The sequence below is a fragment of the Enterobacter sichuanensis genome (assembly GCF_009036245.1).
Taxonomy (GTDB): domain Bacteria; phylum Pseudomonadota; class Gammaproteobacteria; order Enterobacterales; family Enterobacteriaceae; genus Enterobacter; species Enterobacter sichuanensis.
Window position 1 is genome coordinate 1,147,723 of sequence record NZ_CP027986.1, and the last position, 112,921, is coordinate 1,260,643.

111 protein-coding genes, 1 tRNA gene and 5 pseudogenes (2 of these 117 running past the window's edge) are annotated in these 112,921 nt (G+C 56.2%); 67 read left to right on the plus strand and 50 right to left on the minus strand.

Translation table 11 applies throughout. From position 1 onward, the window contains the following. Positions 1-815 carry the 5' portion of a bifunctional methylenetetrahydrofolate dehydrogenase/methenyltetrahydrofolate cyclohydrolase FolD gene (gene folD, locus C1N69_RS05315; protein WP_047957921.1) on the minus strand. Its footprint begins 52 nt before the window's first position, so 815 of the gene's 867 nt are visible here — the first part of the coding sequence; it begins with the start codon at positions 813-815; its stop codon lies off the left edge, out of view. Between the two features lie 310 nt (positions 816-1,125). Between folD and fimA the strand changes: the two genes are divergently transcribed. From fimA to sfmF, 6 genes are all read left to right on the plus strand, one after another. Continuing rightward, complete coding sequence (gene fimA / locus C1N69_RS05320; protein WP_025756117.1) at positions 1,126-1,689, plus strand: type 1 fimbrial major subunit FimA; 564 nt, start codon at positions 1,126-1,128, stop codon at positions 1,687-1,689. Positions 1,690-1,757: 68 nt separating this feature from the next. Then, positions 1,758-2,303 (plus strand): type 1 fimbrial protein subunit FimI, encoded by a 546-nt coding sequence (fimI, locus tag C1N69_RS05325; protein ID WP_025756116.1) that lies wholly within the window; start codon positions 1,758-1,760, stop codon positions 2,301-2,303. 34 nt (positions 2,304-2,337) lie between these two features. Beyond that, positions 2,338-3,030, plus strand: coding sequence for a type 1 fimbria chaperone FimC (gene fimC, locus C1N69_RS05330; protein ID WP_045286673.1), 693 nt, complete (start codon positions 2,338-2,340; stop codon positions 3,028-3,030). Positions 3,031-3,044: 14 nt separating this feature from the next. Then, positions 3,045-5,609: a fimbrial biogenesis usher protein gene (locus tag C1N69_RS05335; RefSeq protein WP_155030790.1), complete on the plus strand. Its 2,565-nt coding sequence runs from the start codon at positions 3,045-3,047 to the stop codon at positions 5,607-5,609. A 13-nt stretch (positions 5,610-5,622) separates the two neighbouring features. Further along, positions 5,623-6,627: a type 1 fimbria D-mannose specific adhesin FimH gene (fimH, locus tag C1N69_RS05340; protein WP_025756113.1), complete on the plus strand. Its 1,005-nt coding sequence runs from the start codon at positions 5,623-5,625 to the stop codon at positions 6,625-6,627. 9 nt (positions 6,628-6,636) lie between these two features. Continuing rightward, a complete protein-coding gene (sfmF, locus tag C1N69_RS05345; protein ID WP_025756112.1) occupies positions 6,637-7,161 on the plus strand; it encodes a fimbria assembly protein in 525 nt (174 codons plus the stop codon). 51 nt (positions 7,162-7,212) lie between these two features. On the opposite strand, the gene fimZ is transcribed toward sfmF, so the two are convergent. The 3 genes from fimZ to C1N69_RS05360 form a co-directional block, all read right to left on the minus strand. After that, a complete protein-coding gene (fimZ, locus tag C1N69_RS05350) occupies positions 7,213-7,845 on the minus strand; it encodes a fimbria biosynthesis transcriptional regulator FimZ (RefSeq protein WP_025756111.1) in 633 nt (210 codons plus the stop codon). A gap of 810 nt (positions 7,846-8,655) precedes the next feature. Next, positions 8,656-9,372, minus strand: a complete 717-nt coding sequence (locus tag C1N69_RS05355; protein WP_025756110.1) for a helix-turn-helix transcriptional regulator — start codon at positions 9,370-9,372, stop codon at positions 8,656-8,658. A gap of 24 nt (positions 9,373-9,396) precedes the next feature. Beyond that, positions 9,397-10,095 (minus strand): EAL domain-containing protein, encoded by a 699-nt coding sequence (locus C1N69_RS05360; protein ID WP_155030791.1) that lies wholly within the window; start codon positions 10,093-10,095, stop codon positions 9,397-9,399. A 279-nt stretch (positions 10,096-10,374) separates the two neighbouring features. Here C1N69_RS05360 and C1N69_RS05365 point away from each other — a divergent pair. Further along, positions 10,375-10,451 (plus strand) — tRNA-Arg (locus C1N69_RS05365). A 15-nt stretch (positions 10,452-10,466) separates the two neighbouring features. Here C1N69_RS05365 and C1N69_RS05370 read toward each other — a convergent pair. The 3 genes and pseudogenes from C1N69_RS05370 to C1N69_RS05380 form a co-directional block, all read right to left on the minus strand. Continuing rightward, positions 10,467-10,685 (minus strand): annotated as a pseudogene (locus tag C1N69_RS05370) (tyrosine-type recombinase/integrase); the annotation flags it as partial. Positions 10,686-10,841: 156 nt separating this feature from the next. Continuing rightward, a complete protein-coding gene (locus C1N69_RS05375) occupies positions 10,842-11,111 on the minus strand; it encodes a contact-dependent growth inhibition system immunity protein (RefSeq protein WP_155030792.1) in 270 nt (89 codons plus the stop codon). A gap of 30 nt (positions 11,112-11,141) precedes the next feature. Further along, entirely contained in the window at positions 11,142-11,966 is an 825-nt protein-coding gene (locus tag C1N69_RS05380; protein WP_167514957.1) for an RNase A-like domain-containing protein, read from the minus strand. Positions 11,967-12,442: 476 nt separating this feature from the next. Here C1N69_RS05380 and C1N69_RS05385 point away from each other — a divergent pair, with 476 nt between their 5' ends. The 11 genes from C1N69_RS05385 to C1N69_RS05435 all read left to right on the plus strand — a co-directional run bounded on the left by C1N69_RS05385 (position 12,443) and on the right by C1N69_RS05435 (position 27,166). Next, positions 12,443-13,459, plus strand: a complete 1,017-nt coding sequence (locus C1N69_RS05385; protein ID WP_155030793.1) for an iron ABC transporter substrate-binding protein — start codon at positions 12,443-12,445, stop codon at positions 13,457-13,459. Between the two features lie 19 nt (positions 13,460-13,478). After that, positions 13,479-15,053 carry an ABC transporter permease gene (locus tag C1N69_RS05390; protein WP_162299933.1) on the plus strand — a complete coding sequence of 525 codons (1,575 nt, stop codon included), beginning with the start codon at positions 13,479-13,481 and terminating at the stop codon, positions 15,051-15,053. Between the two features lies 1 nt (position 15,054). Next, entirely contained in the window at positions 15,055-16,086 is a 1,032-nt protein-coding gene (locus C1N69_RS05395; RefSeq protein WP_155030794.1) for an ABC transporter ATP-binding protein, read from the plus strand. A gap of 150 nt (positions 16,087-16,236) precedes the next feature. Next, the gene (gene yahO / locus C1N69_RS05400; RefSeq protein WP_025759522.1) at positions 16,237-16,512 is read left to right on the plus strand and encodes a DUF1471 family periplasmic protein YahO; all 276 of its coding nucleotides are present in this window, start codon (positions 16,237-16,239) and stop codon (positions 16,510-16,512) included. Positions 16,513-16,696: 184 nt separating this feature from the next. Further along, a complete protein-coding gene (locus C1N69_RS05405) occupies positions 16,697-18,883 on the plus strand; it encodes a TonB-dependent receptor (RefSeq protein ID WP_155031903.1) in 2,187 nt (728 codons plus the stop codon). Positions 18,884-19,010: 127 nt separating this feature from the next. After that, on the plus strand, positions 19,011-20,984 hold the full coding sequence (locus tag C1N69_RS05410; protein ID WP_155030795.1) for a PhoX family protein: 1,974 nt from the start codon (positions 19,011-19,013) through the stop codon (positions 20,982-20,984). A 102-nt stretch (positions 20,985-21,086) separates the two neighbouring features. After that, positions 21,087-22,475, plus strand: coding sequence for a phenylalanine transporter (gene pheP, locus C1N69_RS05415; RefSeq protein ID WP_155030796.1), 1,389 nt, complete (start codon positions 21,087-21,089; stop codon positions 22,473-22,475). A 229-nt stretch (positions 22,476-22,704) separates the two neighbouring features. Next, positions 22,705-23,943, plus strand: coding sequence for an MFS transporter (locus tag C1N69_RS05420; RefSeq protein ID WP_155030797.1), 1,239 nt, complete (start codon positions 22,705-22,707; stop codon positions 23,941-23,943). 15 nt (positions 23,944-23,958) lie between these two features. Then, the gene (locus tag C1N69_RS05425; RefSeq protein WP_094918515.1) at positions 23,959-24,984 is read left to right on the plus strand and encodes a sugar phosphate isomerase/epimerase family protein; all 1,026 of its coding nucleotides are present in this window, start codon (positions 23,959-23,961) and stop codon (positions 24,982-24,984) included. Further along, positions 24,977-26,119, plus strand: a complete 1,143-nt coding sequence (locus C1N69_RS05430) for a Gfo/Idh/MocA family protein (RefSeq protein ID WP_095441116.1) — start codon at positions 24,977-24,979, stop codon at positions 26,117-26,119. The genes C1N69_RS05425 and C1N69_RS05430 overlap by 8 nt, the downstream gene beginning before the upstream one ends. 75 nt (positions 26,120-26,194) lie before the next feature. Continuing rightward, entirely contained in the window at positions 26,195-27,166 is a 972-nt protein-coding gene (locus C1N69_RS05435; RefSeq protein ID WP_155030798.1) for a LacI family DNA-binding transcriptional regulator, read from the plus strand. Here C1N69_RS05435 and C1N69_RS05440 read toward each other — a convergent pair whose 3' ends face one another. Both C1N69_RS05440 and C1N69_RS05445 read right to left on the minus strand, forming a co-directional pair. Next, positions 27,167-28,411, minus strand: coding sequence for a mechanosensitive ion channel family protein (locus C1N69_RS05440; RefSeq protein WP_059386510.1), 1,245 nt, complete (start codon positions 28,409-28,411; stop codon positions 27,167-27,169). A 64-nt stretch (positions 28,412-28,475) separates the two neighbouring features. Continuing rightward, a complete protein-coding gene (locus C1N69_RS05445) occupies positions 28,476-29,912 on the minus strand; it encodes an MFS transporter (RefSeq protein ID WP_155030799.1) in 1,437 nt (478 codons plus the stop codon). A gap of 107 nt (positions 29,913-30,019) precedes the next feature. Between C1N69_RS05445 and C1N69_RS05450 the strand changes: the two genes are divergently transcribed. Both C1N69_RS05450 and C1N69_RS05455 read left to right on the plus strand, forming a co-directional pair. Next, positions 30,020-30,889, plus strand: coding sequence for a helix-turn-helix transcriptional regulator (locus C1N69_RS05450; RefSeq protein WP_025759533.1), 870 nt, complete (start codon positions 30,020-30,022; stop codon positions 30,887-30,889). Between the two features lie 152 nt (positions 30,890-31,041). Continuing rightward, the gene (locus C1N69_RS05455; protein WP_045286098.1) at positions 31,042-31,644 is read left to right on the plus strand and encodes a hypothetical protein; all 603 of its coding nucleotides are present in this window, start codon (positions 31,042-31,044) and stop codon (positions 31,642-31,644) included. Between the two features lie 27 nt (positions 31,645-31,671). Here C1N69_RS05455 and nfsB read toward each other — a convergent pair whose 3' ends face one another. The 3 genes from nfsB to C1N69_RS05470 all read right to left on the minus strand — a co-directional run bounded on the left by nfsB (position 31,672) and on the right by C1N69_RS05470 (position 33,394). Further along, entirely contained in the window at positions 31,672-32,325 is a 654-nt protein-coding gene (nfsB, locus tag C1N69_RS05460; RefSeq protein ID WP_155030800.1) for an oxygen-insensitive NAD(P)H nitroreductase, read from the minus strand. 120 nt (positions 32,326-32,445) lie between these two features. Beyond that, the gene (locus tag C1N69_RS05465) at positions 32,446-32,814 is read right to left on the minus strand and encodes an MmcQ/YjbR family DNA-binding protein (protein WP_025759537.1); all 369 of its coding nucleotides are present in this window, start codon (positions 32,812-32,814) and stop codon (positions 32,446-32,448) included. Next, positions 32,804-33,394, minus strand: coding sequence for a TetR/AcrR family transcriptional regulator (locus C1N69_RS05470; protein ID WP_059386507.1), 591 nt, complete (start codon positions 33,392-33,394; stop codon positions 32,804-32,806). Before C1N69_RS05470 ends, C1N69_RS05465 begins: the two co-directional genes overlap by 11 nt. Positions 33,395-33,584: 190 nt before the next feature. On the opposite strand from C1N69_RS05470, the gene C1N69_RS05475 reads away from it, so the two are divergent. Then, the gene (locus C1N69_RS05475) at positions 33,585-34,688 is read left to right on the plus strand and encodes an MBL fold metallo-hydrolase (RefSeq protein ID WP_155030801.1); all 1,104 of its coding nucleotides are present in this window, start codon (positions 33,585-33,587) and stop codon (positions 34,686-34,688) included. A gap of 32 nt (positions 34,689-34,720) precedes the next feature. Continuing rightward, positions 34,721-35,062: a RamA family antibiotic efflux transcriptional regulator gene (locus tag C1N69_RS05480; RefSeq protein WP_010428317.1), complete on the plus strand. Its 342-nt coding sequence runs from the start codon at positions 34,721-34,723 to the stop codon at positions 35,060-35,062. A gap of 50 nt (positions 35,063-35,112) precedes the next feature. Here the strand turns inward: C1N69_RS05480 and C1N69_RS05485 are convergent, their stop codons facing one another. Then, positions 35,113-35,361: a DUF1158 domain-containing protein gene (locus tag C1N69_RS05485; protein WP_155030802.1), complete on the minus strand. Its 249-nt coding sequence runs from the start codon at positions 35,359-35,361 to the stop codon at positions 35,113-35,115. Positions 35,362-35,481: 120 nt separating this feature from the next. Continuing rightward, positions 35,482-36,603: a YbdK family carboxylate-amine ligase gene (locus tag C1N69_RS05490; RefSeq protein WP_155030803.1), complete on the minus strand. Its 1,122-nt coding sequence runs from the start codon at positions 36,601-36,603 to the stop codon at positions 35,482-35,484. 105 nt (positions 36,604-36,708) lie between these two features. On the opposite strand from C1N69_RS05490, the gene C1N69_RS05495 reads away from it, so the two are divergent. From C1N69_RS05495 to C1N69_RS05595, 24 genes and pseudogenes are all read left to right on the plus strand, one after another. Continuing rightward, a complete protein-coding gene (locus C1N69_RS05495) occupies positions 36,709-37,599 on the plus strand; it encodes an oxidoreductase (RefSeq protein ID WP_155030804.1) in 891 nt (296 codons plus the stop codon). Between the two features lie 117 nt (positions 37,600-37,716). After that, entirely contained in the window at positions 37,717-38,154 is a 438-nt protein-coding gene (locus C1N69_RS05500; RefSeq protein ID WP_095441109.1) for a DcrB-related protein, read from the plus strand. Between the two features lie 17 nt (positions 38,155-38,171). Beyond that, positions 38,172-42,395 carry an RHS repeat-associated core domain-containing protein gene (locus C1N69_RS05505; protein WP_155030805.1) on the plus strand — a complete coding sequence of 1,408 codons (4,224 nt, stop codon included), beginning with the start codon at positions 38,172-38,174 and terminating at the stop codon, positions 42,393-42,395. A 6-nt stretch (positions 42,396-42,401) separates the two neighbouring features. Then, positions 42,402-42,839 carry a hypothetical protein gene (locus C1N69_RS05510; RefSeq protein WP_155030806.1) on the plus strand — a complete coding sequence of 146 codons (438 nt, stop codon included), beginning with the start codon at positions 42,402-42,404 and terminating at the stop codon, positions 42,837-42,839. Positions 42,840-42,948: 109 nt separating this feature from the next. Continuing rightward, the gene (locus C1N69_RS05515) at positions 42,949-43,470 is read left to right on the plus strand and encodes an SMI1/KNR4 family protein (RefSeq protein ID WP_155030807.1); all 522 of its coding nucleotides are present in this window, start codon (positions 42,949-42,951) and stop codon (positions 43,468-43,470) included. 180 nt (positions 43,471-43,650) lie between these two features. Continuing rightward, positions 43,651-43,890, plus strand: a pseudogene (locus C1N69_RS23130) (TreTu family toxin); the annotation flags it as partial. After that, positions 43,884-44,147 carry an immunity protein TriTu family protein gene (locus C1N69_RS05520; protein WP_059386186.1) on the plus strand — a complete coding sequence of 88 codons (264 nt, stop codon included), beginning with the start codon at positions 43,884-43,886 and terminating at the stop codon, positions 44,145-44,147. The pseudogene C1N69_RS23130 and the gene C1N69_RS05520, both read left to right, overlap by 7 nt. 43 nt (positions 44,148-44,190) lie before the next feature. After that, positions 44,191-44,348: pseudogene (locus C1N69_RS23135) on the plus strand (RHS repeat-associated core domain-containing protein); the annotation flags it as partial. Positions 44,349-44,486: 138 nt separating this feature from the next. Then, entirely contained in the window at positions 44,487-44,723 is a 237-nt protein-coding gene (locus C1N69_RS05525; protein ID WP_155030808.1) for a hypothetical protein, read from the plus strand. Continuing rightward, positions 44,720-45,202: an immunity 26/phosphotriesterase HocA family protein gene (locus C1N69_RS05530; RefSeq protein WP_155030809.1), complete on the plus strand. Its 483-nt coding sequence runs from the start codon at positions 44,720-44,722 to the stop codon at positions 45,200-45,202. Before C1N69_RS05525 ends, C1N69_RS05530 begins: the two co-directional genes overlap by 4 nt. A 213-nt stretch (positions 45,203-45,415) precedes the next feature. Further along, a complete protein-coding gene (locus tag C1N69_RS05535) occupies positions 45,416-45,793 on the plus strand; it encodes a hypothetical protein (protein WP_155030810.1) in 378 nt (125 codons plus the stop codon). 432 nt (positions 45,794-46,225) lie between these two features. Next, positions 46,226-46,528, plus strand: coding sequence for a hypothetical protein (locus tag C1N69_RS05540; protein ID WP_155030811.1), 303 nt, complete (start codon positions 46,226-46,228; stop codon positions 46,526-46,528). 417 nt (positions 46,529-46,945) lie between these two features. After that, entirely contained in the window at positions 46,946-47,059 is a 114-nt protein-coding gene (locus C1N69_RS22900) for a hypothetical protein (RefSeq protein WP_244956316.1), read from the plus strand. Between the two features lie 11 nt (positions 47,060-47,070). Next, entirely contained in the window at positions 47,071-47,604 is a 534-nt protein-coding gene (locus tag C1N69_RS05550; protein ID WP_155030812.1) for an SMI1/KNR4 family protein, read from the plus strand. Positions 47,605-47,814: 210 nt separating this feature from the next. Continuing rightward, complete coding sequence (locus C1N69_RS05555) at positions 47,815-48,219, plus strand: SMI1/KNR4 family protein (RefSeq protein ID WP_155030813.1); 405 nt, start codon at positions 47,815-47,817, stop codon at positions 48,217-48,219. Between the two features lie 831 nt (positions 48,220-49,050). Next, complete coding sequence (locus C1N69_RS05560) at positions 49,051-49,287, plus strand: hypothetical protein (RefSeq protein ID WP_179958052.1); 237 nt, start codon at positions 49,051-49,053, stop codon at positions 49,285-49,287. Positions 49,288-49,290: 3 nt separating this feature from the next. Next, entirely contained in the window at positions 49,291-49,638 is a 348-nt protein-coding gene (locus C1N69_RS05565; RefSeq protein ID WP_244956317.1) for a hypothetical protein, read from the plus strand. Positions 49,639-49,917: 279 nt separating this feature from the next. Continuing rightward, entirely contained in the window at positions 49,918-50,250 is a 333-nt protein-coding gene (locus C1N69_RS05570) for a hypothetical protein (RefSeq protein WP_155030814.1), read from the plus strand. A 223-nt stretch (positions 50,251-50,473) separates the two neighbouring features. Then, positions 50,474-50,860, plus strand: a complete 387-nt coding sequence (locus C1N69_RS05575) for a hypothetical protein (protein WP_155030815.1) — start codon at positions 50,474-50,476, stop codon at positions 50,858-50,860. A gap of 34 nt (positions 50,861-50,894) precedes the next feature. Then, a pseudogene (locus C1N69_RS22905) lies at positions 50,895-51,356 on the plus strand (RHS repeat-associated core domain-containing protein); the annotation flags it as partial. Between the two features lie 87 nt (positions 51,357-51,443). Further along, positions 51,444-51,719, plus strand: coding sequence for a ribonuclease domain-containing protein (locus tag C1N69_RS23190; protein WP_244956326.1), 276 nt, complete (start codon positions 51,444-51,446; stop codon positions 51,717-51,719). Beyond that, positions 51,719-52,057 carry a barstar family protein gene (locus C1N69_RS05585; protein WP_155030816.1) on the plus strand — a complete coding sequence of 113 codons (339 nt, stop codon included), beginning with the start codon at positions 51,719-51,721 and terminating at the stop codon, positions 52,055-52,057. Before C1N69_RS23190 ends, C1N69_RS05585 begins: the two co-directional genes overlap by 1 nt. Before the next feature lie 131 nt (positions 52,058-52,188). After that, positions 52,189-52,752 (plus strand): hypothetical protein, encoded by a 564-nt coding sequence (locus C1N69_RS05590; protein ID WP_155030817.1) that lies wholly within the window; start codon positions 52,189-52,191, stop codon positions 52,750-52,752. A 159-nt stretch (positions 52,753-52,911) separates the two neighbouring features. After that, entirely contained in the window at positions 52,912-53,298 is a 387-nt protein-coding gene (locus tag C1N69_RS05595; RefSeq protein ID WP_025759700.1) for a hypothetical protein, read from the plus strand. 250 nt (positions 53,299-53,548) lie between these two features. Here C1N69_RS05595 and C1N69_RS05605 read toward each other — a convergent pair whose 3' ends face one another. From C1N69_RS05605 to C1N69_RS05655, 11 genes and pseudogenes are all read right to left on the minus strand, one after another. Further along, the gene (locus C1N69_RS05605) at positions 53,549-53,815 is read right to left on the minus strand and encodes a hypothetical protein (RefSeq protein WP_244956318.1); all 267 of its coding nucleotides are present in this window, start codon (positions 53,813-53,815) and stop codon (positions 53,549-53,551) included. Positions 53,816-53,885: 70 nt separating this feature from the next. Next, entirely contained in the window at positions 53,886-54,476 is a 591-nt protein-coding gene (locus C1N69_RS05610) for a hypothetical protein (RefSeq protein ID WP_155030818.1), read from the minus strand. A 135-nt stretch (positions 54,477-54,611) separates the two neighbouring features. Further along, positions 54,612-55,067: a hypothetical protein gene (locus C1N69_RS05615; RefSeq protein ID WP_155030819.1), complete on the minus strand. Its 456-nt coding sequence runs from the start codon at positions 55,065-55,067 to the stop codon at positions 54,612-54,614. A 223-nt stretch (positions 55,068-55,290) separates the two neighbouring features. Next, positions 55,291-56,325 (minus strand): C45 family autoproteolytic acyltransferase/hydrolase, encoded by a 1,035-nt coding sequence (locus tag C1N69_RS05620; RefSeq protein ID WP_155030820.1) that lies wholly within the window; start codon positions 56,323-56,325, stop codon positions 55,291-55,293. A gap of 21 nt (positions 56,326-56,346) precedes the next feature. Then, a pseudogene (gene glnQ, locus C1N69_RS05625) lies at positions 56,347-57,070 on the minus strand (glutamine ABC transporter ATP-binding protein GlnQ). 2 nt (positions 57,071-57,072) lie between these two features. Then, positions 57,073-57,729, minus strand: a complete 657-nt coding sequence (glnP, locus tag C1N69_RS05630; protein WP_025759694.1) for a glutamine ABC transporter permease GlnP — start codon at positions 57,727-57,729, stop codon at positions 57,073-57,075. A gap of 51 nt (positions 57,730-57,780) precedes the next feature. Next, positions 57,781-58,533, minus strand: a complete 753-nt coding sequence (glnH, locus tag C1N69_RS05635) for a glutamine ABC transporter substrate-binding protein GlnH (RefSeq protein ID WP_095441084.1) — start codon at positions 58,531-58,533, stop codon at positions 57,781-57,783. Positions 58,534-58,659: 126 nt separating this feature from the next. After that, complete coding sequence (locus tag C1N69_RS05640; RefSeq protein WP_176472018.1) at positions 58,660-59,214, minus strand: carboxymuconolactone decarboxylase family protein; 555 nt, start codon at positions 59,212-59,214, stop codon at positions 58,660-58,662. Next, positions 59,211-60,539 carry an aspartate aminotransferase family protein gene (locus tag C1N69_RS05645; RefSeq protein ID WP_059386198.1) on the minus strand — a complete coding sequence of 443 codons (1,329 nt, stop codon included), beginning with the start codon at positions 60,537-60,539 and terminating at the stop codon, positions 59,211-59,213. The genes C1N69_RS05640 and C1N69_RS05645 overlap by 4 nt, the downstream gene beginning before the upstream one ends. A 127-nt stretch (positions 60,540-60,666) precedes the next feature. Then, positions 60,667-61,524 carry a MurR/RpiR family transcriptional regulator gene (locus tag C1N69_RS05650; protein WP_025759689.1) on the minus strand — a complete coding sequence of 286 codons (858 nt, stop codon included), beginning with the start codon at positions 61,522-61,524 and terminating at the stop codon, positions 60,667-60,669. Positions 61,525-61,738: 214 nt separating this feature from the next. Continuing rightward, complete coding sequence (locus C1N69_RS05655) at positions 61,739-62,620, minus strand: LysR family transcriptional regulator (protein ID WP_095441082.1); 882 nt, start codon at positions 62,618-62,620, stop codon at positions 61,739-61,741. A 105-nt stretch (positions 62,621-62,725) separates the two neighbouring features. On the opposite strand from C1N69_RS05655, the gene budA reads away from it, so the two are divergent. The 4 genes from budA to C1N69_RS05675 all read left to right on the plus strand — a co-directional run bounded on the left by budA (position 62,726) and on the right by C1N69_RS05675 (position 66,601). Then, positions 62,726-63,505, plus strand: a complete 780-nt coding sequence (budA, locus tag C1N69_RS05660) for an acetolactate decarboxylase (protein ID WP_025759687.1) — start codon at positions 62,726-62,728, stop codon at positions 63,503-63,505. Beyond that, entirely contained in the window at positions 63,477-65,198 is a 1,722-nt protein-coding gene (alsS, locus tag C1N69_RS05665; protein WP_261776050.1) for an acetolactate synthase AlsS, read from the plus strand. Before budA ends, alsS begins: the two co-directional genes overlap by 29 nt. Before the next feature lie 20 nt (positions 65,199-65,218). Beyond that, entirely contained in the window at positions 65,219-65,989 is a 771-nt protein-coding gene (locus C1N69_RS05670; protein WP_023618768.1) for a (S)-acetoin forming diacetyl reductase, read from the plus strand. A 138-nt stretch (positions 65,990-66,127) separates the two neighbouring features. Beyond that, complete coding sequence (locus C1N69_RS05675; protein WP_008499407.1) at positions 66,128-66,601, plus strand: cold-shock protein; 474 nt, start codon at positions 66,128-66,130, stop codon at positions 66,599-66,601. A gap of 69 nt (positions 66,602-66,670) precedes the next feature. Here C1N69_RS05675 and C1N69_RS05680 read toward each other — a convergent pair whose 3' ends face one another. The 5 genes from C1N69_RS05680 to C1N69_RS05700 form a co-directional block, all read right to left on the minus strand. Next, the gene (locus tag C1N69_RS05680; RefSeq protein ID WP_104557801.1) at positions 66,671-67,375 is read right to left on the minus strand and encodes an ABC transporter ATP-binding protein; all 705 of its coding nucleotides are present in this window, start codon (positions 67,373-67,375) and stop codon (positions 66,671-66,673) included. Continuing rightward, the gene (locus C1N69_RS05685) at positions 67,362-68,198 is read right to left on the minus strand and encodes an ABC transporter ATP-binding protein (RefSeq protein WP_104557803.1); all 837 of its coding nucleotides are present in this window, start codon (positions 68,196-68,198) and stop codon (positions 67,362-67,364) included. The genes C1N69_RS05680 and C1N69_RS05685 overlap by 14 nt, the downstream gene beginning before the upstream one ends. Further along, positions 68,191-69,024, minus strand: a complete 834-nt coding sequence (locus tag C1N69_RS05690; protein ID WP_155030821.1) for an ABC transporter permease — start codon at positions 69,022-69,024, stop codon at positions 68,191-68,193. The genes C1N69_RS05685 and C1N69_RS05690 overlap by 8 nt, the downstream gene beginning before the upstream one ends. Continuing rightward, positions 69,024-70,037 (minus strand): ABC transporter permease, encoded by a 1,014-nt coding sequence (locus C1N69_RS05695; protein WP_047957974.1) that lies wholly within the window; start codon positions 70,035-70,037, stop codon positions 69,024-69,026. Before C1N69_RS05695 ends, C1N69_RS05690 begins: the two co-directional genes overlap by 1 nt. A gap of 98 nt (positions 70,038-70,135) precedes the next feature. Further along, a complete protein-coding gene (locus tag C1N69_RS05700; RefSeq protein ID WP_155030822.1) occupies positions 70,136-71,704 on the minus strand; it encodes an ABC transporter substrate-binding protein in 1,569 nt (522 codons plus the stop codon). A 199-nt stretch (positions 71,705-71,903) separates the two neighbouring features. Here C1N69_RS05700 and C1N69_RS05705 point away from each other — a divergent pair, with 199 nt between their 5' ends. Continuing rightward, the gene (locus tag C1N69_RS05705) at positions 71,904-72,602 is read left to right on the plus strand and encodes a GNAT family N-acetyltransferase (RefSeq protein WP_155030823.1); all 699 of its coding nucleotides are present in this window, start codon (positions 71,904-71,906) and stop codon (positions 72,600-72,602) included. Between the two features lie 54 nt (positions 72,603-72,656). Here C1N69_RS05705 and betA read toward each other — a convergent pair whose 3' ends face one another. Genes betA through betI form a run of 3 tightly spaced genes read right to left on the minus strand, consistent with a single transcriptional unit; the run spans position 72,657 to position 76,408 of the window. Then, a complete protein-coding gene (gene betA, locus C1N69_RS05710) occupies positions 72,657-74,321 on the minus strand; it encodes a choline dehydrogenase (protein ID WP_025759676.1) in 1,665 nt (554 codons plus the stop codon). A 13-nt stretch (positions 74,322-74,334) separates the two neighbouring features. Beyond that, complete coding sequence (gene betB, locus C1N69_RS05715; RefSeq protein WP_025759675.1) at positions 74,335-75,807, minus strand: betaine-aldehyde dehydrogenase; 1,473 nt, start codon at positions 75,805-75,807, stop codon at positions 74,335-74,337. Positions 75,808-75,820: 13 nt separating this feature from the next. Continuing rightward, positions 75,821-76,408 carry a transcriptional regulator BetI gene (betI, locus tag C1N69_RS05720; RefSeq protein WP_025759674.1) on the minus strand — a complete coding sequence of 196 codons (588 nt, stop codon included), beginning with the start codon at positions 76,406-76,408 and terminating at the stop codon, positions 75,821-75,823. A gap of 128 nt (positions 76,409-76,536) precedes the next feature. Between betI and betT the strand changes: the two genes are divergently transcribed. Beyond that, positions 76,537-78,570, plus strand: coding sequence for a choline BCCT transporter BetT (gene betT, locus C1N69_RS05725; protein WP_025759672.1), 2,034 nt, complete (start codon positions 76,537-76,539; stop codon positions 78,568-78,570). 153 nt (positions 78,571-78,723) lie between these two features. On the opposite strand, the gene C1N69_RS05730 is transcribed toward betT, so the two are convergent. From C1N69_RS05730 to C1N69_RS05750, 5 genes are all read right to left on the minus strand, one after another. Continuing rightward, positions 78,724-79,233: an Hcp family type VI secretion system effector gene (locus C1N69_RS05730; protein ID WP_155030824.1), complete on the minus strand. Its 510-nt coding sequence runs from the start codon at positions 79,231-79,233 to the stop codon at positions 78,724-78,726. Between the two features lie 2 nt (positions 79,234-79,235). Beyond that, the gene (locus C1N69_RS05735) at positions 79,236-79,589 is read right to left on the minus strand and encodes a putative T6SS immunity periplasmic lipoprotein (protein WP_155030825.1); all 354 of its coding nucleotides are present in this window, start codon (positions 79,587-79,589) and stop codon (positions 79,236-79,238) included. Then, entirely contained in the window at positions 79,586-80,146 is a 561-nt protein-coding gene (locus tag C1N69_RS05740) for a hypothetical protein (protein ID WP_059385643.1), read from the minus strand. Before C1N69_RS05740 ends, C1N69_RS05735 begins: the two co-directional genes overlap by 4 nt. A 158-nt stretch (positions 80,147-80,304) precedes the next feature. Next, positions 80,305-80,946: an enterobactin synthase subunit EntD gene (entD, locus tag C1N69_RS05745; protein WP_155030826.1), complete on the minus strand. Its 642-nt coding sequence runs from the start codon at positions 80,944-80,946 to the stop codon at positions 80,305-80,307. A 61-nt stretch (positions 80,947-81,007) separates the two neighbouring features. Further along, the gene (locus C1N69_RS05750; RefSeq protein WP_155030827.1) at positions 81,008-83,248 is read right to left on the minus strand and encodes a TonB-dependent siderophore receptor; all 2,241 of its coding nucleotides are present in this window, start codon (positions 83,246-83,248) and stop codon (positions 81,008-81,010) included. Between the two features lie 144 nt (positions 83,249-83,392). On the opposite strand from C1N69_RS05750, the gene fes reads away from it, so the two are divergent. Genes fes through entF form a run of 3 tightly spaced genes read left to right on the plus strand, consistent with a single transcriptional unit; the run spans position 83,393 to position 88,669 of the window. Further along, complete coding sequence (fes, locus tag C1N69_RS05755) at positions 83,393-84,592, plus strand: enterochelin esterase (protein WP_095452351.1); 1,200 nt, start codon at positions 83,393-83,395, stop codon at positions 84,590-84,592. A gap of 10 nt (positions 84,593-84,602) precedes the next feature. Beyond that, positions 84,603-84,815 (plus strand): MbtH family protein, encoded by a 213-nt coding sequence (locus tag C1N69_RS05760; protein WP_047957984.1) that lies wholly within the window; start codon positions 84,603-84,605, stop codon positions 84,813-84,815. Beyond that, positions 84,812-88,669 (plus strand): enterobactin non-ribosomal peptide synthetase EntF, encoded by a 3,858-nt coding sequence (gene entF / locus C1N69_RS05765; RefSeq protein ID WP_155030828.1) that lies wholly within the window; start codon positions 84,812-84,814, stop codon positions 88,667-88,669. The genes C1N69_RS05760 and entF overlap by 4 nt, the downstream gene beginning before the upstream one ends. Positions 88,670-88,751: 82 nt before the next feature. Here entF and fepC read toward each other — a convergent pair whose 3' ends face one another. The 3 genes from fepC to fepD are packed head-to-tail and all read right to left on the minus strand — an operon-like array spanning position 88,752 to position 91,536. Next, on the minus strand, positions 88,752-89,546 hold the full coding sequence (fepC, locus tag C1N69_RS05770; RefSeq protein ID WP_155030829.1) for an iron-enterobactin ABC transporter ATP-binding protein: 795 nt from the start codon (positions 89,544-89,546) through the stop codon (positions 88,752-88,754). Beyond that, positions 89,543-90,535 carry an iron-enterobactin ABC transporter permease gene (fepG, locus tag C1N69_RS05775; RefSeq protein ID WP_155030830.1) on the minus strand — a complete coding sequence of 331 codons (993 nt, stop codon included), beginning with the start codon at positions 90,533-90,535 and terminating at the stop codon, positions 89,543-89,545. Before fepG ends, fepC begins: the two co-directional genes overlap by 4 nt. Beyond that, positions 90,532-91,536, minus strand: coding sequence for a Fe(3+)-siderophore ABC transporter permease (fepD, locus tag C1N69_RS05780; RefSeq protein WP_155030831.1), 1,005 nt, complete (start codon positions 91,534-91,536; stop codon positions 90,532-90,534). The genes fepG and fepD overlap by 4 nt, the downstream gene beginning before the upstream one ends. Before the next feature lie 108 nt (positions 91,537-91,644). Here fepD and entS point away from each other — a divergent pair, with 108 nt between their 5' ends. Then, positions 91,645-92,892 (plus strand): enterobactin transporter EntS, encoded by a 1,248-nt coding sequence (gene entS / locus C1N69_RS05785; protein ID WP_155030832.1) that lies wholly within the window; start codon positions 91,645-91,647, stop codon positions 92,890-92,892. 46 nt (positions 92,893-92,938) lie between these two features. Here entS and fepB read toward each other — a convergent pair whose 3' ends face one another. Beyond that, the gene (gene fepB, locus C1N69_RS05790) at positions 92,939-93,898 is read right to left on the minus strand and encodes a Fe2+-enterobactin ABC transporter substrate-binding protein (protein ID WP_155030833.1); all 960 of its coding nucleotides are present in this window, start codon (positions 93,896-93,898) and stop codon (positions 92,939-92,941) included. Between the two features lie 188 nt (positions 93,899-94,086). On the opposite strand from fepB, the gene entC reads away from it, so the two are divergent. The 5 genes from entC to entH are packed head-to-tail and all read left to right on the plus strand — an operon-like array spanning position 94,087 to position 98,912. Continuing rightward, on the plus strand, positions 94,087-95,262 hold the full coding sequence (gene entC / locus C1N69_RS05795; RefSeq protein WP_094919554.1) for an isochorismate synthase EntC: 1,176 nt from the start codon (positions 94,087-94,089) through the stop codon (positions 95,260-95,262). Positions 95,263-95,271: 9 nt separating this feature from the next. After that, on the plus strand, positions 95,272-96,882 hold the full coding sequence (gene entE, locus C1N69_RS05800; RefSeq protein ID WP_155030834.1) for a (2,3-dihydroxybenzoyl)adenylate synthase EntE: 1,611 nt from the start codon (positions 95,272-95,274) through the stop codon (positions 96,880-96,882). A gap of 10 nt (positions 96,883-96,892) precedes the next feature. Beyond that, on the plus strand, positions 96,893-97,747 hold the full coding sequence (locus C1N69_RS05805) for an isochorismatase (RefSeq protein WP_155030835.1): 855 nt from the start codon (positions 96,893-96,895) through the stop codon (positions 97,745-97,747). Further along, positions 97,747-98,499, plus strand: coding sequence for a 2,3-dihydro-2,3-dihydroxybenzoate dehydrogenase EntA (gene entA, locus C1N69_RS05810; RefSeq protein WP_155030836.1), 753 nt, complete (start codon positions 97,747-97,749; stop codon positions 98,497-98,499). The genes C1N69_RS05805 and entA overlap by 1 nt, the downstream gene beginning before the upstream one ends. Then, positions 98,499-98,912 carry a proofreading thioesterase EntH gene (gene entH, locus C1N69_RS05815; protein ID WP_047957995.1) on the plus strand — a complete coding sequence of 138 codons (414 nt, stop codon included), beginning with the start codon at positions 98,499-98,501 and terminating at the stop codon, positions 98,910-98,912. Before entA ends, entH begins: the two co-directional genes overlap by 1 nt. Positions 98,913-98,979: 67 nt before the next feature. Here the strand turns inward: entH and C1N69_RS05820 are convergent, their stop codons facing one another. Genes C1N69_RS05820 through C1N69_RS05830 form a run of 3 tightly spaced genes read right to left on the minus strand, consistent with a single transcriptional unit; the run spans position 98,980 to position 101,262 of the window. Next, a complete protein-coding gene (locus C1N69_RS05820) occupies positions 98,980-100,092 on the minus strand; it encodes a M20 family metallopeptidase (RefSeq protein ID WP_104556701.1) in 1,113 nt (370 codons plus the stop codon). A 13-nt stretch (positions 100,093-100,105) separates the two neighbouring features. After that, the gene (locus C1N69_RS05825) at positions 100,106-100,570 is read right to left on the minus strand and encodes a YjiG family protein (protein ID WP_045286221.1); all 465 of its coding nucleotides are present in this window, start codon (positions 100,568-100,570) and stop codon (positions 100,106-100,108) included. After that, complete coding sequence (locus C1N69_RS05830) at positions 100,567-101,262, minus strand: nucleoside recognition domain-containing protein (RefSeq protein ID WP_047957997.1); 696 nt, start codon at positions 101,260-101,262, stop codon at positions 100,567-100,569. Before C1N69_RS05830 ends, C1N69_RS05825 begins: the two co-directional genes overlap by 4 nt. 268 nt (positions 101,263-101,530) lie before the next feature. On the opposite strand from C1N69_RS05830, the gene cstA reads away from it, so the two are divergent. Together cstA and C1N69_RS05840 are read left to right on the plus strand one after the other, a co-directional pair. Beyond that, positions 101,531-103,636, plus strand: coding sequence for a pyruvate/proton symporter CstA (gene cstA / locus C1N69_RS05835; RefSeq protein ID WP_155030837.1), 2,106 nt, complete (start codon positions 101,531-101,533; stop codon positions 103,634-103,636). Between the two features lie 60 nt (positions 103,637-103,696). After that, complete coding sequence (locus C1N69_RS05840; protein ID WP_047355420.1) at positions 103,697-103,894, plus strand: YbdD/YjiX family protein; 198 nt, start codon at positions 103,697-103,699, stop codon at positions 103,892-103,894. Here C1N69_RS05840 and C1N69_RS05845 read toward each other — a convergent pair. From C1N69_RS05845 to C1N69_RS05860, 4 genes are all read right to left on the minus strand, one after another. Next, complete coding sequence (locus tag C1N69_RS05845) at positions 103,891-104,295, minus strand: helix-turn-helix domain-containing protein (RefSeq protein ID WP_155030838.1); 405 nt, start codon at positions 104,293-104,295, stop codon at positions 103,891-103,893. The two genes, C1N69_RS05840 and C1N69_RS05845, sit on opposite strands and share 4 nt — an antisense overlap. Continuing rightward, positions 104,267-104,572 carry a type II toxin-antitoxin system RelE family toxin gene (locus tag C1N69_RS05850; protein WP_047957999.1) on the minus strand — a complete coding sequence of 102 codons (306 nt, stop codon included), beginning with the start codon at positions 104,570-104,572 and terminating at the stop codon, positions 104,267-104,269. Before C1N69_RS05850 ends, C1N69_RS05845 begins: the two co-directional genes overlap by 29 nt. A 183-nt stretch (positions 104,573-104,755) precedes the next feature. After that, on the minus strand, positions 104,756-105,499 hold the full coding sequence (locus tag C1N69_RS05855; RefSeq protein WP_045286216.1) for an SDR family NAD(P)-dependent oxidoreductase: 744 nt from the start codon (positions 105,497-105,499) through the stop codon (positions 104,756-104,758). Positions 105,500-105,556: 57 nt separating this feature from the next. Beyond that, positions 105,557-106,645: an oxidoreductase gene (locus C1N69_RS05860; protein ID WP_155030839.1), complete on the minus strand. Its 1,089-nt coding sequence runs from the start codon at positions 106,643-106,645 to the stop codon at positions 105,557-105,559. A gap of 159 nt (positions 106,646-106,804) precedes the next feature. Here C1N69_RS05860 and C1N69_RS05865 point away from each other — a divergent pair, with 159 nt between their 5' ends. The 4 genes from C1N69_RS05865 (at position 106,805) to C1N69_RS05880 (ending at position 111,717) form a co-directional block, all read left to right on the plus strand. After that, the gene (locus tag C1N69_RS05865) at positions 106,805-108,307 is read left to right on the plus strand and encodes a sugar ABC transporter ATP-binding protein (protein ID WP_155030840.1); all 1,503 of its coding nucleotides are present in this window, start codon (positions 106,805-106,807) and stop codon (positions 108,305-108,307) included. Continuing rightward, positions 108,304-109,299, plus strand: a complete 996-nt coding sequence (locus tag C1N69_RS05870; protein WP_045286213.1) for an ABC transporter permease — start codon at positions 108,304-108,306, stop codon at positions 109,297-109,299. The genes C1N69_RS05865 and C1N69_RS05870 overlap by 4 nt, the downstream gene beginning before the upstream one ends. Before the next feature lie 19 nt (positions 109,300-109,318). Next, positions 109,319-110,383 carry a sugar ABC transporter substrate-binding protein gene (locus C1N69_RS05875; RefSeq protein ID WP_047958003.1) on the plus strand — a complete coding sequence of 355 codons (1,065 nt, stop codon included), beginning with the start codon at positions 109,319-109,321 and terminating at the stop codon, positions 110,381-110,383. A 92-nt stretch (positions 110,384-110,475) separates the two neighbouring features. Continuing rightward, positions 110,476-111,717 carry an LVIVD repeat-containing protein gene (locus tag C1N69_RS05880; RefSeq protein ID WP_155030841.1) on the plus strand — a complete coding sequence of 414 codons (1,242 nt, stop codon included), beginning with the start codon at positions 110,476-110,478 and terminating at the stop codon, positions 111,715-111,717. Positions 111,718-111,757: 40 nt separating this feature from the next. Here the strand turns inward: C1N69_RS05880 and mtnK are convergent, their stop codons facing one another. Continuing rightward, positions 111,758-112,921, minus strand: partial view of an S-methyl-5-thioribose kinase gene (gene mtnK / locus C1N69_RS05885; protein WP_095452208.1) — the 3' portion only. 36 nt of this gene lie beyond the right edge of the window; the window shows 1,164 of its 1,200 coding nt (coding positions 37-1,200); its start codon lies off the right edge, out of view — the gene reads right to left on this strand; its stop codon occupies positions 111,758-111,760.

The window sequence follows — 112,921 nt, forward strand, 5'->3', positions numbered from 1 at the left end:
ATCAGGGTTGCAACGGTCATCGGGCCTACGCCGCCCGGTACCGGCGTGATGTAAGAGGCGCGAGCCGCGGCGTCTTCATAGACCACGTCGCCGACCACCTTGCCGTTTTCCAGACGGTTAATCCCGACGTCCACGACAATCGCCCCCTCTTTAATCCATTCGCCTGGAATAAAGCCCGGCTTACCGACGGCGACGATCAGCAGATCGGCGTTCTCGACGTGGTGACGCAGGTTTTTGGTAAAGCGGTGGGTCACGGTGGTGGTGCAGCCGGCCAGCAGCAGCTCCATGCTCATCGGACGGCCCACGATGTTGGACGCGCCGATAACCACAGCGTTCAGACCGTAGGTGTCGATGTTATAACGCTCCAGCAGCGTCACGATACCACGCGGCGTGCACGGACGCAGACGCGGCGCGCGCTGGCACAGACGGCCGACGTTGTACGGGTGGAAACCGTCAACGTCTTTATCCGGCGCGATACGCTCCAGCACCTTCACGTTGTCGATGCCTGCAGGCAGCGGCAGCTGAACCAGAATACCGTCGATCTCTTTATCGGCATTCAGGGTGTCAATCAGTTCCAGCAGTTCTGCTTCGGTGGTGGTTTCTGGCAAATCGTAAGAGCGGGAGACGAAGCCCACCTCTTCACACGCTTTGCGTTTGCTGCCGACATAAATCTGCGATGCCGGGTTGCTACCAACCAGCACAACGGCCAGCCCGGGGGCGCGCTTTCCGGCCGCTTTACGCGCCTTCACTTTTTCCGCGACCTCAGAGCGCACCTGCTGCGCAATCGTTTTACCGTCAATAATCTTTGCTGCCATCAGAGAGAAGATTCCGTCTGTAACGTTTGAAAGGGGGGATGGCCTGTATTTTGTCAGAAGCGAGCGCCGCTGTCAGTCACCCTTTACGAGTTTTCATCTGTGGGGCGTAAAAACCCTTCTTAAGGGATGGTCAATTTCTTAGGCGGGATTAGGATGTGACCTGGCGAAATGGCAGCGTTTTGACATATTTAAAAAACACTTCCTGAGCTACTTTGTCTCCTCCGAAATAAGCTTTCAATTCATCAATTGAACGTATTTCTTATTCCCGATTATTCGCGGGAAGGGTTATTTACATTTTAAAGGAATAGACATGAAACTCAGCAACATTGCTTCTACTGTTATTGCCACATTTGCCCTGGTAGCGGGTGCCGCAAATGCAGCAGATCCTGTTACCCCGGTTTCCGTAAATGGCGGTACCGTACATTTTAAAGGTGAGCTGGTTAACGCTGCTTGTTCAGTAAATACGGATTCTTCCGAGCAGACCGTTAATCTGGGTCAGTATCGTACCGCGAAATTCACTAAAGTGGGCGACACCACCTCTAATATTCCATTCAGCATCGAACTGAACGACTGCGATCCGCTGGTGGCCAAAACCGCAGCCGTTGCGTTCACCGGTCAGATCGACCCAACTGACAAAACCCTGCTGGCCGTGAGCTCCGGTAGCAACGACAACACCGCGAAAGGCGTAGGTATCGAGATCCTCGACAGCAAATCCAGCGTTCTGACACCTGACGGTGCGACCTTCTCTGCCGCGCAGACCCTGATCGAAGGGACTAACACCCTGAAATTCACCGCGCGTTATAAGTCAACGGCTGCAACCACCGAGCCAGGCCAGGCGAACGCTGACGCCACCTTCGTAATGAAATACGAGTAATTCCTCCGCACAGGGATGTTCAGGCCTCACGGACGAGGCCCGTCATACGCTAAAGCCAGGAACGAAGGATGACAAGGACTGGAACACTACTGCTGTTAACCCTTGCGATGGCTGGCCCGGTATCAGCGCATACCGTGGTGATCGACGGGGGCAAAGTGCATCTCAGAGGTGAGCTGGTGAATGGCGGCTGCGCCGTGGCGCCGGACAGCCAGAATATGCGCATCGACATGGGGCAGTACCGAACCAACTCATTTTCCGGTGTGGGCAGTTTTTCTACGGTGAACGTGCCCTTTACCGTGCGGCTGCTGGACTGCAGCGTTGATGTCTCGCGTACCGTGGGGATCCAGTTTCAGGGCGTCACGCCCGCAGAAGATCCGCAGGTTTTTCTGGCAACATCGCGGCCAGGTGAGACACCTGTCAGCAGCGGCGTGGGCCTGGCGCTCTTTGACGAACAGCAGCGTCAGATTATCCCTAATGCTCCGGCCGTCAGCTGGCTGCCGGTCGATACCCGTGAGCTCACGTTCCATTTTAGCGCCCGCTATCGGGCTATTTCCGAACATCTCGAGCCAGGCAAAATTCAGTCGGATGTCTGGTTTACGTTGATTTATCCCTGACACCTGCGAACACATTATTAAAGGTACGGTTGTGATGAATACCCGAATTAAACCAGGACTTTTTTTAGCGTTTATTTTAATGATGGTTTCTGCATGCGCGAATGCGTCCGGCGGTATTGCGCTGGGGGCCACCCGCGTTATTTACCCGGCCGATGCGAAGCAAACATCGCTGGCGATCACCAACAGCAATAAACAAGAACGCTATTTAATTAACGCGTGGATCGAAAATGCAAACGGGCAAAAAGAAAAAACCTTTGCCGTCACTCCGCCATTGTTTGTGAGCGAGCCGGACAGTGAAAACACGCTGCGTATTATTTATGCCGGACCTGCGCTGCCTGCCGACCGCGAATCGCTCTTTTACATGAACGTGAAGGCGATCCCGTCAGTGAACAAAGCGAAAACGGAAAACAATAACGTGCTGCAGCTGGCGATCCTCTCGCGTATCAAGCTGTTTGTGCGCCCGAACAACCTGGCGATGCAGCCGGAAGAGGCGCTTTCCCAGCTGCGGTTTGAGCGTGCGGGTAACCATCTTAAAGTCAGCAACGCTTCACCGTATTACATCACCCTGGTCAATCTGAAGCTGGGGGGCAAGCCGCTGGATAACCTGATGGTGGCGCCAAAAAGCGCGGCGCAGCAGGTGTTGCCAGCCGGTGCCGGCGGCACGCTCTCCTGGCAGAGCGTGAATGACTACGGTGCCATCACACCGGCGCGTAGCGTTAACCTGTGAGCAGAGTCAGGGCGATGAAAAACCACCAGAGACGTTACTGCCCGGTTGCGCTGGCGCTGATGGCGGCGCTCTGGCCACAGGCTGGCTGGAGCGAAAGTTACTTCAACCCGGCCTTCCTCTCCGACGACGCCGCCAGCGTGGCGGATTTGTCGCGTTTTGAACAAGGGCACCAGCAGGCACCCGGCGTTTATCGCGTGGATATCTGGCGTAACGATGAGTTTATCGGCACCCAGGACGTGCGTTTTGAGCAGGCCGGGGACGCGCCGCCGGTAGCGGGCGGGTTGTCGGCGTGTATTACGCGCGCGATGCTCGATCGCTTTGGCGTGAATGTGGCGGCATTTCCCGAGCTGGCTAAGGTGCAGGGCGAGACCTGCGTGCCGTTGACCACGGCCATACCCGGCAGCGAAACGGTATTTAACTTTGCCTCGCAGCGTCTGAACGTCAGCCTGCCGCAGGTGGCGTTGCAGAACAGCGCCCGGGGCTACATTCCGCCTGAACAGTGGGATGAAGGCATCCCCGCCGCTCTGGTGAACTACAGCTTCACGGGCAACCGGGGAAGCGAAGACGACAGCTACTACCTGAACCTGCAGAGCGGCCTGAACTACGGCGCCTGGCGTTTACGAAATAATGGCGCCTGGCGCTACACGCAGACCAACGGGCAGCGCCACAACGAGTGGCAGAACATTGGCACCTGGGCGCAGCGCACCGTTATCCCGCTGAAAAGTGAACTGGTGTTGGGCGACAGCAATACCGGGAATGACGTTTTTGACAGCGTCGGTTTTCGCGGCGGGCGGCTTTTCTCGTCTGACAGCATGTACCCGGACAGCCTGCAGGGCTACGCACCTACCGTGCGCGGGATTGCCCGGACGCCCGCCAAAGTGGTGGTGCGTCAGAACGGCTACGTGATCTATCAAAGCTACGTGCAGTCGGGCGCATTTGCCATTAGCGATCTCAACCCGACCTCCTCAAGCGGTGACCTTGAGGTGACGGTCGAAGAGAAAGACGGCACCCAGCAGCGTTATACCGTGCCGTACTCCACCGTGCCGCTCCTGCAGCGTGAAGGGCGCTGGAAGTATGACCTGGTGGCCGGGGATTACCGCAGCGGCAACAGCGACCAGGATACGCCGTTCTTCACCCAGGGCACCCTGATTACCGGCCTTGCCAACGGCTACACGCTCTACGGCGGCACGCAGCTCGCGTCACGCTATACCGCGGTGGCCATCGGGGCCGGTAAAAACCTCGGTGACTGGGGAGCGGTCTCGCTCGATATTACCCATGCCCGCAGCCAGCTCGCGGACGACAGCAAACATGAGGGGCAGTCTCTGCGCTTCCTCTACGCGAAATCCCTTAACGGCTTCGGCACCAACTTCCAGCTGCTGGGCTACCGCTACTCCACAAAAGGGTTTTATACCCTGGACGATGTCGCCTGGCGCTCAATGGAAGGCTATCAGTATGCCGACAGCCAGAACGATAACGATGTGCCGGACGTGCAGAGTTACCACAACCTGACGTGGAATAAAAAAGGCCGCTTCCAGCTCAATGTTTCTCAGTCGCTGGGAGATTACGGCTCGGTGTATATCTCCGGCAGCGAGCAAACCTACTGGGGAACGGACGAGTCGAACCTCTGGTATCAGCTGGGGTACGCGGGGGGCGTGAAGGGGATCAACTACTCCGTTTCGTGGTCGTGGAACAAATCCGTCGGGATCGACGGTACCGACCGGATCGCCTCGTTTAACGTCTCTGTGCCGTTCAGCCTCTTTACCCGTCAGGGTTATCGCCGGGACAGCGCCATCGACAGGGCCTACGCCACGGCATCCGCCAGTCGAAACAGCGATGGCGACACGAGCTGGCAAACCGGGGTCAGCGGAACGTTGCTGGAGGATCGCAACCTGAACTACAGCGTGACCCAGGGACACACCAGCACCAATGGCTCAAGCGGAAGCGCCAGCGCCAACTGGCAGGCGACCTACGGCACGCTGGGCGTGGGCTATAACTACAGCCGCGATCAGCACGATCTCAACTGGCAGCTCTCCGGCGGGGTGGTCGGCCATGCTGACGGCGTGACCTTCAGCCAGCCGCTGGGTGACACCAACGTGCTGATCAAAGCCCCGGGGGCATCCGGCGTCAGCGTCGAGAACCAGACCGGCGTGAAAACCGACTGGCGAGGCTATGCGGTGATGCCGTATGCCACCGTCTACCGCTATAACCGCGTGGCGCTGGATACCAACACCATGAGTAACAACACCGATATCGAAAATAACGTGAGCAGCGTGGTGCCGACCAAAGGCGCGCTGGTGCGCGCCAGCTTTGATACCCGCATCGGCGTGCGCGCTCTGCTGACGGTGACGCGCGGCAACCAGCCCGTGCCGTTTGGCGCGGTGGTCCGCGAAACGCAAAGCGGGGTGACCAGCATGGTAGGGGATGACGGGCAGATTTACCTGAGTGGGCTGCCGCTGGAAGGCGAACTGCTGATCCAGTGGGGCGACGGGGCGCAGTCCCAATGTCGCGCTCACTATCGCTTATCGCCTGAAAGTCAGAACCAGGCCATTACCATGGCGGGGGCCAGCTGTGATCGTTAACGGGGATCTTAAGATGCGCATTTTACGCAACGTAATGAGCTTTGCGCTGCTGTGCAGCGCGATGCCCGCCTGGGCAACGATTTGTCAGAACGCCAATGGGGTGGCGAAGGATATCTCCTACGATCTCTCAAACGTTTTTAACAGCTCCAATAACAAGCCTGGGCAGATTGTGACCCTGGCGCAAAAGTCCGGGCTGGTCGGCGTGAATGCCATATGTCCCAGAGGGACGACAGGCAAGTCCACCATGCGTAGCTACGTCACCAGTCTGCCGATAACGACGGTGATTGATAGCTACAAGTATGTGAAGCTCAATGACTATCTTGATGGCGCGATGCAGATCCACGATGACTTCGCGGGGACGTTCTATCCGCCGGCGAACTACATCCAGATGGGGGAGCACCCTAACGTTCCAAAGAACAAGGCGTTTCCGGTTACCGACTCAAAGCTGGTCTTTCGCCTGAGAGTCACCCGACGGTTTATCAACATGGTGGTGATCCCGAAACGGACCATGTTCACCGTATATGTGACCACCACGCCATCTGACTCCCTGAATACGCCGGTGTATACCATCAGCTATAGCGGTACCATTCAGGTGCCACAAAGCTGCGCGATAAATGCCGGGCAGGTGGTGGAGTTCGATTTTGGCGATATTGGCGCATCGTTGTTCAGCCAGGCGGGTGCCGGAAACCGTCCCCAGAAAGTCTCGCCACAAAGTAAAACCATAGCCATTAAGTGTACGAACGTGGAGGCCAATGCGTATCTGACGATGCGTATCGAGGCGGAAAAAATCGCTGGCAATGCGCTGGTTTCCGATAACCCCGATCTGGGATTTGTGGTGGCGAACGATAGCGGCACGCCTCTGACGCCTAACAACCTGAACAGCAAAATTCCGTTCCGCCTGGATGATAGTGCACAGGCGCAGGTGGGGATCCGCGTCTGGCCGGTAAGCATTACCGGGAATAAACCCGCAGAAGGCCGGTTCACCTCTCGCGGCTATCTCCGCGTGGATTACGATTAAGGGGGAGAGATGCGGAACTGGAAAGGACATGTTACTGCGCTGGCGCTGGTGATGTTTCAGACCAACGCGTGGTCAGCGACAGCATTGGGCGAGATCAATATTCAGATGTCCGGCAATATTGTCGATTTTACCTGCGTTGCGGAGGGCAGCGACAGCGACAAAACCGTCACGCTGGGCACCTGGCCCACCAAACAGCTCAGCACCACCGGGAGCCGTACGCAGCCTATGCCGTTTACCCTGAAGCTGACTGGCTGTCCGCCGGGTGCAGCCTCGATTACGTTTTCGGGAAAAGCCGACGGGAGCAATAACGGTTTGCTGGCGCTGAATGACGCCAGTACGGCAAGTCATGTCGCGGTTGAGATCAGGGATGCGGATAAAACGCGTCTGGCTCTCCAGCAGGCCAGCCAGTCGGTCCCGGTTGACGCGCTGGGGAATGCGACATTGTCGTTTTATGCCAATTATATCGCCACTGCAGATAACCCTCAGCCCGGTCGGGCTGATGCGGATGCGACCTTCATGATTAATTATAATTAACACTGACCGCACTCCCTGAAGCTCAGATAAGCTGCAGGGAGTGAATTCAGGTTATAGCAGTTCGTGCGCTTTGGCGTAATCAATTAATTCCACGATGCTCTGTACACCCAGCTTGGAATAAATATTGGATTTGTGCGCACTAATGGTCTTGTTGCTTAATAGTAGCTGTTCAGCAATTTCCTTATTGGATAATCCATTCGCCAGATAACGTAATACCGTGACCTCACGATTCGATAATGGCATATCTGCTGCCATTCCTTTCCCCGAACCCAGATGATTAATAAAGTTCAGCGTTTCTGACGGGAAAAATGAATAGCCCATCAGGATCATTTCTACTGCGTTGTAGATCTCACCCAAATCTTTTCGTTTACTGACAAAACCATTTGCTCCGGCGCGAATGGCGCGACCTGCGTAAAATGACTCAGATTTAGACGAGAGGAACAGAACCTTGATGTCCTTGTTTAAGTTCCTGATTCTCTTTAGCAAAGCAAAGGCATCCGTGCCCGTGAGTTCAATGTCAAGGATCACCAGATCGATAGGGTGATTGCGGATACAGTCAAGGACTTCATGGCTATCGCCAGACTTCAGCTTGACGACGATATTCTTATTTTTCTGTAGCAGGACTTCTATCGACATTCTGACGATAGGATGTTCGTCCATAATGATAACGGATGCCGGTTTCATTTTTAATGCCTCAGATTGTTAAAAGCGTTATGCAGAGTTTGTAAAACTCTCGAAATGCCGGAAGGATAAAAGTGCAGATCCCTATACCGTAGTATTTCCCTGGAAAGAGCGAAAGCATCCTTGTTGACGTAGTGAAAAGAACTATGCCTCAGCGCGGTCATCTCATTTGGCTGGTGTTGGCAAAAAGGTATTTCTTATTCATATTTGATACGCTTCTTATTATACCGTGTAAGTTTTTTCCGAAAACCCTGTAAATTAATCGCAGGGTATTGGTTTATATTATCTTCTGGATCTGAATCGCTATTTTTTTAAAATTAGCGGAAATATCCTGTTATCCCATTTACCGCATATTTTCATCTTTATGTAATAACAAAAAATAACAGATATCTCTTTGTGTTAATTTATTGTTAACAAAAACGCGCGTCATTTCAGAGGACGAACCCGCGATGATGAGGTGAAAAATTGACCTCACGGGCCGTCAAACCTTCATCTGAAAGTGCCCGGGTTAACCCGAAGAAACGCCTCTGTTGCACAGGAGAACATGCTACCTGCTTCGCTTCTTACTCCAGGGCGCCGCCGCTAAGCTGCTTGTTTTTACATCATTATCATCCTGTTAACGCTTTCTCCATTCACTTAACGGATGGAGGAAAGTACTGTAATTCCTTCAATTTGTGGCATTTCACAAGGTTTGCGCCCATAAATTAGGAATAGTTTTAATTTCGAATTTAATGTTAAAAATTAACATTTTTGCAACGTTAATGGTAAGTAAATTCCTAAAGCGCTTTAGGAAATAAGGGGTTAGCGCGTGGGTTAAAACGTGCAGTCTGAGAGGTTATTAAGAAGGTGAAGCAATTCCTGGCGATGGCTCAGCCCCAGTTTCAGCAGAATGCAGCTGAGACGATAGATAATGCGGCTATAGGGACGGTTCTGCATAAGGGCAATCTGACGTAGCGTCTTGCCCCGGGAGAGTTCCTGCAGGATTGGCCATTCGTTGCGGGAGAACCACTCTTTGTCGGAGCCCTGAGGGGGGCTGGTATTCAGCAGGCTATGCTGGAGGGCTGTGGCGTTCAGCTGGCGTTCGAGCACATGAAAAGGGCCCGCCGCTTTGCAGAAGAGACGGGTATCGTAGTTATCGGCCCGGACTAACAGCCAGGGGGTAAGGAAAGGCGGAAACAGGCTATGCCTTCGCAGCTGATCCAGTTTATCCAGAAGGCCCGTGGAGCGGCTTTCAATATCGACGACCAGACGGGCTGATGGCCACTGTGTCTGGGCGACAAGGGCGTCGTCCAGCGTGGCGTAGTCGCAGCAGCTGCTCAGGGGAAACTGCCCGTTGAGAAAACCGGTGCGCAGGAAGTGATCCTCCGTCACCAGAATGATAAACGGGGCATCTGTTTTGCGGGGCTGGCTGATGGACTGGCTCAAAAACTCGAGCCGGTCGAAAAAGGGGGGAGTAAAAGGTGAGCGCGTAAATCCCAGTGCATCACTTCCTGTACGCCGCCGCCGGTAACGGCGCACTGTCATTCGCATGGCCTCCCTCCTGGAAATGGCGTTTTAATCCTCCGGCCATGTCCAGGACGGCCAGTAATATCCCTGGCCGAGATCGGCGCCTGCCTCCAGTGCCCAGGTACGATCGCGTTCAGTCTCAATACCTTCGATAAGCACGTGCCCGGCAAGCTGAAAGCAGCGGGAAACCAGTTGCCTCAGCGCAGGGGTGTCGCGTAAACGCCAGAATGCTTCCTTATCTATTTTTATGCCGCTTAACGGAAGCCGGCTGGATAAAAACGACTGCACCAGAATCTCATCTACGTCATCCAGCCAGACAGCGTGCCCCCGGTTTCTGAGCTGCATCAGATTCTCAATGACGCGCTGCTTCTGTGCGGCAGACAGCGCCAGAAACGTTGCGGGGTCGACAATCTCAATATGGAGCGGCGCGCCAGGCAGCCTGATAAGCCGCTGAAAAGGCGCAGACTCTGTCAGGACGGTTATCGGCAGATTAATAAAAAGGTTATGACCGCGCGGCGTATTTTTTAACGCGGCAAGCTGTGCTTCAAGCAGCGATATCGACCACTCTGCAGACCGATCGCCGAAAAAGCCCTCACTGTACCGTGATTCACTGAGGACACTGAGGACCTCCACCCCCACCTGGTGCATGGAGCGGAGGGCGACGATGGGCTCAAGCTTGATGCCGACGATCTCCTGAGAGATGTATTCTAACCGGGGGGGCGTATCGATCAGGTTGTGCGCTGTCACTCCATTGTCCTGTTGTCTGTCAGCCTCCAGGCGGCCGGGTTACCTCTCTCTAGTGTGACGAGCTGACGTTCAGGAAAACAGCAGGCGTTACTTAAATGCAACTAAGCCTTTTCGCAGCAGGAAAGTGTACGGGAGAAAGGCGGGGGAATGGAGAAAAAACAGTCATATTTACAATCAGCTAGCCCTAATCAGGGGAGAAAACGGAAAAGGCATTGACTCACCTGCCATTGACCGTATAATTCTTCGCGTTTCACCGCCGCGAAGTTCACTCTTCTCAGTGCGCCCTTAGCTCAGTTGGATAGAGCAACGGCCTTCTAAGCCGTAGGTCGTAGGTTCGAATCCTACAGGGCGTGCCATTATCAATCATGCACTTACGCCTCTTTCGCCTCCTCCTCATTTCCGCTGTGGGACACATTTGGGACATCAACCCCAAAAATTGAGTCAATTTGCTTCGCATGCTCAGTTAAATGGTTAGGTGCCAAGTGGGCATATCGACGGACCATTTCGATCGACTCCCTGCCGCCCATTTCCTGCAGAACGGACAGCGGCATGCCGGACTGAATTAACCAGCTCGCCCAGGTATGCCGGAGTGACAGTTTTATCCGTTCGTGTCGATGGTTTTGTGTGGCTGTTAGATAATTTTATGCTTAAACGTTAATTCGTTTGATAAAGGCTTCGATTGTTTAGTTATCCGGTATATTAATCCTGAAAGGGATAATCCACATAGAAAGGGCCTGACAAGGCCCTTACTTTTCTGCATTAAGGTAACGGCAAGCCTGCGCGGATATCATCGTGAGGAACTGCTTTGCAGTTATCCCCCATAATGATGGGTCAAAATCGAACCTATACAGATTGAGAAACTCAAGCTCCACATCTTCATTTCTGTTGATAAAATTATTGCAATCCTCAATCAGACCCTTTGCATGTTCTGGTCCTTCGCACTTCAGATATTCTTCCATCACCTCTTCGATGGTCTCGCCAAACAAATCATAATCCTGGTTAAAGTACGCAGCCATTAGATGATCCAGAAATTTATTAATCATGATTTATCTCAGCACCGGGAAAGCAGTCAGTACATAGTACGGTTTGTTGTTATAAAACTGAAGTTCAAGTACAACACGCAATTTATGCGATTTGATTATAGGGCCAGTAGCAGACTCAATGCCAAAGCCAATTTCCTTGCCTGCAAAAAAATCGATGTTCAATTTTGAGCCAGATCTCGCCGTTTTGGCCCAGTTCCTTATGTAAGACGCATTAAATTTTAGCGCGCGGGAAATGGCATCCTCAGCTATGTGTCTGTTATAAAAAGTACTACTTCCAGAAAGTGTGGGTCTGTTGGTTAATCTTGTTCTGATGTCTGCTTCACTTAACCCTACATGACGAGAGAGCGTATGCCCACCGGGTTTATATCCAGCAGCAGATTCATGTTCGATAAGTCTAATTCTGCCGACACGAACTGATGCGACGCGGACAGCACCGAGGGTAAGACCAAAAGCCACTGGCACAGCAATATCGACAGTCAGTCCAATATTAATTGCGGTCTTTTCATCAGCGCCTAGGTAGCGAGCTGTATCAACAGCTAACTGATACGCCGCAGTCCGGGTATCTCGGCCATAAATAGCCTGATCAATAGCGGCATTGAGACTATCGAGACCATGCGCACCAACGACAATGCAGGCCGCTTTGGTTAGCATCGTTGGGTCTGGAGCTGCACACAAAATTGTCGCACCAGCCAGTTCAACAGTACTCATTGCTACACTGAGTCCGCCCAATAAACGATTCTGCAGTGTCTCCGCTTCAGTTACTGTGTTATCTGATAACACGGCTGCCATTTGAACCGGAGACATAACTACCTGTAATCCTTCACTCATACTAATGCTCCGATTAATTTATGCCTCAATGATAAAAAGTATTAGTGCGTTGCGCAAATGCGGGAATTTCTTTACGGCATTGTTCTTTTCGAGGAGGGAGGTATTCATCGTGCACACCATCAGGTTCTGCAGACCCTGTTTACCGTGAAGGGCTTGAGCGGTTTAGCACAGCCTGCGTCACGATGCGTATTGGCGGGAGTGAAACCCGCGAAGCGTTCGTTTTCTTTTAAATAACCACTTAATAAATAGAGTGCTAATTATCTTTTATTAGGCTTTGGCTTAATGTTTTCTTAATCTTTCATTAATCCGGTTTTTAAATCTGGATTTTTATCACTTCAAACCCAGCGAAAATGAAATTTTACACTTTTACGCTTAAACTTGATTGATACTAATTATCATTAGCGTTGTTGTATGCTTTAATCCTTTCCCACAAAGCTATGAGTGGTTACTCCCGTTGGTCTATTAAGGATATGTTCATGAATTCTCGCCTGCTGTCCTGCTTCTCGCTTGCCTTGTTGTCTTCCTCACTTTTCCTTTCCACACAATCGGTTGCTGCCGATAACAGCGAAGGTATCGTTGTCTACAACGCGCAGCATGAAAACCTGGTGAAGTCGTGGGTTGACGGTTTTACCAAAGAAACCGGCATCAAAGTGACTTTGCGTAACGGCGACGACAGCGAGTTGGGTAACCAGCTGGTTCAGGAGGGCAGCGCATCCCCGGCGGACGTATTCCTGACCGAGAACTCTCCGTCAATGGTGCTGGTGGATAATGCCAACCTGTTTGCGCCGCTGGATGCAGACACCCTGAAGCAGGTGCCGGCAGAATATCGTCCGGCGCATGGTCGCTGGATCGGCATCGCGGCCCGCAGCACGGTGTTTGTCTATAACCCGGCAAAACTGAGCGAACAGCAGCTGCCTAAGTCGCTGATGGACCTGGCGAAACCCGAGTGGAAAGGCCGCTGGGCAGCATCACCATCAGGCGCGGATTTCCAGGCCATCGTGAGCGCAATGCTGGCGCTGAAAGGCGAGCAGGCCACGCTGGAATGGCTCAAGGCGATGAAAGCCAATTTCGTTGCCTATAAAGGCAACAGCACCGTTATGAAAGCGGTCAATGCCGGCCAGATCGATGGCGGCGTGATCTATCACTACTACCGCTTTGTCGATCAGTCCAAAACGGGCGAAAACAGCAAAAACACCCAACTCTACTACTTCAAACACCAGGATCCGGGCGCGTTTGTTAGCCTCTCTGGCGGTGGTGTGCTGGCGTCCAGCAAACATAAAGCGCAGGCGCAGGCCTTCATTAAATACATTACCGGTAAAGAAGGGCAGGAAAGTCTGCGTACCAATAATGCCTTTGAATACGCCGTGGGCGTGAACGCGGCCTCAAACCCGAAACTGGTTCCGCTGAAAGATCTTGATGCCCCGAAAGTAGAGCCTTCAACGCTCAACAGTAAAAAAGTTATCGAGCTGATGACGCAAGCCGGCCTGCTGTGATCCTGAAAGTGAAGGTGTTATGTCTGGTCTGAGTCTCGACATCGGAAAAAACAGAGTGCAGGAGCCTGCCCGCAGGCGTCCTGCACTGCCGATGGTTGCGTTAGCTGTGTTGTTTTCATTAATGGCGCTTCTGCCTTTGGGCTTTATCATTGCCATTGGCATTGAGACGGGCTGGGAAACCATAAAGGCGCTGGTCTTCCGCCCGCGTGTGGCTGAGCTGCTCAGCAACACGCTGTGGCTGACGGCCCTTGCGGTTCCACTTTGCATCGTGACGGGCGTGGCCATTGCCTGGCTCACCGAGCGCACGCAGCTTGCCGGGCGGGGGATTTGGTCCGCACTGGCGGTCGCCCCGCTGGCCATCCCCGCGTTTGTGCAAAGCTATGCCTGGGTGAGCGTTGTCCCGTCCATGCATGGGCTCTCTGCGGGCGTGTTCCTCTCTGTCCTTGCCTACTATCCGTTTATCTATATGCCGGTTGCGGCGGTGCTGCGTCGCCTGGACCCGACGCTCGAAGACGTGGCTGCGTCACTCGGTACTCCGCCGTGGCGGGTCTTTTTCCGCGTGGTGCTGCCGCAGCTCAAACTCGCTATCTGCGGCGGTGCGCTGCTGGTGGCGCTGCATCTGCTGGCGGAATATGGCCTGTACGTGATGATTCGCTTCGACACCTTCACGACGGCCATTTATGACCAGTTTCAGTCTACCTTCAGTGGCCCGGCCGCTAACATGCTGGCGGGCGTGCTGGCCCTGTGCTGCCTGGCTATTTTAGTGCTGGAAGGCGTGACGCGCGGAAAAGCACGTTATGCGCGCATCGGTGCCGGGGCCGCCCGTGAACAGAAGCGCTGGCCGCTGAAGCCTGCAGCCGCCGCGCTGGGTCAGCTGTTTTTCATCATGTTGATCGTGCTGGCGCTGGGTGTACCGTTAATTGTTCTGTGTCGCTGGATTTGGCTCGGCGGCGTTCAAAACTGGCTGAGCGCCGATCTCTGGCACTCGCTGCGCCAGACGCTGATGCTCGGCGTGGGCGGAGCCCTGCTGACCACGGCGTGCGTGATCCCCATCGCGTGGCTCGGTATCCGCTATCCGCGCCGCATCTTCCGGATGCTGGAAGGATGTATCTATATCACCAGCTCGCTGCCGGGGATTGTCACGGCGCTTGCGCTGGTCACCGTCACCATTCATTACGCCCGTCCCATTTACCAGACGGAAGTTACCCTGTTTCTTGCCTACCTGCTGATGTTTATGCCACGGGCGCTCATTAACCTGCGGGCGGGGATTGCTCAGGCGCCGGTTGAGCTGGAGAACGTGGCGCGCAGTCTTGGCAGCACGCCCGCGAAGGCGCTCTGGAGCGTCACGATGCGGCTGGCCGCGCCGGGTGCGGCGGCGGGTGCCGCGCTGGTGTTCCTCGGCGTCAGCAATGAATTGACCGCCACTCTGTTGCTCTCTCCACTGGGCACGCGCACGCTCTCCACCGGATTCTGGGCGCTGACCAGCGAAATTGACTATGTTGCAGCCGCGCCTTACGCGATGCTGATGATCCTGATTTCCCTCCCGCTGACCGCCATTCTCTATATGCAGTCGAAAAAAATTGCAGGGCTATGACATGCTTGAATTAACCGCCATTTCTAAATCGTTCGCTGATGCGCAGGTGCTCGACAGCCTGAACCTGAGCGTTGCGCCGGGAAGCAGGACGGCGATCGTCGGGCCATCCGGGTCGGGTAAAACCACGCTGCTGCGGATCCTTGCCGGGTTTGAAACGCCCGATACCGGGCGCATTGTCATGCAGGGAAAAACGCTGTTCGATGAAAACCGTTTTGTGCCCGCCCACCTGCGCCGGATCGGTTTTGTTCCTCAGGAAGGGGCGCTGTTCCCGCACCTTAACGTGGCAGATAACATCGCCTGGGGGCTGGAAGGCACCCGCCACGAGAAACGCCAGCGCGTTGAGGCGCTGATGGAGATGGTCTCTCTGGACAGGCAGCTTGCGACGCACTGGCCGCATGAGATTTCCGGCGGACAGCAGCAGCGCGTGGCGCTGGCGCGTGCGCTGGCCCAGCGTCCTTCACTGATGTTGCTGGACGAGCCGTTCTCAGCGCTGGATACCGGCCTGCGCGCCACGACGCGTAAAGCCACGGCCGATCTGCTGGCGGAAGCAGGCGTGGCTTCGATTCTGGTCACCCACGATCAGAACGAAGCGCTCTCCTTTGCCACACAGGTGGCCGTAATGCGCGCCGGGCGTTTCACGCAGGTGGGGACCCCTTATGAGGTCTACACCCGTCCCGTTGACGAAGAGACGGCGCTGTTTCTTGGCGATGCCGTGATCCTGCCTGCTCAGCTTGCTGCCGGTTATGCCGTGTGCGCGCTGGGTGAGGTGCCAACGGACAACACACAAGCAACAGGGCAGGGCCGCGTGATGCTGCGTCCTGAGCAGCTGCGCGTGACGGCATGTGCCGCGCATGAAAGCCCGATCTCGATCCTTGATGTGGACTTTACCGGCCAGTTGTCGACGCTCACCCTTGCGTTAGCCGGGGAGCAACAACCCGTGGTTCTGAAAACCGTAAGCCAGCCAGGATGGAACCCTGGCACCGCGGTACGCATTGATATTGCTGGCACTGCGCGGGTATTTGAATATTCTTAATATTCGTTAGTAATTTCATGCAACGGGTTGTTATAAAAGAATTTTCCATGACCTATGGCATTACCTGAGTTTATCTACCATGCTCATAAAACCTCACCATAATGAGTGGGGCTTTTCGTTGTTGCTGATTAATCTCAAGGAAAAAAGGTTATGAAAAAGACAATTGCTGTTTTGTTGGGAACTGCGTTTTTCTTTACAACTCATGCCTTCGCTGCTGAGCTTCTGACGAAGGAGGAGTTTAAGAAAGTTGAGTCTCAATATCAGAAAATCGGTACGGTAAACACCTCAGGTGAAGTCTCTATCGATGATGCTAAAAAAGAACTGATCGAGAAAGCCGATAAGCAAGGCGCTGATGTCCTGGTGCTCACCTCCGGGAACACCAACAATAAAATTCACGGTACGGCCAATATTTACAAGAAAAAGTAATGTCACTGCAGCCACCCCAACACGGGGTGGCTATTCCCCTCATCGCTTACCACGCCTCCCGTATGAACGCGGTGACACTTGCTAACGCATAGATAATGCGTATAGTTCTCATTTGCATTGCAACCAATAGATTCTAAGGCCCGCTCACGGGTCATTTTTGCGCGCACTTTCAAATGGGTTAATGATGAACAACACCAGATTACATAAAACGCTGCTGGCGCTCGCCGTCGGTGCGGCGACACATTCCGCTTACGCGGCGGATAATCAAAAAGAAGAGACTCTCGTTGTGCAGTCGGCACCAGCCAGCGACTTTACCCCCGGCGGCGACCAGCTTGTGCCGGCCTTCCTCGACGGACAAGTGGCGAACGGCGGGCGTATGGGGATGCTCGGCGAGCAGAATGCCATGGATGTACCCTTTAATATCATCAGCTACACCGCAAAGCTGGTGGACGATCAGCAGGCGAAAACCATTGCCGATGTGGTCGCTAATGACGCTGGCGTGCAATACGTTCAGGGGTATGGCAACAGCGCGGAAACTTACCGCATCCGCGGCCTGAAGTTTGACGGGGACGATATGACCTTTGGCGGGCTGTCCGGCGTCCTTCCGCGTCAGGTGGTGGATGCGCAGATGGTCGAGCGGATTGAGATCTTCAAAGGGGCAAACGCCCTGATGAACGGCGCGGCAAGCTCCGGCGTGGGCGGAATGATCAACCTTGAGCCAAAACACGCCGGCGAACTCCCGCAGGCGAAAGTCGGCGTGGACTACACCTCGGATTCCCAGGTTGGCACCACGCTGGATGCGGGCCGTCGCTACGGCGACAACGACCAGTTTGGCGCGCGGGTGAATCTGGTCCATCGCGAAGGGGAAACCGGCGTACCGAACGATCGCCGCCGCACCACGCTGCTCTCCACCGGTCTGGATTACAAAGGTGACAACTTCCGCACCTCGCTGGATCTCGGCTACCAGAAGAAAACCTTCCACGGCAGCCCGACCAGCGTCAATATTTCGGCGGTGGATTTTGTGCCGGAGCCCCCGAAAAACGATCGCAACATTTCCCAGAAGTGGGCCTACAGCAACATCGAGAACGAATTCGGGATGTGGCGCAGCGAATACGACATCACCGACAGCTGGACGGCGTATACCGGACTCGGCGCGCAGCACGCTCATGAAGAAGGGACCTACAGCGCACCGAAGCTGCTGGACAAAAGCGGAAAGGCCACGGTCAGCCGCCTTGATACCAATCGCATCAGCGATTCCGTCAGTGGGATGGCGGGGATCCGCGGTCACTTTACGACCGGCTTTGTGTCGCACAAGGTGAACGTGGGTTACTCCGCGATGACCAAAAACGAAAAAATCGCGTGGAAAATGTCCGCGGCGGCAGACAACCCGACCACCAATATCTACCACAACACCGGGGTTGATATGCCGGACAGCTCAAACTTCAACGGCCTGGGCGGCAAATACAGCGATCCGCTGACCAGCGGACGCACCCGCACGCAGGGCTGGCTGCTGAGCGATACCCTGGGCGTGCTGGACGACACGCTGCTGTTTACCGCCGGGGCACGTTATCAGAAAGTGGTCATTCGCGGGTATAACAAAGTGACCGGCGCGGAAAACGATGCCGATGGCTTCGACGGCAGCCGCTGGATGCCAACCTACGGCGTGGTCTACAAGCCGTGGGAGCAGATCTCTCTTTATGCTAACCATACCGAAGCGCTGCAGCCGGGTAAAAACGCCCCTGACACCGCCATTAACTACGGGCAGAGCACCGGTATCGTTCACTCTAAACAGAACGAAGTGGGCGTGAAGGCCGACTTCGGTCGCGTGGGCGGCTCTCTGGCGCTGTTCGAAATCAAAATGCCTTCCGCTATTCTCGACAGCCAGACGAAGCATTACGGCCTGGACGCCGAGCAGCGCAACCGCGGCGTGGAGCTAAATGTCTTCGGCGAGCCGATGCTGGGGATGCGCCTCAACGCCAGCGCCACCTGGCTGCAGGCGGAGCTGACCAAAACCAACAACGGTCTCAACCAGGGTAACGATGCCATTGGTGTCCCGAACTTTTACGCCGTGCTGGGCGCGGAATATGACATCAAGCCGATCGAGGGGCTGACCGCCACCGCCCGCGTAAACCACTCCGGCACGCAGTATGCCGACCTCGCGAACAGCAAAAAGCTCGACAGTTACACCACGCTGGATCTGGGGATGCGCTATCGCTTCGCGGTAAATCACAACGAAAACCAGATGACGGTACGTGCAGGCATCGACAACGTGACCAATGAAAACTACTGGGCCAGCGTGGACGATTCCGGTACCTATATTACGCAGGGCGAGCCGCGCACCTTTAAGGTCTCGGTTGGCTACACGTTCTAAGCGTTCCACCCTCGTTATCCGGGGCAGGGACGCCCCACACCGCCCTCATCGTGTTATAAAATTGTAATAAAAGCTTCTTAGACTGGTCGCCAACTCCTTACCTCTTGGCCAATGACAGGAAGCCGCTATGGGCAGACCTCTGAAATCCGTATTTAAAAAAGAACATCGCGACGAAATCAATAACCGCAGCGCTAACCCGGTATTCTCCGAGGTTGCGCAGATGTTTCTCTCCCGCCGCCGTTTTTTACAGATGGGCGCCGTGGCGGGCGCTGCCGTTTCATTCCCCTTTCTGATCAAACCCGAAAACGCCATTGCCGCGGTATCACAGCCTTCCGCGCTGGCAAAAGCGGTTTCCCTGGGCTTTACCAGCATCGACGTCTCTACGGAAGATACGGTCAGGGTGCCGGAAGGCTATATTGCCCGCCCGTTTTATCGCTGGGGCGACCCGACGGGTATCAAAGATAACATGCCGGCGTTTAAGCCGGACGCCAGCAATACCACGGACGAACAGGCCGTGCAGGCGGGCATGCACCACGACGGTATGGCGTGGTTTAGTCTGCCGCAAGGGGAGCAAAACCCGGCGCATGGCCTGCTGGCGCTGAACCATGAATACATCGACAACGGGATGTTGTTTACCGACGGCACGGCGAACTGGAGTCTCGATAAAGCCCGTAAGGGACAGAACGCGATGGGCGTGTCGGTGGTGGAGGTGAAGAAAACGGGCAGCGACTGGCAGGTCGTTCGTCCCTCTTCTTATGCCCGCCGTATTACCGTCAATACCCCGATGGCGCTTACCGGTCCGGCACGGCATCAGGACTTAATGAAAACCGCCGCCGATCCGCAAGGGGAGCGCGTGCTGGGCACTATGCAAAACTGCGCCAACGGACATACGCCGTGGGGCACCTATCTCACCTGCGAGGAGAACTGGTCGGATATTTTTGTCAAAAAAGCCGATCTCAACCCGCTGGAAAAACGCTACGGCATCAGCGACAGCGATGACTCCTACCGCTGGAACGAAGTGGATGAGCGGTTTAACGTCGATAAAACCCCCAATGAACCCAACCGCTTCGGCTGGGTCGTGGAGATTGATCCTTACGACCCGGCCTCCACGCCGCGTAAACACACCGCCCTGGGCCGCTTCAAGCATGAAGGGGCAGCCGTCACGCTCGCCGCCGATAACCGCGTGGTGGTCTATATGGGGGATGACCAGAAGTTTGAGTACATCTATAAATTTGTCTCGGACAAAAAATACGATCCTGCAAACCGTGAAGCCAATATGCAGTTGCTGACGTCCGGCACGCTGTACGTTGCCCGCTTCAACGAGGAGGGCAGCGGCGACTGGCTGCCGCTGATCTTCGGGCAAAATGGTCTGGATCAAGACCACGGTTTTGAAAACCAGGGCGATCTGCTGATTAAAACCCGCCTCGCGGCTGACGTGGTGGGGGCAACGAAAATGGATCGCCCCGAGTGGATAGCGGTCGACCCGCACGCCAGCGGCAGCGTCTACTGTACGCTCACCAACAACAGCGATCGCGGGAAGGAGGGTAAGGCGCCGGTTGATGCCGCCAACCCGCGCGCTAATAACGTGTTTGGTCATATTATGCACTGGCACGAAGAGGGGGCCGATCCTGCCGCCACACGCTTTAAATGGGATATTCTGGTGATGGCCGGGCGTACCGACAGTGACGATCCGAAGGCCAAAGGTTCGATGCAGGGGGCGGCCTTCGGCAGCCCCGATGGCCTGTCGTTCGATCACCAGGGGGTACTGTGGATCCAGACCGACGTCTCTTCCAGCACCATTAACAAGAAAGCCTACGAGGGGATGGGCAATAACCAGATGGTGGCCACCATTCCGGGTACCAATGAGTACCGCCGTTTCCTGACCGGACCGCGCGGGTGTGAAATCACCGGGATTGCGTTTACGCCGGACAACCGGACGCTGTTCATTAATATTCAACATCCGGGGGAGGGCGGGGATGATATTACCGACCCGGCCAATCCGCGTGCCGTCTCCAATTGGCCAGATGCAAACCCGAGCGGACGCCCGCGTTCCTCAACGGTGGTGATCACCAAAGCGGATGGCGGGATCATCGGCTCATAACCTTTCATCGCCGGGTGCATAACGTGCCCCGGCGTTAAACTTGCTACCGCCAGCATGAAGTGTTAAAACGTGCCCCTTCTAAAAAAGAGACAGGGGTAGGACGTGAAAGACGCGTCATCCGCTTCAGGCAACGGTAGCACTGAAGCTTCGTCGGAACAGAATCCGACGCTGCAACGTGGTTTGCAAAATCGACATATTCAGTTAATTGCCCTTGGCGGCGCAATCGGTACCGGGCTGTTTCTCGGCATCGGCCCTGCCATTCAGATGGCCGGTCCGGCGGTGCTGCTGGGTTATGGCATTGCCGGCATTATCGCTTTCCTGATCATGCGCCAGCTTGGCGAGATGGTCGTTGAAGAGCCGGTTTCAGGCTCCTTCGCACACTTTGCGTATAAATACTGGGGTCCGTTCGCAGGCTTCCTCTCCGGCTGGAACTATTGGGTGATGTTTGTGCTGGTGGGAATGGCCGAACTGACCGCCGCAGGCATCTATATGCAGTACTGGCTGCCCGATGTCCCGACGTGGGTCTGGGCCGCTGCCTTCTTTATTATCATCAACGCCGTCAACCTCGTGAACGTACGCCTGTATGGTGAAACCGAATTCTGGTTCGCGCTGATTAAGGTGCTGGCGATTATAGGCATGATCGGCTTTGGCCTGTGGCTGCTGTTCTCCGGTCACGGCGGCGAACGAGCGACCATCGACAACCTCTGGCAGCACGGTGGCTTCCTGGCCACGGGCTGGAAGGGGCTGATCCTCTCCCTGGCGGTCATTATGTTCTCGTTCGGCGGGCTGGAGCTGATTGGGATCACCGCCGCTGAAGCGCGCGATCCGCATAAAAGCATTCCGAAAGCGGTCAACCAGGTGGTGTACCGTATTCTGCTGTTTTACATCGGTTCGCTGGTCGTGCTGCTGGCGCTTTATCCATGGGTGGAAGTGAAATCTGACAGCAGCCCGTTTGTGATGATTTTCCACGATCTGAACAGCAATGTGGTAGCCTCGGTGCTGAACTTCGTTATCCTGGTGGCCTCGCTGTCGGTGTATAACAGTGGCGTTTACTCCAACAGCCGTATGCTGTTTGGTCTCTCCGTGCAGGGCAATGCGCCGAAGTTCCTCACCCGCGTCAGCCGCCGTGGCGTGCCGGTCAACTCTCTGCTGCTCTCAGGGGCCATTACCTCGCTGGTGGTGCTGATTAACTACCTGCTGCCGAAATCTGCCTTTGGTTTGCTGATGGCGCTGGTTGTCGCCACGCTGCTGCTGAACTGGATCATGATCTGCCTGGCGCACCTGCGCTTTCGCGCCGCCATGCGCCGCAAGGGGCGTGAGACGCAGTTTAAGGCGCTGTTCTACCCGGCGGGCAACTACCTCTGTATCGCCTTCCTCGGGCTGATTCTGGTGCTGATGTGCACCATGGATGCGATGCGCCTGTCCGCGCTGCTGCTGCCGGTGTGGGTCGTATTCCTGTTTATCGCGTTCAAGCTCTCGCGGAAAAAGTAGCACGGTTTTCTCCCTCTCCCTGTGGGAGAGGGCCGGGGTGAGGGCACCAGACCGCACCCGTCTTCAAGCCCGGTGGCGCTACGCTTACCGGGCCTACAAAGCACCACTCTACCTTTATCGTGACCCCCCTCCCAAATCTTCTACGATCCACAGGATCTTTATTTTGTAATCGATTACTTTTTACCTGAACTGTTTTGTAATCGATTACTTTTTGAGGGTGGGGCTCGTCATGGTGTCAACAACTGAAAGTAGTGGAAAGGCGATAGCGCAGCACCGGCTGCTGGTGCCGCGGCTGTCGCTGATGATGTTTCTGCAGTTTTTTATCTGGGGTAGCTGGTCGGTCACGCTGGGTCTGGTGATGACCCAGCACAACATGTCTTTGCTGATTGGTGATGCGTTCTCTGCCGGGCCAATCGCCTCTATTCTGTCGCCGTTTGTGCTTGGCATGCTGGTGGATCGCTTCTTTGCCTCGCAAAAGGTCATGGCGGTGATGCATCTCGCCGGGGCGGCGATCTTGTGGTTTGTGCCGGGCGCGCTGATTGCTGAAAACGGTGCGCTGCTGATCGGCCTGCTGTTTGGCTACACGCTCTGCTACATGCCAACCCTTGCGCTGACCAACAACATTGCGTTTCACAGCCTGGCAAACGTCGATAAAACCTTCCCGGTGGTTCGCGTATTCGGCACTATCGGCTGGATTGCGGCGGGGATATTTATTGGCGTTACCGGTGTGGCGGCAAGCGTCACCATCTTCCAGGTGGCGGTGGCCAGCTCCGTGCTGCTGGCCCTCTATAGCCTGACGTTGCCACACACGCCAGCCCCCGCTAAAGGGCTGCCGGTTAAGGTGCGCGATCTGTTCTGCGCGGATGCCTTCGCGCTGCTTAAAACCCGTCACTTCTTCGTCTTTTCCGTCTGCGCGATGCTGATTTCCGTGCCGCTCGGTACCTACTACGCCTATACCGCGTCTTATCTGGCAGACGCAGGGATTGCAGATGTCAGCACTGCGATGTCGTTCGGGCAGATGTCGGAGATCGTCTTCATGCTGGTGATCCCGCTGCTGTTCCGCCGCCTGGGCGTGAAAGTTATGCTGCTGATCGGCATGCTGGCGTGGTTCGTGCGTTACGCCATGTTTGCCCTCGGCGTGAGCGAAGAGGGACGTTTCCTGCTGTACATTGGCATTCTGCTGCACGGCGTGTGCTATGACTTCTTCTTTGTGGTGGGCTTTATCTACACCGACCGCGTGGCGGGCGAAAAAGTAAAAGGCCAGGCGCAGAGCATGATTGTGATGTTCACCTACGGTATCGGGATGCTGCTCGGCTCGCAGATTTCCGGGGCGCTCTACAACCGCCTGGTGGCAGGTCATACCGTGCCGCAGGCGTGGGTGACATTCTGGTGGATCCCGGCGGTGGCCGCCGCGGCGATCGCGCTTATTTTCCTTCTCACGTTCAGGTATGACGATGACAAGGCGTAACGTTCTGGAGGTGGTATGAGGACGATGAAAGGACCCGGTATTTTTCTGTCGCAGTTTATTGGCGAAGAGGCCCCGTTTAACTCGCTCGACGGCCTGGCTGGGTGGGCGGCAGATAAGGGCTATAAAGCGGTGCAGATCCCCTGCAATCATCCGCACATTTTTGATGTAGAGAAAGCCGCAGAGAGCCAGGCCTACTGCGATGACGTCACCGCTAAGCTGGCCGCACACGGGCTTGTCATCAGCGAGCTATCGACCCATCTTGAAGGGCAGCTTGTGGCGGTTAACCCGGCTTACAACGACGCGTTTGACCATTTCGCGCCCGCGTCCGTGCGCGGTAACGATGCGGCCCGCCGGGCGTGGGCCACGGAGAAACTGAAGCAGGCGGCGATCGCCTCCGCCAGACTGGGTCTGAAAGCGCACGCAACGTTCTCCGGCTCGCTGGCCTGGCCGTTTTTTTACCCGTGGCCGCCGCATAACGAGCAGCGTTTCCAGGAGGCGTTCGCGGTGCTGGCAGCTCGCTGGCGACCGATTCTGGATACCTTCGATGAACAGGGCGTAGACGTCTGTTTTGAGCTGCATCCGGGGGAAGATCTGCACGACGGGGTGACGTTTGAGCGTTTTCTGGCGCTGGTGGATAACCACCCGCGCTGCAACATTCTCTACGACCCGAGCCATATGCTGCTGCAGCAGATGGACTACCTGGCTTTTATCGACATCTATCACGCGCGCATCAAAGCATTCCACGTGAAGGATGCCGAATACCGCGCCAGCGCGCGGAGCGGGGTGTATGGCGGCTATCAGCCGTGGATCAACCGTGCCGGCCGCTTCCGTTCGCTGGGCGACGGGCAGATCGACTTCAGGGGCATTTTCAGCAAACTGACGCAGTACGACTACGACGGCTGGGCGGTACTGGAGTGGGAGTGCTGCCTGAAGGATGGCGATACCGGTGCCCGCGAAGGCAGCGAGTTTATCCGCCGCCACATTATCCCGGTCTCCGGGCGCGCGTTTGACGATTTCGCGGCAGGAGGCAGCCATGATTAACGTCGGCATTATCGGCAGCGGGTTTATCGGCCCGGCGCATATCGAGGCGCTCAGGCGCCTGGGTTTTGTGCAGGTCGTCGCGCTGTGCGACAGCTCGCTGGCGCAGGCGCAGGAAAAAGCGCGTCGGCTTAACGTCCCGCACGCCTACGGCAGCGTGGATGCGTTACTCGCACATCCCGATCTGCACGTGGTGCACAACTGCACGCCAAATCACCTGCACGCAGAGATTAACCGCCAGATCCTGCGCGCGGGAAAGCACGTCTTTTCCGAGAAGCCGCTGTGCATGACCCCGGACGAGGCCCGCGAGCTGGTGGTGCTGGCAGAGCAGGCGGGTGTGGTACACGGCGTCAGCTTTGTCTATCGCCAGTTTGCGATGGTGCGACAGGCCGCGAGCATGCTACGCGCGGGCAGCGTCGGACGGGTATTTGCCGCGCACGGCAGCTATCTGCAGGACTGGATGCTGCTCGAAACCGACTACAACTGGCGGGTGGATGCCGCGCTGGGCGGGGCGTCGCGCGCGGTGGCGGATATCGGCTCCCACTGGTGCGACACGGTGCAGTTTGTCACCGGCCGCCGCATCACCGAGGTGATGGCCGACCTCGCTATCGTCTGGCCGACGCGCAAGGCTAGCGTGGCCGGAAATCAGACCTTCGTGCACGAGGAGCACGCCCGCTATGAGGACAAGCCGGTCACCACCGAAGACTTCGGCTCGGTGCTGTTCCGCTTTGACGACGGCAGCAAGGGCAGCTTTAGCGTCTCGCAGGTGAGCGCCGGGCGCAAAAACCGCCTGACGTTTGAGATCAACGGCAGCGAGCGGTCGGTGGCGTGGGATCAGGAGAGCCCGCAGCAGCTGTGGATCGGCCATCGCGCACAGGCAAACCAGACGCTCAGCGACGATCCGAGCCTGATGAACCCAGACGTGGCCGACAGCGCCCATTTCCCCGGCGGGCATATTGAAGGCTGGCCGGATGCCTTCAAAAACATGATGGCGCAGTTCTACCGCGCCGTGCAGGCAGGCGCAATGCCGGAACGGCCTGCGTTTGCCACCTTCCATGATGGCGCGAACGTGATGTATATCATTGATGCAATAGTAAAAAGCCATCAGCAACAGCGCTGGGTTCGCGTGGCGCAATGACGCGTTGCCCGGTTCGCCGGGCAACAAATTTATGGTAGCCTGCACAAAACGCTAACCGCAGGAAGTGTCGTCGCTATGTCAATTCAGAAAATCGCTCAGCTGGCCGGGGTCTCCGTGGCGACGGTTTCCCGGGTGCTCAACAACAGCGATACCGTGAAAGCAAAAAACCGCGATCGCGTCCTGCAGGCGATTAAAGAGAGTAACTACCAGCCCAATCTGCTGGCGCGCCAGCTGCGCACGGCCCGCAGCTATATGATCCTGGTGATGGTCTCGAACATTGCCAACCCGTTCTGCGCCGAGGTGGTGAAAGGCATCGAAGAAGAGGCCGAGAAGAACGGCTACCGCATTCTGCTCTGCAACTCTGGCTCTGATATCGAACGCTCCCGCTCGGGCTTGAGCCTGCTTTCCGGCAAAATCGTCGACGGCATTATCACTATGGACGCCTTTTCGAAGCTGCCGGAACTGGCCGCGCTGATAGGTTCTGCCCCCTGGGTGCAGTGCGCCGAATACGCCGATGCCGGGACGGTTTCCTGCGTGGGAATTAACGACGTCGATGCGTCGCAGCACGCCGTCAGCCAGCTTGCTGAAGGTGGCCGCAAGCGCATTGCCATGATCAACCACGACCTCAGCTATAAATACGCCCGGCTGCGCGAGCGCGGCTACAAGAGCGTGATCCACCTTAAAGGCCTGGCGTATCAGGCGGTTGAGTACGCAAGCGATCTCAGCTCCCGCGCCGGAATGGCCGCCATGCAAAATCTGCTGAAGGAAAACCCGCCGGACGCGGTATTTGCCGTTTCCGACACCCTGGCGGCAGGGGCCTTGCGCGCTATTCAGCAGGCGGGGCTGCGCGTGCCGGAGGATATTGCGGTTGTCGGTTTTGACGGCACCGAGCTGGCGGACATGATTTCGCTGACGACCATTGAACAGCCGTCGCGCAATATCGGGCGCAAGGCGGTCGATCTGCTCTTAAATAAGATCGACAACCCGGATGCGCCCACGGAAAGAGTGATGATGGACTGGCGCTTTATTTCCCGCGCCAGCACCTGATTATCTGGCAACAGCGCCTGCCAGCGAGCGAATATCGTTCCCGGTCGGCGACTGGTGAATACGCAGACCAAATTCATCCACCACCGCGAAAATATGGTCGAAGATGTCGGCCTGAATCTCTTCATATTCTGCCCAGACCACCGTATTGGTGAAGGCATATATTTCAATCGGCAGGCCGTTAGCATCCGGCGCGAGCTGGCGCACCATTAATGTCATATCTTTGCGAATCCGTGGGTGGTTGCGCAGATATTCATTCAGATAAGCGCGGAAGGTGCCGATATTGGTCATCTTGCGCAGGTTTAATATCGATTCCCCTTCACCGTTCTGCTGATTCCACAGGTTAATCTCCTCATGACGCGCGGCCAGATAGGGCTTCAGCAGCTTCGCCTGAATAAGTTTCTGCTGCTCCTGCTCGTCGAGAAAATGAATGCTGGTGGTATCAATATTCAGGCTGCGTTTAATGCGTCGCCCACCGGAGGCCGACATGCCGCTCCAGTTGATAAAGGCGTCGGAGACCAGCGCCCACGTCGGAATGGTCGTAATCGTATTATCGAAATTGCGCACCTTAACGGTGGTCAGCCCGATGTCCGTCACCGTGCCGTTTGCACCGTACTTCGGCATCTCCAGCCAGTCGCCGAGCTTGAGCATGTCGTTGGCCGAGAGCTGAATACCCGCCACCAGACCCAGGATAGGATCCTTAAACACCAGCATTAATACCGCCGCCATGGCCCCCAGACCGCTGATCAGAATCGCCGGAGACTGACCGATGAGCAGGGAGATAATTAAGATCCCCACCAGAATGGCGCTCACCAGCTTGATGCCCTGGAAGATCCCCTTCAGCGGCAGCTGCGACGCGGTGGCCATTTTCTGCGATAGATTGAAAATCACGTCCAGCAGCGAGAAGAAGGCAAGGAGGGCATACACCATCACCCACAGCTTTGCGCAGGTGGTTAATATTTCCGCCGCTTCGCTGCCTTTTTGCAGCCACAGTACCGCCTGGACGTTGACAATAATCCCCTGAAGGGTAAAGGCCAGACGGTGAAATAATTTATTCTGGGTGATGATCTGCAGCCACAAATGGCTGCTGGCCTGCGCACGCTTCTCAAAGGCCCGCAAGACAACTTTGTGCAGAATAAAATGAATGATAATGGCGGTAAGAAAAATAATACCAAAGATGATGACTAATGATGTGGTGGGGGTAATTTCGATCCCTAACTCTTCTACCTGAGCAATTAATTCCTGCATAACGTCTCCTGTATTGATGCAGCCCCATAATGGCGGCTGCGGATCTATTATGCAAATTCGCGGCTTATTTGGTGGCCTGGCAGGTTTTCACCACGGGCAGAGACAGGCGATGGCGCATACGTAACGTTGCCAGCCCCAGAACGATCATCATGACAGTTTCCACGGCCAGGAAGACGTTAATCGCCTGAGTGTAATCCCCGTGATGGTGCTGCAGCGCGTGCAGCAAAATCGCCCCAAAAATGGCCGGACCCAGCCCCAGCGCGGCCTGCTGCAGCGTGCTCAAAATGGCGCTCGCCGCCCCCGCATCGTCAGGCTGAATATCGCGCATCCCGATGCGGTAGAAACTGTTTACGATCAGCGCCTGCCCGTAGCCCACCAGCCCGGTGGCGGGCGCCAGCGTTAGCGCGGTGTTATTCATGCCCCACAGGCGGAACGTCGCCATCAGCGCCAGCAGGCCGGTAATCTGGATCGCCAGACCCGTCAGCAGAATGGTGCTGGTGCTGTAGCGGGCAATCAGGCGCGGCGCGAACCACGCGGAAATAAAGTAGGTCACGCCCAGGGCGATAAAGCTGTTCCCCGATTGCCACGGCGCCATCCCCAGACCGGTTTGCATGGTGAGCGCCATACAGAACATAAACCCGGACCAGACGCTGAAAAAGAGCATCGCAATCAGGACGCCAAAGCGAACGCTGCGAAGCGAAAGCAGGCGCGGCGGGAGCAGCGGATGGGCATTCTCGCGCTCCTTTTTACGGGCATTCAATACCATCAGATAGCCCAGCGGGAGAATGGCAAACAGTGCGGCCTTCAGCGGCCAGGACCAGTGCCACTGGGGGCCAAGCGCCATTGGGAACAGCAGGCAGCAGAGAATGACCGCCAGCAGGACAGTGCCCGCCCAGTCAATGCGCGAAGGCGTCTCGCGACGGGTTTCCGGCACGAAACGGCGGCTCAGCGCCAGCACCACCAGACAAATCGGGACGTTGATAAAGAAGGCGTTACGCCAACCCAGCCCGGCGATATCCGCCGACACCAGCCAGCCGCCGCCCATCTGCCCGACGATAAACGCAATCCCGCCGATACCGCCAAACAGGCTGATAGCTTTGGCGTGGGCGGTGCCTTTCAGCGTGACGTGCAGCGTGGCAAGAATTTGCGGCATGATAAGCGCGGCCCCCGCGCCCTGAACAATGCGCGCTGCCAGCAGCTGTTCAATATTCCCCGCCATCCCGCACAGCAGCGAGGCCAGGCCAAAGCCTGCCACGCCCCACATAAACAGGCGACGGCGGCCAAAGTTATCCCCGAGCTTGCTGCCGAGGGCGAGGCAAACGGCAAAGGCCACGCCGTAGAGGGCGACAATCAGCTCCAGCTCGGTGGCGGTCGCATGCAGTGAATGGGTGATGGCGTCCAGCGCCACGTTGGTGATTGAGGTATCTATCATCGGCAGCATCTGGCCGGTTAACAGCAATATCAGGCCCGCGCGACCCGGTGAAACTACTGACGTATTCATGGTAACTCCATTGCGTCATTCAACAGATGGTCGTAGCATCAACCATCTAATAAACGGGTACCAGTTCTTGCTTATACTGGTACTGGCACTACCATGCAGGGGGATCTATGGCCTTGATGTCTGAACCCGTCGCCTCACATCAGGATGACACCCGAAAACAGCTGGGGGCATTTTTACGTGCCCGTCGTGAAAGCCTCGATCCACAGCGTCTTGGCCTGCCGCGCAGCGGTCGACGCCGTACGCCGGGTCTGCGCCGGGAAGAGGTGGCAATGCTCGCGGACGTGGGGGTGACCTGGTACACCTGGCTGGAGCAGGGGCGGGACGTCAATCCCTCCAGCGCGGTGATGGCCGCTATTGCAAAAGCGCTGCAGTGTACCCCAACCGAAGCCCGGCACCTGTTTGTGCTGGCAGGGCTGCCGCCGGGTGAAGCGCCGCAGGCGGTCTGCTGCGAGGGTATCAGTGAAGGCACGCGCCGCCTGCTGGATACGCTGATGCCGAAACCCGCCAGCATTCAGAAACCGAACTTCGACATCGTGGCGTGGAATGACAGCTTCGGACATCTCATGGGCGTCGATTTCAATGACATTCCGCCGGAAGACCGCAACTGCATTTACCTGTTTCTCACCCATCCGGCGTGGCGCGCACGTCTTGGCAGACGCGACGATGTGCTGCCCATCTTTGTCTCCTACTTCCGCGCGGCGATGGCCGAACACCGGGGCGATCCGCTGTGGGAGGCCAAACTGGCGCGCTTCTTTGCAGTGTCGGAGGAGTTTAAAACGTTGTGGCACCAGCGCAACGACGTGCGCGGCGTAGAGAACCAGCTCAAGCTATTTACCCATCCGGAGCTGGGGGACTTTACGCTGCAGCAGATGTACTGGTACTCCGCGCCGCGAAACGGGTCACGGCTGCTGGTGTATCTGCCGGTGGATGAGGCGGGGGAGCGGGCAATGGAATGGCTGGCGGCGCAGGGTAAATAAGTTTTTTGCGAGAGGCTTTCAGGGAATAAGAGCCGAATCTGCTGAGTGGAGGAGACCGGTGTAATGTGGGGGTTAACTTAAACCAATCGACTGAATCGACATCATTTCGATGAGGTGTTAAGTCGTCTATACTCACGCCATGAGAAACCACCATGTCGCCACTGATGATTGATTCCGCAGATTTCAGCCAAAAATTAGGCCTTATCTCCCGAAACGTCGAACATACTGAAGCGTTTCTTGCGCGAGGCACGGTGGATTTTCATCTGCCCGGATTTATGCTGCCTGAGGGATATCGCCTGTTAAAATCGCGCTACGGCGACGAATACCGTCTCGTGACCACCGACGATGGAAAACCTTATACCGCGTATGCGGTGAAGTTAACGTTCCATAAAGAAATTACGTTTCCTCACGGCGCAGCGACACAGGTTATGGTCTGGCGTACGCCGCGCGCTGTCCATCAGCGTGTCATCAGCGGATTACCACAATCCTTCTTTCAATGGGTGTTAAGCGAATACGACATTGTTGTGTCTGACAGTGAGCAAACCGGAGACGGTCAGCGGTTTTGGTTACGCATGATCGACTGGGCGTTCAGCATGAATTATCGGATAAGCGTGGCGGACGGTACGGTAGGAGAAGAGTGGCATTTAACACCGGTGAGTTCATACGCCGAGCTGGAAGAGCGCTGGATTGCGTTTGCCTGGGGATACGATCGCGATGTCCATCCACATCGCAGGTTAGTCATCAGTAAAGCGTAACGGGCCGCATAGCGCGGCCCGTGTTAATTAGCACTCTGTCACAATCGTGCTCAGCGGCAGGCGAGATTTTGGCAGCGTGGCGTTGAAATCTTCCACGCTGTGGTGTCCAACCGGCACCACCACCAGGCTGGTAAAGCCTTTTTCTTTCAGACCAAACTCTTCATCGAGGATCGCCGCGTCGAAACCTTCAATCGGTACCGCGTCCAGGCCCAGCGCAGCCACGCCCAGCAGGAAGTTACCGACGTTCAGGTAGACCTGTCTCGCCATCCACTGGTCGTCATCTTTCAGATCCACGCGGTGCATATCGGCAAAGTAGTGACGGCCTTTGTTATTGGCTGCTTTCGCTTCCGGCGTGGCAAAGCGACCATCGGCCTCTTCCTGATCCACAACGCGTTCCAGCCAGGCGTCATCCATCGCGGTTTTCGCGCAGAACACCACCACGTGAGAAGCATCGAGCATTTTGCGTTCGTTGAACACATAGGTACCCGCGGCAGATTTCGCTACGCGCGCTTTTCCTTCCTCGGTGCTGGCCACAATAAAATGCCACGGCTGGGAGTTGGTGCTGGACGGGCTGTACTGCAGCAGGGTTTTGATTTTTTCCGCTTCTTCAGCGGTCAGTTTTTGGGCTGGGTCGAACGCCTTGGTGGAGTGGCGTTTCAGGGCGACAGAAATGATATCCATAACAACTCCTGGTGATGAAAATCGCCCGCGTGCGGGCGCGAAAGATGAGCAGATTACAGCGGGACGTGGAAAAAGATAAGTGCAATTCGAGCGCTTAATCTGTTCGTCTCAGACGAACAATCAGGCTGGCCTGATCCACTTCTGGTCTTTTTTCGGCAGTTTATCCACCACCAGATGCCAGGAATCCGTAATCAGGTCGGTCACCAGTTCTGGCGTGACGTCGTCCGTACCGTAGAGGGAGATCCAGTGCTTTTTGTTGAGGTGATAGCCCGGTTCAACGCCGCGATAGATCTGCTGATTTAACAGCGATTTTTCCGGGTCTGACTTCAGGCTGACGTGCGGCCGCCCGTGCGCGACCGCCACAATCATGAAAATTTTTCCGCCCACTTTAAACACGTCAAATTCTGGCCCAAACGGCCAGCAGTGTTCAGTAAAGGGCAACTCCAGCGCCACGCGTTTGGCGTGCTCCTGCAAGGATTTACTCTCCATCGCTCTCTTCCTGGGCAAGCCCGCGCCACATCACCTCAAAGCCGAGCGCTTTAAATTCGACGGCGCGGGAAGGATCGCGGGTGGCAAATTCCATCGTGGATTCGGCCAGCGATAAGAACAGCGCATCGCCGAACGTTTTGAACTCATCAGACATAAACACCTGACGCACCGAGCGACGGCAAAGTTCATGCAGCTCCGGGAACATCTCTTTCACCGCCTGTTCCGTTTCGGCGCTCAGCTTTTCACTGACGCCAATCTGGCGGATAGCCGCATGGGCAACCGGGTTACGAATTCCCCAGTCCACATAGCTGTTCCAGATATTGCGGGTATGTTCCTTTGGCAGCGTGATGGTGCGATCGAGGTTCGCCAGCATGGTCTGGCAGAGATCCTGCTTCAGATGCAGATAGAGGGCATTCAGCAGATCGTCTTTTGTAGCAAAGTAGCGGAACAGGGTGCCTTCGGCGACACCCGCCTTACGGGCAATGAGCGCCGTTGAGGCGGCAATACCTGACTGTGCAAATGCCACCGTTGCGGCTTCCAGTAAGGCCTGTTTTTTATCTTCACTCTTCGGACGTGCCACTAAATTTTTCCCCCTGTCAATGATAAAAACCCTGATTGAAACACGTGCTTTGACCCGCTGCAACGCGGAATGTCAAAGATCGAAAACGTCTTGACGACTTTCTCATCACATCTATAATGAGTGCTTACTCACTCATAATCAAGTTTACCCCGCGCAAACTATCGGATGGGGCGCGTTTTCGGGTCAGGATATGAAAAAACCTCTCTTCATCTGCGTGGTGTTAATCATGATTTTAGCTTCAGCTGCGAGTTTACCGTGTGTTCTGAATGCCGGATTTGGCCAGTCGCCGCAGGGTGAGCAACTGACGGCAGTGGAGGCCTCCCCCCAGTATCGTGAGGGGAAATTCCACAACACGCTGCCGACGCCGGGGTATAACGGCGACAAAAATATGCTGGTCGCGATGTGGGATTTCCTGACCAAAAAAACCGAAAACGCACGCCCGGCCCGGCCGCTTCCGCTGGTAAAAACCGATCTTGCGAGCCTGCCGCTGGAGCAGGACACCCTGGTGTGGCTTGGCCACTCCTCGTGGTACCTGCAGCTGGCGGGCAAACGCATTTTGATTGACCCGGTACTCGGCAACTATGCCGCACCGTTCTCGTTCCTCAATAAAGCGTTTGCCGGCGAGTATCCGTGGCGGGCAGAAAGCATGCCGGAGATCGACCTGCTGATTATTTCGCATGATCACTACGATCATCTGGATTACGCCACCATCAGGGCGCTGCTGCCAAAGGTGAAGCGCGTGGTCACGCCGCTGGGCGTGGGTTCCCACCTGCGTTACTGGGGAATGAACCCCGAGATTATCGACGAGCGCGACTGGAACCAGTCGGTGCGCATCAGCGATGAGCTGACGGTGCACGTTCTGCCGGCGCGTCACTTCTCCGGGCGGGGTATCAAACGCGATCGCACCCTGTGGGGCAGCTTTATGTTCGTCACGCCGGAACAGAAGGTTTACTACAGCGGTGATTCCGGTTACGGCCCGCACTTTAAGGCCATCGGCGAGCAGTTTGGCGAGGTTGACCTGGCCATCATGGAAAACGGTCAGTACGACCAGGACTGGAAGTACATCCACATGCTGCCGGAGGAGACAGCGCAGGCGTCGGCGGATCTTGGCGCCAAAGCCGTGGTGCCCGGACATAACGGACGCTTCGTGCTGGCGAAACACGCCTGGAACGACCCGCTGATCCAGTTGGCCAACGCCAGCAAGGATCAAAATTATCGGCTGCTGACACCGGAACTGGGCGAGCCCGTCCGGGTGAGTGACACCACGCAAACATTCCGTACGTGGTGGGAATAATGTTTAAGCGAGAAGCAGAGGGGGAGAGCAGTATGACCATTTCCGCTCAAGTCATCGACACTATCGTCGAATGGATCGACGACAACCTGCACCAGCCATTACGTATAGAAGAGATTGCCCGTCACGCGGGCTACTCGAAATGGCACCTGCAGCGGTTGTTTATGCAGTACAAAGGGGAGAGTCTGGGACGCTATATCCGTGAACGCAAGCTGCTGCTGGCGGCGCGCGATCTGCGTGAATCCGACGCCCGGGTATACGATATCTGCCTGCGTTACGGGTTTGACTCGCAGCAGACGTTTACCCGCATCTTCACCCGCACCTTCAACCAGCCGCCTGGCGCGTACCGCAAAGAGAACCATAGCCAGACACATTAACCTGTCGTGTGTAGGCCGGGTAAGGCGTAGCCGCCACCCGGCTTTTTTGCTTACGACGCCAGTGAAAACCAGCGGCGCCAGACGAAACGCAACGCGAAGAATTCGATCGCCCCGAGCAGTAAAAACCACACGCAGAACAGAATGGTGTAAAGCTGGTTAAGGTCGACCATATGAAAGGTGGTCACCAGCTTCTGCGCCAGCACCAGCCCAAGCGAGGGCGCAGGGAGCAGCAGACACGAAAGCAGGGCCAGCAATAAAATGCCGCCTGCCGTGAGCAGCGATTCTAACGGGTGTTTCATCGTAATGTTAATCGTCAGTTAAAAATGTCATTGTCCGGCATCCCGGCACGTTAAGCAATTTAAACCCGTCACCCGGTTTCTCCTCGCCCCTTTGGGGTGTATGGTCCGCAGTCGGGTCGCTTACGGACTCGTCGCCCACAGCTCGCAGTGTTTCTGCACCAGTGAAATAAGCGATCCGCCGTCGGCGATAAAGTCGCGCATGCGCTGCGCCTCGCTCTTGCCCTGCTTTAACAGCAGAGCAATTTCATTGATTGCGCTTGCCGCGCCGAGCTTCTCGGCCGACGGCGCAACCTGCTCCAGCAGCCAGGCGATATCTTCCGCCACGGTTTTATGCTCGCCGGTATGTACATCCGTCAGAATACCTTCCAGCCCGTAGCGACAGGCCTGGAAACGGTTAAAGCGATAGAGCAGAAAATCCTTTTCCTGATGCTTATAAGGCCGCGTGGTCAGCAGCCAGTGGGATGTCGCCTGAATCAGCCCGGCGATATTAATCGCGTGGCCGAGGGTCAGCGGCGTATCCATCACCCGCACCTCCACGGTGCCAAAATGCGGGCTGGGGCGAATGTCCCAGTGCAGATCTTTAATGCTGTCGATCATGCTCGTGGAACTCAGGCGGCGGAACAGCCCTTCGAACTCCTGCCAGCTGTTGACCCACGGCATCTGACCGTTATCCGGAAAACCCGAAAAGATATTGAGCCGCGACGAGGCAAATTTCGTGTCCGTGCCCTGCATATACGGCGATGCCGCCGCCAGGGCGATAAAGTGTGGCACAAAGCGCGACAGGCCGTGCAGCAGATAAATCGCGTCATCCCCGGTCCGACAGCCGACATGCACGTGCTGGCCGAACACCGTGGCCTGCAAAATCAGATAGCCAAAGCGCTCCAGCGTGATGTTATAGCGCTTATCGTCACACACTTCCTGACGCTGCCACTTCTGGAACGGATGCGTCCCGCCGCCGCAAATCTGGATGTGCTGCTCCGCCGCCGCGCGCAGGATGCTCTGCTGCATCATCGAGAACTGCGCCGCCGCCTGGTCGATGTTCTGACACACGCCGGTAGCAATTTCGAGCATGCTTTCGGTGATATCGTGCTTCACTTCCCCGCCTTTAATGTCGTCTTTGACGGCGGCAATAAGCGCGGAGGAGTCCTGGCTCAGATCGTAGCCTGGCGGATTCACCACCTGCAGTTCCAGTTCGATGCCAAGGGTAAAAGGTTCAGAGGATTTGAAATCGGGTAAAGGCATGGCGCACTCCGTTGTCAGTAGAGTGATGAGTATAGACAACGACGTGGCGCTCACTGTTCAGGGTGGTATAACTGTTAGCAGGCTTAGCGAAAAGGGGAGTTCACCATGTCTGACAATCCAGTGATTGCGCTACTGGGGCCTGGCGCAATTGGTACCACCATTGCCGCGGTGCTGCATGACGCGGGCCGCACGCCGCTGCTGTGCGGACGCACCGCGCATCCTGAACTGCGCTTGCGCGACGATGAGGGGGAAACGGTTGTGCCCGGTCCGGTATTAACCGATCCGAGCGTCATCGCGCGCCCGGCCGATCTGGTTTTTGTGGCGGTAAAAACGACGCAAAATGCCGACAGCGCCGGATGGCTGCGCGCGCTGTGTGATGAAAACACGGTGGTCTGCGCCCTGCAAAACGGCGTTGAGCAAAAAGCCCAGCTTGAGCCGTGGGTCAACGGCGCCACGGTACTGCCGTCGGTGGTCTGGTTCCCGGCACAGCGCGAGCCGGATGCCTCCGTATGGCTGCGCGCCAGGCCGCGACTGACTCTGCCGGATGTGCCGCAGGCAAAACAGGTGGTGGATGCGCTGCAGGGGACACGCTGCGCGGTTGAACTCTCGGCAGACTTCTCAACGGTGGCCTGGCGCAAGCTGCTGCAAAACGCCGTTGCCGGGCTGATGGTGCTGGCTAACCGCCGCGCCGGGATGTTCAGGCGCGAGGATGTCAGCGAACTGGCGCTGGCCTATCTGCGCGAGGGGCTTGCCGTCGCGCGCGCCGAAGGGGCGACGCTGGATGATGAGGTCGCACAAGAGATCCTGGCGAACTTCCAGCGTGCGCCCGCGGATTTGGGCACCTCGATCCTCGCCGACCGCCAGGCGGATCGCCCGCTGGAGTGGGATATCCGCAACGGCGTGATCCAGCGCTACGGCCGCAAACACGGTATTGCGGTGCCCATCAGCGACGTGGTGGTCCCGCTGCTGGCGGCGGGGAGCGAGGGGCCGGGCTAACGGCCGCTGTTTTTGCGTTCGGTGAGGACTGGCGTGTGGCAATAATCTGGGGATAGTCAGCCTTAAACACATATGCGAAACTTACCGCTTCTGAAAAAATGTGGTGGGACCCGCTCAATGTCAGAACAACATTCGCAGTGCCTGTTCAGTGAAGGACAGATCACCTTTCCTGAGGGTTATCAGGATCGTACCGTCAACGTCTTCGCGCCGCCTGCGGCGGATGCGCCGGCGTTCAACATCTCCCGCGATGCCCTCAATCCCGGCGAAGCGCTTGCCGCGTATATCGATCGCCAGCTCGCGCTGATGGCAAAACACATCAAGGCCTGGAAGCAGGGTGAGCGCAGCGCCGCTACGCTTGGCGACAACCTTTCACAGGGTGAAATTGTCCATGCCAGCTACCTGCGCGACGGGAAACGCATCTGGCAGCAGCAGGCCGTCTTTAATACCAACAGCGATAAAGTCCTGGTCTTCACCATGACCTGCACCCGCGCGCCGGGCGATGCCGACAGCGCGCTGTTTGGCGAACTTCTCAGGAGCTTCCGCTTCCACCATTAACTTCAGGGACCGTTGTTATGTTTGAAGCAGCACGCGTTGGTGATGATATCGGCCACTCCGGTGCGCTGGCCGGGATGATTGCCGGAACGATTGTCGGTGGCCTGATTGCCGCCGCCGGGGGCATTCTGGCAGGGGCCATGTTTATTGCCGGTCTCGGCGCATCCTGTCTTGGCGTGGGCGTCCTGCTCGTCGGCGCCAGCCTGGCCGTGGGGTATTATACCGGGGAGCTGGCGACCGCCGCCCGGGACAGCATCGCGGACGCCGGGGCATCCAGCATGACGAAGAAAGGCGTCATCACCTCCGGCTCGCCGAACGTGTTTATCAACGGTAAACCCGCCGCGCTTGCCACCGATAGCACCGTCGACTGTTCTGACGACGGCTCGCAGCAGATGGCCGAAGGCTCTAAGCGCGTCTCCATTAACAGCCAGCCAGCCTCCCGCATCGGGGATCGCACCACCTGCGACGCGAAGGTGATGACCGGTTCGAACAACGTCATTATTGGCGGCGACCCGCAGCAAACCCTGCCCATTCAGTCTGAAGTGCCCGAGTGGCTCTATAAGGTCTCCGATCTTACCCTGCTGTTCGCCGGGCTTATCGGCGGCTGGGGCGGGGCCGCTGGCAAAGTCGGGGCGCTTTCTAAACTGCTGGGCAAAATCCCTGGCATTAATAAGCTGGCCCGTATCGCCTGTCGCGCCGGCACGCTGATGACCGGCGTGGCGGCCGCGGGGATTATCGCCCGCCCGGTGGATATCGTCAGCGGACAGAAGTTTCTCAGCGGGGATGACGAGCTGGACTTCGTCCTGCCTTCCCGTCTGCCAGTGCGCTGGCAGCGCTACTGGCGCAGCGGCAACCCCGGCGACAGCGTGCTGGGCCGCGGCTGGAGCCTGTTCTGGGAAAGCCGCCTGGAGGCGTATCAGGACGGCCTGGTGTGGCGCGCGCCGTCCGGCGATTACGTCGCCTTCCCGAAGGTCCCGAAAGGACTGCGCGCCTACTGCGAAAGTGAAAAGAACTGGCTTGAACATCACCAGGACGACAGCTGGTCGGTGTATGACGTCAGCGGCGAGCGCTGGCACTATGCGCCGCTTAAGGAAGATGCCCCGTCGCTGCTCCAGCGCATCTCTGAACCCTGCGGCAACGATATCCTCTTCGAGTGGAATGCGGATAATACCCTGCATGCCCTGACCGACAGCGCGGGCCAGCGCGTGGTCTGCCGCTACGATCGTGACAGGCTCCTCGGCGCCTGGCTGGATGACGAGATCTGTCTGGTCAGTTACGATTATGATGAACAGCGCCAGCTGGTCTGTGTGACCGGCCGGGGCGGTAGCGTGCGCCGACGCTTCCGCTGGCAGGACGGGCTGATGAGCGCCCAAGAGGATGCCAACGGCCTGCTGAGCGAATACCGCTGGCGGGAGATTGACGGCCTGCCGCGCGTGGTCGGCTTCCGCCACAGCGGCGGCGAACAGCTGACGTTCGAATATGATTTTGATAACGGCACCCGCCGTGCGACCCGCGATGACGGCGCGCAGGCGCACTGGCTGGTGGATGACGACGACAACGTTGCCCGCTTCACGGATTACGACGGTCGCCAGACGACGTTTGTCTACCGCGACGGCGAGCTCTGCGATGTTATTCTGCCCGGCGGTGCGATGCGCCGCAGCACGTGGGACAAATACGGCCGCATGACCAGTGAGACGGACCCGGCGGGCCGCCGCACGGAGTATCACTGGCATCGCCTGACCGACCGCATCACCCGCACGGTATACCCGGACGGCACCTCATCGCAGGCCATCTACGACCTTCGCGGTCGCCTGCTGGCGGAAACCGATCCGGCCGGTAGCACCACCGCGTATCGCTATCCCGACGATGAAGAAAACCTGCCGGAGAGCATCACCGACGCCATCGGCGGCGTGGTGCGCCTGGTCTGGAACCACCAGGGGCTGCTGACGCAGCGCACCGACTGCTCCGGCAGCGTCACCCGCTTCACCTACGACCGTTTCGGGCAACTTGTTGCCAGCGAGGATGCGGAAGGGAACATCACGCGCCGGGAGTGGAGCCGCGCCGGGCTGCTGAGCGCTGTGATCCATCCGGACGGCAGCCGCGAGTCGCTGGTGTGGAATGAACGCGGCCAGCTCACGGGCTGGCGCGACCCGCTGGAAAGCGAAGTGTCCTGGGCCTATAACGCGCTCGGCCTCCCGGTCAGCCTCACCGACCGTATTGGCCGCGTGCGCCAGTGGCGCTACGACCCGCGCGGTAACCTGCTGCGACTTGATAACGGCAACGGGGCGGAATACCGCTTCACCTACGACGCCGTGGGTCGCCCGCTCAGTGAAACGCGCCCGGACGAGACCGTGCGCCATATGGAATGGGACGCGCGAGGGTTCCTCTGTGCGCTCGAAGAAAACGGCCGACCTGCCGCCGACGGCGGCATCGCCCGTCGCGTCCAGCAGTTCAGCTATGACGACAGCGGGCTGCTGATCGGGCGCACTCAGCGCCACGCGGAGTACCGCTACGTCCGCGACCTGAGCGGCCAGATTACTCGCATCCGCCGTACGCCGACGGCCGAAGGCGTTGCACTGGGTATCGAAAGCGATGAGATCGCTTACCGTCACGACGCCGCCGGGCGCGTGCTGAGCGAGTCCGGCATTAACGGCGAGGTGGGCTACGAATGGGATGCCCTGAGCAACCTGACCGGCCTGATCCTGCCCGGCGAGCAAAAGCTGGCCTGGCTGCACTACGGCTCCGGCCACGTCAGCGCCATCCGCTTCGGGCAGCAGCTGGTGACCGAGTTCACCCGCGATCGCCTGCACCGCGAGGTGCGCCGCACCCAGGGCGCGCGCGAGCAGCTCCGCCAGTATGACAGCCTCGGCAGACGCACCCTGCAGCGCAGCGAATTAAGCACGGACGTGACCCTGCCGGAGCAGGCGCTACTGGAACGCCTCTATCGCTACACCGCGCGCGGCGAGCTTTCCGGCGTCAGCGACACCCTGCGCGGTGAGGTGGACTACGGCTACGACGCCGAAGGGCGTCTGCTGAAGCACTACGAGGCCCGACAGGGGCACAGCCGCGCGCAGTTCAGCTACGACGCAGCGGATAACCTCGCGGCCAATGACGATGCGGTACCGGTCACGGATAACCGCCTGCAGCACTGGCAGGCGCTGTTTATGAAATACGACCACTGGGGCAACCTGGTCAGCCGCCGCAACGGGCTGTATGAACAGCATTATGCGTATGACGCCGAGAACCGTCTGGTGTCCGCCCGGGGAACCGGCCCGGAAGGGCGGTTTGAGGCGCGCTATCACTACGACGCACTGGGCCGCCGCACGCGCAAAACCGTCACCACGACGCACGGCACCACCGACACGCGCTTCCTGTGGCAGGGCTACCGCCTGCTGCAAGAGCAGCAGGAGAGCGGGCTGTGCAGCACCTATGTATACGACCCGAATGAAGCCTGGAGCCCGCTGGCGCGGGTGGATCATCTTCGTGACCAGCGCAGCGGTGAGATTTACTGGTTCAACACCGACCTGAACGGCGCGCCGCTGGAAGTGACCGACGAGCGCGGCGCGGTGCGCTGGAGCGGCCAGTACGGCAGCTTTGGCGAAGTGCGCCACCAGAGCGAAGGGTTCTCACGGGTTGTGAATCGCTCGGCGATGGCACACCAGCCGCTTCGCTATGCCGGGCAGTACGCTGACGGTGAAACGGGGCTGCATTATAACCTGTTCCGCTACTACGACCCGCAGGTCGGGCGGTTTATTGTGCAGGATCCGATTGGGCTGAATGGCGGGTGGAACCTTTATCAGTATGCGCCGAATTCTCTAATATGGATCGACCCGTTAGGATTGAAAGGGTTCTTTACCCCATCAATTTTTAATGCTCCTTCAGGTAGTACTCATACCGTTTACCAGCAATCAATAGACTGGGACTTACCTGTCAACACGAGGGGAGGAGTAAAAACAAATTTAGATTTAGCTTTGGAAGGTAAATCACCTTTTGTTGTGAAAAATGGAGCCTATTCACAAATAAATATTCACCATTCTAAACAAAATGGGCTAGGATCTTTATTTGAGCTTTCATCAAATACGCATCAGACATATTATGGAACAAATGCTCTCCATCCTTATTTACCAAATGCTCACCCAATTAATCCTGTAAACAGAGATTTATTTAATCTGGATCGTGAAGCATATTGGAGGGGGCGAGCACAAGCAGAATTAAACAGTCGAGCAAAAACTAAATGTGGGTGAGAGATTATGTTATCTGAAAAAATAAAGTTAATGAGTCAATCTCGAGGTTGGTGGTATGATGATATCACTCAAGAGTATAGTGATGCTTTGCTTTCTTTAGGTATTGACCTTTCTTCTGATTTTGCTCAATTTTATTTGCACGTTGAGGATGGGGCTACTTTTCATAGCAGGAATCATGAAATTTATCAGATCTGCTGGTTTGTTATAAATTCCTCATACCAACTTGATCTTAAGAGAACACATGAAATATTAAAAATACCAAACGAGTATATTCCCTTGGATGGTTTTCAAAGCGAGGGTGGGTATTTTTATAACAAAAAAACTGGAGAGGTTTTATTTATCAATGTAGGGGATACTTTAACTAAGTTCCTTCAGGGGGAATTAAAGCCTCAATGGGTAGACTTTAATTCTTTCATTGAATGGTTTTTTGATTTAGATAAATGAATGAAATATGCCGGAAACTATTAAGTTCCGGCTTTTATTACTACAGACAATTTTTCCATAGTGTGGAGTATCTAAGATCAAGAAGTCATGACCTTAGTAAGGAAAGCTTATGCCTATTTCATGCGGTAAGCCTGCAAATAAAGATGAAATTAAAATTTTGGAGGGGAAATTCAAAATCCATTTGCCAGATGATTATAAAGAATTCCTCAGGTTGAAAAATGGCTTTGTTGTAAAATCTCCGGATTTTTGTGAGTTAGAGTATGCAGGTGTCGATGAAGGGGTTATCGCCTTTTATGCCCTTTTTGGAATAAATATGAAAAATCCAAACCACGATATTTTTCGTCAAAATGAAAATTTTTTAAGTGAACTTGATTTCATTGATGATAAGTTAATTATTGGTGATGATCCTGGAGGTAATTTTTACCTTATATTAAATGGCAGTGAAAACCAGGGTGTGTATTATTGGGACAGAACACATCTACATGCTGAGGATGATATCCAAGAGTTTGAGATCGCTGAGCAAAATGAGTGCGGCAATATCTATAAAATTACTAATAGCTTTACGGAATTTTACGAGAAAATTAGTGAGACATCTCTTGATGCAGGAATGAATGTAACTGTTGATTTATGATTTTTCAAAATAAAGCCATAATCAGAATATGATCATGGCTTATTTTTTTTTACATTTAGATGTTAGTAAATAGATAAACAGTAATAAAGAGAATATCAGATATGCTTGTATTTTACCATTGGTAATAATGCCATTGCATAGAAAAAAGGCATTACACAGAAAGCGGCTCAGAATTTGTTAACAGCTAATATAGATGCTTTTGGTAAGCAGGCCAAGAATGGTGCGATATATGTTGATTTTGATGTACCGGAAAAAACATTAGTACCTACCAATGAAGGGTGAGCAAAAATAGTAGGGCCAGATTCTATTGAGGGGCGATTAGCTAAACGCAAAGGCTTGGAAGTTCCTGAAATGCCAACAGCACAAAATATCGCTATCAAAGGTGAGGAAATTAATGGGGAAGTTAGAAAAAGATGCTAAATAAATTTGAGCAATGGGTGATTCAGCAGGGTGATTATATTCTTACTCATAATAAAAATGAGTTATCCAATAGTGCGGTGGTAGATTTCGAAAACGAAAACTATATAGCAAGATTTACGGTTTGGGATGATTTTAGCTGTATGTCAGAAGTAATGGATGTAAATACAGGTTTGTACAAACTAAATAAGCGAAATGAATTTTCAACATTTTATGAGCTTCTGGATATATTTGACATTTTTCGAATGAATATACAATAGATTATTGGTCCGATAAGAGATATAACTCTCTTCAGAGCAGTATGATGATAAAATGGGGCTGCATAATAACCTGTTCCGCTACTACGACCCGGAGGTCGGGGGGGTATTGTGCAGGATCCGATTGGGCTGAATGGCGGGTGGAACCTTTATCATTATGCGCCGAATCCGTTGTTATGGATTGATCCTCTTGGATTAACCGCCCTAGATACTACAGGATACAATGTTTATGGATTATTTGATCCGGGAGAAACAAAATCTTATTACGTTGGTATAACTGATGATCTTCTCAGGAGAGCGGGAGAACATAGGGGCTCTGGGTGATTAACTCCGGGTGCTCAGTTGCTTCCTTTAGATGAGAATGTGGCCTATGCACAAGCTAGAGGTTACGAACAATATTACATAGAGGAATATAAAACTCGTACCGGAACAATAGGTGAAGATATTTCAGCTACTAATCGCGGGAATAAAAACAATTCATTTGACCATAAACGTACTGACGGAAGAAGACAGTCTTTTGAAGCAGAATACAGCATCAAGAAAAATGGTTCAGGCGGAAAAGGAAAGAGGTGCGGATGAGTAACTTTAAATTTTGGGCATGGGAGAAAAAACCAAGAACCATGCTTTGCTATGTCAAGCCTGGCGATATATTTTGCTTTAAGGTTGATGGAGAAAGATATCGTTTTGGTCGTATTATGTCATTAATGTCGGTAGGGCATATAGCTGAAATTTTTGATATTTTATCTGATGCACCTAAAATAACCGAGGCTGGTATTGAGAATGCTAAAAGAATTATTCCTCCACTGATTATAGATACCTATTCTCTAATGGATAAAAAAATTGAGCCAGAAAGTGACTGGAGAATAATTGGGCATCAGGATAATTATTCTCCTGATAATGTTGATGAGATTTATTTTGCATTCGGTATTGGTGATTCTTGCAAAAAGAAAGATTTTTATGGGAATGTTTTCCCAATCGATGAAAGTGAATGGAATGCTCTTCCTAAACTATCACCTAAAAGTGATTTTGATATAAAGAATTTATTAAGTAAAGTTTAGGTGTGAAGCCGGGATAAAAAACTCCCAGTTGGTTTATGATTAATAATTACCTGATGGTTTAGTAAATGAGATATGCAGGAATGAGAGAAATACAAAACTCTATTGGTCTTTAATAGCATTGAATGCATAATTGCCATGAAGAAGAATAATGCGCGATCCTGTAAGCAATGTAATGAATGTCAATAATACTGTGGTGAGTATACCGACACTAAAATGCCAAAAATAACAGTATCTAAATTTGATGGAAATAAAGTTGAGTTCACCTCAGTTTTAGGCAATGGAGTGGCTGTTTGGTGTGGTGAACCACCGAAAGTAAATAGTTGTTATAATGTCGAATTTGATGTGGATGACATTTTTAAATGGGGGTTGAATATTAATGATGTTTGTCAGGAGACACCTGAAATCAAGATGGATGATGAGGGAATATTATTTGTTTCTCAGGTCATCTCTTATGAGAGTGACGGGTTTTTAACTGTTTCATTAGGTGGTCAGATTATTTTTTTAGATGTTGAGGCCTACCCAGGTGGTTGTAAATATGTTTCGTTCTCAACAGCTATAAAAAATATCTCACTGTATCCTTTTGTAGTGTAGATGGAAACTAAGAAGAACTTACCTGTTCCGTTACTACGACCCACACACAGGTTGGGCAGTTAATCGTGCAGGATCCGCTTGGGTTGAATGCTGGGTGGAATTTTTATCAGTATCCGCTGAATCCGCTGGGGTGGTTTGCTCCGTGGGGTTATATAATAGTAATACTGTCATAAGAGCGGTGACGCCTGGAAACCCGAGATTATTTGAGCGGATAAAAAACAATAAGTACAACAGCTTAGCATAAAATAACACCGGCCTAACATATTGCAGGTGCTCCGCATTTGCGTGACTCTTGGATTTCCTCCACCAGAAGCCAGGCATCAGCAGAGAATTTACAAACACCGTTTACTCGAAATGCTGCTGCGGCGCATCAGGAAGTATTGATTTTTGGTGAGATTCCTCACGAAGTCATCATATTTAAATAGATGATTTATGTTATGTGATGTAAAGAAAAAAATAATTGATAATGACTTTGTTAATAATGTCAGAATTAATATGGTTTTCAATGATGAACAGTATAATGACTTGGTTTCTAGTTTAGAGGAGGTTGCTAACTTATTGAAAAATAATGAGTTCATAGATAAAGAATTAGCTTTGTATTTATATACAATACCTCAAATGATAAGAAATGCGTATGCGAGTTTTGAACAAGTGGAAAACAAACCAGATTTGGCTTTTAGATTAGAAGATGCATGGATAGAGTTAGACTCGCTAGTAATAAACTGTTTAAGCTAATAAGAATGAAGGCCGGATGAGAAATTCGCCCGACTTTGATATGATATAATCATTTCTTGAACCACAAACATATAATTAATAATCCATCCTCTATTACGACCCGCAGATCGTGCGGTTTATCGTGCAGGATCTGATTGGATTATGTAATGAATATGAGGTTAGAGGTAACAATCCATACCAGACGCGGGTTGATCCTCGTTACCCCGGAAGACCTCATTATGCATTCTCAATAGATAACAGAACATTAGTATCAGGAATACTTATTTCAAACTGCGATATAAGAAAACACCAAGAATTTTGGAGTTAATAGTCTGATATGCATCGGGTTCCTTAAGTAAAAGCAAGTTATATACAATAAAAGAAATGAGACACTTACCGAAAATAGATGACACCTAGATTAAAGTATTTCCTGAACATGTGAATTGTAAAGGAGATACAATAATACATTATCAGGTCGATTTTGGATCATATGCTATATCCACACCTGGACGTACTCATGTTCGCAGTGGCGGTGTTTGGTATACGGAATGAGGATAATAATTATGCTGTTAACAATAAATGAAATTGAAGTTAAGTTGCATGAGAAGTTCTCTCCTTTTAATGGAGAGATGGATGATTTGATTTTGAAAAAAAGAATGGCACCTGTAAATAATATCAAGCATTCAGAGGAAAGTCTTGGCGTAAATTTCCCAAAGGATTTTATTGAGTTTGTCAATAATTATGACATTGATAACTTCTCTTTGGGGAATTTATCTTTCGGCCATGGTGATGATTATTTGGAGAAAATAGTCAGGATTAACAGTGATGAGTTTAACCATTGGTGGATTGGCGAGCATAGACCAGATGGTGTGATATGTATTGCAATATCAGACCCTTATACTATCTTGCTTAATACTCACGATGGCAAAGTTTATGCTATTACAAGTGAACAAACTATGGATGGATGGGAATCGATAGCTGATAATTTTGAGCTATTTATCAGAGGTGTTGGTTCGCATTTTTTTAAAGTCTGCTCGCTAACGGAAATTATAAAGTCAACAGGTGCAATCGATATTTCATTTTGGAATAATATCTAACGATAGTGTCTGGTGATAACTTATTTATGTCTGAACTTGGTGTGTGTTTTTTTGATACAATATAAAACTGGTGAAGAAACGGATTTCCTTAATTGATGGGATTTGAAATGGACATTAACTCATCCTTCTAATTCAGCGTTTTTGTATGGTTTAGTACGTGCGGAATCTTTTCCAAAACCGCATTTGAAGATCCTTTAGGGTAAAATTATCATGTATCTTTCTGATTCGGAAAACAAACTAACTATATATGAAGTAAATGATTTCAATGCAAGTTTTGATGATCGTCTTCCCATGTCATTTCTTGATTTTTATCTTAAAAATAATGGCGGGTATCCTCATAATTATGAAGATGGTAATCCTTTTATGCTTGGTGGTTTTAACCCTATAAAATATGGAAACCTGCCGATTGAGCAACTCTATCGCGACCTTATTGAGTCGTTTGGTGAGTTGAGGAATATGGTCCCTTTTGCCTATGATGGCGGGGGGAACTCTTTTCTACTATCTCTCAAACCTGATGATACATTAGGGAAGGTTTTTATTTTTCTGATGGATGATAAAGAGGTTGAATTGGTTGCCGATTCGTTCTCGGAATTTTTAGAAGAATTGTTTTCTTGAAAGTAAAGAGGCAGTTTATAAAATTCTCGACAGTGAGGTTGCTGTTATCGAAAACTCAAAGTAAGGTTCGTTTAAAATATTTAAATTCAGTCATTAATTTGAAAACTTATAGATTTACAACCCGGCTTATGCCGGGTTTATTAATATTGAACGGCAAATGTTAAATTTTTCAGATCCAATAAACGCTTTGCTTCCAGAAACTGATGTGCAACCTTATGTTATTTATGGATTTATGAAGCCTGTGCCAACGCACAGGAAAATAAAACTTCCCCTTGGTTTGGTGAATTGGGTCGGGCACTCAATATGAGATTTAACAATCTGTACAGAGTTATATTGATTCCGGCCATTAGAAAGTAATTAAGAAAACAGAAGGCAAAACCTGTGGATAGAGTAGAGTTACAAAGTGAGTTAAATAAATTAAACATACCCAGAGATAGCTACTCTATTGATGGTGTTAAGGATGAGACATTATGTTTGATCCTCGATAGAGGGCTATGGTGTGTTTTTTATAGTGAACATGGAAAACGCACAGAGGTTGATTTTTTTGCAACTGAAAGTGATGCCTGTCAATCCTTCCTTGCCAGAATCACCAAATGGTTCTAGTTTCAAAAAGTATGTAAAATTAGGTGCCAGTTTTTGGAGTTTCTTAGGCTGGTACTAATTTTCATGTTTGCTAATAATAATCAAAGCATGTGAGTGTAATTCTGCCGCATCAACCTTTTTTAGTATGGTAAGTACTGCTTTCTAATCAGAAAATCGTCGCCACGTCGCACGACACCACCAACACCCGCTTCCTGTGGCAGGGCTACCGCCTGCTGCAGGAGCAGGAGAGTGGGATGTGCCGCACCTACAGATTATTTAGCTAATGACCCTGTATTTACTAACAGACGTCGTGATGCATCCAAAATTGCCGGAATGAGCGAAATAGAAGTGTCTATAGATAGTAAATTACGTAGTACTCTCCTTGGTTTGAGAGAAGAACCTTTTGATTTCAGAATTTTTAAGAGTCATGAGTTAGGTGACATGGCAAGGCGTGGTGATGTTCAGCACAAAGTCGGCTGTAAGTAGGAGATGATGAGTATACATAAAAGATGGTTAAGCTTTGTATTGCTTGACGATATATCATTTAAAGAGCTGCTTACAAAGCTAGAACAGGTATTTGAACGGACACTAATTTGTGAAGATGATGAGGGGCGTTATATTGCTAAAGCTGAATGTGATGGTTTTACTGTAACGCTTATAGATAAAGAAGATAGGCTAAGCGAATTTTTATGCGATGAAAACTATAGTCTTGAAATAACGATAAGATCTGATGACTATTTTAATTCCAATTTTGAAAATTTCATAAAGGAAACTTTAAGGAATGGTAATATAAAATGGGGAAGATCAGTTTGGGCTCCTGATAAATTATCTCAATGAGTAAACTGTTTTAAATGTTCTTTAAACCCAGTTAATTAAATAGAGTTTTGTTTTGTTTTGTTTTTTATTTATTAAATAAAATGAATGCTTTATATTTAATTACGATCCAAACGAAACTTGAAGCCTGCTGGCGAGGGTAGAACATCTTCCGGAATTTACCGGTTCAACACTACCTGAATGGGGCGTTGCAGCTGACTTGCACAATTTTTTTGGTCTAAAGTGCCTTATGAAAAATGTAGAAAGCTAATCAGGAGCAAATAAAGTCTAGAGGAGGTAGGTGTGGCTGATAACCAAGAAAAGTCTTTGACTTTAAGTCAAAATGAGATAGTCGCCTTGAAAAAAGCGATAATGTATTTAAAATTTTCTTGTGAGGAAACTGAATCTATAATGTACGCAGGTAATCCTCTGATTAACTCTATTTTTTCTAAACTAATAGAGATTGATGATTTAGGACAGCAATCTATTGATTTTTATAATAAAGGTCATGCTGAGAACGAAAGGTTTATTTTGGCTAAATTAGATAAGTTAGAACTTGAAAATGGTCGGGAATTTCAAAGCGAAGTCAAGGAAAGTTCTTTTAGGGAATGCCTTTTTCCGTTCTCAACAAAATAACTTCTGTATTGTAAATGGTCGGTTTGGAAATACTCCTTACCGGCTCTTCTTTAATCCGCTGATGGTTAATGGTCCATTAGAGTCAAAATTACTGCACTCCGTTGTGTCTTTCCCGTATTGAGGTTCTATAAGTCAATTCGAAAAATATCATGGGGCTAAGTATTAGTCTCTTGAAGCTTAAAAACAGCCAACTCATTGAATCCAAAATGAAATAGGGGTGGTAATGTCACGTGAACTGGTTTTTTATGTAGATGATGAAGGTGTTTCAGTCGATTTAATCTTAACAGTATTTGGGCCTTCTCTCGTCCAATGCATAAACCTTCAATCTGATTCGGTCGATGAAAAAATGAAAAAAGACATCGATTTTCTTATTAAGAAACAGAAAAATTTTTCCGAGAAAATCGCAACTGAAACCCAGGCATATAGTAAGCGTATATATGGTACGGATGCAAAAGACTTGATTTTGCTGAAAGTTTATCTTTCTCCAGATGAAGACAATGAATTTGGGTTCATGTTCTCGACCGATTTAGATGAGGAACATGGGATTGGTATCAAATTTAAAGGGCTTGCAGTGAAGAAAATTGGTAGTGGCGAAACAGCATTTTTATAGAATTTAATTATGTCTATCCGATCGGGCAGACCCATTCCTGTGGCAGGGCTACCGCCTGCTGCAGGAGAGCGGGCTGTGCAGCACGTATGTATACGACCCGAATGAAGCCTGGAGCCCGCTGGCGCGGGTGGATCACCTTCGTGACCAGCGCAGCGGTGAGATTTACTGGTTCAGTACCGATCTGAACGGCGCGCCGCTGGAAGTGACCGACGAGCGTGGCGCGGTGCGCTGGAGCGGCCAGTACGGCAGCTTTGGCGAGGTACGCCATCAGAGCGAAGGGTTCTCACGGGTAATGAATCGCTCGGCAATGGCACACCAGCCGCTTCGCTATGCCGGGCAGTACGCTGACAGGGAAACGGGGCTGCATTATAACCTGTTCCGCTACTACGATCCGCAGGTCGGGCGGTTTATTGTGCAGGATCCGATTGGGTTGAATGGTGGGTGGAACCTTTATCAGTATGCGCCGAATCCGTTGGGGTGGATTGATCCGCTGGGTTTTAAATGTTCTCATTCAGCAAAGAATCCTAAAGAATTCCATGCTGTGGTAAACGAAAAATGGGGGCATAAAATGACCGCCTCAGAAATGAGGGAAGTACAAAAAACAATCGATAATATTAAATTGAATAGACCAGCTTTTCCTCGTGATGGGATACCTTTTGAAAATAATTTCAAAATTTCACCAGATAGTCAGCGCCTTAACACAGGAAGCGGTCCTTATAGAGAGTGGACAGTGAAAACACCTGGTTTAGGAAATCGAGGAGTTAGGCGTATAGTTGTGGATACAAAAACAGGTCAAACATTTTATAGTCACGATCATTACAACACTTTCATAGAGATCAGTCCAGGAGGATGGAAGTAATGAAAGTAATTACTTTATCTATTGATTTTAAAGAAATAAATGATGTTACAGAATTTCATAATAGGGTTAAGCAGTTGTTTGGCTTTCCTGATTTCTATGGTAATAATTTCCATGCGTTCATAGATTGTCTGACTAGTTTGCGATTCCCCGAAGAGGGGATGACATCTTTAAACCTAAAGCAAGACGAGTTTTTATTACTTAAGATAAGTAATATCAATAATTTGGATGAGGAATTGAAGCATGATTTTCTTTTGTCAATTCAAGAGATAAATAATAGGAGTATTTTATTTGGTGAGGAGCCAACTATCTTGTTATTGCTTTGTACGCAACATAAGTGAAATATGGCTGGCGAAAAGAAAAAATTCGCCTTTTTTATTAAACGATATTATTATGAACGGAAGCATGTTTCGTAAAGTATATTTTTTACTCACTATGTGGAGTGTAATCATAGATACTTTTGGGAGGGCTGATGAGAGGGATTAAAGAGGCTTTGAAGCAGCTAGCCGCTATTTGCAAAAAATACTCGCTGTCCGGGAGTTTCAGCACCGTCAGTGACCTGGATAATACATTCCCGTCCAACTTACCTCGTTCAACAGATATCGATTTCTTATATAAAAATTATAATCCTGAAAAGTTAAGGATTGAAACAGGTTTCACACCAATTAAAATTCACTCTGTCAGTGAGCTCACGAAGGCTCATAATGGTTATGAATACTTACCAGATAATTATCTTGTTATTGGTGATGATTTAGGTGGAGGTAAACCTATAATTGCGGTTATCGATGAAGGGAATTCCTCTGTTTATGCAAGTTATGATGTCATTGAACCGTTTCAGATAGCCAGTAGTCTCTCTGGGTTCATATTTTCTCTAGCTGAGCTAATTGATTTGGTATATGGTCACTACGATATCTTTGATATAGCAGATGATAATGACGAAGTAAAAGATAATTTCATTGATGAGTTGCGGGAAAGGATTGTACCACTTATCGGTAATGAAAATTTCAATGCGTTTTATAATTATTTTTATGGGTGATTATTTTCTTTCAAGGTAAACCAGTATGGCGAAAATGTTATTTTTAACGAGGAGATGTTCTCTGTGATTTTTACAGGTATCTTAAGCAAGATTTAAAAGAGTAATGCTGTGTATTTATTCAGGTGGAATTAATCTAATACATGAAAGGAGAGGGATTACATGCAGACGACGCGAGTAATGGGCGAGGGATATGAACCGTACGTTGAGCAATTAGGTGACAAACTGATTTATTCAATACCTGTCGAATCGGGATTTGTCAGCTTTCATTTTGAGTTTGATATTCGTCAGACCGATCTTGACGTCTTGCTGTCCGATCATTACCGGCGGGCCGTCCTGGAAGTGACCGCTCACACTTTGCTCCAGCGTTCGACGTTGAAGGGACATAACAGATTTACGCAGAACGATTTTGATAACCTTCTTGCCACTGTCCTTCATGCATCGCAAGAGCATCTCAGCGCATTCATTTCTCAGATTAATCGGGAGCACAATATTTCGATTGAACATTATGTGGATGACATCGTGAACAGGCGCATAAACAAAGGATGAATATACCGATCCCAGATAAGGCCAATATTATTTTAAAAATCACACTGGGCCGATAGCGCTTTTCAACCTCATGCAACCCGAAGAGTTCAAATTGATTTTTCGTGAGAAGCTTTCAACAAACGCTTATTTGTCTGTGTCTTCGTTCAGTTTGGCGGATGCCTGTCTGTTTCCTTGCTAAATTTTTTTCCGGGAGCAGGGGGCTGGTGAGGAAATGGAATCAGGATGAGTTAGCGTATTGCCACGCTTTATCTTATTGCCTGGCGTTTTTCATTGCATCCTGCTTCCCCGGGTTGCATTGCTGTTTTGTTCCGGGAAGATAAAAATTCCCTGATGGGTCCGGATCTGTTCCGCCCGGACAACCCGCCCGGCCATCAGATGAGACGGTGCCATCAGAACCGTTTCCGCCATCGGAGCCATTCCCTCCATCACCACCCTTACCGCCATCAGCAGCATTTACGGTAAATGCACTGAGTAAAAGCAAACAGGCAATAGCGCGCTTATTCATTAAAATCTCCATTGTTCAATCCATTTACGTGCGGGAAAATATTCCCGCGAGGGTCCCATGCGGAACATTTCACAGGCGAACCTCACTCCTGACTTTCAATATTCGCTTTAACAGCCTCCAGCGTCCTCTTACGGATCCAGCCGCTGCCCGCCCGTATTACCAGCCAGTAAGCTGTCATCCTTAGCCTGGTGCTTCTGTCCGGACAATAGACGAAGGTTTCCGTAGATAGCTCATGTTGGCCTGGCGCCAGTTCCGTTACCTGATAGCGCAGCAGCAGTTTCGCGCTGCCCGGCGCAGCGGGCGTCTGAAAAGTATTCGCGTCCGGCACGTTTTCCAGACCGAAATCCGTACGCCAGAATTGCCCTCTTAAGCCATAGCACAGCTCAGAGGGTGAACTTTTCAACAGGGTAAAGCTGTGCAAACCAAAGTTGCCGATCGCGTTAGACTCAGTGTTGCGCAGTAATTTCTGCGGTATTTGGCGCAAAGACATTAGTCGCCGAATCACGGGGTCTTGCCGGACGTCAAAATGTGCAATCAACGGCAGAATAGTTTCTGGATGAGCAGTATGTATAACCGTTCGATGTTTCTCATGGAATTGAAACTGGGGTAGAAAAGCGGGTACGTCCCGCCAGTGAGAAAGCGCTTTGCGGGTAACGAATCCTGGGTTTAGCATCTCTCTTCCTTGTCATCCTTTGAGCTCAGCCAGAGTAACAGATGGCTTGCCGCAGACAATTACCAGGAAAAGAGAGGGGTATCTGGCCGAAACCGTACCTTGCTTCGGTAGCATTCCGGCCTCTCTTCGCCGGCCTCAGTGTGCTGTGAGATACGGCTCCTTCACAAATTCTGCCAACAGCCAGACCATATCATGCAATAGCCCGGTGAGCTCCCTCGCCACGCTCGCAGGCAGTGCACCGCCCATTACCGCCAGCGTCAACGCGACAGCATAATCCACCTGAAACGCCGTCTCCTGCCAGCAGTCCGGTACGCAGGAGGTCAGCTTTTCTCCCGCAATCAGCTGTTCAACCAGATACGGCGGAAGCTCGGCGTCACAGCACTCCCGCAGCCGTTTGAGCACGGCCAGCAATCGTCTGCAGAGTGTGGCAAACGTTACTGCATCGTCAGTTTCCACCAGCACGCTGACATAGGCTGCGCAGGTATCAGCCAGCTCGAAAAGATCCGCAGAATCGGGGAGATGAAGGTTAATAAGGTGATGAACCGCGCTTTCTTCAGAGAGCGGGTAAGAAAATGCAGGGATAGTCGCCATTTAGCATCCTCTTCGGGCAAAAAAATGACATGTTATGCTAACGGGTTCCTACGCCCGGTTACGAATATGCCGCAACGCAGGCACTTTACGGCCGTGATGAAGGGATGAAAAGGGATGCCCCTGAATTACATAAGGTTGCTTGCAGGTTTGCGAGGCGGCTTCCAGAAGGCCATTGCCGGGTGGCGGCTACGCCTTACCCGGCCTACGAAAACTGCTGATTGGGTCATTCACATTTAGGGCCGACAGAACAAGACTGTAAAGCGGTTTTTTGCCGATCGTGGGTGAAGATCTGCCATTTTATTGCCGATGTACTCAGGGTAAAAATGGCCGTGGCTAGCGTGTTCTCTTCATCCGGATCGTGTGGCGAGAGACGATAAATCGGGAGCGCGGAGTCGTGCTGGTCAGAAAGAATATCCAGTGCCGCCGCACCATCAAGCTGAGATTGCGTCTCAAGCCAGGCGTTTAGCCGTGTTTGCCGTGAACGGGAACTGTCCGTGATCACCTGCTCAACAGCAGCAAGCTGAGGGTGGATAAGGTGATTAGCATGGGCGAAAACCTCCCGCAACGGCATGATGGAACAGCCTGTTCCCGTGGCTTCTACGCTAAACAGACGACGGTCTCCCCGTTGCCCCAGCGTGTGATGAAAGGCTCCGGCGCGTGGCTCTGAGGTCAGTATGGTGATGGCTTCATCCAGGGTGGCGGCATTCAGCGCGGCGCGGGCGAGTATCTGGCGCGGCATTCCGTCCGGACGGTGTACAGCGCGAATGTTATTCACCGTATTCACCACACCTTTTTCGTTTACGGCAAAGGTATGTCCGCAAATCGATCCCGGATAGGCAAAACTGGTGAACGCCAGGCCGTCATCAGGGGTGATACTGACGATGGCGCAGTCACTGCGAAGCTGAGGGAAACCGTCTTCGTTATGCGCAATAATCAGCTCCCCCTCCGCAGTGCTTCCCGCTACGGTGGTACAACCGTCAGAGGTAGAGCGCACCAAATCGCCGCGACAGTTCCAGGCAAACACCTCATCAAGCGGTGCCTCCAGCCCCCTGGCGAGTCCCTCCAGCTCCTGCCAAATCAGGGGAAACTGAGACTGGACGCGAGAGCGCATTCGCCGGGTCTGTTCTGCGTCTTTCATGGCGGTAACGGTTTGCCACAATGCCGTTTGCGTCAGTTTTGCATGCCAGGCCTCGCGGCCGAATACGCCAAGTTCCTGACCCACCGCAAAAGCGGAACCACTAATTTCTAATTTTTTCATGGTGTTATCATTCACTTCTGTTCAGGATACATGCTGCAAAAAATTCTTTCAGGCGAGGATTAGCGCTGCTGTTCAGCAGCATATCAGGTGGACCATCTTCGGCAATGGTGCCGCCATCAATAAAGATGAGCCGTGATGCCACATCGCGGGCGAAGCCGATTTCATGGGTCACTATCACCATGGTCATGCCTTCTTCGGCCAGCGAGCGCATCACTTTCAGGACCTCATGCCGTAATTCGGGATCCAGCGCTGAGGTCGGCTCATCGAACAGCATCATTTTCGGTTTCACTGCCAGAGCTCTGGCAATGGCCACGCGCTGCTGCTGACCGCCCGAGAGCTCTGATGGGTAGTGATGAGCGCGTTCGCGTAAGCCCACACGGTCCAGTAGCGCCAGTGCCTGTTCACGCGCGGCAGCTTTGCTCTGTTTGCGCACGCGAACTGGACCAAACATCACATTCTCCAGCGCCGTCAGATGGGGGAATAGATGGAACTGCTGAAACACCATCCCGGCTTCGCGGCGGATATCGCACTCATTCGCGTGAGGATCGGTAATATGCATTCCCGCTACCAGCAGCGTGCCGGAGGAAATCTCCTCCAGCTTATTAATGCAGCGTAGCAGCGTCGATTTACCCGACCCGGAAGGACCAATGATCACCACCACTTCACCGGCTTCAATTTTTAAATTGATGTCGTGCAGCACTTGAGTGGAACCGAAGTTCTTCGACACTGCGCTAAATTCAACCATGCTCATAAAATATGGATCCTTTTCTCCAGTTGCTTCAGGAGGAAACTCAGACACAGCGTTACCAGCAGGTAAATCATTGCCACTGCGGTCCAGACTTCCAGCGCGCGGAAATTACCGGCAATAATTTCCTGCCCCTGACGCGTCAATTCCGCCACACCAATCACAATAAACAGCGAGGTGTCTTTTATACTAATAATCCACTGATTACCTAACGCAGGGATCATACGGCGTAATGCCAGCGGCATAATGACATGCCATAGCGTGCTGCGTTGTGATAATCCCATCGCCAGGCTGGCCTCTCTGAATCCTTTATTAATTGAGAGAATCGCCCCGCGGGTGATTTCTGCAATATAAGCACCCGAGTTAATCACAATTGTCGTAATGGCTGCCGTTACCGGATCAATATGAACGGGTAACACCATGGGAAGTGCGAAGTAAATAAACATCACTTGCACCATAATCGGCGTGCCGCGGATTAACTCGACAAAGACTAACGAGACGGTTTTTGATATCTTTCCTCCAAGCGCACGGCAGGTTCCTGCCAGCAGGCCAATAACAAAACCACCCAATAAACCTGATAAAGAAATAATCAGCGTCAGCTGTAGTCCTTGCAACAACAGCGGCAGGGACTCCCAAATATATTTACTGTCGAAATTCATCATTCTACCCGTTAAGATGCAACGAGGTCGGATCGCTCCGACCTGGCGGGATTATTTTGGCTGTTTCGCAAACCACTTCACGTAGATCTTGCTGTAAGTCCCGTCCGCGCGTAAGGCCTCCAGTGCAGCGTTGATCTTTGGCTTCAGGGGGCTGTTTTTCTGCATCGCAAAGCCGTAGTGCTGCGGCAGAATGCTGTCGGTCTCGCCGGTAGATTTCACTTTGCCATCACCTGCCGTTTTGACGTAATAGAGCACGTTGGGTGAGTCATGTACCACGGCATCAAGATTACCTGCCTGCAAATCAAGATAGGCGTTATCGATATTCGGGAACTCGACATAATTCGCCTTATATTTGCTTTTCATAAAACTGGCCGCCGCTGTTCCCTGCTTCAGTCCCACTTTCTTATCCGCTAAATCGCTGAATTTAGCAATGGTATTATCGCTGCTTTTAACCGCCATTAATAAATCAGCATCATAATAACCCTCGCTGAAATCAACGACCTGTTTACGCGCGTCGGTTATAGTAATCCCCGCCATTGCAACATCGAGATTACGTGATTGCAAACCGGGAATCAGTCCGCCGAAATCCATTGGGCGCAATTCGTAGCTGACATTCATCTTTTTGGCAATGGCATCCCACAAATCTATATCAAAACCGACATATTTATCGCCTTGTTTAAATTCAAAGGGTACAAAAGCGGTATCAACTCCAACCGTTAATTTATCCTGTGCGCCTGCCACAAAACTGGCGGAACAAGCGACCAGCGCTAACGTAACTTTTAATTTGGTCAGTAATCCAGACATAATAACCCTCGGCGTCAGTGAAACAGCGTGCATGAATATCATCCGGCGAAATAAAATCGACGGAGTGGGAAATAAAAATAGTGACAGGCAGGGCGCACTTTCATGCGCCAACGTTAAAACGATAGCTTATGCGGGAATAATCTCATCCCGCGTGTCGGGTACCGGCGTCTGCGCGCCGTTCATTACCATTGAGAGAAAACTGTAATAACCCGTGATTCCGATCAGATCCACCACGCCTTTTTCACCCCACAGCGCGACAGCCTGCTGCCAGGTGGCATCGCTGACCTTCTGCTCCTCCTGTAACTCCTTGCAGAAGTGATAAATTACCCATTCATCCGGTTGCAGATCTTCAGGTAGACGTTTTTCATTAATCGCCTGCACCGCTGCCGCAGAGATGCCTTTCTCGCGAGCTATTGGCGCATGAATTGCCCATTCCACAGGCTGCGACCAGTGCCGTGCGGTCATTAAAATCGCCAGCTCCGACAAACGCTGTCCCAGGGCACTGCGATAACGCAGGTATTCCCCCATGCGTTGTGCATGCGCCATCAGCTCAGGACTGCGCAGCAGCGGCTCGAAGGGAGGCAGCAGGGCACCGCGTGGCCCATTGATGATCTCTTCGGCTAAGGAACGCTGCCGATCGTCCCACTCATGCTCCGCCAGGGGCGGTAAACGATTGATCATAATTTACTCGTCTCTTCGCGAATCACGGTGTTCAGCGTGTCCACCACAAAATCAAGCTGGGCTGGGGTGATAATAAACGGTGGGGCGATCAAAATATGGTCGCCATACTGCCCGTCAATGGTTCCCCCCATCGGATAGACCATCAGTCCGCGTGACATACAGTTTGCTTTGATCGCCGCATGCAGTTTCAGAGCAGGATCGAAGGGGGTTTTATTGCCTTTATCACGGACCAGCTCAACACCCGCAAACAAGCCGCGTCCACGCGTATCACCGACGTGGGGTAATTCCCCCAGCACTTCACGCAATGCGTTGTGCAGGTAATCACCCTGTTGCCTGACCGCCTGGAGCAAGTTATCGCGCTCAATCACCTGCTGCACCGCCAGGGCTGCGGAAGCGGCAGTCGCGTGACAAATGTAGGTGTGTCCGTGCTGGAACAGACCGCTGCCGGTTTGCAGCGCTGAGACAATCTTCTCGCTTGCTAGTACTGCACCAATCGGCTGATAGCCGCCCCCCAGTCCTTTCGCGATGGTCACCAAATCCGGCACCACATCATCCTGTTCAAACGCATGCAGCGTACCGGTGCGTCCCATGCCACACATGACTTCATCCGCGATGTAGAGAATGCCGTATTTATCGCACAGGTTGCGTACCCCTTTAAGATAGCCGGGAGTAGGGGGAGTGGCGCCGGTGGTGGCCCCCACCACGGTTTCTGCGCAGAAACCAATAATGGTCTCCGGACCGGCCTCAAGAATGGCGTGCTCCAGTTCGTTCAGCAAACGCGTGGTATATTGCTGCTGGGTTTCGTCAGCGCGGCGGTCGCGATACTCATTGCAGGCCGAAACACGGATAACGTCGATTAACAGGGGAGCAAACTGACGGCGACGCCATTCATTGCCTCCCACCGCGAGTGCCCCAAGGGTATTGCCATGATAGCTCTGTTTACGGGCGATAAATTTGGTGCGCGACGGCTGGCCGAGCTCAACAAAATACTGACGCGCCAGCTTGAGTGCGGTTTCGACCGCTTCCGAACCGCCCGAAACGAAATAGGCGTAGTTAAGATCGCCAGGCGCCGTGCGCGTCAGCTGTTCAGCAAGTTGTTCAACGGTGTCACTGGTAAAAAAACTGGTGTGGGCATAGGCCAGTTGATCGATCTGGCGATGCATTGCCGCCAGCACATCAGGATGCGCATGACCTAAACAGGAAACGGCGGCGCCACCGCAGGCATCCAGATACTGCTTTCCCTGTGCATCAAAAATGTACGCCCCTTGCGCACGCGCCGCGACGGCGGGCGTGCTGCGTAGGCTGCGGTGAATAATATGACTCATGCTGGTCCTGCTCCTGAATACGCTGTGTTAATAAAGCGCATCTTGCAGGATTCATTTGTATCACGTCAACGTTATTTGGATTCAAATGCATTCTCTTTTCTTATGCTGGAGGCAAATGAATCATTTTTCAGGGTTTCCGGGGCACGACATACGCACCCGAGTCGATGAGATAGCGTTCAGCATTTTCGATTTTACTCACCGCATCCCGACCATGGCGAGCCACCAGCATCGCCAGTAAACACTCGGCCAGCCCCATGCCCGAAACCACGGAAGGGAAAAACGACGGGCTGTCTGTGGAGAACAGCAGCGTGCAATCGGCAGCCTGTGCTAATGGTGAGACGGGAGAATCCGTGATGGCGACGATGGTCGCGCCCGCCTGCTGGGCCGCGCGTAAAACATCCAGCGACTCACGCGAATAGGGCGCAAAACTGGTGAGTAACAGGCAATCCTGTGCTGTTAATTCGCGGGTGAACACCTCGATGTTGCTCGCCAGACCATCAATGAGCGACACCTGCCGATTGAACAATCGATAGACATAAAACAGCGACCAGGCAATAGGAAAGCTGGCACGGAAGCCGCAAATGTAGACATTCTCCGCCGCGTCCAGCAGCGATACCGCTTGCTCCATGGCCTGATGGTTTTCATTTTGTGTAAACGCCAGATTGGCCTGATGTGCCTGAAACACCTCTTCATACAGCTGGGGTTGAGTGCCTTTGGCGATCAGTTTCTCGGCTTTGGAGACATATGTATCATTACGCAGTCCAAGCTCATCAATGAAAGCGTCCTTAAGTTCCCCCCAGCCGTTGTACCCTAATCGCTGCGCCAGTCGTAACAACGTAGCGGGTTTTACACCGGCTTCAGCGGCGAAGGCGCGCATCGATAGCACGACCAGTTGATTGGTATTCTGTAGTGAGAACTCGGCAGCGCGCTGTAATTCGGCAGACAATTCTCTGAATGTATTAACAATATTTTCCCTTGGATTCATAGCTACTATTTACGCTCTTTACGGTTAGCGTTGCTGGCGTCAGTGGACGGGACAGGGGCTTTTCCATTACATCAGGGGTTTCGAAAGACAGAAGGGAATCTACCTTAGCATTCGATAACAGTATTGTAACCCTGTTGTTGTGCTCCCTGAAGGGCATTGCCGGGTGGCGCCTACGCCTTACCCGGCCTACAAAAACCACCAACCAAACCGGCCGCTATCCCTCGCTCATCATCGTCAGAAACCGCTTCACCGTCCGCGAGCGTTCAAAACGCCGCCAGCAGAGCGCGATATCGGTATAAAGCTCCGGCGAGCTCAGCGTGTGGTAGGTGACATTCGGCGCAGAAATGGCCGCCATGGATTTCGGTACCAGCGCGAAGCCGCCACCCGCGGAAACCATGCTCAGGGAGGATGAAAGCTGTGACGACTGCAGCGCGTGCTGCACGTCGATCCCGGCCCGTTCGCAGCAGCCGTGAACCCGGTCGTACAGGCCGGGCGCGACCTCCTGCGGGAACAGCACCACCGGCGTATCCCGGAGCTGGTCCAGCGCCAGATCGCCGCACGTCGCCAGCGGATGGTCGCGATGCAGCGCCACCACCATCGGCTCCCGGTCGAGGATTTTTAACTCGAAGGCCTTGCTGCTCTCGCACGGCAGGCGCACGAAGGCGATATCCAGTTCACCCTCCGCCAGCATCGTCGTCAGCGACGACATATTGGCTTCCACCTGGTGAACCTGCACCGCCATGTTCTGCACCTGATACTGGCGAATCAGGGCAAAAATTTTGGGATGAAAAGCGTCGGAGCTGGTGATGCCAATCGACAGGTTGCCGTTCAGCCCGCGGGCGATACCGCGGGCTTTCTCCAGCGCGGCGTCGCTCAGCGCCAGAATCTTACAGGCATCCTCGTAGAAGGCTTCTCCCGCCTCGGTCAGCTCCACGCCCCGCGTCAGGCGCCTGAACAGCGGCGTGCCCACTTCCTCTTCGAGCCGTTTGATCTGCTGACTCAGAGGAGGCTGTGAAATACCCAGCGCTTCGGCCGCCCTGGTGAAGTGTCGCTCGCGTGCAACCGCGACAAAATACCGCAGATAACGAAGTTCCATATCAAAAACGTCTCAAACCACCATGGATTCTATATTGGAACTCTCTGCTGAATCGGGTCAACATTTATTTAACCTTTCTAAATAAAGTTGAAGAGGACGAGCGTGATGATGCATTCATCTGCCTGCGACTGTGAGGCCAGCTTGTGCGAGACCCTGCGCGGGTTCTCCGCCCGGCATCCTGACAGCGTGATCTATCAGACATCGCTAATGAGCGCCCTGCTAAGCGGCGTGTATGAGGGGGAGACCACCATCGCCGATCTGCTGGCGCACGGTGATTTTGGTCTGGGCACCTTCAACGAGCTGGACGGCGAAATGATTGCCTTCAGCAGCCAGGTGTATCAGCTGCGCGCCGACGGCAGCGCCCGGGCCGCGAAGCCAGAGCAGAAAACGCCGTTCGCGGTGATGACCTGGTTCCAGCCGCAGTATCGCAAAACCTTCGAGGGGCCGGTCAGCCGTCAGCAGATCCACGACGTGATCGACCAACAGATCCCCTCCGATAACCTGTTCTGCGCCCTGCGTATCGACGGCAACTTCCGCCACGCCCACACCCGCACCGTACCGCGCCAGACGCCGCCGTACCGCGCGATGACCGACGTGCTGGACGACCAGCCGGTGTTCCGCTTCAACCAGCGCGAAGGGGTGCTGGTCGGATTCCGCACGCCGCAGCATATGCAGGGGATCAACGTGGCGGGTTACCACGAACACTTCATCACCGATGACCGTCAGGGCGGAGGCCATCTGCTCGACTACCAGCTGGAGAGCGGCGTGCTCACCTTCGGTGAAATTCACAAGCTGATGATTGACCTGCCCGCCGACAGCGCGTTTTTACAGGCCAACCTGCACCCCAGCGACCTCGATGCCGCGATCCGTTCCGTCGAAAACTAACAGGAGAACTACCGTGAACAGTGAGAAACAGTCACGTCAGTGGGCGCACGGCGCCGATTTGGTTGTCGGCCAGCTGGAAGCGCAGGGCGTGAAGCAGGTGTTCGGGATCCCGGGTGCGAAAATCGACAAAGTCTTTGATTCCCTGCTGGACTCATCCATTGAAATCATCCCGGTGCGCCACGAGGCCAACGCGGCGTTTATGGCGGCGGCAGTAGGGCGGTTGACCGGTAAAGCCGGGGTGGCACTGGTCACCTCCGGGCCGGGCTGCTCGAACCTGATCACCGGCATCGCCACCGCCAACAGCGAAGGCGACCCGGTGGTGGCGCTGGGCGGGGCGGTGAAGCGGGCGGATAAAGCCAAGCTGGTGCACCAGAGCATGGACACCGTCGCCATGTTCAGCCCGGTCACCAAATACGCGGTGGAAGTCAGTTCACCGGATGCGATTGCCGAAGTGGTATCGAACGCGTTTCGCGCCGCCGAGCACGGCAGGCCGGGGGGCGCGTTCGTCAGCCTGCCGCAGGATATTGTCGACCAGCCCGCTACAGGGGCAATTTTACCTGCCAGCGGCCCGGCGCTGATGGGCCCGGCGCCGGAGTCCGCCATTAACGACGTGGCGAAGCTTATCGAAAAGGCCAAAAACCCGGTCATCCTGCTGGGCCTGATGGCGAGCCAGCCGGCCAACAGCGCGGCGCTGCGCAAGCTGCTGGAGAAAAGCCGTATTCCGGTCACCAGCACCTATCAGGCCGCCGGGGCGGTGAACCAGGAGCACTTCACCCGCTTCGCCGGACGCGTCGGTCTGTTCAATAACCAGGCGGGCGACAGGCTGCTCCATCTGGCGGACCTGATTATCTGCATCGGCTACAGCCCTGTGGAATACGAGCCGTCGATGTGGAACAGCGGCGACGCCACGCTGGTGCACATTGACGTGCTGCCCGCCTATGAAGAGCGTAACTACGTGCCGGATCTGGAGCTGGTAGGGGACATCGCCGAAACCCTGAATCTGCTCGCGAACCGCATCGATCACAAGCTGGAGCTGAGCCAGCGAGCCTCAGAGATTCTGGTCGACCGCCAGCATCAGCGCGATCTGCTCGATCGCCGTGGCGCGTCCCTCAACCAGTTTGCCTTGCATCCGCTGCGCATCGTTCGCGCCATGCAGGACATCGTCAATAACGACGTCACGCTCACCGTGGATATGGGCAGCTTCCACATCTGGATCGCCCGCTACCTCTACAGCTTCCGGGCGCGTCAGGTGATGATCTCCAACGGTCAGCAGACCATGGGCGTCGCGCTGCCGTGGGCCATTGGTGCGTGGCTGGTCAACCCGGGGCGCAAGGTGGTGTCGGTCTCCGGTGATGGCGGCTTCCTGCAGTCGAGCATGGAGCTGGAAACTGCGGTACGTCTCAACGCCAACGTGCTGCACATCATCTGGGTGGATAACGGCTACAACATGGTCGCCATTCAGGAAGAGAAAAAGTACCAGCGTCTTTCCGGCGTCGAGTTCGGCCCGGTCGATTTCAAAGCCTATGCCGACGCCTTCGGCGCGAAGGGCTTTGCCGTGGAGAGCGCCGGGGCGCTCGAGCCGACGCTGCGCGCGGCGATGGATGTCAATGGCCCGGCCGTGGTGGCCATTCCCGTCGACTACAGCGATAACCCGCTGCTGATGGGCCAGCTCCATCTCAGCCAGATTTTGTGACTCACGATAAGGACAGAGAAATGCAAAAAGTTGCTCTCGTAACAGGCTCAGGCCAGGGGATTGGTAAAGCGATTGCGCTGCGCCTGGTGAAAGATGGCTTTGCCGTCGCCATCGCCGACTATAACGCTGAGACGGCAAGAGCCGTTGCCGACGAAATCATCCGCAACGGCGGTAACGCCGTCGCCGTGAAGGTGGATGTCTCTGACCGCGAGCAGGTGTTTGCGGCTGTCGAGAAAGCCCGCACCGCGCTGGGCGGTTTCCACGTGATCGTTAACAACGCCGGGATCGCGCCGTCCACCCCGATCGAATCCATCACCCCGGAGATTGTCGATAAGGTCTACAACATTAACGTGAAAGGGGTGATCTGGGGCATTCAGGCCGCGATTGACGCGTTTCGTAAAGAGGGGCACGGCGGGAAAATCATCAACGCTTGTTCCCAGGCGGGCCACACCGGTAACCCGGAGCTGGCCGTCTACAGTTCCAGCAAGTTCGCGGTGCGCGGCTTAACCCAGACCGCCGCACGGGATCTCGCGCCGCTGGGGATCACCGTTAACGCTTACTGCCCGGGCATCGTGAAAACGCCGATGTGGGCGGAGATCGACCGTCAGGTCTCCGAGGCAGCGGGTAAACCGCTCGGCTACGGCACTGAAACCTTTGCCAAACGCATCACGCTTGGCCGCCTGTCCGAACCGGAAGATGTCGCTGCCTGCGTCTCATACCTGGCAGGACCCGATTCCGACTACATGACCGGCCAGTCGCTGTTGATTGATGGTGGGATGGTGTTCAACTAAATACTCAATACTAATAAGCTCTGACATGAGTTTTCCCCTGCCCCCGTGCAGGGGCTTTTTTTTGTCTCCTCCGCCATTGTGCATTACACTGCGCGCTGCAAAACTTTAGTCATTACGATCTGACAGGCGGTAACAGCGATGAACGGAACAATCACGACGTGGTTTAAAGATAAAGGCTTTGGATTTATCAAAGATGAAAACGGCGACAACCGCTATTTTCATGTGATTAAGGTCGCCAACCCTGATCTGATTAAGAAAGACGCGGCGGTCACCTTCGAGCCGACCACCAACAACAAAGGGCTTTCCGCCTATGCGGTGAAGGTGATCCCGGAAAGCAAGCATCTCTATATTGCGGGCGAGCGCGTGAAGCTCACCTCGATCAAATCCTTCGTGGTGTTCAGTGAAGAAGAGCCCGTGGATACCAAAATCGATAAAGAGAATGCGGTGCTGTCGGTCGGGCTGCTGATGAACAGCATCAAACCGAAATCCGACAAAAAGCCGGGCGAAATGCGCACGGTGAAGAAGCTGGCGATCACCACCTTCCAGAATACGACGTTGATCTTCACCGAAGATGAGATCGACATCGATGCCACGGTGAAGCTGCTCAAGTGATTTGTTGCCGGGTGGCGGCGACGCCTTACCCGGCCTACGAAATCCGTGTGGCACTTGCCGCCGCACGGTTTACCCCATTCTGTGCTCGCCCCGCAACATCGCCTCCCGGTCAAACACCTTCTGGATCTCCCCATGCGCCATAAACGCCGCCCGGTCGGACATATGCGCAACCACGTCCGCGTCGTGGCTCACCAGCAGATAGGTCATCTCGTGCCTGGCTTTTAAGCGGTTGAGCAGGTTCAGAATTTCCGCCTGGACGGACATATCCAGCGCCGAGGTGGGTTCATCCAGCAGCAGAAGCTGCGGGCGCAGCAGCAGCGCCCGGGCAATCGCCACGCGCTGACGCTGGCCGCCGGAAAGCTGGTGTGGATAACGTTTACCCGCATCGGCGGAAAGCCCCACCTGCTGTAGCGCATCCACTACCTTTTCCGCAATCTGCGTTTCACCGTGGATTGTTAACGGCTCCGAAAGGGTGCGTGCAATCGTGTGGTTTGGGTGCAGCGAGGCCCACGGATCCTGAAACACCATCTGCACGTTGCGGCGCAGCGGGCCGGTAAAACGCTGCCCTGGCCGAACCGCGTCGCCCAGCAGCGAGAGGCTTCCGCGCCACTCGCGCTGCAGCCCCGCCAGCACGCGCAGAAGGGTTGATTTCCCGCAACCGGATTCGCCAATCAGGCTGAAGGTTTCCCCTTTTTCGACGCTAAAGCTGGCGGCGGATACCGCCGTTTTCTCCCCGAAGCTCACATGGAGCTGATTCACCTCAACGAGCGACATCACCGGCCTCCTTCCACGGCTGCGAACGGTCAAGCGTCGGCAGCATCTGTCCATAGGTACTGGCGTTCGGGCGGCAGGTCCACAGGGTGCGGGTGTACGGATGCGTTGCCTGCGGGAGCTGGCGTGCCGCCATCTCGTCGACCTTTTCGCCCTGATACATCACCAGCACCCGGTCGCAGTGCTCCGCCACCAGCGGCAGGTCGTGGCTGATTAACAGCATCGCCATCTGTCGCGCTTCGCACTGCTGCACCAGCAGCTCGAGGATCTGGTTACGCAGGCGGGCGTCCAGCGCCGACGTCGGTTCGTCGGCAATCAGCACCTGCGGGTTGTTGATCAGCGCCATCGCAATCATCACCCGCTGCCCCATGCCGCCGGAGAGTTCGCCGGGATAACGCTGAAGCACGTGCTCATTGAGCCCGACGGCGCGGATAATATCGTGTATACGTTCAAGGCGTTCTGAACGGGGCAGGCGCTGATGCAGAGTCAGTGCCTCTTGTAGTTGAGCGGCGACGCTTTTCACCGGATTAAGCGCATAGCGCGGATCCTGCAGGACCATCGCAATGCCGTTGCCGCGCAGCGCCTGCCAGCGGCGGCTGTTCAGGGTCAGCACATCATTGCCCAGCACGTTAAGCTGCTTAGCGCGCACGATGCCGGGCTGGCGTACCAGCCCCATCAGGGCGCGGGCAGACATGGATTTCCCCGAGCCGGATTCACCCACCAGCGCCAGCCGCTCGTTGCCTAACGTAAAGCTCAGGCCGTTGACCACGCGGGCGGCGGGGTAGTCGATATTCAGCGCATCGACGATAACGCGGTGTTCAGTCATGCTGTGGCTCCAGTACGTCGCGCAGGCCATCGCCCAGCAGGTTAAAGGCCAGGCTGGCAAACAGAATGGCCGCGCCCGGAATGGCGGCAATCCACCACTGGTCGAAAATCACCTGCATGCCGTCAGCAATCATCGCTCCCCATTCGGCCATCGGCGGACGTGCGCCGAGGCCGAGGAAGCCCAGCCCGGCGGCAGCCAGAATAATCCCTGCCAGATCCAGCGCTAAGCGCACAATCGCGGAGGGCAGACACAGGGGCAGAATATGGCCGACCAGCAGGCGCAGGCCGCGAATACCCATCATCTCCGCGGCGGCGAGGTAATCGCTGTGGCGCAGGCGTTGAATTTCACTCCGGGCCTGACGCGCATAGGCCGGCCAGGTGGTTAAGGCCAGCGCCAGCGCGCCGTTGACCAGCCCCGGGCCGAGCATCGCCACAAACGCGAAGGCGAGGATCAGGCGCGGCATCGACATCACCACGTCGGTAAAGCGCATCAGGATGCGCTCCAGCCAGCCGCCGTAGTAACCGGATAATATGCCCACCAGCAGACCGGCGGGGAGGGTGATAACGGTCACTAAAGCGACCAGCCCGAGCGCCGGGCGGGTGCCGTAAATCAGGCGCGAGAGCAGATCGCGCCCGTAGCTGTCGGTGCCCAGCCAGTGCTGAGCGTTCGGTGCCTGCAGGCGCGCGGCGGCGTCCTGCCAGTTTGGGTCCACCGGCGCAAGCCAGGGCGCGAACAGGGCTGTCAGCACCAGCAGCGCGATGGCGATCAGCCCGCAAAAGGCGGCGGGGGAGCGGCGCAGGCGGCGTAAGAAAAGATAAAACGGCATCAGCGCACCCTGGGGTCGGTTGCCCGCACAAGCAGGTCGGTAAGGTTATTGATCAGCACAAAACAGATACCAATCAGCAGCGTGCCGCCCATCACCGCCGTAGTGTCTCCGGCGAACAGAGCGGTGGTGAGATAGCGCCCGATGCCCGGCCACGAGAAGACGGTTTCCGTTAACACCGCGCCTTCCAGCATGCTGGTATAGGCCAGAGCAATCACCGTCAGCAGGGTGCTGCGAATGTTCGGCAGCACGTGGCGCAGCAGAATGGTCATCTCCCCGGCGCCCTTGGCGCGGGCGAGCAGGATGTACTCTTTGTTCATCTCGCTCAGACAGGCGGAGCGCGTCAGGCGGGTAATGCTCGCCAGCGAGTAGTAGGCCAGCAGCAGCACCGGCAGCACCAGGTGGCTGACGGCATTACGAAATGCCTCCCGGTCGCCGGAAAGCCAGGTATCAATCAGCGCAAAGCCGGTGCGCGGCTCCACGGTAAACTGCCAGATGTCGTCCAGCCTGCCGGGGCCCGCGCTCCACTGCAGCTTCGCGTAGAACAGGGCCAGCATCAGCAGCCCGAGCCAGAAAATCGGCACCGAGTTACCGAGCAGGGTGAGCGTTCTGATGGCTAAATCGAGCGGCGAACCGGCGTAGCGGGCGCACAGTATCCCGGCAACCACGCCGAGCACGGTGCCGATAATCAGCGCCAGGGTGGCCAGTTCGAGCGTGGCGGGAAAGGCGTGCAGCAGATCCTGCAGCACCGGCTGTCCGGTGGCGCTGGCGGTGCCTAAATCACCGTGGGCGAGGCTCTGCAGATAGTGCCAGAACTGCACGGGCAGCGGTCGATCCAGTCCGAGCTGGTGGCGAACCTGATCGTACGTGGACTGGCTGGCGTGATCGCCGACGATCTGCAGCACGCGATCGACCGGGGAAAACGCCGAAAGCGCAAAGGTGACGAGCAGCAGCCCGAAAAGCGTCAGCAGCAGGGTCAGCAGACCCTGAAGCACGCGGGTGGAAAGATGTGGCATGGGAAATCTCTTCATGCCGGGTGGCGGCTTTGCCTTACCCGGCCTACAAAAACCGAGAACGTAGGCCGGGTAAGCGCAGCGCCACCCGGCAACAAGGGCTACTTCGTGACGCGATCGTACCAGACCATATCCGCGTTCAGCCCCTGCTGATACCCCTTCACGTTTTCGCGCACGACGACTTGGGTTTTGCCCTGGTCGACGAACACATACGGCGAGTTGTGCTGCAGCTGTTCCTGCATTTTCTTGTACAGATCCAGACGTTTCGCCGGATCCGGCTCGGCCACCGCCGCCAGCGTGGCCTTGTTCAGCTCCGGAATTTTCCAGCCGTTCAGTCCGGCCACGGTACTGGATTTGCCGTCGTTCCACGCGAAAGCGCTGGCGTTGGAGTGCGCATCAAAATAGTCCGGGATCCACAGACGAATTGCCGCCTGATGCTGCTTCGCACGCACGCGGGCGTACACCTGGCTACCGGCGGCGGGCAACAGATCCACCTTCACGCCACCCTGCGCGAAGCTCGCCTGCATCGACTGCGCGATGGTGATAAACGGCGGCTTGTTCTCCACGTCCAGGGTGAAGTGGGCGTCTTTAATACCCGCTTTGGCGAGGATGGCTTTCGCTTTCGCCGGATCAAATTTAAACGGATTATCTTCCAGGGCGCCCGGCAGACCGACCGGCAGGAAGCTCTGATGGACAAAATACTGGCCTTTCAGCAGGTTTTTGGTAATGCCGTCATAGTCCACCAGCCAGCGCGCCGCTTCCCAGAAGGCCGGGTTGTTCAGCAGCGGGTTGGCGCTGTTGCCGGTGTTAAACACCAGGTAATTCTGCTCCGCAGACGGGATGCTCAGTACCTTCACGCCCGGCTTGCCGTCGAGCGCGCTGATCTGGTCTGCACCCAGATCGCGCGCCACGTCCGCGTCGCCCTGCTGGATCAGCAGGCGGCGGGAAGCCGGATCGGGAACGTTTTTAATGATGATGCTCTTAAGCTTCGGCGCGCCACCGGGCGCGGAGTCGTTGGCTTCCAGCACAATGGCCTGATGCGGCTGGTAGACGCGCATTTTGAACGCGCCGCTGCCCGCCGAGTGCATTTTCAGCCACGCGTTGCCGAAGTCGTTATCCTTCACGTTCGCTGCGACCTGCTTCTCATCGACGATGGAGGCGATCGGCGTGGAGAGAATGTTGAGCGCCACGGCAGGGCTGACGTCCGCCGTCCAGTGCAGTTGCACGGTGTGGTCATCCACTTTCTTCAGCTGGCTGACGATGTTGCCCGCCTCCCATCCCAGCACGTTGAGAATAAAGGCCGGTGATTTGTTCAGCGTCACGGCGCGGGTATAGGAGAAGATCACGTCTTCCGGACGCAGCGGGTTGCCGGAGGCAAATCTGGCATCGGGCCTGAGTTTGATAGTCAGGGTTTTTGCTGCCGCGTCCGCCTGCCAGCTTTCTGCCAGAATCGGGGTGATTTTTTCCGGGTTGTTGCGGTCCGGCTGCACCAGGCGCTGATACAGGCTGGGCACGGTCTGGATACTGGAAAGCTCGTTGGCTTCGGCCGGGTCGAGGCTCACAATGTCATCAAGTCCCTGGGCGACAACCAGCGTATTGGGGGGCGTAGCCGCGTGAGCCGCAGCGGAGAGTGTAGCCAGCACCAGTAAAGGCAGCAGTTTTTTTGTCATAGCGATCCCTGAAGAAAATATATTGTTTGTTTTATGTTCCGCTACGTTAGGCTGGCGAAGGACATACGCAAAGTCGAAATTCTGCTTTGCTTATGCCCTCCAGGAATAATGCATGCGTTCGGGCTATTAACATACGCTGCTTTTCGCCCGCTTTTTAACCTGCTATAACAAACTCCTTACCTTTCAGGGAGTCATTGCCGTGCCCGAAATCAATCAACATGGTCAAACCGTCAACGATATTGTTCCCGACTGGAAAGGCGCGCGCGTGCTGACCCGCACGCCGCTGTTCGGCCTGTATTGCCGTCTGGAGCCGCTGGATGCCGATCGCCACGCGGTCGATCTTTACGAGGCCTACGCGCTGGGTGACGACAGCGACTGGACGTGGCTTGCCAGCACACAGCCCATGAGTGTGGAAGCCACTGCGCATTGGATCATGGCGAAGGTGATGGACGATGAGCTGGTGCCGTTTGCCGTCATTGATTTACGCACCGAGCGCGCGGTGGGGCTGGTGAGCTATATGGCCAACGAGCGGCTGCTGGGGTCGGTCGAAATCGGTCACGTGACCTGGTCGCGGAAGATGAAAGGCTCCCGCATCGGGACCGAAACGGTATGGCTGCTGCTGAAAAATGCGTTCGAACACGGCTACCGCCGGGTGGAGTGGAAGTGCGATTCGATGAACATCGCCTCGCGCAGGGCGGCGGAGCGGCTGGGGTTTGTCTGGGAAGGGCGGCTGCGGCAGAAGCTGGTGCGCAAGGGGCGTAACCGCGACAGCGATATGCTTTCTATTATTGACGGCGAATGGCCGCAAAGAGACGCGGAACTGCGCGCCTGGCTGGCGGCGGAGAATTTTGACGGGGAGGGGCGGCAGATTACGCGGTTAGAGGCGTTTCGGACGTAATTTTCCCTCATCTAACCCTCTCCCCAAAGGGGAGAGGGTTAGAGTGAGGGGCACTCAGCGCCTCACCGGTGCCCCGTTCGCCACATAATACGCCGCCGTGCTCTTCGCCAGCGGCTCGCGCCCGCGAATGGCGTCGGCAATTTTCTCGCCGATCATAATGGTCGTGGCGTTCAGGTTGCCGGTAATGATTTGCGGCATAATCGACGCATCCACCACCCGTAGCCCTTCCAGCCCGTGAACGCGGCCTTCGCCGTCGACCACCGCCATCTCGTCATAGCCCATTTTGCAGCTCCCGCACGGGTGGAAGGCGGTTTCGGCGTGGTTACGCACGAACTCGTCCAACTGCTCGTCGGTCTGGCATTCGATACCGGGGCTGATTTCGCGGCCGCGGTATTTGTCCAGCGCCGGTTGGTGCATGATCTCACGGGTGATGCGGATTGCGTCGCGGAACTCCTGCCAGTCCTGCTCGTGGGACATATAGTTGAACAGGATCGCCGGATGCTGGTGCGGATCGCGCGATTTAATACGCACGTGCCCGCGGCTCGGCGAGCGCATGGAGCCCACGTGGCACTGGAAGCCGTGCTCTTTTACCGCGTTTGAACCGTTGTAGTTAATGGCTACCGGCAGGAAGTGGTACTGAATGTTCGGCCATTCAAACTCCTCGCGGCTGCGGATAAACCCGCCCGCCTCGAAGTGGTTGCTCGCCCCCACGCCGGTGCCGCCAAACAGCCACTCGGCACCAATCTTCGGCTGGTTCCACCACTGCAGGGCAGGGTACAGGGAGACCGGCTCTTTACATTCGTACTGGAGGTACATCTCCAGGTGATCCTGCAGGTTTTCGCCCACGCCGGGCAGGTCGTGGACCAGCGGAATATCGAACTGCTTCAGCAGGTCCGCGTTGCCCACGCCGGAGCGCTGAAGGATCTGCGGCGAAGCAATCGCGCCTGCACACAGCAGCACCTCTTTTTTCGCCGCCGCTCTGGACGGAATAGTGCTTTCGCCCTCCAGCCACTCGACGCCTGACGCACGTTTGCCGTCAAACAGAATGCGATCGGTCATGGCGTGGGTGCGGATGGTCAGGTTCGGACGCGGTTTGGCCTGATCGAGATAGCCGCGCGCGGTGCTGGCGCGTCGGCCCTGCGGCGTGACCGTGCGGTCCATCGGGCCGAAGCCTTCCTGCTGGTAGCCGTTGAGGTCGTCGGTGCGCGGATAGCCCGCCTGTACGCCCGCTTCCACCATCGCTTCAAACAGCGGGTTCACGCCCGGTTTGGAGGTGGTGACGCTCACCGGGCCGTCGCCGCCGTGGTAGTCGTTCGGCCCCACGTCGCGGGTTTCTGCCTTGCGGTAGTAGGGCAGGCAGTTGAGATAGCTCCAGTGTTCCAGACCTGGCTCTTTGGCCCAGTTGTCCAGATCCATCGCGTTACCGCGGATGTAGCACATGCCGTTAATCAGCGACGAGCCGCCCAGCCCTTTGCCGCGTCCGCACTCCATGCGGCGGTTGTTCATGTACGGCTCAGGTTCGGTTTCGTACGCCCAGTTGTAGCGCTTGCCCTGCAGCGGAAACGCCAGCGCGGCGGGCATCTGGGTGCGGAAGTCAAAGCGGTAATCCGGGCCGCCCGCCTCAAGCAGCAGGACGGTGGTAGCCGGATCTTCAGTCAGTCGTGTCGCCAGAACGTTGCCGGCAGAGCCGGCTCCGATAATGATGTAGTCAAATTGCAAAAAAACCTCCCGGTTAAAATATGGACTGGAATTTACCCATCTCAACCTGGATGGACTTCACCTGGGTGTAGCTTTGCAGCGTCATCACCCCATTCTCGCGGCCAATGCCGGAGTGTTTGTAGCCGCCAACCGGCATTTCCGCCGGGGATTCCCCCCAGGTGTTGATCCAGCAGATGCCCGCTTCGAGCTGATGAATGGCGCCGTGGGCGCGGTTCAGATCGGCCGTGACGATACCCGCCGCCAGACCGTAGTCGGTATCGTTGGCGCGGCGGATCGCCTCTTCCTCGGACGCGTAGGTGAGGATGGACATCACCGGGCCGAAGATCTCCTCGCGCACGATGGTCATCTCGTCGGTGCAGTCAGTGAACACGGTCGGGGCCACCCACGCGCCGTTATCAAAACCTTCGCCCTTCAGCACGTCGCCGCCGCACAGCACGCGCGCGCCTTCTGCTTTGCCTTTGGCGATGTAGCGCAGCACATTATCACGGTGCGGGAAGCTGACCAGCGGGCCAAAGTTGGTGCGTTCATCGAACAGATCGCCCGCGCGGATGCGGCCCACGCGCTCAACGATTTTCTGCTCAAACGCTGCCTTAACCTTTGCGGGGACGAACACGCGGGTGCCGTTGGTGCACACCTGGCCGGAGCTGAAGAAGTTCGCCATCATGGCGATGTCAGCCGCGAGATCGAGATCCGCGTCGTCGAAAATAATCAGCGGAGATTTGCCACCCAGCTCCATCGTCACCTCTTTCAGGGACGAGCCCGCCGCGTTGGCCATCACTTTTTTGCCGCTGGCGACGCCGCCGGTAAAGGAGACTTTAGCGATACCCGGATGTTCAGTGAGGTACTGGCCGGTCTCCGCACCCACGCCCGGCAGGACGTTAAACACGCCGTCCGGCAGACCCGCTTCGGTATAGATTTCGGCAAGTTTCAGGGCGGTAAGCGGGGTCACTTCGCTCGGCTTGAAGATCATCGCGTTACCTGCCGCCAGCGCCGGGGCGGATTTCCACAGGGCGATCTGGATCGGGTAGTTCCACGCGCCAATGCCCGCCACTACGCCCAGCGGTTCGCGGCGGGTATAGACGAACGACGTCTCGCGCAGGGGGATCTGGCTGCCTTCCAGCGCCGGGATCAGCCCCGCGTAATACTCCAGCACGTCCGCGCCGGTGACGATGTCCACGGTTGAGGTTTCGGAATACGCTTTACCGGTGTCGAGGGTTTCCAGCTTTGCCAGCTCGTCGTTACGCTCGCGCAGGATGTCGACGGCGCGACGCAGAATGCGCGAACGCTCCATCGCAGTCATTGCCGCCCAGATCTTTTGCCCGCGCTTTGCGCTTTCCACGGCGCGGTCCACATCCTCGCGCCCGGCGGCCTGCACGCTTGCCAGGACTTCACCGTTGGCCGGGTTAATGGTCTCGAAGGTGCGACCGCTGGTGGCGGATGTATAACCACCATTGATATAAAGCTGCTGTTCTGCCATTCGGGACATAAATTCTCCTCGGTTATTCGGTCGGTAAATGCTGGCTGATGAAGTGGCTGGTGAGCGACTGGGCCAGATTTTTATCCAGCGGTTTACCGCTCAGGGCGGCACGCAGCCACAGGCCGTCAATCAGTGCCGCCAGCCCGTAGCCCGCTTCCTGGGCCTGTTCGCGCGGCAGCTCGCGGCGGAACTCGTACACCAGGTTTGAGAGCAGGCGGCGGCTGCTCACCTGCTGCAGGCGGTAGAGCATCGGCTGGTGCATGCTGCTCGCCCAGAAGGCCAGCCAGGCCTTCATCGCCGCGCTGCTGACCTGGGTTTCATCAAAGTTACCGCCGACAATCGCCTGCAGGCGCTGCTCCGCGCTGCCGTCCGGCAGGGCGTGCAGGCGGCTTAATACCGCGTCGCGCAGCTGGCCGGTGATGTCGCGCATGGTCGCTTCCAGCAGGCCGTTTTTGTCTCTGAAGTAGTGACTGATGATCCCCGTGGAAACGCCTGCACGACGGGCGATCTGCGCGATCGTCGCGTCATGCATTCCCACTTCATTTATTGCTTCCAGCGTGGCGTTGATCAGTTGCCTGCGCCGGATCGGCTGCATCCCCACTTTGGGCATTATTGCCACTCCATTCATCAGCGTTGGTTAACCATTAAAGCGGTTTTTGATTGGACGTTCAATATAAAATGTGTCTTAATTGTTGCGGATTTGGATTTTAATAGTTACAAAAACAGTGGGGATACTGGATGACAGATCTTTCGCAAAACAGAGAAAAGGACAAAATCAATCCGGTTGTTTTTTATACTTCCGCAGGACTGATTTTGTTGTTTTCCCTGACGACGATCTTCTTTAGCAACTTCTCTGCCGAGTGGATTGGACGCACCCTGAACTGGGTGTCGAAGACCTTCGGCTGGTACTACTTACTGGCGGCGACGCTCTATATCGTCTTTGTGGTCTGCGTGGCCTGCTCGCGTTTCGGCTCCGTAAAGCTCGGGCCCGAGCACTCAAAACCCGAGTTCAGCCTGCTGAGCTGGGCGGCGATGCTGTTTGCCGCAGGTATCGGCATCGATCTGATGTTCTTCTCCGTGGCCGAACCGGTCACGCAGTATATGCAGCCGCCGGAAGGGGCGGGGCAGACGATGGAGGCCGCGCGCCAGGCGATGGTCTGGACCCTGTTCCACTACGGCCTGACCGGCTGGTCGATGTACGCCCTGATGGGGATGGCGCTGGGATACTTTAGCTACCGTTATAATTTGCCTCTGACCATCCGCTCCGCGCTGTACCCGATATTCGGGAAAAAAATAAACGGCCCGATTGGCCACAGCGTGGATATTGCAGCGGTGATCGGCACCATCTTCGGGATCGCCACCACGCTGGGGATTGGCGTGGTGCAGCTCAACTATGGGCTGAGCGTGCTGTTTGATATTCCGGATTCGATGGCGGCGAAAGCGGCGCTGATTGCCCTCTCGGTGATTATCGCCACTATTTCGGTGACTTCCGGCGTGGATAAGGGCATCCGCGTGCTCTCCGAGCTGAACGTCGCGCTGGCGCTGGGTCTGATCCTGTTCGTGTTGTTTATGGGCGATACCTCGTTCCTGCTCAATGCCTTAGTGCTGAACGTGGGCGACTACGTGAACCGCTTTATGGGCATGACGCTGAACAGCTTCGCCTTTGATCGTCCGGTGGAGTGGATGAACAACTGGACGCTCTTCTTCTGGGCGTGGTGGGTGGCGTGGTCGCCGTTCGTTGGCCTGTTCCTGGCGCGTATTTCACGTGGCCGCACCATCCGTCAGTTTGTGATGGGCACGCTGATTATCCCGTTCACCTTTACGCTGCTGTGGCTGTCGGTGTTTGGTAACAGCGCGCTGCATGAGATTATCCACGGCAACGCGACCTTTGCGCAGGAAGCGATGGCGCACCCGGAGCGCGGCTTCTACAGCCTGCTGGCGCAGTATCCGGCGTTTACCTTTAGCGCGTCCGTGGCGACCATTACCGGCCTGCTGTTCTACGTCACCTCGGCGGATTCCGGCGCGCTGGTGCTGGGCAACTTCACCTCGAAGCTCAAGGACATCAACAGCGACGCGCCAAACTGGCTGCGCATCTTCTGGTCGGTCGCCATCGGCCTGCTGACGCTCGGCATGCTGATGACCAACGGCATTTCCGCCCTGCAGAACACCACGGTGATCATGGGGCTGCCGTTCAGCTTCGTCATTTTCTTCGTGATGGCCGGGCTGTATAAATCTCTCAAAGTGGAAGATTACCGCCGCGTCAGCGCCAGCCGCGACACCGCGCCACGTCCGATGGGGGCGCAGGACAGGCTGAGCTGGAAGAAACGCCTGTCGCGCCTGATGAACTACCCGGGCACGCGCTACACCCGCCAGATGATGGAGACGGTCTGTTTCCCGGCGATGGAGGAGGTGGCGCAGGAGCTGAAACTGCGTGGCGCTTATGTGGAGCTGAAAAACCTGCCGCCGGAAGAGGGGGAAAACCTGGGGCATCTGGATCTGCTGGTGCACATGGGCGACGAGCAGAACTTTGTCTACCAGATCTGGCCGCAGCAGTACTCGGTACCCGGATTCACCTACCGGGCGCGCAGCGGGAAATCGACCTACTACCGGCTGGAGACCTTCCTGCTGGAAGGGAGTCAGGGAAATGATTTGATGGATTACAGCAAGGAGCAGGTGATTACGGACATTCTGGACCAGTATGAACGGCACCTGAACTTTATCCATCTGCACAGGGAAGCGCCGGGGAATAGCGTGATGTTTCCGGATGTTTGAGGCTTGATCTGAAGAACGTACAAAGGCATCGTCGCATCCCTCATGCCGGGTGGCGGCGATGCCTTACCCGGCCTACAAAACCGGTTTACCGTAGGCCTGATAAGCGAAGCGCCATCAGGCGTTAAATGTGCTATGGGACTGAAGGGCAATATTTTATTTATATTCACCATTCTGTTTTTCTTTCTGCGCAGGTTTCATCCATGCATCATCATATCTGATATTTCCTTTCACATAGTTCCATTGAATGCCCCGAAATCGCAGGCCTACTACTTCATGCATGTTAGGCGCAGAACTACCTGGATAGTATACATGTGTAAAATCTAAAGATGAGATTACCACGCTATCAAGCGTGATGGTGTAGATCTCTCTTTCTGCTCCCGCTTCAATAATTTCATAATATTTAATAATAGCTTTCTGCAGGCGTCTTCCTTCGCAAGCGACAATGGCAAGGAAAGGACTGACCTTATCTAATTGCTTATGCAGCGTAACCGGGCCATGCTGTCGTGTTCCGGTCATATTTCCGGTATGGCTATCGACGGCTTGTTTTACACCATAGCTGCTGTTCATGATTTCGATAGCACCTTCTCGACCTGGCATCATACATTCGCCCTGAACGAGCATTCCGTTCTCGTCGTAGAGAAATAGGTAAGCGGGTAGTGACATTATCATTCTCCTAAATTTATTAGCTTGCCATTTTTATCAATATCGAACTGATGTACATATTCTTTGCCATTTAAGCCGTAGTGAATTACGTAGGTATGTTCATTCTCCCATTTAACATTCATACAGGTATCAGGATAGGAAGCGTTTAAATCACCGTATCCGGAACCCGTCACTATGCTTATCTGATGGGCTTTGCTTGAATAAATTGTATAATATTTCAAAATGTCATTTTTATTTGTGCTGAAACAAATGTGATTGCCGTTAATAAAAGTTAGTCGTGTTTTGGGGGCTCGTTTACCACCGGGACAACCGGTAATTAAAATGCTCATAGCAATAATAATCAGCAGTTTTTTCATCCAGGAAATCCTTTTAAAACTGTTTTATATTTACTCAGGAGGTAATAGAGCGTTTCTTTAAGATGCAGATCCCGGTATTGTAATAAATTCTGATTTTTTTCCAGGCCAAAACATTTCAATAACCAGTAATCACTTACAATTGATGCTTGCTGCTCTAACCCATAATGCAATAAATCTACTTTATCTAAACTATAAGTATAGTCAGCAATACCGGAAAATAATCCTCTGGTCCTGACAAACATCCCCTTTTGTGTTTGCCAGACGTGCATCATCTCATGCATAAATCTATGTTTCTTAACTAAGTCGTCCTCTAAAGAGAAATCAGGTGAATAAGTTTCTTCTCTAAACCACATCTCACCATTGGGACTCATCGCTATATCGACAGGCTGGAGATTAAAAGGAAGATAACTTTCCCTGTGCACCCACACCAGATGATAATGGATACTGTAACCATAAAGCGTCTTCGCGAGGGCTATCTCACCGATGGTGAGTTGTCGGATACCGCCTGGGTTAATCGGGGTTCCTGAGGTGGGAATAATGCGTTCATTTACCGGCATCATAAATCCATTTTAATAATGTAGTTATTGGGGTTTTATCCTACTCCTGCAGAAATGGAAAAGAAGATTGATATATTCCTAAAAAGTGTTTTTTGCATTACGAGAAATAAAAGAAGTCAAAGAGTGGCTGAATAAAGATTTTCGATGCCTGACGCGCGTTACAGCAAAGTGATGACTTGATTACCATCAAGTAACCAGTGAACTGTAAATTGCGTGTTTTCTTTAAAATCCGCCTGTGGGCGGGGCAGGGCCAGCGTAAGTGTTTTCTCATTAAGTCTTGTTATGCGGGCACAGTCAAAACCCATATACGTCTTCACTTGCGGAAAGAGTGCCTTAAACAAACTCTCTTTGGCGCTAAACGTCAGCGTCAGCGCCAGCGCGAAAGGGTAGCCCGAACGCGTCAGGCACATCGCTTCCTGCGCATCAATAATGCCGTCCTGGATTTCCCGGGCTTCACTGTCTGGAAGTATGGCTTCGCAATCAATACCCACCCTCGCATCGGGATGACGGACGACAACCGCCATTGCCTGCGTGCCGCTGTGGGTGATGCTGCCTGAAATGCCTTCTGGCCAGAGTGGTTCGCCGCTGGGGCCGATGCCGGGAACGGTATGTTCAGGTAAAGCATGCGAGGCGGCGATGCGACCGGCCAGATGCTCTGCTTTGCGTTTGCGTCCGGCGTTTGCAAGTTCAGCGTGATGGGGGAGCCAGAGGAGATCGGCTTCGGTGAAGGTCGTGGGATCGAAGGTGATGTGGTGGACGGTGTGGTTGGCGAGAATGAGCGTGCGGTGGGTGGTGTGCATGGTTTTCCCCTCACCCTGACCCTCTCCCCTGAGGGGAGAGGGAAGGATTGACTTCAGTGCCTTAAAAACGCGTATTCACGCTCATATACCAGGTGCGACCCGGTTCATTATACGTATACGCCCCTGCACCGTACATATACGCGCCGGTGGTGGCGTTACCCGTGGTCTGGGCATTACCCGCACGCCACTGTCGCTTGTCGAAGACGTTATCCACGCCGCCGGTCAGGCTGACGTTTTTGGTCATGTCCCAGGTCGCGCTCAGACCCACGATGCTGTAAGGGCTGACTTCGTCTTTCTCCGAGCCGGTCACCGGCTGACCTTTGTAGTTGTACTTCTTCGGCTGCTGCTTGCCGTACCAGGTGAAAGTTGACTGGAGCGACACGTCCTGATGGACCTGCCAGCTCAGGGTCGAGTTCAGCGTGTACTCCGGGATAATCGACAGACGATCGCCGGTCTCCTTGTTCTTGCTCTGCAGCATGTATGTAATATTGTTGGTCCAGTTAATGGTGTCGCTGACCGGCACGTTCAGGGAGCCTTCCAGCCCTTCAACCACTGCTTTCGGCACGTTTTCCCACTGGTAGATATCGGTCTGCACCTTACCGGAAGAGGTGTGACCAATCGGCGCGTAGCCCGCTTCAATCTTGTCGCGGTAGTCGTTGCGGAACCAGGTCACGCCCGCCAGCCAGCCGTCGCGCTTCCACTCCAGACCAATCTCTTTGTTGATACTGGTTTCGGCTTTCAGATCCTCATTACCCATCATGTAGCAGCCCACACCATCGGAGCTGGCGTAGCAGCCCTGGCCTTTGCTGTAGAGCAGATAGTTCGGGTTGGTCTGGTACAGGCTCGGCGCTTTGTAGGCGCGCGCGATCCCCATCTTCAGCGTGAAGTTATCCCCCAGACCTTGCGACAGGTTCAGGGACGGGCTCCAGTTGTTACCGACGATGGTGTGATGGTCGAAGCGCAGCGCCGGGGTCAGCATGGTGCTGTCGGTCAGCTCCATGTTGTTCTCGGCGAACAGGGAGAAAATTTCTGCCGAGGTGTACGGGCTGCGATCGTTACTCATCCCCGGGATGGTGCCGCCCTGCAGGGTTTGCGTGAAGGAGGTGGAGTCCTTCATGCGCTGCTGGTTCCATTCGGTGCCCAGCGTCAGGTTCTGGTTAACGAGGAAATCAATCGGCAGATTGATCTCGCTGTGCAACATCACGTCGGCCAGGTCAGTGTCGGTGAATTTATTGCTGTTGAACAGGCCTTCCAGACCTCCCGCCAGCCCTTCGCCCAGGCGGGAGTTGCGGGTGTGCTCGTACTGCGCCCAGTTGCTGGTGGTTATGCCGTTATCCCAGCCGCCGTTCCAGGTAACGGCGAAGTTCTGGCGATAGATACGGTTGGTCTCTTTGCCGTAATTCTTTTTCACCAGCGCGTTGTCGTTGTTGGTGTTCTGGGTATCACCCGCGTAGAGGTTGTTCTGACGGCTGTAACCTGCTTCAAACTCCAGGGACTGCATCGGCGCGAAGTCCCAGCGGACCACTCCGTTAATGCCTTTGTTCTCCACACCTTCCCGGCCAGCCGGCAGGGTATTGGCGTAGGCGCCGGTACGCTCAGACTGGTGACCCTGGTTGATGTCCCACGCGTCGGCTTGCGTTTTGTCCAGGTTACCAAACATGCGGAAGCTGAAATCGCCGCCAAGCGGGCCGCTCAGGCTGAAGTTGGTGCGTTTGGTGGAACCTTCGTCCTTGTGTTCTGGCGCATTCAGGTAGGTGTTCCAGGAGCCATGCCACTGGTCGTCGAACTTTTTGGTGATGATGTTCACCACGCCGCCTGCCGCACCGTTGCCGTAGCGCGCGGCTGCCGGTCCGCGGATCACTTCGATGCGCTCAATCATCTCTGGCGGTACCCAGCCGGTATCGCCGCGGGTATCACGCTCGCCGCGCCAGCCCAGACGGATAGAGTTACGGCTGGTCACCGGCTTGCCATCGATCAGGATCAGGGTGTTTTCCGGCCCCATGCCGCGAATATCAATCTGACGGTTATTCCCGCGCTGGCCGCTGGTGGAGTTCCCGGTCAGGTTCACGCCCGGCATGGTACGGATGATTTCCGCCACGTCGCGCGCGGGCGGGTTTTTACGGATCTCATCGGCGGTGATGGTTGATACCCCCGGTGCCTGCAGGTTCTGCTCGGCGGCGGTAATGACCATGGTGTCTTCGTGCTGCGCGGAGGCGTTGTTATCGTCTGCCAGCGCGGGCAGCGCGGCGCCGTAAATCCCTAAATTGACCAGCAAGGCCAGAGAGTGAATCTTCTTATTCATTGTACGTCCTGCTTTTATGGTTGTTTTATGAGCGCTTCCCACAGCGCGGCCACTACGCTATTGCAAATGCAAATAGTTATCAATAATATTATCAATAAAATTTGCTCTGAAACAAAAAAGACTGTTAAACATGAGGTTATAAGGGTGACGGCGTTAACAACGGGCAGTGAAGCGTGGTGGCAGTCGAAAAACGGGCCTGAATGGACACGGGAAAAAGGGAAATATCGCGTCACGTTCTGGTGGCGTGACCCGGCAGGAACGCAAAGAACGTCACCGATCAAACGCGTCTGGCTCTACGTCACCGGCGTGACCGATCACCACCAGAATGCCCGCCCGCAATCCCTCGAACGCATTCCTGATACCGACGTCTGGCAGTGGCAGGGCGAGTTCACCCCCGCGTGGCGCGGGAGCTACTGTTTTATCCCCTCTGTGAATGAAAACGATTTTGCCGACGCCGTGTTCGCAGGCCAGAAACCGGACCGCATGGCGCTGCGTGAAGGCTGGCGAAAACTGCTGCCGCACGCGGTGTCTGACCCGCTAAATCCGCAGAGCTGGCGCGGCGGGCGCGGCCATGCCGTCTCGGCGCTGGAGATGCCGGAAGCACCGGTTCAGCCGGGCTGGCAACATTCCGATACCCCTCACAACGCGCCGGTCTGCATTGAATGGGAAAGCGCGCGCCTGAAAAACCGCCGCCGAGTATGGATTTTTACCACCGGGGACGATAACCCTGAACGCCCGCTGGCCGTGCTGCTCGACGGTCAGTTCTGGGCCGAAAGCATGCCCGTCTGGCCTGCGCTGGCGTCGCTTACTGCCGGGCGCAAGCTGCCGCCTGCCGTCTACGTGTTGATCGATGCGATCGACATGGCGCATCGCAACAGCGAACTGCCCTGTAACCCCGATTTCTGGCTGGCGGTGCAGGAAGAACTTCTCCCGCTTGTCAAAAAACGCGCGCCGTTCAGCGACCGCGCCGACCGTACGGTGGTGGCGGGCCAAAGCTTTGGCGGACTCTCTTCCCTGTATGCGGGCCTCAACTGGCCGCAGCGTTTTGGCTGCGTGCTCAGCCAGTCCGGCTCCTACTGGTGGCCGCATCGCGGCGGGCAGCAGGAGGGACGCCTTATCGAACAACTCAGAGCGGGGGAGATAACCGCGCGTGGGCTGCGTATTGTCCTGGAGGCCGGGCGCAACGAGCCGCTCATTTTCAATGCGAATCAGGCGATTTACGCCGAACTGCATGCGCAACAGCAGGTTTACTGGCGTCAGGTTGACGGCGGGCACGACGCGCTTTGCTGGCGCGGGGGGCTGACGCAGGGGCTGATAACCCTCTGGCAGCCGCTTATTCAATAACGGAGTCTGTATGGAATTCAGCAATCCTTTCGATAATCCGCAGGGACAGTTCGCCATTTTGCAAAACGACCACGGGCAGTACAGCCTGTGGCCGCAGCAGTGCGAACTGCCGGCAGGGTGGCGTGTGGTGTGCGAGGCACAGTCCCAGGAAGCGTGCCAGCAGTGGCTGGCGGAACGCTGGCAAACGCTGGAACCGTCTCATTTTGCAAAGGGGAACGCATGAACCGTCTTCCTCTCGTCGCCGCCCAGCCGGGTATCTGGATGGCGGAACAGCTGTCCACGTTGCCAAACGCCTGGAGCGTGGCGCATTACACCGAGCTGAAAGGGGATATCGACGCGCCGCTGCTGGCAAAAGCCATTGCGGCAGGCATGATGCAGGCCGATACCCTGCGCACGCGCTTTACGCAAGAGAACGGTGAGGTATGGCAGTGGGTAGATGAAACCTTCATTCTGCCGGAACCGCCCATCGTGCGCGTCGACTCGCATGACGCCGCTATGGCGCTGATGGAGGCCGATCTCAACCAGAACCTGCGCGTTGACAGCGGCCAGCCGCTGGCGTTTCACCAGCTGATTCAGGTGGGGCAGCAGAGCTGGTACTGGTATCAGCGTTATCACCATCTGGTGGTGGATGGCTTCAGTTTCCCGGCCATTACCCGCCAGATTGCCGCAATTTATTCCGCATGGCAAAAGGGCGAACCCACGCCTGAATCTCCGTTCACGCCGTTTGCGGAGGTGGTGGAAGAGTACCAGCGCTATCGCGACAGTGAAGCCTGGCGGCGCGACGGTGCCTTCTGGGCCGAACAGCGCAAGCAGCTGCCTTCGCCGGTCTCGCTCTCTTCCGCGCCACTGCCGGGTCGTGCCGCGACAACGGATATCCTGCGCCTGAAAATCGTAACTGACGGTCGCGCCTTTAGCCGGCTTGTACAGGCGACAGGGCAGGTGCAGCGCGCCGAACTGGCGCTTGCGCTGGTGACGCTGTGGCTAGGGCGCCTCACCGGACGGCTGGACTACGCCGCCGGGTTTATCTTCATGCGCAGGATGGGATCGACCGCGCTGACCGCGACCGGGCCGGTGCTCAACGTCCTGCCGCTGGCGGTGAATATCAATCCGCAGGAAAGCCTGCCCTCGCTGGCGCTGCGCCTGGCAAACCAGCTAAAAAAAATGCGCCGCCACCAGCGCTACGACGCCGAGCAGATCGTGCGCGACAGCGGGAAAGCGGCGGGCGACGAGCCTCTGTTCGGCCCCGTGTTGAACGTGAAGGTGTTCGACTACCGGCTGGAACTCGACGGCGTGGAGGCCATCACCCACACGCTGGCGACCGGCCCGGTGAATGACCTTGAACTGGCGCTGTTCCCGGATGAACAGGGGGGACTCAGTATTGAAATCCTCGCCAGTAAGCTGCGTTATGATGAAGCGACGCTTACCCGTCATGTTGCCCGGCTGAACGCGATGCTCATGCAGTTTGCCGCCAACCCGGACCTGCGCTGTGGCGAGGTGGAGATCGTTTCAGAACAGGAGTACGCACAGCTCGCGCGCATCAACAATACCGGGCTGGCGCTGCCGTCCACTACGCTCGCCGATCTGGTGGCGGAGCAGGCAAGCAACACGCCTGATGCCCCCGCGCTGGCGGATGCGCACATCGAGCTTACCTATCGCCAGATGCGTGAGCAGGTGGTGGCACTGGCAAACCTGCTGCGCGAGCGCGGCGTGAAGCCGGGCGACAGCGTGGCGGTGGCGCTGCCGCGCTCGGTGTTCCTGACGCTGGCCTTGCACGGCATCGTCGAAGCGGGTGCCGCGTGGCTGCCGCTGGACACCGGCTACCCGGACGACCGCCTGCGGATGATGCTGGAGGACGCGAAGCCGTCCCTGCTCATTACCACCGACGAGCAGCGTTCGCGCTTTAGCGATCTGCCGATTCCCTCCTTTAGTTACAACACACTATTACCGACCACGGGTGCTGAGCCGCTGCGCCTGGCGAAGCCGGAGCAGACGGCGTACATCATCTTTACCTCCGGTTCGACGGGGCGTCCGAAAGGGGTGATGGTCGGGCATACTGCCATCGTTAACCGTCTGAAGTGGATGCAGGATCACTACCCACTGAACGCGAGCGACGTGGTGGCGCAGAAAACGCCGTGCAGCTTTGACGTTTCGGTGTGGGAGTTCTGGTGGCCGTTTATCGCCGGGGCGAAGCTGGTGATGGCCGGGCCGGATGCGCACCGCGATCCGCAGGCGATGCAGAGCTTCTTCGCGCACTACGGCGTGACTACTACCCATTTTGTGCCGTCGATGCTGGCGGCGTTTGTCGCCTCGCTGACGGCGGAAAACGTCGCGTGCTGCAACACGCTTAAGCAGGTGTTCTGCAGCGGCGAAGCGCTGCCGACGGCGCTGTGCCGTGAGTGGGAAGCGTTGACCCATGTGCCGCTGCATAACCTCTATGGTCCAACCGAAGCGGCGGTGGACGTCAGCTGGTATCCGGCGTTTGGCCCGGAACTGGCGGCCGTTGACGGCAACAGCGTGCCGATCGGTTTCCCGGTGTGGAACACTGGGCTGCGCATTCTGGATGCGATGATGCGCCCGGTACCGTTTGGCGTGGCGGGGGATCTGTATCTCACCGGCATCCAGCTGGCGCAGGGGTATCTGGGTCGTCCGGATCTGACCGCCAGCCGCTTTATCGCCGATCCATTCGCCCCTGGCGAGCGGATGTACCGCACCGGCGACGTCGCCCGCTGGCTGGACAACGGCGCGGTGGAGTATCTGGGCCGCAGCGACGATCAGCTGAAAATTCGCGGCCAGCGCATCGAGCTCGGTGAAATCGACCGGGCGATGCTGTCGCTACCGGACGTGGCCCAGGCCGTGGCGCACGCCTGCGTGTTCAATCAGGCGGCGGCAACAGGCGGCGATGCGCGCCAGCTGGTGGGGTATGTGGTCTCTGAATCGGGTCTGCCGCTGGATCGCGACGTGCTGCTGGCATCGCTCAAAGCACAGCTGCCGCCGCATATGGTGCCGGTGGTGCTGCTGCAAATCAGCGCGCTGCCGTTAAGCGCCAACGGCAAGCTCGACCGTAAGGCGCTGCCGCTGCCGGAGCTGACCAGCAAAACATCCGGTCGCGCGCCGGAAAGCGTAACCGAAATCGGCGTCGCGCAGGCGTTTGCCGCGCTGCTGGGCTGCGAGGTCAACGATACCGAAGCCGACTTCTTTGCCCTTGGCGGCCACTCGCTGCTGGCGATGCGCCTCGCGGCACAGCTGAGCCGCACGTTTGCCCGCAAGGTCACGCCGGGGCAGATTATGGTCGCCTCCACGGTCAGCAAGCTCAGCGCGCTGCTGGACTCGTCGATGAGCGACGCGCAGGCGCAGCGTCTGGGGTATGAAACGCTTCTGCCGCTGCGTGAGGGCGACGGCCCGACGCTGTTCTGCTTCCATCCGGCATCCGGCTTCGCCTGGCAGTTTAGCGTGCTGGCTCGCTACCTCAGCCCGCGCTGGTCAATCGTCGGCATTCAGTCGCCGCGTCCGGACGGGCCGATGCAGCAGTGCGCGGATCTGGATGAGGTAATCGAACATCACCTGAAAACGTTGCGCGCACAGCAGCCGCAGGGACCGTATTACCTGTTCGGCTATTCCCTTGGCGGCACGCTGGCGCAGGGCATTGCCGCGCGTCTGCGCGCGCAGGAGGAAGTCGTCGCGTTCCTCGGCCTGCTGGATACCTGGCCGCCGGAAACCCAGAACTGGGCAGAGAAAGAGGCGAACGGCCTCGACCCGGCAGTGCTGGCGGAAATCGAGCGCGAGCGACAGGCGTTTATCGCCGCTCAGCAGGGACAGGGCTCCAGCGAGCTGTTTAGCGCCATTGAGGGCAACTACGCTGACGCGGTGCGCTTGCTCACCACGGCACACAGCGCGCGCTTCGAGGGTAAAGCGACGCTGTTTGTTGCCGAGCGCACGCGCACGCTGGATCCGCAGCAGGCCTGGTCGCCGTGGGTGGGGGAGCTGGAGGTGTATCGCCAGGATTGTGCCCACGTGGACATCATTTCACCGCAGGCGTTTGAGAAGATAGGACCGGTGTTGAGGGGGATATTGGGGTAGTGAAACTGCCCGGTGGCGCTGCGCTTACCGGGCCTACGGGAGCTGAGTGTAGGCCGGGTAAGGCGAAGCCGCCACCCGGCAATTACCGCCGACCTAAAGGCACCACCAGCGGCGTTCCCGCCACTGGATCGTCAATAATCATGCAGCGCATGCCGTAGATCCGCGCGATCAGCTCTGGCGTCACAATCTCCTTTGGCGCGCCCTGCGCCACAATCTCGCCGTCGCGCAGCGCAATCAGATGCGTGGCGTAGCGGCACGCCTGGTTCAAATCATGCAGTACCGCCGCCAGGGTGTAGCCCTGCGTGCGGTTCAGCTCGCTCAGCAGCTCCAGCAGGTCAATCTGATGGCTGATATCCAGCCAGGTCGTCGGTTCGTCCAGCAGCATGATGGCGGTCTCCTGCGCCAGCACCATCGCGATCCACGCCCGCTGGCGCTGCCCGCCTGAGAGGGTGTCCACGCTTTGCAGCGCGAGATCGGTAATCCCGGTCGCCCGCATTGCGCGGTTCACCGCCTCCTCATCCTCTTTACGCCAGCGGGTAAACAGCGGCTGGTGCGGGTAGCGCCCGCGCGAAACCAGCTCCAGTACCGTGATGTCTCCCGGCGTGGTGGCGTTCTGCGCCAGCAATCCGATGCGCCTGGCCACCTCTTTGCTGGGGAAGCGCTGGATCTGCTCGCCGTCGAGGAATACGCTGCCCTCAACGGGCGTCATCAGGCGGCTCAGCGTGCGCAGCAGTGTCGATTTACCGCAGCCGTTCGGGCCGATAATTGCCGTAAAATGGCCGTCCGGGATCGCGACGGTTAAATCACGGGCAATGATTTTTTTGCCGTAGCCGAGGGTGAGGTTTTCGCCGCGCAGGCGGGAGGTGGTATCGGTCATTTCTTGCGTGACTCCTGAACGAGCAAGACGATGAGGTAAATCCCGCCGAGGCTGACGGTCACGACGCCCACCGGCAGTTGATAAGGCATAAACAGCTGCCGGGCGCAGAGATCCGCGGCCAGCAGCAGCACCGCACCGCACAGCGCCGCCTGGGTCAGACCCCAGCGCGCGGTGCCGCTAAGACGACGGGCGATATGCGGTGCCACCAGGGCGATAAATGAGATTGGCCCGGCGATGGCCGTAGCGGCAGCGGTCAGCAAGACCGCCACCAGCATCAGCATCAGGCGCGAGCGCTCAACGCCGACACCCAGCGCGCAGGCGCTGTCATCGCCCATCTCCAGCAGGCGCATGCGCCGCACCAGCAGCAGTGCGGCAATAAACATCAGCACAATCAATGGCGCGGCGGGCCAGGTTTTGCCCCAGGTCAGGCCGTTGAGCGAGCCGGCGTACCACAGCCCGGCGGAGAGCGCGGTTTCCAGCGAGGCCTGCAGCAGCAGCCAGGTATTAAACGCCATCAGCATGGCGCGCACGCCGATACCGATGATGATCAGGCGGAAGGTGTCGATACCGTTGCGCCAGGCAAGCAGCCAGATAAGCAGGGATGTGAGCATGCCGCCCGCCATCGCCGTAAAGGTGATGGCCGTCAGGTGCTGACCAAACAGCACCATCGCCACCAGCACGCCGCTCCAGGCGCCGGTATTGAGGCCCATCACGTCCGGGCTGCCGAGCGGGTTGCGCATCAGCGACTGGAATATCGCACCGCTGACGCCGAGCGCCGCGCCCACCAGAATCGCCATCGCCACACGCGGCAGTCGCCATTCGGTGACCACCAGGGAGAGGTTGCGCGGTGCGCTGCCGAGCAGGGCGTTAAAGACCTGAGTAAAATCGAGCGTGACCGCGCCGCTGCGCAGGCTCCAGACCGCCAGCAGCAGAATGGCGATAAGCAGCAGCGCGACGCTGGTCATTAAACGACGGGACGGGGCCATCATGCAGCACCTCCGCGTTTACGGCGCACAAGGAAGATCAGCACCGGCGCGCCGATAAAGGCGCTGACCACCGAGACGCGCAGCTCGCCGGGTACCAGAAGACGACCCGCAACATCGGCCACCAGCAGCAGGGCGGGCGTTGCCAGCAGCGTCACCGGCAGCGACCAGCGGTGATCCGCCCCCACCAGCCAGCGCGCCATGTGCGGCATCATCAGGCCGATAAAGGCTATCGGGCCGACAACCGCCGTCGCGCTGCCGCATAAAACGGTGATGATCAGTAATCCCGTCAGCTGGGTCCGCGCCACGCGGTTGCCGAGCGCGGTGGCGGTGTCGCTCCCGAGACTCAGGCTGTTCAGCGCCCGGCTTAACAACAGCGCCACGGCGGCGGCGATAACCACCGGGATCGCCACCACTTTTAAGGTGTCCAGCGTGCGGATATCCAGCGAGCCGGCCTGCCAGAAACGCAGCCGATCGTAGACGTCCGGGTTGAGCAGGGCGATGCCGCTGGATAACCCTTCCAGCACCGCGCCGAGCGCCACGCCTGCCAGCGTTAAGCGAACCGGACTCAGCTGGCCGCCTCCCTGGCTGCCGGTAAACGCCACCACCAGCGAGGCGGCCAGCGCGCCGCAGAAGGCCATCACCAGTTGTTCAGATGGCGAGGTCAAACCGAGCAGCGCCGCGCCGAGCACGATGGCAAAGCTGGCTCCGGCGTTAACGCCGAGAATGCCGGGGTCTGCCAGTGGGTTACGGGTGAGGGTTTGCATCAGCGCACCGGCAAGACCGAGTGCGCCACCGGCCAGCAGCCCGGCGAGCGTACGGGGCAGGCGGGCGTCGAGCACGATAACGCAGTCGGCGCTCTGGCAGGTGCCGGTGAGCGCATCAACGATAATGGATGCAGGCAGCGGCTTCGCGCCGACCAGCAGGCTGAGTGCAATCGCCAGAATTAACAGCAGCAATAAAACGGGCACGGCAAGGGCGCGCACCGAAGAAGAGGAAAACGACATAGCAACATCCATGATTTGATAATGATAGTGATTATCGTTATCTATCTTATTTGGCTATGTTAGCATGTGCGCCCATGGAAAGGGTAGAATTACACTCAAGGCTTTGTCATGAATCAAAAATCCTGGCTGCTCAACCTCAGCCTGCTTAAAACACACCCGGCGTATCGCGCTGTGTTTATCGCCCGCTTTATCTCCATTTTGTCCCTCGGCCTGCTCGGCGTGGCCGTGCCGGTACAGATCCAGACCATGACGCACTCCAGCTGGCTGGTGGGCCTGTCGGTCACCTTAACCGGTGGGGCGATGTTTATCGGCCTGATGGTCGGCGGCGTGCTGGCGGACCGCTACGAGCGTAAAAAGCTGATCCTGCTGGCGCGCGGCACCTGCGGGGTGGGGTTTGTCGGGATGTGTCTGAACGCCTTGCTGCCTGAGCCGTCGCTGGTGGTCATTTACGCGCTTGGCCTGTGGGACGGTTTCTTTGCCTCGCTAGGCGTGACGGCGTTGCTGGCGGCCACGCCTGCGCTGGTGGGGCGCGAAAACCTGATGCAGGCCGGGGCGATTACCATGCTCACCGTCCGTCTGGGTTCGGTGATTTCGCCGATGGTGGGCGGTCTGCTGCTGGCAACGGGTAACGTAGCCTGGAACTACGGGCTGGCAGCGGCGGGCACGTTTATCACCACGCTGACGCTGCTGCGCCTGCCGCTTCTGCCCCCGCCGCCGCAGCCGCGCGAGCATCCGCTGAAATCACTGATGGCGGCCATTCGTTTTCTGTTCAGCAACCCGCTGATCGGCGGGATTGCGCTGCTCGGTGGCCTGCTGACCATGGCGAGTGCGGTGCGCGTGTTGTACCCGGCATTGGCGGGCGAGTGGCAGATGAGCGCTTCGGAGATAGGCATTCTCTACGCCGCCATTCCGCTCGGCGCGGCGTGCGGTGCGCTGACCAGCGGCAACCTGGCGCAGACCGCGCGTCCGGGATTGATTATGCTGCTTGCCACGCTGGCCTCGTTTATCGCCATTGGCTTCTTCAGCCTGATGCCGGTGTGGGCGCTGGGCGTGATGTGCCTGGTGATTTTCGGCTGGCTGAGCGCTATCAGCTCGCTGTTACAGTACACCCTGATCCAGACCCAGACGCCGGAAGGGATGCTGGGGCGTATTAACGGCCTGTGGACCGCGCAGAACGTGACGGGCGATGCCATTGGTGCGGCGATCCTCGGTGGCCTGGGGACGATAATGACCCCGGTGGCGTCGGCGAGCAGCAGCGGGTTTGTATTAGCCGCTATTGGCGGGATCTTATTGATGTCGTTGGCAGAATTGCGCCGATTCAGGCAGGAGGTTGTGTTTAATAACGGTGCGGCCTGATGCCCTCACCCCGGCCCTCTCCCACAGGGAGAGGGAGGGAAAATACCTACTTAAACAATGTATTCAATCTGTCTAACACTAGCATCGCGCTGTAATAGTCCAGACGGAACGTCTCGGTTCCCAGCGCCCAGACGCGCTTGTTCTTCACCGCTGGCAGATGCGCCAGCAGCGGGTTGGTGTAAATCGCCTCCACGTCTTTCTCGTCGCCGGCAAACACAAACAGCCCTTCGCCGTTGAGCCCCGTCGCCAGGCTTTCACCGCCTAACTGAATAATGTCGTGGCGTTTGCCCTGGCTTTTTGAGGTATGCAGCCCGGCAGGCAGACCTGCCAGCGTAAAGCCCAGCTGGTGCAAAAGCTTGCCCTGGGCCGATTCCGCGGTCCACAAATTGGCGCTGTGTGCGGCGGCGGTGTAGACGATGGCGTTCACCGGCTGCGGCGGCAGTGTCATCTGCTGCTTCACCTGCGCAAGTTGTTTATCAAATGCGGCAATGCGCCCAGCGGCCTGCTTTTCCTGACCCGTAATAGTACCGAGCTGCGTCAGCAGTTCCTGCCAGCTTTTGTCGTCGTAGTTGATGACAAGCGTCGGGGCGATGGCGGAGAGCTGGTCGTACAGCGCCAGGGCGGAATCCCCGCCGGTGGCGCTGATCAAAATCAGGTCCGGCATCTGGGCTGCCACCGCTTCGGCGTTCGGCTCACCGATGTACAACCGCGCGACCTTACGCTGTTTCGCAATATCACCCCACTGGCGCAGGAAACCCTGCGCGTCCGCCACGCGGTTGTTGGGCGCGGTTGCGCCGCTCGCGACAACCGGGGCGTCAATCGCCAGCAGGGAGCCGGTTAAGGTCACGCTGGTGGAGACAATACGCGTCGGCTTGCTCTCCAGGGTATGCACGCCGCGGCTGTCGGTCACCTGGCGGGGCCAGTCGGCGGCGGTGGCTGAGGTAAGTCCTAAAACAAAAAGTCCTAATAAAAGCAGGGGAGTACGGTAAACGGCAGGGCATCTCACAGCGCGGTATCCTGTTTTTGTTGAAGATAATGCTTCTCATTTTCAAGGTTGCCGCGCAGGGATGCAAGTTTTTGTCGCACAAGTTATTTGCCCGACGGTTGACAGCGAAGCGATGTGGGATTAGGTTAGCCGACGAAAATATAAATGATAATCATTATTGCTTCTTTTATCATTTTGAGGAGGATGATATGGATACGTCCCTGGCTGAGGAAGTTCAGCACACCGCAAGCACGCTGCAATCAGACCGCTTTTTCTTTATGTCGCCTTACCGCAGCTTTACCACGTCAGGCTGCTTTTCCCGCTTCAATGAGCCCGCCGTCGGCGGCGACGATCCGACGGGTCACTTCCAGCAAAAATTAGCCCAGGCCTTCCGGAATGCCAAAGCCAGCGGTATCGCTCACCCGGTGATGGTAGGGGCGATCCCGTTCGATACCCGCAAGCCCTCATCGCTGTTTATTCCGCAGCACTGGCAGACCTTTTCCCGTCCTGCACGTCAGCAGTCCGCGCGCTATTTTTCCGGCTCGCAGACGCTGAAGGTGGAACAACGCACCGAGATCCCGCCGCAGCCCGTGTTTGAAGAGATGGTCGCCCGCGCCGCATCGCTCACCGCCACGCCGCAGGTGAACAAAGTGGTGCTGTCGCGCCTGATTGATATCGCGACCGACAAGCCGATGGACAGCGGCGCCCTGATGGAGCGTCTTATCGCCCAGAACCCGGCGAGCTTTAATTTCCATGTACCGCTGGAAGACGGCGGGGTGCTGCTCGGGGCAAGCCCGGAGCTGCTGCTGCGCAAAGAGGGGGCGCACTTTAGTTCGCTGCCGCTGGCTGGCTCGGCGCGCCGCCAGCCGGACGATGTGCTGGATCGTGAAGCGGGCAATAAGCTGCTGGCCTCCGAAAAAGACCGCCATGAGCACGACCTCGTGACCCAGGCGATGAAAGCCATTCTCGCGCCCCGGAGCCATCACCTCAGCATGCCGGACTCTCCGCAGCTGATCACCACGCCGACGCTGTGGCACCTGGCGACGCCCGTGGAAGGCGAGGCGCGCGAAAACGAGAACGCCCTGACCCTGGCCTGCCTGCTGCACCCGACGCCAGCCCTGAGCGGTTTCCCGCATCAGGCGGCAAAAGCGCTGATTGCCGAGCTGGAGCCGTTCGACCGCGAGCTGTTCGGCGGCATCGTCGGCTGGTGCGACAGCGAAGGCAACGGCGAGTGGGTGGTGACCATCCGCTGCGCGCGGCTGCATAAAAATCGCGTTCGCCTGTTTGCCGGTGCGGGCATTGTGCCTGCCTCCTCCCCGGTGGGCGAGTGGCGTGAAACCGGTGTGAAGCTCTCCACCATGCTCAATGTTTTTGGTTTGCACTAAGGAAGACTGATGACCATTCCCTTTACCCGCTGGCCTGAGGCGTTCGCCCGGCGCTACCGAGAAAAAGGCTACTGGCAGGATCTGCCGTTAACCCACATCCTGACCGATCGCGCGGACAGCGATGCGGTGGCGATTATCGATGGCGAACGTCGCGTGACCTACCGCGCGTTTAATCAGGCCGTGAACAACCTGGCCTCAGCGCTTCAGGCGCGCGGGTTGCAGCGCGGCGAGACGGCGCTGGTACAGCTTGGCAACGTGGCAGAGTTCTATATTACTTTCTTTGCGCTACTGCAAATTGGCGTCGCGCCGGTTAACGCGCTCTTTAGCCACCAGCGCAGCGAGCTGAACGCTTACGCCCTGCAAATCAAACCCGCCGTGCTGATCGCCGATCGCGACCACGCGCTGTTCGCAGGCGATGATTTCCTCAATGCTTTCGTGGATGAACACCGTTCGGTACGCGTCGTCCTGCTACGCGGTGACAGGGGTGAGCATGCCCTGGAGGCGGCGATCTCCCGCCCGGCGGATAATTTTATTGCCAACCCGACGCCCGCCGATGAAGTGGCCTTCTTCCAGCTTTCCGGCGGGAGCACCGGCACGCCCAAGCTCATCCCGCGCACGCACAACGATTACGACTACAGCATCCGCCGCAGCAACGAAATTTGCGGCATTACCGCCGACACTCGCTACCTCAACGCGCTGCCTGCGGCGCATAACTACGCCATGAGCTCGCCGGGATCGTTAGGGGTCTTTACCGCGGGCGGCTGCGTGGTGCTGGCGAGCGATCCGAGCGCCACGCTCTGCTTCCCGCTGATTGAACAGCATCAGATTACTGTCACCTCGCTGGTTCCTCCGGCGGTCAGCCTGTGGCTGCAGGCCATCGCCGACGGGGTGGGCAACGCGCAGTTCACGTCTCTCAAATTGCTGCAGGTGGGTGGCGCGCGTCTTTCCGCCACGCTCGCGGCGCGTATTCCGGCGGAGATGGGCTGCCAGCTGCAGCAGGTGTTCGGCATGGCGGAAGGGCTGGTGAACTACACCGCCCTCGACGACGCGCCCGAGCGCATCATCAACACGCAGGGTCGCCCGATGTGCCCGGATGATGAAGTGTGGGTAGCGGACGAGCACGGCAACCCGCTTCCGCGCGGGGAAGTCGGTCGTCTGATGACGCGCGGGCCCTATACCTTCCGCGGCTATTTTAACAGCCCGGAACACAACGCCAGCGCCTTCGACGCCGAGGGTTTTTACTGCTCGGGCGATCTGATCGCCATCGATGAGCAGGGCTACATCACCGTGCAGGGGCGTGAGAAAGATCAGATCAACCGCGGCGGCGAGAAGATCGCCGCCGAAGAGATCGAGAACCTGTTGCTGCGCCACGAGGCGGTGATCCACGCCGCGCTGGTGAGCATGGAGGACAGCCTGCTTGGCGAGAAGAGCTGCGCGTATCTGGTGGTGAAACAACCCCTGCGCGCGGTCGAGGTGCGTCGCTTCCTGCGCGAGCAGGGCGTTGCCGAATTCAAGCTGCCGGACCGCGTGGAGAGCGTGGATGCGCTCCCGCTGACGCCGGTCGGCAAAGTTGATAAGAAACAGTTGCGCCTGTGGCTGGCTGAACGCGCCCGGGGCTGAGGAACAGAGTATGACTATCCCAAAATTAACCGCTTACGCGCTGCCAACTGCCGCAGAGCTGCCAACCAGTAAAGTGAACTGGGCCTTTGAGCCTGAGCGTGCCGCGCTGTTGATCCACGATATGCAGGAATACTTCCTGAACTTCTGGGGCGAAAACAGCGCGATGATGCAGCAGGTGGTGGCGAACATCGCTAAACTTCGCGCGTACTGCAAAGCGCATCATATTCCGGTGTACTACACCGCCCAGCCGAAAGAGCAGAGTGATGAAGACCGCGCGCTGCTCAACGACATGTGGGGGCCGGGCCTGACCCGCTCGCCTGAGCAGCAGCGTATCGTCTCTCAGCTAGCGCCGGACGAAGCGGACACCGTGCTGGTGAAGTGGCGCTACAGCGCGTTTCACCGCTCGCCGCTGGAGCAGATGCTGAAAGAGACGGGCCGCAACCAGCTGCTGATTACCGGTGTGTACGCCCACATCGGCTGCATGACTACCGCCACCGATGCCTTTATGCGCGACATCAAACCGTTCTTTATTGCCGACGCGCTGGCGGATTTTACCCGCGATGAGCATCTGATGTCGCTGAACTACGTGGCCGGGCGCTCTGGCCGCGTGGTAATGACCGACGACCTGCTGCCGTCGGTTCCGTCCTCAAAAGCCGCGCTGCGTGAGATGATCCTGCCGCTGCTGGACGAGTCCGACGAGCCGATGGATGACGAAAACCTGATCGACTACGGTCTGGACTCGGTGCGTATGATGGCGCTGGCCGCCCGCTGGCGCAAAGTGCATGGCGACATTGATTTCGTGATGCTGGCCAAAAATCCCACTCTCGACGCCTGGTGGGCGCTGCTCTCCCGCGAGGTGCAGTAATGGGATTTGACTTCACCGGTAAAACCGTCTGGGTGACGGGGGCGGGTAAAGGCATTGGCTATGCGACGGCGCTGGCGTTCGCTGAGGCGGGCGCACAGGTAACCGGGTTCGACCTGGTGTTTCCGCTGGGCGATTATCCCTTTGCGACCGAAGCGCTGGACGTGGCGAATGATGCGCAGGTCAGCGAGGTGTGCGGTCGTTTGCTCACTACCGTTGAACGTCTGGACGTACTGGTTAACGCGGCCGGTATTCTGCGGATGGGGGCAACCGACCAGCTCTCGCAGGCGGACTGGCAGCAGACCTTCGCGGTCAACGTTGGCGGCGCGTTTAACCTGTTCCAGCAGACGATGGGCCAGTTTCGCCGTCAGCAGGGCGGGGCGATTGTGACGGTGGCTTCGGATGCGGCGCATACCCCGCGTATTGGCATGAGCGCCTACGGCGCCTCGAAAGCGGCGCTGAAAAGCCTGGCATTGACCGTCGGGCTGGAGCTGGCGTCCAGCGGCGTGCGCTGCAACCTGGTGTCGCCGGGTTCAACGGACACCGATATGCAGCGCACGCTGTGGAAAAGCGACGATGCAGAGCAGCAGCGCATTCGCGGCTTTGGCGAGCAGTTTAAGCTCGGCATTCCGCTCGGCAAAATCGCCCGTCCGCAGGAGATTGCGAGTACGGTGCTGTTCCTCGCCTCCGATGCCGCCAGCCATATCACCCTGCAGGATATTGTGGTGGACGGTGGCTCCACGCTGGGGGCGTAATGATCTGGAAACGTCATTTATCCCTCGATGAACTGAACGCGACCAGCATGAACACCCTGGTGGCGCATCTTGGCATCGTCTATACCCGCCTCGGTGACGACACGCTGGAAGCGGAGATGCCGGTGGACGCAAGAACCCACCAGCCATTTGGTCTGCTGCACGGCGGAGCCTCGGCGGCGCTGGCGGAAACGCTCGGCTCGATGGCCGGGTTTCTGATGACCCGGGACGGGCAGAGCGTGGTGGGAACGGAACTTAACGCCACCCATCATCGCGCGGTGTCGCACGGTAAGGTGCGCGGAGTGTGTCAGCCGCTGCATCTGGGGCGTTCCAGCCAGAGCTGGGAGATTGTGGTCTTCGACGAGCAGGGACGGCGGTGCTGTACCTGCCGGTTGAGTACGATGGTGCTGGGTTAGTGTTGTGCGGCCAGCGGCCCTCACCCTAACCCTCTCCCACAGGGAGAGGGGACAGTGTCGTGCAAAATTAGAGCATTGAAACGACGCGCTTAAGTAACCGAATTCTCGGCGCTATGGACGCTTTATCCAGCCACTCCGCGGGGCTGTGGAACCCGGCGCCAACGGGCCCGAAGCCGTCAAGCGTCGGGATGCCGAGCGCCGCGGTGTGGTTGGCATCGCTGCCGCCGCCAACCGCCTGCCAGGTAATGGCGATACCTTCCGCTTTCCCCGCCGCTTCAACCTGATGCATCAGCGCCTGCGTGGCAACGCTTGCTGCCATCGCCGGTTTGTGGTTGACCCGCGTCAGCGTGGTGGTCACGCCGTCTAAAAAGCCTTTTTCACATAACGCCTCCAGCGCCTGATTTACCCGGTCGTACTCATCGTTTTCCCAGAAGCGGACGTCCAGTTCGGCCACAGCTTTATCGGCCACCACGTTGGCCGCGCTGCCGCCCTGTATCACTCCAACGTTCAGCGTGGTACCGCGATCCCAGTTCGTCAGGGCATTAATGGCGATAACGCTGTTCGCCAGGGCGGCGATCGCCGAGCGGCCCTTTTCCGGGTCGTTACCCGCATGCGCCGCCACGCCGCTAAAGGTGAGGTGATAGCCCGCCATGCCTTTCCGCGCTTTCACCAGCGAGCCGTCGGCGCGGGCGGCTTCGCAGACCAGCACGCAGCGGGAGCGTTTTGCCAGCGCGCCAATCCATTCGTGGGAATAGACGGAACCCGTCTCTTCGTCCGGGTTCATCGCCACGGCTATCGCCAGACGTTCTTTGTCAGCGGTGTCCAGTTCGCGCATTGCCCATAAAATATTCAGCAATCCGCTCTTCATATCCGAGACGCCGGGGCCGTACAGACGAGTATCGTCCTCGCTCAGCGGGCGCCCGGCCACAGTACCGGGGGCAAACACGGTGTCCAGATGGCCCACCAGCAGCACGTCAAACTGTTGTGCCTGCGGCTTGTTGCTGACGAAAACGCCGGGACCCACCTTGTCGCCCAGGTTCACCTGTTCGGTATGCCAGCCCTCGCGCTGCCAGAGCTGCTGCATAATGGCTGCCACGGTGGCGACGCCTGCAATCGTCTGGGTTCCACAGTCTACGTTCACCAGGCTTTTCAGTTCTTCGATGTAATGGTCAAGATTCATGTTCACGTCCTGTTCAGAGAATAATGCGCATCAGCAGCATGGCTAAGAATGCGTTGACTACCGAGATGGCGATCATCAGCGGAATGCGCCTGGCGCGGGTGCCGATCACCCCCAGAATGCGGCCCAGGTACTGCACCTGCGAGCCCATCAGGTAGATGGCAGGCGCCAGAATCGCCAGGTGCTCGCCGGTGAGAATGCCCTTATCAAACAGGCCAATGGCGACGCCTATCCCACCGCCCATCGACATCCAGCCGCCAATCAGCACAGCGGCGGCTTCGCCCGGCAGGCCAAACAGCCCCATCAGCGGGGCGAAGAGCATCCCCAGTCCTTTTAGCGCGCCGGTGATCTCCAGCGCTTTGATGATGATAAACGCCATTACCACGTTGGGCAGGGTGCTGCTGGTGGCAATGCTCCAGCCTTTGCGTGCCCCCTCGACGAAGACATCAGTGATAACCGGGTTGGATTGTGGAGCACTCATGCGGCGTCTCCTTTAGCAGTGCAAGAGAGGAGCAAACGCAGCAGATTTGCCCCCACGATTTTCATGATGAACATCACAGCGATGCAGGCGCCGATGGAGGTGGGAACGGCAGCCGTGCCGTCGACGGCCACCAGCGTAAAGAGGATGGCGCCGGAGGAGAAAAAGTTGGTGATCATCGCCCCGGCGGAAAACTGGAACATGGCGAAGACATCTTTCTCTTTTTCGCTGATTTGCCCTTCATCAGACAGGTTTCGGGTGAGGGACGCGCCCACGTCGGTGCTTTGCAGGCTGCCTATCAGCGCCAGCCCGGTGGTGCCGGGAATGCCCAGCAGGGGGCGCAGCAGCGGGGTTAAGAGCTTGCGGGCGGCACGCAGGGCGCCGTAGTGCTCCAGCACGTTGATCATCCCAAGCGCAAACATCACGGCCGGAATGAGACCGAGCGCGAAGAGAAAGCCGTCCATCGCACCGCTGCCGCCTGTGCCGCGAAAGGCGCTGCTGGCCGTCGTCAGAGTGCCATCCTCCAGGCTGGCTTTACTGACCACTTTGCCAAACGCACCGTTAAGGGTGGTGAAATCAAACACGCCGTACCACTCTTTTCCGCCCAACAGGCCAGAGAAGAAGACGGCTGCAAACGCCAGGGCGAAGTACGCGCCGGGCCCGACCTTACTATCCTGAGGTACTGAACTGTTCATATCCTTTTCCTTGTGTGCACGCGATTGCGCAGGGTCATTCTGGCGGGGTTGTGGGCAAAAAAAATGATACAAATCATCCCGTAAGGCCGGGGCGGGACGAAAAAGGCAAAAGTGTGACCGGTGACGGTACGAAAGTGATCGGCTTAACAATGTGGTGTAAATGTCTGGTTTGACCACGCATTATTGCGTTTCAAAGTTGTTAAATTTTCGCTGTTGTTCTAGAAACAAAATGTAACATCTCACTGTTTCACAACAACGGATCACCATTATGAACAACTCAGGGAAACACCTTTTATGGGCAGGGCTCTCCGTTGTGGGAGCCTTTGCCCTGGGTTATATCGCCCTCAACCGGGGGGAACAGATCAACGCGCTGTGGATCGTCGTTGCCTCCGTCTGCATGTACCTGATCGCGTACCGTTTTTATGGCCGCTATATCGCGAAGAACGTTTTAGCGGTTGACGCCACGCGCATGACCCCCGCCGTTCGCCATAACGACGGGCTGGACTACGTTCCGACGGACAAGAAAGTGCTGTTCGGTCACCATTTTGCGGCGATTGCCGGAGCGGGCCCGCTGGTGGGGCCGGTGCTGGCGGCGCAGATGGGCTATTTGCCGGGGATGATCTGGATCCTCGCCGGCGTGGTGCTGGCAGGGGCGGTGCAGGACTTTATGGTGCTGTTCGTCTCCACCCGCCGCGACGGCCGTTCGCTGGGCGAGCTGGTGAAAGAGGAGATGGGGGCCACCGCCGGGGTGATTGCGCTGGTGGCGACCTTTATGATCATGGTGATCATCCTTGCTGTGCTGGCGATGATCGTGGTGAAAGCGCTGACCCACAGCCCGTGGGGGACCTACACCGTCGCGTTCACCATTCCACTGGCCATTTTTATGGGGATCTACATTCGTTACCTGCGTCCGGGACGCATTGGTGAGGTGTCGGTCATTGGTCTGGTGCTGCTGGTATTCGCCATTATCTCCGGCGGCTGGGTAGCGGAAAGCCCGACCTGGGCACCGTTCTTTGACTTTACCGGCGTACAGCTCACCTGGATGCTGGTGGGCTACGGCTTTGTGGCGGCGGTGCTGCCGGTGTGGCTCCTGCTGGCCCCGCGTGATTACCTCTCCACCTTCCTGAAAATCGGTACCATCGTCGGGCTGGCGATTGGCATTCTGATTATGCGCCCGACCCTGACCATGCCTGCGCTGACCAAATTCATTGACGGCACCGGCCCGGTCTGGACCGGCAACCTGTTCCCGTTCCTGTTTATCACCATCGCCTGCGGTGCGGTGTCGGGCTTCCACGCGCTGATCGCCTCCGGCACTACGCCGAAGATGCTGGCGAATGAAAATCAGGCCTGCCTGATTGGTTACGGCGGCATGTTGATGGAGTCTTTCGTGGCGATTATGGCGCTGGTCTCCGCCTGCGTTATCGACCCGGGCGTCTACTTCGCGATGAACAGCCCGATGGCGGTTCTGGCGCCGGCGGGCACCGCTGACGTTGTGGCGTCTGCTGCTCAGGTGGTGAGCGGCTGGGGCTTTGCGATTACCCCTGATACGTTAACGAGTATTGCCAGTGAAGTGGGCGAGCAGTCCATTATCTCGCGAGCGGGTGGTGCGCCTACGCTTGCGGTCGGTATGGCGTATATCCTTCACGGTGCGCTGGGCGGGCTGATGGATGTGTCGTTCTGGTATCACTTCGCCATTCTGTTTGAAGCGCTGTTTATCCTGACGGCGGTGGATGCGGGAACCCGTGCGGCGCGCTTTATGCTGCAGGATCTGCTGGGGGTGATCTCCCCGAATCTGAAGCGTACTGAGTCGTTACCGGCGAACCTGCTGGCGACGGCCCTGTGCGTGCTGGCGTGGGGCTACTTCCTGCATCAGGGCGTGGTCGACCCGCTGGGTGGGATTAATACCCTGTGGCCGCTGTTCGGGATTGCCAACCAGATGCTGGCAGGCATGGCGCTGATGCTGTGTGCAGTGGTGCTGTTTAAGATGAAACGCCAGCGTTATGCGTGGGTGGCGCTGGTACCAACGGCCTGGCTGCTGATTTGTACCCTGACGGCGGGCTGGCAGAAAGCCTTCAGTCCGGACAATAAAGTGGGCTTCCTGGCGATTGCCAACAAGTTCCAGGCGATGATCGACAGCGGCAAGATCCCGGCGCAGTACACGGAATCACAGCTGTCGCAGCTGGTCTTTAACAACCGTCTGGATGCCGGGCTGACCATCTTCTTTATGGTGGTGGTCGTGGTGCTGGCGTTGTATTCTCTGAAGACCGCGCTGGCGGCGCTGAAAGAAGACAAGCCGACGGCGAAAGAGACACCGTATGAGCCAATGCCTGAAAACCTGGAAACGATTGTCACCCAGGCGAAAGGGGCGCATTAACCTTTGTGCCGGGTGACGGCTTCGCCTTACCCGGCCTACTTTTCCTGTGAGATGAGAATTATGTTCGACACCCTTTCCAAAGCAGGTAAGTACCTGGGCCAGGCCGCCAAAATGATGATCGGCGTACCGGATTACGACAATTACGTCGAGCATATGCGCGTCAACCATCCGGACCAGACGCCAATGAACTATGAAGAATTTTTCCGCGATCGCCAGGACGCCCGCTACGGCGGCAAGGGCGGGGCGAAGTGCTGTTAACCCTCTTTCGGTAAATAGAGGCTGATCTGTTCCTGCTTACAGCCGTAAAGTGCCGCGAGTTTTTCGCGGGTTCGCTTTTGCGGGCGAGAGTCCAGCGCTTCCAGCTGTGACACGGCGGACTGGCTGATGCCAAGTTTCTCTGCCACCTCCTGCTGGGACATGCCGCGCAGGATGCGCCATGCGGCCTGCAGGCTGACGTTCTGCCAGGTCATGATGTTGCAAACCTCGCCAGGAAGCTCAACGTCATCCAGACTATCGTGTTCGACTTCAATATCCTCCAGGTCGTCGTCGGTTTCGTCGTCAATTTCTGCCATTTGTAAGAGCATACGAAAATATTCGTGATAGGGAATAACGACGTACTGCGTTTTCCCGTTATCGTCCTTGATTAGCTGTACAGCCATAGGTTGCACTCTCCTCATGCAGGTAAGTCGTTGAAGTTCTACGCTTGATGGCCAAAACATAACAATGGTCATCGGGATCGTCCCGAAGCGTATAGATGATGCGGTAATCGCCAACGCGTAGCCGGAAATGATCTTCTGTCGCCGATATTTTTTTGATATCGGGCCGGGGAGCGGAACGGTCATCCAGCTCAGCAAGCTTTACCTCAATGCGTCGCTGATACCGCTCGTCAATCTTTGAAAACGCCTTCTTTGCACCATTGGACCAGACAATCTTCATCCGTACCTCCACTGTACGTCCACACAAAATATAAGGAAATAATAAGACTATTAGATAAATTCCGAATTTCTTATGGGGTACTGTAGAGCGGAGAATAAACGCCGGTAAGAGGCAAAACGCATTCCCTCGAGGTGGCTTCAAAACGCCTCTGCCTGGCGACAGAGGCTTGCAGAGAATGTGCGATCAGGCGTTCAGACCGCCGTCCACGTCCAGCCCTGTGCCGGAGATCTGCCCGGCGGCCGGGCTGGCAAGGAAAGTGACCGCTGCGGCGATGTCCTCCGGCTGGCCGTAGTGACCGACGGCAATCATCTGGCGCTGCGCTTCCGCCTGCTCTCCGTCCTCCGGGTTCATGTCGCTGTTGGTAGGGCCAGGATGGACCAGGTTAACGGTGATGCCGCGCGGGCCTAAATCGCGCGCCAGGCCGCGGGTAAGAGAGTTGAGGGCGGACTTCGTCATTGAGTAAACGGCAATGCCTGGCATGGCCACGCGGTTAGCCAGACAGCTGCCGATGTTAATGATGCGCCCGCCGTCAGACATATGCACCAGAGCCTCCTGAATGGCGATGACCACCCCACGAATATTGACGTTGATCAGGGCGTCAATGTCCGCCAGCGTCATGGACTCCAGCGGGCCGCCGCGCGCAATCCCGGCGTTGTTGACCAGAATGTCCAGCCCGCCGAGGGCGCGCGCCGCATGGGTGACGGCATCCTGAATGGCCTGCGCGCTGGCGCTGTCGGCCTGCACCGCTTCACCGTGCCGCCCAAGCGCCTTAATTTCATCGGCAACCGCCTGGGCTTTATCGGCAGATTTTTCATACGTAATAACCACGTCGGCACCGGCGCGCGCCAGCGACAGCGCGATAGCGCGACCCAACCCACGGCTGGCGCCGGTAACCAGCGCCTTCTTACCTGTTAAATCGATCTGCATGATGACCTCGTTGCGAGAGTGATGAGAATCATCATTAGGTATAGTCCGTCGGGGCGATTAACGGCTGAAGTATTCCACCTTCTCAAACGCCGCGCGCAGAACCTCAGGCGTTAACGTGACAGGCAGAAAATGAATTGACTCTACCGGACGCAGGGTATGAGCAATGACCTTTTCCAGTTCCTCGCGGTTATGGATATCGACCTCCAGCGCACGAAGCGTGGTCGGCAGGTTGAAACGCTGATACGCCGAGATAAGCTGTGCCAGCACGTCCTCCTGGCCGAGCAGAGCGCTTTGCACCAGGATGCCGTAGGCCACCTTGGTACCGTGCAGGTATTTTTCCGTTTGCGGCAGCACGGTCAAGCCATTATGCACTGCATGCGCAGCCGCCACGCGGGTATAGCGCTCGCCCAGGCCGCCGACCATCCCGCCACCGGCGATAACGGCATCCACCACGTCCCTGAATGCCTGGGTTTGTTCGCCGCGCTGCTGGTCAGCCAGCGCTTCCTCGCTGTGCGCCAGCAGCACGTCGCGGATTGCCAGCGCGCCGTTAATGCCCAGCCGCACGGTCAGCGGCAGGTCTTCAGGCCGAGGCGCGAGCACCACCGCTTCATACCATTTCGCCAGCGTATCGCCAATCCCCGCCAGCAGGTACTCCGCCGGGGCGTTGAGAATGATATGCGGCTCGACCAGCACCAGGAAGTTGGCGTCGTCGAAAATCTCAAACTGCAGCGCCTGACCGGCGTCGTTGTACCAGACGGAAAGTGGCGTCCACGCTGCACAGGTGGCGGCGATGGTCGGAATTGCCACTACCGGGATACCCAGACGGCGAGCCACCGCTTTGGCGGTATCGAGCAGCGCACCGCCGCCAACGCCAATCACCACGCTCGCCTCGCTGCCGGCTTCATGCACCAGGTGGGTGACGTCACGCTCGCTGCAGTGGCCTTTAAACAGCAGGTGTTTCGCCCCCGGCGCGTTAAAACTCTCCGGCAGGAAAGGGCGCGCGCCTTCGATGGCGCGCTCGCCGTAAATCCACACCGCGCGGGAAAGCTGTTCCGGGGTAAAGAAGTCATTCAGACGCGCAAGGCTTCCGGAATGGGAAAAGTAGTTCGCCGGGCCAGGTACGACGCGGATATCGGTGGTGCTCATGAAGGTGTCCTTTTTTAGCAAGCGCTAACCCGATGTTATGTCTGGACATCCGGATGGCTAATAATATTTCGCTTTAACTTATGCCTTTTCCGTCGTTGTCAGTCAACCGGAGCTGTGAAAAATTCGCTAAATCAGAAGAGTAATGAAGGATTTACGCGGATGGTTTCCAGTCGCCTTGAGATGCGCGGTATCAGCCTGGCCTTTTCCGGCTTTCAGGCCCTGTCGCGCGTGAATTTCACCCTAACCGGCGGATCGGTGCATGCCCTGACCGGCGCCAATGGCGCGGGGAAATCAACGCTGATGGCAGTGCTGTGCGGAACGCACGAACGTTATGAAGGTGAGATCTGCATTAATAACCAGCCGGTGACGATCCGCGAGCCGCTGGACGCCAAACGGCTGGGGATCCATCTGGTACAGCAGGAAGTGGATGTGGCGCTGATCCCGGGATTAACCATTGCCGAGAACATTATGCTCGATACGCTGGCGCAGCCGGGACATCGCTTCAGCTGGCGTACGCTCCGCCAGCAGGCGAGACAGGCCCTGGCGCAGCTGGACGTCTCTCTTGACGTGCGCCGCGTTATCGACAGCTGTTCGCTTGCCGAAAAGCAGCAGATTTTGCTGGCACGGGCGCTCTCCCATCACTGCCGTTTTTTAATTCTGGATGAGCCCACTGCGCCGCTGGACGCCCACGAAAGCGAGCGCCTGTTTGCTGTGGTCAGACGTTTACAGCAGCAGGGCATCGGCGTGGTGTTTATCTCGCACCGCATTCACGAGCTGAAAGCCATTTGCGACACCCTGACGGTGCTGCGCGACGGCAAGCTGATTGAGTCCGGTCCAATGGCGGATCTTAGCAGCGAGGCGATCGTCGAGAAGATGCTCGGTCACGTGCTGAGCGATATCTACCCGCCTGCGCGCCCTGCGCACGGCGACGAAACCTTGCTAAGTGTGGAAGGGCTGCACGACGACGCGCTGCTGAAAGATATCTCCCTGCACCTGCGCAAAGGCGAAATTCTCGGCATAGCCGGGCTGGCGGGCGCAGGCAAAACCGAACTCTGCAAGGCGCTGTTTGGTGCCAGCAAAAGCCGCGTGGCGCGCGGTGAGCTGAATCATCAGCCCTGGAAACCGCGCGACCCGGCGGATTCGGTGCTGCGCGGCCTGGCGCTGGTGCCGGAGGAGCGGCGCAAAGAGGGCATTTTTATCGACGAGCCGGTGAGCATGAATCTGGCGGTGACGGCGGATAACAGCTTCTCGCGCTGGAGCCTGTTCGGCCATCGTCAGGCGTGGCGCTGGGCGGAAGAGGTTATCGCCCGCGTGGGCGTGCGGGCGCGCGGGCCGGGGCAGGTGCTGCGCCGTCTGTCCGGCGGTAACCAGCAAAAGGTTGCCATCGGCAAATGGCTGCGCAATGACGCCAGCGTACTGATATTCGACGAACCGACCAAAGGCGTGGATGTGAAGGCCAAAACCGACCTGTTCCAGCTGATTGACGGCCTGGCGCGCGAGGGCAAAGGGGTCATTTACGCCTCCGGCGAGTTTGCTGAGCTGGTGGGGCTGTGCGACCGCATCTGTGTGCTGTGGGACGGACGTATCGTGGCGGAAATCGCCGGGGCCGAGGCCCGTGAAGAAACCCTGCTTTATTATTCAACCGGAGGAACGGCGTCGTGAGTAAGGCCCTTTCAGTGAACGCGGCGGCGTCTGGCCGTCAGCAGATTTTCGATTTTCTCTATAAGTGGGGCATGTTGCTGACCGTCGTCGCGCTGGTGGCCGTTTTTGGCCTGGCGTCGGACAGCTTCCTCGACCCGAATAACATCATCAATATTCTGCGTTCGATTGCCATCGTGACGGTGATTGCCATTGGCGTGTCGATTTCGCTGACCATTGGCGGGTTCGATCTCTCCGTGGGATCTACCGCGTCGCTGGCGAACGCGCTGGTGATTTCACTCTTCGTCTGGCACGGCTTCGGCACCACCGAGTCGATTCTGATCACCCTCGCGCTCTGCACGCTGGTGGGGCTGTTTAACGCCTTTCTGATCGTCATCCTGCGTATTCCGGATATGCTCGCGACGCTTGCCAGCCTGTTTGTGATCCAGGGCGTGGCGATGACTTACAGCTACGGCGGGTCGATCACCGAGAACATGGTGCTGCCGAGCGGTGACATGGCGGAAGGGACCATTCCGGCGGCGTTCAGCCTGCTGGGGCAGGTGCCAACCATCGTGATCATCATGCTGGCGGTGACCATTCTGGCGCAGCTGGGCCTGTCATTGACCACCCACGGCCGTCGGATGTACGCCATCGGCGGTAACCCGGAAGCGGCTCGCCTTTCCGGCATCCGCACTACCCGTTACAAGGTCGCGGCCTACGTGATTGCCTCTCTGCTGGCGGGCCTGGGTGGGATTTTGCTGGCCTCGCGCATCGGTTCGTCGCAGGTCAATGCGGGCGGCGGCTACCTGATGGATGCGGTGGCGGCGGCGTGGATCGGCTTCTCGCTGGCCGGCTCCGGCAAGCCGAACGCGCTGGGAACCCTGGTCGGGGCGATCATTCTTGGCGTGCTGTCGAACGGGCTGGTGATGCTCTCGGTGCCGTATTACGCCATGGACATTATAAAAGGGCTGGTGCTCGCGGTAGCGCTGGCGATTACCTACATACAAAAACGCTGACAACACAACGGGATAAAAAATGAAAAAGATTGCACGCTCTTTGGTGGCATTAGGGTTATTCGCTGCTCTGCCTGGCTTTGCGGCCACGCCGGCACCGCTTCCACCAGCCATTGCTAACCACGACGGCCCGATCCGCATCGCGGTGATCCGCAACCTCGGCTCAGACGACAACACCACGCAGTTTATTGCCGGGGCGATTCAGGAAGGCAAGAAGCTCGGCTTTAAGGTCAGCACCTTTTTAAGCAACGGGGACGATGCCAAATTCCAGGACTTCGTGAACCAGGCCATCAGCCAGAAATATGACGGGATTATTCTCTCCCAGGGGCGCGATCCGTATGCGACTGCGCTGGTGAAGAAAGCGGTGGATGCCGGGATCAAAGTCGCGGTATTTGATACCGCGGTGAACGGCGAGATCCCGGGCGTGACCGTTACCCAGCAGGACGATGCCTCCCTGACCAATCTCTCCTTCGGCCAACTGGCGAAAGATTTCAACGGCAAAGCCAATATCGTCAAGCTGTGGGTGGCGGGTTTCCCGCCGATGGAGCGTCGTCAGGCGGCCTATAAAGCGCTGCAAAAGCAGTATCCGGAGATCAAAGAGCTGGAGTCTATTGGCGCGGTCTCGTCTGACGTGCAGGGTGACACCGCCAACAAGGTGGGCGCGATCCTGGCGAAATACCCGAAAGGTAAAATCGACGCCATCTGGGGCACCTGGGACGCCTTCAGCCAGGGCGCGTATAAGGCGCTGAAAGAGAACGGCCGCACCGAGATCAAGCTCTACAGCATCGACATCTCCAACCAGGATCTGCAACTGATGCGCGAGCCGGGCAGCCCGTGGAAGGTGAGCGTGGCGGTGGATCCGAAGCTGATTGGGGCCACCAACGTGCGTCTGGTGGCCAATAAAATTGCCGGTGAACCGACCCCGGCCACCTACGATTTTAAAGCCGCGGCCATCCCGCAGGCCCTGCTGACCGCCCAGCCGGGCGCGGTGAACGTAGCGTCGCTGGGGAAAATCATTCCAGGCTGGGGCCAGACGGAAGATTTTATCGCCCCGTGGTTTGCGACGCTGGAAGCGAAAAATAAATAAAACAAGCCGGGTGGCGGCTGCGCCTTACCCGGCCTACATTTTGCACCCGTAGGCCCGGTAAGCGCAGCGCCACCGGGCGAAAGGAATCCACTATGTCAGCATTACCCACCCCCGAATACAGCCGCAATATGCGACTGATTGGCCATAGCGACCAGGGCGGTCGCCCTGACGGCGTGCAGCTGATGGTGCACCGCGGATTCGCCTGGATCGGCCATATGGTGTCGCAGGGCTTTTCGATAGTGGACGTGCGCGACCCGAAAAACCCCAAACCCGCGGGCTATGTTCCCGCGCCGCCCGGCACCTGGAATGTGCACCTCCAGGCGCATGACGATCTGCTGCTGGTGATCAACGCCCGGGATCTGTTTGCCGATGCCCGCTTTGCCGACGAGAAGGTTTACTACACCCGTCAGGTGGGGGAGACCGTCAGCGACGTGCAGGACAGAGGCTGGAGCGCCGGGCTGCGCGTGTTTGATATCTCCACGCCGGACAAGCCGCGTGAGATCGGCTTTCTGTCACTGAGCGGCATTGGCATTCACCGCATCTGGTACGTCGGTGGGCGCTGGGCCTATGTGTCCGCGCTGATCGACGGTTTTACCGACTACATCTTCCTGACCATCGATCTGGCCGATCCGCGTAAGCCCGAAGTGGCAGGGCGCTGGTGGCTGCCGGGGATGAATCAGGCGGCAGGGGAAAAGCCTGACTGGCCGGAAGGCAAACGCTATGCGCTGCATCATGCGATCGTCGCAGGCGATACCGCCTACGGCAGCTGGCGTGACGGGGGGCTGACGCTGCTGGACGTGAAAGACCGCACCCAGCCGACATTGATTAGCCATCGCAACTGGAGTCCGCCGTTTGGCGGTGGGACGCACACCGCACTGCCGCTGCCCGACCGCGATCTACTGGTGGTGCTCGACGAAGCGGTGCTCGACAATCAGGAAGACGGCGAGAAGCTGATCTGGCTGTTTGATATCCGCGAGCCGGCAAACCCGGTCAGTATCTCGACATTCCCGCAGCCGGATGAGAGAGACTACGTGACGAAAGGGGCACACTTCGGACCGCATAATCTGCATGAAAACCGGCCGGGGAGCTTTGTCAGCTCAACGCTGATTTTTGCCACGTACCAGAATGCTGGCGTACGTGCGTACGACATTTCCAATCCGTATCGTCCGGTGGAAACCGGTGCGCTGGTGCCTGCCGCACCTGAGAGGATGATGGACACGCGGCCGAATCGCCCGCAGGTGATCCAGTCATGCGATGTGTTTGTGGATGCGCAGGGAATTATCTACAGCACGGATTATAACGGCGGGCTGTCGGTGATTGAGTATCTGGGGTGAGAGTTTGCCCGGTAAGCGTAGCGTCACCGGGCAAACGGTCTCAGCTGTACTGCCGAACCCGTGCCACCAGCTCTTCCACGCTGTCGATACGGTCCGCAATCACAATCAACGCCTTGCCGAGCGTAATCGCGTGGCGCAGGCATTCGTGGCGCATGGCCTCATCCGCGATGGTGTCGATATCCGCCACGTGTGAAAGCCCTACGCTGCGGCGGATCAGCTCGGTGCCACTGAAGCCAATGGCATCGTGCCAGACTTTTTTCAGAAACGCGGAGGCATAGCCCGGTACGCTCAGCGCGGCATCGCGCGTTTTCGCATGTGCCAGCGCCTGGAAGCGTTCCGCGAAGGTGTTCCAGAGTTCCTGAATATCGGTCAGGCGCTGTTCGCGCGCGGCGGCGGCATCGCGAATGCCCAGATGCCCCGGCAGGCCGCAGAAATTGAGCAGCAGGTTGCCGATAGCGGTGCCCACGTCAAAGCCAATCGGGCCCACGTAGCCGAATTCAGCGTCGATGGCCTTCAGGCTATCTTCCGCCACGAATATCGATCCGCTGTGAATATCGCCGTGCAGCAGCGCTTCGGCATGCGAGAAGAAGCGATGCTTGAGTGAGGCCACGGCAATTTTCAGCTGGGCGTCGTCGCGCAGGGCGGCGACGTCGCTTTCCAGCTCGGCCGGGTAGCTGTTGCGCGCGTGGATCTGGTACGGATCGTTGAAGAACAGATCTTCCGTGATCTCGCACATCTCAGGGTTAATGAACTTCGCCACCTGCGCTTTTTTATCGTGCGGGTGCAGGTAGAAATCGCTGGTGTGGAACAGCGTGTGCGCCAGGTATTCCCCCAGCTGACGTGCGGCCTGCGGGTAGTGATGATTTTTAATCAGCTCGCCGCGCCAGATGCGATGGCTGGAGAGATCTTCCATCACCATCACCGCCAGCTCCGGGTCGTAATGGTGGATTTTCACGGTGTGCTGCGGGCTGTGCCGGTAGTGCTCGACCAGCGTTTGCGCCTCCAGGCGCGCACGGTCCAGCGTCAGCGGCCAGGACTCGCCGACGCAGCGCACATAAGGGAGTGCCTGCTTAACGATGATACGGCTCACGCCCTGGGCATCGTAAATTTTGAAAACCAGATTAAGGTTACCGTCGCCCACTTCCTGCGCCTCTACCAGCGATGAGGGATTATCAAGGCCGCCAAACTGCCTGGCATACTCCAC

What these genes read in the sequence shown, in the direction of transcription:
- C1N69_RS05430 (WP_095441116.1), top strand. Translation starts at nt 24,977, where the DNA reads ATGATTAACGTCGGCATTATCGGCAGCGGGTTTATCGGCCCGGCGCAT.
- yahO (WP_025759522.1), top strand. Translation starts at nt 16,237, where the DNA reads ATGAAAAAGACAATTGCTGTTTTGTTGGGAACTGCGTTTTTCTTTACA.
- C1N69_RS05700 (WP_155030822.1), bottom strand. Translation starts at nt 71,704, where the DNA reads ATGACAAAAAAACTGCTGCCTTTACTGGTGCTGGCTACACTCTCCGCT.
- C1N69_RS05510 (WP_155030806.1), top strand. Translation starts at nt 42,402, where the DNA reads ATGTTATCTGAAAAAATAAAGTTAATGAGTCAATCTCGAGGTTGGTGG.
- C1N69_RS05680 (WP_104557801.1), bottom strand. Translation starts at nt 67,375, where the DNA reads ATGTCGCTCGTTGAGGTGAATCAGCTCCATGTGAGCTTCGGGGAGAAA.
- C1N69_RS05520 (WP_059386186.1), top strand. Translation starts at nt 43,884, where the DNA reads ATGCTAAATAAATTTGAGCAATGGGTGATTCAGCAGGGTGATTATATT.
- C1N69_RS05375 (WP_155030792.1), bottom strand. Translation starts at nt 11,111, where the DNA reads ATGGCTGCGTACTTTAACCAGGATTATGATTTGTTTGGCGAGACCATC.
- fepC (WP_155030829.1), bottom strand. Translation starts at nt 89,546, where the DNA reads ATGACCGATACCACCTCCCGCCTGCGCGGCGAAAACCTCACCCTCGGC.
- fimI (WP_025756116.1), top strand. Translation starts at nt 1,758, where the DNA reads ATGACAAGGACTGGAACACTACTGCTGTTAACCCTTGCGATGGCTGGC.
- entA (WP_155030836.1), top strand. Translation starts at nt 97,747, where the DNA reads ATGGGATTTGACTTCACCGGTAAAACCGTCTGGGTGACGGGGGCGGGT.
- C1N69_RS05405 (WP_155031903.1), top strand. Translation starts at nt 16,697, where the DNA reads ATGAACAACACCAGATTACATAAAACGCTGCTGGCGCTCGCCGTCGGT.
- C1N69_RS05650 (WP_025759689.1), bottom strand. Translation starts at nt 61,524, where the DNA reads ATGAATCCAAGGGAAAATATTGTTAATACATTCAGAGAATTGTCTGCC.
- C1N69_RS05875 (WP_047958003.1), top strand. Translation starts at nt 109,319, where the DNA reads ATGAAAAAGATTGCACGCTCTTTGGTGGCATTAGGGTTATTCGCTGCT.
- C1N69_RS05455 (WP_045286098.1), top strand. Translation starts at nt 31,042, where the DNA reads ATGTCGCCACTGATGATTGATTCCGCAGATTTCAGCCAAAAATTAGGC.
- C1N69_RS05425 (WP_094918515.1), top strand. Translation starts at nt 23,959, where the DNA reads ATGAGGACGATGAAAGGACCCGGTATTTTTCTGTCGCAGTTTATTGGC.
- C1N69_RS05640 (WP_176472018.1), bottom strand. Translation starts at nt 59,214, where the DNA reads ATGATCAATCGTTTACCGCCCCTGGCGGAGCATGAGTGGGACGATCGG.
- betI (WP_025759674.1), bottom strand. Translation starts at nt 76,408, where the DNA reads ATGCCCAAAGTGGGGATGCAGCCGATCCGGCGCAGGCAACTGATCAAC.
- betT (WP_025759672.1), top strand. Translation starts at nt 76,537, where the DNA reads ATGACAGATCTTTCGCAAAACAGAGAAAAGGACAAAATCAATCCGGTT.
- C1N69_RS05730 (WP_155030824.1), bottom strand. Translation starts at nt 79,233, where the DNA reads ATGTCACTACCCGCTTACCTATTTCTCTACGACGAGAACGGAATGCTC.
- C1N69_RS05490 (WP_155030803.1), bottom strand. Translation starts at nt 36,603, where the DNA reads ATGCCTTTACCCGATTTCAAATCCTCTGAACCTTTTACCCTTGGCATC.
- cstA (WP_155030837.1), top strand. Translation starts at nt 101,531, where the DNA reads ATGAACAACTCAGGGAAACACCTTTTATGGGCAGGGCTCTCCGTTGTG.
- fimH (WP_025756113.1), top strand. Translation starts at nt 5,623, where the DNA reads ATGCGCATTTTACGCAACGTAATGAGCTTTGCGCTGCTGTGCAGCGCG.
- C1N69_RS05750 (WP_155030827.1), bottom strand. Translation starts at nt 83,248, where the DNA reads ATGAATAAGAAGATTCACTCTCTGGCCTTGCTGGTCAATTTAGGGATT.
- sfmF (WP_025756112.1), top strand. Translation starts at nt 6,637, where the DNA reads ATGCGGAACTGGAAAGGACATGTTACTGCGCTGGCGCTGGTGATGTTT.
- C1N69_RS05740 (WP_059385643.1), bottom strand. Translation starts at nt 80,146, where the DNA reads ATGCCGGTAAATGAACGCATTATTCCCACCTCAGGAACCCCGATTAAC.
- fepG (WP_155030830.1), bottom strand. Translation starts at nt 90,535, where the DNA reads ATGATGGCCCCGTCCCGTCGTTTAATGACCAGCGTCGCGCTGCTGCTT.
- C1N69_RS05515 (WP_155030807.1), top strand. Translation starts at nt 42,949, where the DNA reads ATGCCTATTTCATGCGGTAAGCCTGCAAATAAAGATGAAATTAAAATT.
- C1N69_RS05860 (WP_155030839.1), bottom strand. Translation starts at nt 106,645, where the DNA reads ATGAGCACCACCGATATCCGCGTCGTACCTGGCCCGGCGAACTACTTT.
- entD (WP_155030826.1), bottom strand. Translation starts at nt 80,946, where the DNA reads ATGCACACCACCCACCGCACGCTCATTCTCGCCAACCACACCGTCCAC.
- C1N69_RS05435 (WP_155030798.1), top strand. Translation starts at nt 26,195, where the DNA reads ATGTCAATTCAGAAAATCGCTCAGCTGGCCGGGGTCTCCGTGGCGACG.
- C1N69_RS05805 (WP_155030835.1), top strand. Translation starts at nt 96,893, where the DNA reads ATGACTATCCCAAAATTAACCGCTTACGCGCTGCCAACTGCCGCAGAG.
- C1N69_RS05550 (WP_155030812.1), top strand. Translation starts at nt 47,071, where the DNA reads ATGCTGTTAACAATAAATGAAATTGAAGTTAAGTTGCATGAGAAGTTC.
- C1N69_RS05670 (WP_023618768.1), top strand. Translation starts at nt 65,219, where the DNA reads ATGCAAAAAGTTGCTCTCGTAACAGGCTCAGGCCAGGGGATTGGTAAA.
- C1N69_RS05540 (WP_155030811.1), top strand. Translation starts at nt 46,226, where the DNA reads ATGTTATGTGATGTAAAGAAAAAAATAATTGATAATGACTTTGTTAAT.
- C1N69_RS05855 (WP_045286216.1), bottom strand. Translation starts at nt 105,499, where the DNA reads ATGCAGATCGATTTAACAGGTAAGAAGGCGCTGGTTACCGGCGCCAGC.
- C1N69_RS05880 (WP_155030841.1), top strand. Translation starts at nt 110,476, where the DNA reads ATGTCAGCATTACCCACCCCCGAATACAGCCGCAATATGCGACTGATT.
- entS (WP_155030832.1), top strand. Translation starts at nt 91,645, where the DNA reads ATGAATCAAAAATCCTGGCTGCTCAACCTCAGCCTGCTTAAAACACAC.
- C1N69_RS05440 (WP_059386510.1), bottom strand. Translation starts at nt 28,411, where the DNA reads ATGCAGGAATTAATTGCTCAGGTAGAAGAGTTAGGGATCGAAATTACC.
- C1N69_RS05575 (WP_155030815.1), top strand. Translation starts at nt 50,474, where the DNA reads ATGTCACGTGAACTGGTTTTTTATGTAGATGATGAAGGTGTTTCAGTC.
- C1N69_RS05385 (WP_155030793.1), top strand. Translation starts at nt 12,443, where the DNA reads ATGAATTCTCGCCTGCTGTCCTGCTTCTCGCTTGCCTTGTTGTCTTCC.
- C1N69_RS23190 (WP_244956326.1), top strand. Translation starts at nt 51,444, where the DNA reads ATGAGGGAAGTACAAAAAACAATCGATAATATTAAATTGAATAGACCA.
- fepD (WP_155030831.1), bottom strand. Translation starts at nt 91,536, where the DNA reads ATGTCGTTTTCCTCTTCTTCGGTGCGCGCCCTTGCCGTGCCCGTTTTA.
- C1N69_RS05500 (WP_095441109.1), top strand. Translation starts at nt 37,717, where the DNA reads ATGTCAGAACAACATTCGCAGTGCCTGTTCAGTGAAGGACAGATCACC.
- glnP (WP_025759694.1), bottom strand. Translation starts at nt 57,729, where the DNA reads ATGAATTTCGACAGTAAATATATTTGGGAGTCCCTGCCGCTGTTGTTG.
- C1N69_RS05690 (WP_155030821.1), bottom strand. Translation starts at nt 69,024, where the DNA reads ATGCCGTTTTATCTTTTCTTACGCCGCCTGCGCCGCTCCCCCGCCGCC.
- C1N69_RS05535 (WP_155030810.1), top strand. Translation starts at nt 45,416, where the DNA reads ATGCCAAAAATAACAGTATCTAAATTTGATGGAAATAAAGTTGAGTTC.
- alsS (WP_261776050.1), top strand. Translation starts at nt 63,477, where the DNA reads ATGCCGCGATCCGTTCCGTCGAAAACTAACAGGAGAACTACCGTGAAC.
- C1N69_RS05505 (WP_155030805.1), top strand. Translation starts at nt 38,172, where the DNA reads ATGTTTGAAGCAGCACGCGTTGGTGATGATATCGGCCACTCCGGTGCG.
- C1N69_RS05390 (WP_162299933.1), top strand. Translation starts at nt 13,479, where the DNA reads ATGTCTGGTCTGAGTCTCGACATCGGAAAAAACAGAGTGCAGGAGCCT.
- C1N69_RS05395 (WP_155030794.1), top strand. Translation starts at nt 15,055, where the DNA reads ATGCTTGAATTAACCGCCATTTCTAAATCGTTCGCTGATGCGCAGGTG.
- C1N69_RS05685 (WP_104557803.1), bottom strand. Translation starts at nt 68,198, where the DNA reads ATGACTGAACACCGCGTTATCGTCGATGCGCTGAATATCGACTACCCC.
- C1N69_RS05865 (WP_155030840.1), top strand. Translation starts at nt 106,805, where the DNA reads ATGGTTTCCAGTCGCCTTGAGATGCGCGGTATCAGCCTGGCCTTTTCC.
- C1N69_RS05445 (WP_155030799.1), bottom strand. Translation starts at nt 29,912, where the DNA reads ATGAATACGTCAGTAGTTTCACCGGGTCGCGCGGGCCTGATATTGCTG.
- C1N69_RS05695 (WP_047957974.1), bottom strand. Translation starts at nt 70,037, where the DNA reads ATGCCACATCTTTCCACCCGCGTGCTTCAGGGTCTGCTGACCCTGCTG.
- C1N69_RS05495 (WP_155030804.1), top strand. Translation starts at nt 36,709, where the DNA reads ATGTCTGACAATCCAGTGATTGCGCTACTGGGGCCTGGCGCAATTGGT.
- C1N69_RS05845 (WP_155030838.1), bottom strand. Translation starts at nt 104,295, where the DNA reads ATGGCTGTACAGCTAATCAAGGACGATAACGGGAAAACGCAGTACGTC.
- C1N69_RS05675 (WP_008499407.1), top strand. Translation starts at nt 66,128, where the DNA reads ATGAACGGAACAATCACGACGTGGTTTAAAGATAAAGGCTTTGGATTT.
- C1N69_RS05475 (WP_155030801.1), top strand. Translation starts at nt 33,585, where the DNA reads ATGAAAAAACCTCTCTTCATCTGCGTGGTGTTAATCATGATTTTAGCT.
- C1N69_RS05585 (WP_155030816.1), top strand. Translation starts at nt 51,719, where the DNA reads ATGAAAGTAATTACTTTATCTATTGATTTTAAAGAAATAAATGATGTT.
- C1N69_RS05565 (WP_244956317.1), top strand. Translation starts at nt 49,291, where the DNA reads ATGATGAGTATACATAAAAGATGGTTAAGCTTTGTATTGCTTGACGAT.
- C1N69_RS05645 (WP_059386198.1), bottom strand. Translation starts at nt 60,539, where the DNA reads ATGAGTCATATTATTCACCGCAGCCTACGCAGCACGCCCGCCGTCGCG.
- C1N69_RS05530 (WP_155030809.1), top strand. Translation starts at nt 44,720, where the DNA reads ATGAGTAACTTTAAATTTTGGGCATGGGAGAAAAAACCAAGAACCATG.
- C1N69_RS05850 (WP_047957999.1), bottom strand. Translation starts at nt 104,572, where the DNA reads ATGAAGATTGTCTGGTCCAATGGTGCAAAGAAGGCGTTTTCAAAGATT.
- C1N69_RS05655 (WP_095441082.1), bottom strand. Translation starts at nt 62,620, where the DNA reads ATGGAACTTCGTTATCTGCGGTATTTTGTCGCGGTTGCACGCGAGCGA.
- C1N69_RS05605 (WP_244956318.1), bottom strand. Translation starts at nt 53,815, where the DNA reads ATGGAGATTTTAATGAATAAGCGCGCTATTGCCTGTTTGCTTTTACTC.
- C1N69_RS05410 (WP_155030795.1), top strand. Translation starts at nt 19,011, where the DNA reads ATGGGCAGACCTCTGAAATCCGTATTTAAAAAAGAACATCGCGACGAA.
- entE (WP_155030834.1), top strand. Translation starts at nt 95,272, where the DNA reads ATGACCATTCCCTTTACCCGCTGGCCTGAGGCGTTCGCCCGGCGCTAC.
- C1N69_RS05590 (WP_155030817.1), top strand. Translation starts at nt 52,189, where the DNA reads ATGAGAGGGATTAAAGAGGCTTTGAAGCAGCTAGCCGCTATTTGCAAA.
- glnH (WP_095441084.1), bottom strand. Translation starts at nt 58,533, where the DNA reads ATGTCTGGATTACTGACCAAATTAAAAGTTACGTTAGCGCTGGTCGCT.
- C1N69_RS05825 (WP_045286221.1), bottom strand. Translation starts at nt 100,570, where the DNA reads ATGAGTGCTCCACAATCCAACCCGGTTATCACTGATGTCTTCGTCGAG.
- entF (WP_155030828.1), top strand. Translation starts at nt 84,812, where the DNA reads ATGAACCGTCTTCCTCTCGTCGCCGCCCAGCCGGGTATCTGGATGGCG.
- C1N69_RS05480 (WP_010428317.1), top strand. Translation starts at nt 34,721, where the DNA reads ATGACCATTTCCGCTCAAGTCATCGACACTATCGTCGAATGGATCGAC.
- C1N69_RS05760 (WP_047957984.1), top strand. Translation starts at nt 84,603, where the DNA reads ATGGAATTCAGCAATCCTTTCGATAATCCGCAGGGACAGTTCGCCATT.
- C1N69_RS05465 (WP_025759537.1), bottom strand. Translation starts at nt 32,814, where the DNA reads ATGGAGAGTAAATCCTTGCAGGAGCACGCCAAACGCGTGGCGCTGGAG.
- C1N69_RS05620 (WP_155030820.1), bottom strand. Translation starts at nt 56,325, where the DNA reads ATGAAAAAATTAGAAATTAGTGGTTCCGCTTTTGCGGTGGGTCAGGAA.
- nfsB (WP_155030800.1), bottom strand. Translation starts at nt 32,325, where the DNA reads ATGGATATCATTTCTGTCGCCCTGAAACGCCACTCCACCAAGGCGTTC.
- C1N69_RS05355 (WP_025756110.1), bottom strand. Translation starts at nt 9,372, where the DNA reads ATGCGAATGACAGTGCGCCGTTACCGGCGGCGGCGTACAGGAAGTGAT.
- fimC (WP_045286673.1), top strand. Translation starts at nt 2,338, where the DNA reads ATGAATACCCGAATTAAACCAGGACTTTTTTTAGCGTTTATTTTAATG.
- C1N69_RS05335 (WP_155030790.1), top strand. Translation starts at nt 3,045, where the DNA reads ATGAAAAACCACCAGAGACGTTACTGCCCGGTTGCGCTGGCGCTGATG.
- betB (WP_025759675.1), bottom strand. Translation starts at nt 75,807, where the DNA reads ATGTCCCGAATGGCAGAACAGCAGCTTTATATCAATGGTGGTTATACA.
- C1N69_RS05420 (WP_155030797.1), top strand. Translation starts at nt 22,705, where the DNA reads ATGGTGTCAACAACTGAAAGTAGTGGAAAGGCGATAGCGCAGCACCGG.
- C1N69_RS05840 (WP_047355420.1), top strand. Translation starts at nt 103,697, where the DNA reads ATGTTCGACACCCTTTCCAAAGCAGGTAAGTACCTGGGCCAGGCCGCC.
- C1N69_RS05610 (WP_155030818.1), bottom strand. Translation starts at nt 54,476, where the DNA reads ATGCTAAACCCAGGATTCGTTACCCGCAAAGCGCTTTCTCACTGGCGG.
- C1N69_RS05380 (WP_167514957.1), bottom strand. Translation starts at nt 11,966, where the DNA reads ATGAGTGAAGGATTACAGGTAGTTATGTCTCCGGTTCAAATGGCAGCC.
- C1N69_RS05450 (WP_025759533.1), top strand. Translation starts at nt 30,020, where the DNA reads ATGGCCTTGATGTCTGAACCCGTCGCCTCACATCAGGATGACACCCGA.
- C1N69_RS05830 (WP_047957997.1), bottom strand. Translation starts at nt 101,262, where the DNA reads ATGAACAGTTCAGTACCTCAGGATAGTAAGGTCGGGCCCGGCGCGTAC.
- fimZ (WP_025756111.1), bottom strand. Translation starts at nt 7,845, where the DNA reads ATGAAACCGGCATCCGTTATCATTATGGACGAACATCCTATCGTCAGA.
- C1N69_RS05595 (WP_025759700.1), top strand. Translation starts at nt 52,912, where the DNA reads ATGCAGACGACGCGAGTAATGGGCGAGGGATATGAACCGTACGTTGAG.
- C1N69_RS05555 (WP_155030813.1), top strand. Translation starts at nt 47,815, where the DNA reads ATGTATCTTTCTGATTCGGAAAACAAACTAACTATATATGAAGTAAAT.
- budA (WP_025759687.1), top strand. Translation starts at nt 62,726, where the DNA reads ATGATGCATTCATCTGCCTGCGACTGTGAGGCCAGCTTGTGCGAGACC.
- C1N69_RS05735 (WP_155030825.1), bottom strand. Translation starts at nt 79,589, where the DNA reads ATGAAAAAACTGCTGATTATTATTGCTATGAGCATTTTAATTACCGGT.
- fimA (WP_025756117.1), top strand. Translation starts at nt 1,126, where the DNA reads ATGAAACTCAGCAACATTGCTTCTACTGTTATTGCCACATTTGCCCTG.
- entC (WP_094919554.1), top strand. Translation starts at nt 94,087, where the DNA reads ATGGATACGTCCCTGGCTGAGGAAGTTCAGCACACCGCAAGCACGCTG.
- entH (WP_047957995.1), top strand. Translation starts at nt 98,499, where the DNA reads ATGATCTGGAAACGTCATTTATCCCTCGATGAACTGAACGCGACCAGC.
- C1N69_RS05485 (WP_155030802.1), bottom strand. Translation starts at nt 35,361, where the DNA reads ATGAAACACCCGTTAGAATCGCTGCTCACGGCAGGCGGCATTTTATTG.
- C1N69_RS05820 (WP_104556701.1), bottom strand. Translation starts at nt 100,092, where the DNA reads ATGAATCTTGACCATTACATCGAAGAACTGAAAAGCCTGGTGAACGTA.
- C1N69_RS05615 (WP_155030819.1), bottom strand. Translation starts at nt 55,067, where the DNA reads ATGGCGACTATCCCTGCATTTTCTTACCCGCTCTCTGAAGAAAGCGCG.